The organism is Nocardia mikamii NBRC 108933 (assembly GCF_001613505.1).
GTDB lineage: Bacteria > Actinomycetota > Actinomycetes > Mycobacteriales > Mycobacteriaceae > Nocardia > Nocardia mikamii.
This window is the reverse complement of the sequence record NZ_BDCM01000004.1, coordinates 57,672-173,014: the sequence shown is the minus strand read 5'-3', so window position 1 is coordinate 173,014 and position 115,343 is coordinate 57,672. Positions and strand designations below refer to the sequence as shown.

Below are 115,343 nucleotides of genomic sequence, written 5' to 3'. Positions count from 1 at the left end.
GAATCCCCCGGTAGTGCACCGATCGGCACACACGTGTGTACAACAGGCCTCGAGTCATGGAAGAACTCGAGGATGGCTCGAGGATGGAGGTTGAACAGTTTTCCGGCCTCCACAGCGGCTCACTGTTCATCCTCGAGTCACCCGTCGGACATCCCCACGCCGCCACGCCTTCTGAACTGGGCGAACGGCCCGCGTCCACAGAATCCACAGTGCCTACTACTACTTCAGTTCTTCTTCTTTAGATTTCTTCTTGAAAACAGGGTGTGTGGAAACTCGGCTCGGGGACCGACGGATCGATTCGTGGCACTCCACATCCGAACGAAGCAGGGAGCGGAACGGATCGGGCCTTCCGGCGACGACGCACCGGGCGAGGGGGTGACGTAGTCATCGCCCGCTTGCGCGGGTACGGTTTGATGTCGGTCGCCTGTGCCACACTGCGGTGCGTACGGACGAGCCGTTCCGACCGCATTGCCGCGCGAACCACGCTGTTGTATGAACCACGCTGCTCACCACGGCGTCGAACAGATCACGACCGATCGAGACTGGGAGAGGACATACCGAGCGATGGAGCTTGCAAGTATGAAGTTTCGGGTCGCTCGCGAGGATTTCGCGGAATCCGTCGCCTGGGTGGCCCGTAGCCTGCCGTCTCGCCCGCCCGTGCCCGTCCTGGGCGGTGTGCTGCTGGTGGCCGACGAGGACGGCCTCACGGTCTCCGGATTCGACTACGAGGTCTCCGCGCAGATGCGCGTCGCCGCCGAGGTGGCAGGCCCGGGACAGGTGCTGGTCTCCGGCCGCCTGCTGGCCGACATCACCAAGGCACTGTCCAACAAGCCGGTCGACGTCTCGGTCGACGGCACCCGCGTGCTGATCGCCTGTGGCAGCGCCAAGTTCTCGCTGCCGACCATGCCGGTCGAGGACTATCCCCAATTGCCCGAGCTGCCCCCGCAGACCGGCGAACTGGGTGTGGATCTGTTCTCCGAGGCCGTGGGCCAGGTGGCGGTCGCCGCCGGTCGCGACGACACCTTGCCGATGCTCACCGGTATCCGTGTGGAAATCGAGGGCTCCCGGGTGGTTCTGGCGGCCACCGACCGCTTCCGCCTCGCGGTGCGGCATCTGGAGTGGCAGCCCGGTCGCTCGGATGTGGAGACCGCGGTCCTGGTCCCGGCGCGCACGCTGTCGGAATCGGCGAAGACGCTCGGCGCCTCCGATGCGCCCGTCCAGCTGGCCTTCGGCACCGGAACCGACGGACTACTGGGGATCGTCAACGGCGGCCGCCGGACCACCACCCGGCTGCTCGACGCGGAATTCCCCAAGTTCCGCCAATTGCTCCCCAAGGAGCACACTTCGATCGCGACTCTCCAGGTGAGCGCGCTGATCGAGGCCATCAAGCGCGTAGCCCTGGTGGCCGAGCGTGGCGCCCAGGTGCGGCTCGAGTTCTCCGATCAGGGCCTGCAGCTCTCCGCCGGCGGTGACGACGCCGGTCGCGCCGAGGAATGGCTGGAGGCCGAGTTCCGCGGCGAACCGCTGACCATCGCGTTCAACCCCGGCTACCTCAACGACGGTCTGTCGGCGCTGCATTCGGACCGGGTGACCTTCGGTTTCACCACTCCCAGCCGCCCGGCGGTGATGTGCCCGACCACCGACGACGAGCCGGAACTGTCGGACTCCGGCGCGTTCGCGGCGTTGTCGAGCAACTACATCTACCTGTTGATGCCGGTTCGTTTGCCCGGCTGATCGATTCGGTTCCCGATGTTCCCCGCCTCGCCGGCCCCGATACGACCGGCGAGGCGGCACTCGTTCACTCCGACCTGTGGAGATGTTGATAAACCTGTGAAAAACCCCGGGCGCGTGTGCATTTCGACCCGTCCGTCACAAAGTGCCTGGTGACGGCGGGTTCAGCTATGCACATCCGGGCGCTCACACTGCGTGATTTCCGCTCCTGGGAGCACGCCGACCTCGAATTACCCACAGGCAGAACCGTTTTCCTGGGGTCGAACGGCAACGGTAAAACCAATCTCGTCGAGGCCGTCGGATATCTGTCCACACTCGGTTCCCACCGGGTTGCCGGTGACGGGCCGCTGATCAGGTTGGGGCAGCAGCGATCTCGGATCGGCGCGACCGTCGTCAACGGTGGCCGCGAACTGCGCATCGATGTGGAGTTGAATCAGGGCTCCGCCAATCGCGCGCAGATCAATCGGTCGCCGGTGCGCCGCACCCGCGAGATACTCGGCATCCTGCAGACCGTGTTGTTCGCGCCGGAGGATCTGGCGCTGGTCCGCGGCGACCCCTCCGAACGCCGCCGTTTCCTGGACGAACTGGCCACCGCCCGGCTGCCGCGCCTGGCCGCGGTCCGTTCGGACTACGACCGCGTGCTGCGGCAGCGCTCGGCGCTGTTGAAAACGGCTGGGCGGCAGGCTCGTTCGCGCTCCGGCGCGCCGGCCGAACTGAGCACCCTCGACGTCTGGGACGGACATCTGGCCGCGCACGGTGCGGAACTGCTGGCCCAGCGGCTACGCCTGGTGCACGAACTGCACCCATATCTCGAGCAGGCCTACCGGTCCATCGCACCGGAATCGCGGACCGCCGCCATCCGCTACCGCAGTTCCGCGCTGCCCGAGGACTTCCTGGATCCACAGCGTTCTCCACAGCCCGGAGATGTCGAGGCGCTGGAGGCGAATATGTTGAGCGAGTTGGCTTCCGCGCGCGGCAAGGAACTCGAGCGCGGCGTCTGCCTGGTCGGCCCGCATCGCGACGATCTGGATCTGATGCTCGGTTCGGCGCCCGCGAAAGGCTTTGCCAGCCACGGGGAATCGTGGTCGTTCGCCTTGGCCCTGCGGCTGGGCGCCTTCGAACTGCTGCGCAGCGCGGGCACCGATCCGGTCCTGCTGCTCGACGACGTGTTCGCGGAATTGGATCGCCGCCGTCGCACGGCGTTGGCGGCGGTGGCCGCGGGCGCCGAGCAGGTGCTGATCACGGCCGCGGTGCCCGAGGACGTGCCGCCGGAACTCGAGGCGAATCCGGTCCGGGTCGAGACCGACGGCGTCGCGGACGGGCGCACCTCGCGCATCGTCGAACCGCCGGAACTCGCGGACGTGCCCCTCGCGGACGAGCCGGCCGAAGGCGGGCACATCGGGTGACGCCGGTCGGCGCACCTGTGGCGAAGCGGCCCGTGCGCACGGGGCGCGAGTTGTCGGACCCAGCGGCTAGCCTTGCCGCAATGCAGTGATCGGAGGGGAAGGGAGTCGAAGGTGGCCGCAGAACCCGGGCGCGAAGACGGCTCCCCGCCGTCCCCCGGCCCCGAACCGGAACTGCGCGGTGTGGACCTGGCACGGCGTGCCCTGGAGGAGGCTCGCGCCGCGGCCCGCGCCAGCGGTAAGGCGGTCGGCCAGGGGCGAGCCTCACCTCGGAAGGGCGGGGTACGAGCATTACGAAGGCGCTCCGGCTGGTCCGGTGCGCGGCCCGACGACCGCGATCCGCAACTGCTCTCCGCGGTGGCCGGATCGCTGGCCAAGAGTCGTGGATGGTCGGGAAAGGTCGCCGAGGGAATGGTTTTCGGCCGGTGGTCGGCCGTGGTCGGAGACGATATCGCGGCACATGCCGACCCGGTATCGCTCACCGACGGCGTGCTGAGTATCCAGGCCGAATCCACCGCCTGGGCCACGCAGTTGCGAATGCTGCAGTCGCAGATATTGGCGAAGATCAATGCCGCGGTCGGTCACGGCGTGGTCACCTCGCTGAAGATCAGCGGTCCCGCCGCGCCGAGCTGGCGCAAGGGCGAGCGGCACATCAAGGGACGCGGTCCCCGCGACACCTACGGCTGAGCCGGGCCCGGGAGTTTCACGTGGAACCGGTGCGGAGATTCGTCCCGCGCGAAACCACATCGGCGTAACTTTCCGGCGCGGGATCCGAGTGGCCGTCGCTTTCCGCTGAGGCTCGCGGGAGCGGGTTCGCCTATAACCGGACCCGGTGGCGACCGATTTCACGCACTCACGACGCTCTCAGGGGTGTCATAGGTGCATCCTGTGCCGGGGGTACCAGTAGGATGGAAGAGTAACTAGCGGCGATACCTTCGGCGCGTTCCGTGCAGCACGCGCGAGGACCCGTAATTCTCGAGCAGTTCGAACATCTCGAGCAGAGGCCATACGGGGCTCGGTCTGTGTGTTGTCCGACGTCGCATCGAGGGATCAGCAAGTAAGGAGAGCTACCGAGCAGTGGCTGCCAACGACTCCAACGCAAGCGGCTCGTCCAATGCGAAAGCGGGCAACAAGGACTACGGTGCCTCCAACATCACCGTTCTCGAAGGACTCGAGGCGGTCCGCAAACGCCCCGGTATGTACATCGGTTCCACCGGTGAGCGCGGTCTGCACCACCTGATCTGGGAGGTTGTGGACAACTCCGTCGACGAGGCGATGGCCGGTTACGCGAGCCGTGTCGACGTGACCCTGCTGGCCGACGGCGGTGTCGAGGTCGTCGACGACGGTCGCGGTATCCCGGTGGCGATGCACGCCACGGGCGTGCCCACCATCGAGGTCGTCATGACCCAATTGCACGCCGGCGGCAAGTTCGACTCGGACGCCTACGCCGTGTCCGGTGGTCTGCACGGTGTCGGTATCTCCGTGGTGAACGCCCTGTCCAGCCGGATGGTCACCGAGATCGACCGCGATGGTTTCCACTGGAGCCAGGAGTACAAGGACGCCAAGCCCGGCAAGCTCGTCAAGGGCGAGCCCACCGACCGGACCGGCACCACGCAGCGCTTCTGGGCGGATCCGGACGTCTTCGAGACCACGACCTACAACTTCGAGACGATCTCGCGCCGGCTGCAGGAGATGGCATTCCTGAACAAGGGCCTGACCATCACCCTCACCGACCAGCGCGTCAGCGAGGCCGAGGTCACCGACGAGGTGGTCAGCGAGACCGCCGAGGCGCCCAAGCACGACGAGGGTACGGCCGCTGCGCCCGAGCCGAAGGTCAAGACCCGCACGTATCACTACCCGGGCGGCCTCGAGGATTTCGTCAAGCACATCAACCGCACGAAGCAGCCGATCCACAACACGGTCGTCGCGTTCACCAGTAAGGGCACCGGCCACGAACTCGAGGTCGCGATGCAGTGGAATTCGGGGTACTCCGAATCCGTCCACACCTTCGCCAACACCATCAACACCCACGAGGGTGGTACCCACGAAGAGGGCTTCCGCGCGGCGCTGACCACCGTTGTCAACAAGTACGCCAAGGACAAGAAGCTCATCAAGGAGAAGGACGGCAACCTCACCGGCGACGACATCCGCGAGGGTCTGGCCGCCATCGTGAGCGTCAAGGTCAGCGAGCCGCAGTTCGAGGGCCAGACCAAGACGAAGCTCGGCAACACCGAGGTGAAGTCGTTCGTCCAGCGCACCTGCAACGAACATCTCGCCCACTGGTTCGAGGCCAATCCGGCCGACGCCAAGACGATCGTGCAGAAGGCGGTGTCCTCGGCGCAGGCCCGCGTCGCCGCCCGCAAGGCTCGTGAACTGGTCCGGCGCAAGAGCGCCACCGATCTGGGCGGGCTGCCGGGCAAGCTGGCCGACTGCCGCTCCAAGGATCCGAGCAAGTCCGAGATCTACATCGTCGAGGGTGACTCGGCCGGTGGCTCGGCGAAATCCGGCCGCGACTCGATGTACCAGGCGATCCTGCCGCTGCGCGGAAAGATCATCAACGTCGAGAAGGCGCGCATCGACCGAGTCCTCAAGAACAACGAGGTCCAGTCGATCATCACCGCGTTCGGCACCGGTATTCACGACGAATTCGACATCTCGAAGCTGCGGTACCACAAGATCGTGCTGATGGCCGACGCCGATGTCGACGGCCAGCACATCTCGACGCTGCTGCTCACCCTGCTCTTCCGCTTCATGCGTCCGCTGGTCGAACACGGTCACGTGTATCTGGCCCAGCCGCCGCTGTACAAGCTGAAGTGGCAGCGGTCGGATCCGGAATTCGCCTACTCCGACCGCGAACGCGACGGTCTGCTGGAGGCCGGTCTGGCCGCCGGCAAGAAGATCAACAAGGACGACGGCGTCCAGCGCTACAAGGGTCTCGGCGAGATGAACGCCAAGGAGCTGTGGGAGACCACCATGGATCCTTCGGTGCGGGTGCTTCGTCAGGTGACGTTGGACGACGCGGCCGCGGCCGACGAGTTGTTCTCCGTGCTGATGGGTGAGGACGTCGAGGCGCGCCGCAGCTTCATCACCCGCAATGCCAAGGACGTCCGCTTCCTCGACGTGTAGGCGGCGCTGCGCAGCGTACCGCGCGCCCGTCCACATGCCGAGCCCTTATGCACAGGCCCTCTAAGGAGACTTCATGACCGAGACCACGCTGCCGCCCAACGGTGGTGCGGGCGACCGGATCGAGCCGGTCGACATTCAGAACGAAATGCAGAGCAGTTACATCGATTACGCGATGAGCGTGATCGTGGGCCGCGCGCTGCCGGATGTGCGCGACGGCCTCAAGCCTGTGCACAGGCGCGTGCTCTACGCGATGTACGACAACGGCTACCGGCCCGATCGCGGCTATGTGAAGTCCGCGCGCCCGGTCGCCGAGACCATGGGTAACTACCACCCGCACGGCGACGCCTCGATCTACGACACCCTGGTGCGCATGGCGCAGCCGTGGTCGCTGCGGTATCCGCTGGTCGACGGGCAGGGCAACTTCGGTTCCCGCGGTAACGACGGCGCGGCCGCCATGCGGTACACCGAGTGCCGGCTCACCCCGCTGGCGATGGAGCTGCTCCGCGAAATCGACCACGAGACGGTCGATTTCACGCCGAACTACGACGGCCGCTCCCAGGAGCCCGTGGTTCTCCCCAGCCGGGTGCCGAACCTGTTGATGAACGGGTCCAACGGCATCGCCGTCGGTATGGCGACCAATATCCCGCCGCACAACCTGAACGAGCTGGCCGAAGCCATCTACTGGGCGCTGGACAACTACGACGCCGACGAGGAGACCACCCTCGCCGCGTGTATGGAGCGCGTCAAGGGTCCGGACTTCCCGACCTACGGCCTGATCGTCGGAAGCCAGGGCATCCACGACGCCTACACCACCGGACGCGGTTCCATCCGGATGCGCGGTGTGGTCGAGATCGAGGAGGACAATCGTGGTCGGACCACGATCGTCATCACCGAGCTGCCGTACCAGGTCAACACCGACAACTTCATCAACTCGATCGCCGAGCAGGTCAAGGACGGCAAGATCGCGGGTATCTCCGATATCCACGACGAGTCCTCCGACCGCGCGGGTATGCGGATCGTGGTCACGGTCAAGCGCGATGCCGTGGCGAAGGTGGTGCTGAACAACCTCTACAAGCACACCCAGCTGCAGACCAGCTTCGGCGCCAACATGCTGTCGATCGTCGACGGTGTGCCGCGCACGCTGCGGCTGGACCAGATGATCCGGCTCTACGTCGATCACCAGTTGGACGTCATCGTCCGGCGCACCCGCTACCTGTTGCGCAAGGCCGAGGAGCGGGCGCACATCCTGCGCGGCCTGGTCAAGGCGCTGGACATGCTGGACGAGGTCATCGCCCTGATCCGGCGTTCGGCCAATACCGACACCGCGCGCACCGGCCTGATGGAATTGCTCGAGATCGACGAGATCCAGGCGACCGCCATCCTCGATATGCAGCTACGGCGCCTGTCGGCCCTGGAGCGGCAGAAGATCATCGACGAATTGGCCCGCATCGAGGCCGAGATCGCCGATTTGAAGGACATCCTGGAGAAGCCGGAACGTCAGCGCGCCATCGTGCGCGACGAGCTGGCCGAGATCGTCGAGAAGTACGGCGACGACCGCCGCACCAAGATCGTCGCGGCCGACGGTGACGTCGCCGACGAGGATCTGATCGCTCGCGAGGACGTCGTGGTCACCATCACCGCGACCGGCTACGCCAAGCGCACCAAGACCGATCTGTACCGCAGCCAGAAGCGCGGCGGTAAGGGTGTGCAGGGCGCGGGGCTCAAGCAGGACGATCTGGTCAAGCACTTCTTCGTGACCTCGACTCACGACTGGCTGCTGTTCTTCACCAACCTCGGCCGGGTCTACCGGGCCAAGGCCTACGAGTTGCCCGAGGCCAACCGCACCGCGCGGGGCCAGCACGTGGCCAACCTGCTGGCGTTCCAGCCGGAGGAGAAGATCGCCCAGGTCATCCGGATCAAGACCTACGAGGACGCTCCGTATCTGGTGCTGGCCACCCGCAACGGCCTGGTGAAGAAGTCGAAGCTGACCGACTTCGATTCCAACCGCACCGGCGGCATCGTCGCGGTGAATCTGCGCGATGCTGACGAATTGGTCGGCGCCGCACTGTGTTCGGCCGACGACGATCTGCTGCTGGTGTCCGCGCACGGCCAGTCGATCCGGTTCACCGCCAACGACGAGGTACTGCGTCCCATGGGCCGCGCGACCTCGGGTGTGCAGGGGATGCGGTTCAACGCCGACGATGAGCTGTTGTCGCTCAACGTCGTTCGTGACGGCACCTATCTGCTGGTCGCGACCGCGGGCGGATACTCCAAGCGCACCGCGATCGAGGAGTACACCGCACAGGGCCGCGGCGGTAAAGGTGTGTTGACGATTCAGTACGACCCGAAGCGTGGCAGTCTGGTAGGAGCGCTCATCGTCGACGACGATGACGAGCTCTATGCCATCACGTCCGGCGGCGGTGTCATCCGGACGGCGGCGAATCAGGTACGCAAGGCGGGCCGGCAGACCAAGGGCGTGCGTTTGATGAACCTCGGCGAGGGCGATACCTTGCTGGCGATCGCTCGTAACGCTGATGAGCCCGACCAGGTTTCCGGTGAAGAAGAGGCCTGAGGCTCGGATTAGCGTTAGGTTCTGGAAGCGGTAATTTCTCCACAAGCAGCGGCGCCACGACGGATCGAAGGATTCTGCATTGACCACTCCGAATCAGCCGAACGACGAGCGAAACCACGCCAACGGTGTGACCGAGCGGATCGCACCGTCACCGATTCCGCCGCGGCCGGCGCCGCGGTCGGGGTCGTCGGCCGACAACGGCTCGGGTAGTTCACCCGCAAACCCCGAGTCGCAAGGCGATTCCGCGAAATCCGGCGGTTCGGCGCCGGAGGCCGCCGAGGCTGGTGACGGTCGTGGTGGTTCTCGCTTCGAGGAAGGGTGGTCGCAGCTGCCGCAGCGGGAGCCGCAGTCGAATCTGAATCGCCCCGGCCAGGCCCCGGTGCAGGGCCGGGCGAATTCGCAGACCGGTCTCGGTGGCGGGGTGAAGAACGCCCGCACCACCACCGACCTCGCGGCCAAGGCGGCGCGCAAGGAAGCGGCGATGGTGAAGTCCGTCGGCATCGACGGACCCACCCGCAGCATCGCCCGCCCGGAACTGATCAAGGATCTGCCCGATCTGTCGGATCTGCGTCATCCGATGCCGCAGGCGGATGCCGGTGCGGCACAGTCGGTTCCGATGGCGGTGCCGACCGCGGCGCCGACCGTCTCGCCGGCCGCGCAGGCGGCGGTCGCCCAGGCGGTGACCAGCGGTGAGCCGTTGCGCGCGACCGTGCAGGTGCGCCATATCGACCCGTGGTCGACGTTGAAGGTGTCGCTGGTGATCAGCGTCGCCATGTTCTTCGTGTGGATGCTGGCCGTCGGATTCCTCTACATCGTGCTGTCCGGCATGGGTGTGTGGGACCGCCTCAACAGCACCTTCACCGACATGGTGAACGACAACAACTCCTCGGCGACGACGATCATCGACGCCGGCAGCGTCTTCGGATACGCGGCCGTCATCGGCCTGATCAACGTGGTGCTGTTCACCGCGCTCTCGACGGTGGGTGTGTTCATCTACAACCAGTGCACCGATCTGGTGGGCGGCGTGCAGGTGACGCTGGCCGATCCGGACTGACGACTCGCGACGCTCGGCCGGTCGGTTCTCACCGGACCGGCCGTTCGTGCTTTACGGGCGCTCTGACCAGGCGTTTTGGAGAGCAATCGGAGGGTTGTGTAGTCTCTAGCGAGTCAGTCACGACAACATGTCGAGACGAACACTACGGGCCTATAGCTCAGGCGGTTAGAGCGCTTCGCTGATAACGAAGAGGTCGGAGGTTCAAGTCCTCCTAGGCCCACATTCACATACCTGGTCGTCATCGACGGCCGAGGGGGCCTTAGCTCAATTGGCAGAGCACTGCCTTTGCAAGGCAGGGGTTAGGGGTTCGATTCCCCTAGGCTCCACTTCTTCTTCTTCTTCTCACGATCCGGGGGGATCCGATCACTGTCGCGCCGGTTCCGGTCGCACCTGTTCACAGCACGCAGTGCCGACGGTATCGCGTCGTCGGCGCCGGAAGTCGTGGCTGCCGGGGCCGACGCGGCACAGTAGGGTGGACGGCATGAAACTTCTTCTGACGATCGGTGTCATTGCCGCAGTTGTCTTCGCCGTCACCAAGGTTCGCAAGCGAAGCGAGGCGGATCTGTGGCACGAGGTGACCGCGCGCTGAGCCGGCACGCTCGACCGGGGCCTTAGCTCAATTGGCAGAGCACTGCCTTTGCAAGGCAGGGGTTAGGGGTTCGATTCCCCTAGGCTCCACACATTCACAGCTCCACACCTTCACAGCTCCACTCACGGCCGGGCCAGCAGGTCGATGACCGCCTGTACTTCCTCCGGCGTCGGGGTCGGCAGATTGTCGCGGCCGTGGATCAGCCCGATTCCCAGATACACCATCGCGCCCGCGCGCAGCCGCGCCTGAACCGGCTCGAAACCCAGATCGAGCATGGCCGTCTGCACCGTGCGGAAGATGCGCTGATCCAGCGCCCGGACGGCCGCCGCCACGGTGTCGTCGGTGCGTGACCACTCCCGCACCGATGCCTCGACCATCCAGTGCTTCGGGTCCACCAGCATGGCCGCCATCTGTTCGATGCGGGACTCGACCGGAATCGAATCCAAGGCGGCGAGGGCGCGGACGGCTTCGCTCTGCATGTCGCCCCACCGGTCGGCCATCGCGGCCATCAGCTGTTCGAGATCGTCGAAATGCCAGTAGAAACTGCCCTTGGTGACGCCCAGTTCCTCACACAGCCGGGGAATCCGGATCGCGGTGACACCCTCGCGCCCGAGCAGGTCCAAGGCGCCGTTCACCCAGTCGTCGTATGACAGCCGCGCCGTCCGAGGGCGGTTGCGCTGTTGTGCCTCCGCTTTTCTGGACACCGCTTTCTTGGACGTGACCGGGGCCTTCTTCGGTGTCGTCATCCAGTCACCGCCGAGTCGCCCAGGTCCATGACCCGATCGTAGGGGAGCCGGTCCGCTGGGGATTCGATGCGCACCCGACGCACCTCCTCGTACCATTCAAATGAGTACCGTCAACTGTACTCAATGGTATGGTCGCTGCGACGGGTGACGATCGGTGTCACCTCGGAAGGTGCGAGGGATGTATCGACCGATCGGCCGCCGCGCGATGCTGCGCGGACTCGGCGCGGGTGTGACGGCCGCCGTGGCCGGGCGCGCGGCGATGGCCGCCGCCGATCCGGTGCCGGGCGGGTTCGAGAGTCCGCTGATAGTCCATTCGCCGCCGATGCGGCCCTTCGTCGACGAACTTCCGCGGCCACCCGTCGTCACCGGGAGTCACCTGGACCTCGTCGCGACCACCACCAGCCATCGCTTTCACCGCGATCTGCCCGCGGTGCCCGCATTCGGATACAACGACCGGACGTATCTGGGCCCGACCGTCGAACACGAGGCCGGCCGTCCGCTCACCGTCCGGTTCCACAACCGGCTCGGCGACCATCCGTTCGCGGCCGATATCGACACCACGCTGCACGGGGTGCCGGAGAGTTACCGGACCACCGTCCCGGCCTCGCTGCATCTGCACGGCGGAGTGACGCCGCCCGCCAGTGACGGCCATCCCGAACGACTGGTCATGCCGGGACAGCACCTCGATCACGACTTCCCGCTGCGGCAGTCGGCCGGTCACCTCTGGTACCACGATCACGCGATGGGGATCACCCGCGCGAACGTCTACGCCGGGTTGACGGGCATGATGCTACTGCGAGACGAATTCGACACGGGGGCACCGGACAATCCGCTCGGGCTGCCGGCGGGGGAGTTCGAAATACCCCTGGTGCTGCAAGAGAAATTGTTCACGCCCGACGGGCGCCAGAGTCTGCGTTCGACCGCGGTGGTGCCGCCGGGTTCGTGGGAGGGCGGCGCGGTCGGCGACGTCGGAGTGGTGAACGGGGTGGTGTGGCCACAGCTGCCGGTCGCGCGCGGTCTGTATCGGTTCCGTGCGATCAATGCCGCCTCGTTCAGTACGTGGAATCTGTTCTTCGGCAATCGGATGCGGTTCTGGGTGATCGGAAACGACCACGGACTGCTCGATGCGCCGGTGCCGGTGCGTAGTCTGCGGCTCGCTCCGGCCGAACGGATCGACCTCCTGGTGGATTTCGCCGATCTCGCGCCGGGGGAGACGGTCGACCTGTGCAACGACGAACAACCGGTGTTCCAGGCGGCGATCCTCGGGGAGGTCGCGATGCCGGTGTTCTGCCGCTTCCGTGCCGAGGATCGCGCGGGATTGCGCGGACCGGTGCCGCAGACGCTGCGCGGCGGGCCGCGACAGCCCGCGATGCTGCCGCCGGTACCGGCGCCGACGCTGTCGCGCATCCTCACGATCAGCCAGCCCTACGAACTGCGGATGCCGCCCGCGATCATGTCGCTGAACAATCTGCGCTATTCGGATCCGGATATCGACATGCCACGGCAGGGCACGACCGAGGTGTGGAACATCGTCAACATCACACCCGATCCCCATCCCATCCACATCCACCTGGTGGATTTCCGCATCCTGAGCCGGACGCCGCTGCGCACTGTGGATTATCAACTCGCTCATCCCCAACCGGCGATCGGCACTCGCTGGACACCCGACCCGGAGGGTTTCCTCGCGGGCCCGGCGCAGCCGCCGGCGCCGTGGGAGAGCGGCCGTAAGGATGTGGTGCGAGTCGACGGCGGCACCGTCACCCGCATCGTGGTGCGATTCCCGACCGCCGACGAACTCGGATTCGATCCCGACGCGTCGTTTCCCAGGATCGGCCCGCCGATGCCGGGTGCGGCGCATTCGGCGGAGCATGCCGCGCATCAGGATTCGGATCTGCGCGGTTTCGTCTGGCACTGCCATCTGCTCGATCACGAGGACCACGACATGATGCTGCGATTCCGAACGGTGCGGTGAATGCGAATGACGACACAGCTACGAACCCTGAAATGCCCCAGCGCTTTCCGGTACTGGGAGGCCAAGCAGCAGCCCGCCGTCCAGCGGCTGGAAGCGATCGTGCGGAAGGTGACCGGCGCCGAACTCTTTCCGACCGACGACCAGGCGCGAGCCCTCACCGAGGATCTGTTCGCCGGTGATCCGGTCGCCGAACGATTCGTCGCCGAGGTGATGCACGGTCCCGGCGGTTCGGCGGCGGGCCGGGCTCTGCTGGACCGGGCCTTGGCCGAGGGGATCGATGCCGTTCCCGAGGCACCGGATTCGATGCGTGAACTGTTCGCCGAATTCGACACCGTGCCCGAATGGGTACGTCCGGAACTGGTCGAACAGGGCGCGGCCATCTGGCGGCGCTGGGGCACCATGTTGTTCAGCTTCGCGGGTGCGGAAACACTGGAGATGTACACCGAATCCGCGGTCGCCACTCCGCTGTCGCTGGCGGGCGGCTACGCCGGAAACAGTGCGCTGCGCCGATATTTGGAGACCTGCCGATTCTGGATGGACGTCTCGCAGCCGAATGCGCTGCTGACGCCGGGGTCGACCGGGCGCGCCACCGCGCTGAAGGTCCGGGTCATGCACGTTTCTGTGCGGGCGCGAGTAGCCGGCCATCCCGAATGGGATATCGACAAGTGGGGACTGCCGATCAGCCAGACGTATCAGTTGCTGACCCTGATCGCGGGCAGTGTGACACCCGGACTCGGACTGTGGGCGCTGGGCTATCAGACCACACCATCGGAAATACGTGCGCTGCTGCACTTTCAGAGATACATGGGTTATCTGCTGGGCGTGCGTTTGCAGTGGCATCCGGAAACCGTCGTCGACTCGCTGCGGGTGCTGGCGATGACGATCGCCTCGCGTTCCTACGATGCCGGTGCGCACGGCGCGGAATTGATCGAGTCCTACCCCGCCGCCTTCGCCCCGCGCCCCGAACACCGCGGCGCGAGCCGGGTGCGGGCGGCCTACAACTACCGCATCAACTCGGTGTATTCGGCGATGTACATGGCACCCGGCACACGGCGCAAATACCGTATGCCCCCGGCCTTTCCCTGGTTGCTGATTCCCGTGCTGCGGTTCCCGCTGATCACCGTCATGGAATTCGTGCGCCGGATACCGCCGGTCGGGCGGCTGCACGAGAAGGTGATGGTCCGGCACCGGGAGAACTGGTACCGCGCCCAAATGCAGGGCCGGGAAGCGGAATTCGATGCGAGCGGAGCGTTGCGGCGATGAACGACACAGCCATTGTCGAGGCATGGAACGGTCCCGGCCGCCGGGACGGCGAACTCACCACGGTCGAACCGCGGCACAACGCACTCCATCCCGCGGCGAGTTCGCTCGCCTTCGAGCACTGGTATTTCGACGCACATCTCGACAGCGGACACACCGTCGTCGGATTCCTCACCAAACGCCGGCCCGAGGATTTCCCGCACGCGCGTCCCTGGGTCGAGTTGATGGTCTACGAACCGGACGGCACCCGCCGGCAGGTCTCCCGGAAGTATCCCCGCGCTCAGGCGTCGTTCGACGCGCGATCCTGTGATGTACGGATCGGAAACAACCGGGCCTACACCGAATTCCGGACCGACGGGTTGCCGACGCACCATCTGCGACTGGCCGAGGACGGTCTGGAATTCGACCTGCGCTTCGACAACGAGCTGCCCAGCTGGATGCCGGGACAGGGCGAAACACATTTCGGCGGCGGTGATTCCTTCGGCTGGGTCGTCGGCGCGCCGCGAGCCCGGGTGAGCGGCACCGTGACCGTCGACGGCGTCGAGCGGTCCGTCACCGGTCGCGGTTACGCCGACCACAACTGGGGCGTCGGCGATATGCGCAAGATCATCGAGCGCTGGCACTGGGGCCGGCTGTATGTCGAGGACTATTCGCTGCTGTTCGCCGACGTGCTGACCCAGCGGCGGCGTGGAGCTCACGAGATCGCGCCGCTCATGCTGGCTCACCGGGACCGCATCGTCCTCTCGACCGGCGAGACGACCTTGCGGGAGGGGCCGGCGCGGTTCGACGCCACCGCCGGGCGCGGCTATCCGGAGTGGATCGAATTGTGCGTACCCGATCAGGTGGAGTTGCGGCTGACCGTGGACAGGGTGATCCACGCCCACGATCTCCTCGACGATATTCCGCTGGTCGGCACCCGGTTGCTGAAACCGCTGGCGCACAGGTTGATCGGTCATCCGGGCTATTTCCGATTCGAATCCACCTTCGAACTGACCGTGCGCGGCGAGACCGAACCGGTCCGGCGCACCGGCACCACCTTGCACGAACTGGTGGCGCTCACCTGAGTCTTGCGCGGGCCGCGCATTCGCGGTGCAAGGCGGCTGCAAGCGACCGGCGGCAGGGTCGATGTCATGAGCGAGACATTCGATGTAGTGGTTGCCGGCGCGGGCCCCGTCGGGCTGATGCTGGCGTGTGAACTGCGGCTGGCCGGTGTCGAGGTGCTGGTCGTGGAGCGGCTGACGGAGATCGATCGGACCATCAAGGCCGGAGCGATCAATGTGCCGACGGCACAGGCCTTCGATCGACGCGGACTGTTGCCCGAGTTGCTGTCGCATCAGCAGGCGGCGGTCGAGCGGATGAAGGCGTTCACCGGCGGCACGGCGGGCCCCGCGAACCGGCCGCCGATCGCGGGCCATTTCGCGGGAATCATGTTGTCGTTCGACCTGATCGACGCGGAAGACCCGGCCTTCGCCGGTGTGGGGCCGGCGGGCCGGGCCGTGCTGGTGAGCCAGCAGGGCATCGAGGAAATTCTCGGTGCACGCGCGGCGGAACTCGGCGTGGTGGTGCGCCGAGGGGTGCACCTGACCGATCTGACCGACCACGGCGACGGGGTGACGGTGCGTTGCCGGTCCGACGAGCGCGGCGGTGCCGAAGAGATCCGCGCTTCGTGGCTGGTGGGTTGCGACGGCGGACGCAGCACGGTCCGCACACTCGCCGGCTTCGATTTCCCGGGTATCGGGCCGGAGATCACCGGGCGGCAGGCAGTGGTGGAGATGTCGGAAACCGAAGGGCTCCAGCCCGGTTGGCACGACACCGAACACGGCATCTACGTCTACGGACCGACTCCAGGCCGCTTTCTGACCGTCGAACTCGACGGACCGCCCGTCGATCGTGACGCGCCGATCACGGCCGCCGAGCTGGAGGCGAGCCTGCGCCGGGTCGCCGGGGTACCCGTGCGGGTCTCGGCGGTGCATTCGGCGACCCGGTTCACCGACAACACCCGTCAGGTGCCGGACTATCGCAAGGGCCGCGTGTTGCTCGCCGGCGATGCGGCGCACGTGCATTCGCCGTTCGGCGGACAGGGCCTGAATCTGGGAATCGGCGATGCGGTCTGTCTCGGCTGGAAGCTCGCCGCGGTCGTCGACGGCCGGATGGACGAGCGGCTCCTGGACACCTACACCGCTGAGCGGTATCCGATCGGCGCCTGGGTGCTGGAATGGACTCGGGCGCAGGTCGCGCTCATGCGGCTGGATCGGCGCAGTAAGGCGCTGCGGGCGGTGATGTCCGAACTGCTGTCCACCGGCGACGGCGCGACCACCGTGTTCAAACGGATCTCCGGTGTCCTGCACCGCTACCACCTGGGCGGCGACCATGAACTGGTCGGCACCATCGTTCCCGATCGCGATCTCTCCGACGGAACTCGCGTGGCCGAACACTTCACCACCGGCCAGGGCGTGCTGTTCGACTTCGCCGACTCCGCGGAGCTGCGCGACGCGGCGGCGCCGTGGCAGGACCGGATACGGATCGTCACGGCGAAGCCGCTGGACGCCTCGGACGGGACCGGTGCCGGCGAGGCGGCCGGCGTGCTCGTCCGTCCGGACGGATACGTCGCTTGGGCCGCCACCGAAGGCGTCGACGGTATGGCGACGGCTCTGACTCGCTGGTTCGGTCGGTGAGCGCGATTCCCGCCGGCCCTACCCGACGTGTTATATGTAACTTCGAGTAGCGGGCAGATGTGCTGCCTGCCTACCATCGGACAGCTATCGTTCGTCGAGGTGCCGGTGCGGACCGGCGCGTGCTGCGGAAATCGCGGCGGGGAGTGGGAGGAACAGCCCGTGGTCGCGATCGTTGCGGATCTGCCGCGCGCGGCGCGCAATATCTGGGCGGTGTCGTTCGGCAACGGAATCGAGCCCTACCGGCCGGCGCCGTCCACACCGATCAGCGAGCAGCCGCACAATCGACTGCTGCGCTACGACCGCGACGAACCCGGTACCGGGAATCCTGTGCTGCTGGTACCACCGCTCGCGGTCACGCCGGCCTGCTTCGACCTGCGGGACGGTCAGAGCCTCGTGCGCTATCTGCTCGGCAGCGGCAGGCAGCCGTATGTGGTCGACTACGGCGATTTCGATTACGGCGACCGGGATCTCGGCCTCGAGCACTGGACCCACGGCATCGTGCCGGACGCGGTGCGCCGCGTCGCCGCCGAACACGGGCGACCCGTGGACGTGATCGGCTGGTCCCTGGGTGGCGCGCTCGCGATGATCGCCGCGGCGGCCCACGCGGATCTGCCGATCGCGTCGGTCACCGGCCTGGCTACGCCGTTCGACCAGCGCCGCACTCCGTTCCTGGTGCCGGTCCGGATGGCGGGGCGGCTGACCGGTGGTCGCGGCGTCGCCCTGGCGACCAGATTGCTCGGCGGGGCCCCGCGTGAGCTGGTCCGCCTCGGCTTCCGGTTACAGGCCTTCGATCGCGAGCTGACCCGTCCGTTGTTCATCGCCCGGCATGCCGCCGACACCGAGGCGCTGGCCCGCATGGAAGCGGTCGATCGCTTCATGGCGACCATGCCCGGCTATCCCGGTCGTTCGCTGTGGCAGATCTATCGCAGTCTGGTGCTGCGAAACGAATTGGCGGACGGCGTGATTCGACTGCGCTCGGATCTCGTCGTGGATCTGTCGAAGCTGACCTGCCGGGTGCTGCTGATCGGCAGCCGCACCGACATGCTGGTGCCCGCGGGTTCCACCCGCCGCGGTGTGGACCTGCTCACCGGCGCCGCCGAGGTGCGGTTCGTGGAGGTGTCCGGCGGACATCTGGGCCTGATGGTGGGTCCTGACGCGGCCGGCTCGACCTGGCCCGCGATCGGCGATTTCCTCGGCGACGCTTCGGGCGGCTCGGCCGATTCCGATCAGATCAAACCGAGTTCGCGCGCCCGTGCGATGGCCTCGGCCCGGGATCCGCTACCCAGTTTGTGATAGATCCCGCGCAGGTGTGTTTTGACGGTGTTGATCGAAACACCCATGCCCGCTGCGATATTCAGCGTCGTCATCCCGGACGGCAGCTGGCGCAACACCGACATCTCGGTGTCGGTCAGCCCAGGGTTGAGCGCCGCGCCGCGAGCCGACGGATGGGAGCGGATCAGATCGACCAGCCGGTCGTGGTGACCGAAACGGCCGACCGAACCGTCCAGTAACGCAACGATTCCCGGCACTTCCAGGAACGGTCGCACGATCCGGTCGTCGGCCGCGTGATTCAGCGCCTGCGCCAGCGCCTCGTAGGCCTTGACCGGGCGGTCCAGATGGTCGGATGCGGAGGCGTACAACAGCCAGGCCGTGACGGCGGTGAGCGCGGGCAGTCCGTCGGTCCGGCGCAGCAGTGGCTGCAGCAGTTCGAGTGTCGTCGACGAGGTCTGCGCGTACTCCGACAGGCAGGCCTGCGCCAGCACGACATCGGGTGTGTGGCCCAGTACCGCGATCGCTCGCTCGACCAGAGTCTGTGCGCCGACACGGGATTGGATCCGCAGCAGTGCCGGCACCGTGTGCAGGACCAGATTGCCGCAGGAGCGCGGCGGTGTCGGCTCGGTGAGCATGTCGAGCAGCTGCATCCGCAGCGTATCGGCGGCCAGGAAACGATCTGTGGCGGAATCGAATTCGATCAGCCGGAGCAGCGCCAGCGCCTGCCGGTCGGCGGTCGGCGCGGGGGAGAGGCCGCTCGTCGTGGCGGGCGGGAGTTGCTCGCGGGCAGCGATCGGATCGCCCTGCAGATACTGCGCGTAGGCGATCATCGCCTGAGCGTGCGTCATCGCGGAATGGGTTCGCAGTCCGTATTTCTCGGCGAGTTCCACGGCGTGCTCGGCCCGCTTGCGCATCACGGTGAGGTGGCCGCCCATCCCGCCGCACACCGCCAATCGCGTCGCCGCCGGCACGACGAAGCGGCCCAGTCCGGCCTGTTCGGCCAGCGCGAGCGCCTGCCACAGTCCCGATTCGGCGCGCGCGATATCGCCGCGGTGCAGGTACGCATTCGCCACCTGCAGGACGATGTAGCAGTCCAGTTCGGCATGACCGGTCGGCGTGGGCGTCGCCGGCTCGGGCGCAGCGGGTTCGGCGCCCGTCAACACCGCGACATCGGCGATCACCGCGGTGCGTAGCGCGATCAACCAGGAGGCGGGTACCAGGGCGGAGGCCGAACAGGGTTCTGCCTCGAGTCGATCCAGATAGGCCGTGCACGCCGCCACGTCCCCGCGGCTCACGGTCTCGGCGATGCGCAACAGCTGAACGAATTGATCGTCGGCGAGTTCGCCGACGTCGTCGAGCCGGGCGAAGAAGGATGGCCCGTCCCCACCGAACACCAACCTCGGACCGTGTTCGCGGATGAACCGCGACAGCTGCGGGTGCCCCGGTACGGCGAGCACATGATGCAGTGCCGCGGAGGGCATCCGGGCATCGACGAACCATGCCGAACAGCTGCGGTGAATGCGCGGCAGCCGGTTCGGAAGCGAGCGCGCGGCCTCGGCGAGCAGGTAGGCGCGCAGCATCGGGTGATAGCTGTGCCACAGTTCGCCGTGGCGGGCCACGCACGTGATCGGCAGATTGTTGCGCAGCAGATATTCCAGTGTGGCCGGGGCGGATTCGCCGACCAGCTCGGTGGTCAGCGCGACACTGAACTCCTCGGGCACCGCGGTGGCGAGCAGGAAGTGCAGCGCGTCGTCGGGCAGCGCGCCCAGCAACTCGCCGACGAGGAAGTCGCTGATGGCGTGGGGCGCGCGGGCCAATGCCGCCAACGCGGTCGGCCGGTCGTGCGGATTCGCGGCCAGGTAGATCGCGGCGATCCGCACCAGTGCGGCCCAGCCGCAGGTCAGCCGTTGGATCCCGGCGATATCGGCGGCGCTCAGGTGAAGGTTGTGCTGGCCGAGCAGGGCCGCGATGCGTTCGTCGTCGAGCGCGAGTTCACGTGCGGTCAGACGGGTGAGCCGGCCACTCAGTTCGAGCCCGTGCCAGCGCAGCGGCGGATCGAACCGGCCGGTGACAATCGTCGTCAGGGTGGGCGGTGCGTTTTCGACGACATACTCCAGCCCTGCCAGGGCCAAGGGGTCGGTCAGCAGGTGGGCGTCGTCGAGGACGAGCACGGTCGGTTCGGCCCGGTCGGTCAGCCGGTCCACCAGTGTCGCCGGTTCGGCGAGCGGTCCGGTCGGGTCCCGGTCCGGTAATCCGACGGGGAGGTCGAGCACTCCGGCGATCGCACGCCACAGATCGGCCGATTCGCCGCGGCGGCCGGTGAAGGTCAGCCAGCCCACCCGGCAGCCGGAATGCCGGGTCGCCAGTCGCGTCACCCAGTCGGCGGCCAGGACGGTCTTGCCGGTTCCCGCGGGGGCGCAGATCAATACGGCCTGCCCGGCGCCGGTCGTCGCCGCCTCGTCGATGCGGGCGTGGGCGGCGGGAAGCGCCAGCGGTACGAAGGAGAGTTCCGGCACGCCGAGTTGGAGGCCACTGCGGATGGTGGCAATGTTTGGGCTATCGGCTGACGATCGCGTTGTTCTGGGCGAAGCGTTCAAAGCGCCTCCCGGAGCTGTGCCTTCGCCGAAGGCAATGTCGGTGAAGCCTGCTTTCTCCAAACTGAAACGTACACTACTCATTTGCTGAAATCGGTCAAAATGTGCGTTCCATCATGATTTCGAATCGGTCTCGGGCGGTCGAATTCGGCCGTGGCGCAGAACGAGCCCGGCCGGTCGGAGCCGTAGTCTCGATCGGAGAATCGACAGTCCGGTCTGTGGCGGCGAGGTAATTCCGATGCAATTGCGACGAGATCGGCCCGCGCGGGCCGAACGAGCAGCTCCGCCACCCGCTTCCGGCGGCACATGGCCGCTTCCGCGCGGACTGATCGTGATGCTGTCCGTCGCCGCCGCCGTGGTGGCAGTCCTGGGGATGAAGGCGTTCGCCGGTGTGCTCGGTCCCACCTTCCTGGCGCTGATGTTGACCATGGCCGTTCAGCCGGTGCAGACCTGGGTGCAGCGGCGCGGCTGGCGGCCGTGGATCGGGATGGTGGCGGCCCTGATCCTGGTCGTACTGATCCTGCTCGTCCTGCTGGGGGCGCTGGTGCTCTCGATCGCGCAATTGGCGTCCGAGCTGCCGAAATACTCCGGCAAACTCGACGACATGCTCAACGGCGTGCGGGATACGCTCGCCGATCTGGGGGTGGATACCGAGCAGATCCACAACGCGCTCAACGGTCTGGATGTGGGCAAGGTCGTGGATGTTCTGTCGGTCGCGCTGAGCAATGCGCTCGGAATCTTCTCCAATCTGTTTTTCGTGCTGGCATTGCTGCTGTTCATGGCGATCGACGGCATGATGATCGATCGGAAATTGGCGGTGGTCGCCAAGGCACGACCCGAAATTGCTTATGCGCTGGGCGTATTCGCCAGCGGCACCCGGAAGTACCTGGTTGTTTCCACGGTATTCGGCTTGATCGTCGCCATCTTCGACGGCGGTGCGCTGTGGCTCATGGGGGTGCCGCTTCCGCTCCTCTGGGCGCTGCTGTCGTTCATCACCAACTACATTCCGAATATCGGTTTCGTCATCGGCTTGATTCCGCCGGCGCTGCTGGCGCTGCTCGACAGCGGGCCGATCCTGATGGTGTGGGTGATCGTCGTCTACTCGGTGATCAATTTCGTGATCCAGTCGATCATCCAGCCCAAATTCGTCGGGGATGCGGTCGGCCTCAGTGTGACCGTGACGTTCCTGTCGCTGGTCTTCTGGTCGTGGGTTCTGGGCGCGCTCGGTGCGCTGCTGGCGATTCCGCTGACCCTGCTGATGAAGGCGCTGCTGCTCGATATCGATCCGACCACCCGATGGGTCGGCGTACTGATCCAGGACCGTGCGCCCGACCCGGACGAGGAACCGTAGGCAGCCGCGACCTCAGGATTCGGGCAGTTGCGCCATCCCCAGCAGCGTCAGGCCGAGCGAATCGATGCGCGCGAGCACTCCCCGCATGGCCGTGGCATCGGAGAGTGCGCCGAACAGCGTGGTCGTGCCCGCCGAGGAATGCTCGCTGCGACTCAACTCCGGAAATGCCGCCAGGGCCCGTTCGGACAATTCACCATCGATGACGAACTGATAGCGGATCGACAACGACCTACTCACCTCCTCGGCCGGGTTGCCTGCTCGCCTCCAGGCTCGTGCACAGCCGCTGGTGGGCGCCTCATCCGCCCGGGATGAGCTCGAGATCCGGCCGCGAACCGGTCCGGCGGAACGACCGCGCCCGATTCTCACCCGTCACGGGTGAAGCCGAGGCGCGTCGCGATGGGCACATTCATGGGAAAGCCCCTCGGCTGGGAAGGAGTTCTGCCATGACAACAACCCCGCAGGAGCATCCGGTACGTCAGGGCATCGCCGCCGGAACCTCGATCGCCGCGGCGATCCTGCTGGTCACCGTCGGTGTGCTCTCGATTCTGGAAGGAATTTCGGCGGTCGCCAACGACAACCTGTTCGTCGTGGGGATCGACTACGTCTACCAGTTCGACACCACCACCTGGGGATGGATCCACATCGTGCTGGGGATCCTGCTGGTCATCGCCGCGCTCGGTCTGATGGCCGGCACCACGTGGGGCCGGATCGTGGCAATCACGTTGGCGGCGTTGTCGATTCTCGCGAACTTTCTGTGGCTGCCGTACTACCCGGCGTGGTCGATCCTGGTGATCGCGTTGAATGTCGTGGTGATCTGGGCGGTCGCCACCTGGCAGCCCGGCCCGGACCGCGTGTGACCGACCGGGTCGCTCGGCTGTGACACGTGGCTGTGACACGTCATCAGCGGGCGGCCCGGCTCCGGCGGGATCCGTATCGTCGGAATTATGGCCTCCCCGGAGCTGTCGAAGCTGGTCCAGTCGGTTGTCGAGCCGTATCTACTGGAGGGACCTCGCCGCTACAACCGGGTCGAGGTCGCCGAACTGTCGGGCGTACCGGCCGAGCTGTCCCGGCGGCTGTGGGTTTCGCTCGGCTTTCCGGCTCATGACGACGACGCCGCGGTCGAATTCACCGACGGCGATGTGAACGCCGTCCGGAACTTCCGCAGTCTCGACGCGCTGGCCGGCGCCGATGTGCGGCGACAGCAGGCGGCCGCGCGCACCCTCGGGCAGTCGATGGCGCGATTGGCGGAATGGCAGGTCGATCTGGTCGCGGAGGAGATCGCCGACCGGATCCGGTCGATCACGGCGGGCGATCCCGCGGTGGACCAGGACAAGGTGGCCCGGGAGGCGACCGCCGAGGTGGTGTCGGCGCTGCAGCAACTGCAGGCATATGCGTGGCGGCGGCATCTCGCGGCGGCGCTGACACGGTCACTGGCCGGCGACGGCACCGGAGAAACGTTGCGGGAGTTGGCCGTCGGATTCGCGGATATGGTCGGCTACACCCGGCTGACCCGGCATCTGGAAGCCGACGAACTGGATGATCTGCTCGAGTCGTTCGAATCCATCACCACGGGTGCGATCACCGCGAACGGTGGCTGGACCATCAAGAACGTCGGCGACGAGGTCATGTTCGCGGCCGAATCCGCGGTGGCCGCCGGCCGGATCGCATTGGCGATCCAGGAGGCGACGACGAGTGCCGGAACCACTCCTGAACTGCGGGTCGGGCTGGCCTATGGGCAAGTGCTGCAACGTTTCGGTGATCTCTACGGTTCGGTGGTGAATACCGCGGCGCGGCTGACCGGTGTCGCGCGGCCGGGCACCGTCCTGGTGGACGACGGCGCGGCAACACAATTGGCGGACGAACCCGAGTTCTCGCTGCGGCGTCTGCGCAGTGTGCGGGTGCGTGGAATCAACCGTCTGGGTTCGTATGTGCTGCGGCGGAACGGGGGCTGACCGGTACCCGCTCCCGCAGTCGGAAGCTTCGCACCACGTCCTGAAAGTACTGGCGCACAACGGGGGAGGCGGTTCGTGCGCCGGTGGAAAAGTCCGGGAATTGGAAGCGGGCCTCGGCGAAGGGGGGGAGTTAGCCGAGGCCCGCGTAGGGTCGGCCCGGGGGGGAGGGGCCGACGTGACTGATCCTACGCGACGATTCTCGTTTGTGTCTGCATGAGGGGCGCTAGTTTCGAAATTTTTTTCTCTGGCGTGTTGCGGGGCGCCTCGTCCGGTTTGCCGAGAGCTGGATAGCCGTCACAGTGGCAATCGCGAATTATGTTGCGACACAGCAGAATAAACTTGTTCCACGTGAAACGATCGGCGGTGGCGAGGCCCCGTCGCTGGTGTCGAATTCGGTAGCTGTGCGGGTGTGGCAGCGCGCAGTCGTGGGCGTTTTCACACCTTTGGGGCTTTACGCGAGCGGCCGTAGGTAGCCGCGCGGGCCGTACTCGAGTAGCGCACTACTCGCGACCCTCGAGTCCGGGCGCGGGAGTATCGAATCGGTCGCATCCCGCCGGCACCCCCGAGCACCGCCGGATCCCGGGATGCGGCCACCTCCGCTTCCCGCCCGGTCGAGCCGGTGTCCGATGTGGGCTTATTCGGATGAACTTGTCGGTGGTGTGGGCAATACTGCACGGCAGTAGCGAACCTCACATCCACATCGAACGGCAGGGGAAAAGCATGCCCGACGCCATCATCGCCGAGGGTTTGGTCAAGAAGTACGGTCGGCTCGTCGCCCTCGACGGGCTCGATCTCGCGGTGCCCGAAGGGACGGTGACCGCACTGCTCGGCCCCAACGGCGCCGGGAAGACCACGACGGTCCGGGTGCTGACCACGCTGCTCACACCCGACGCCGGCCGCGCTACGGTCGCCGGCATCGATGTCCTGCGCGAACCGCAGCGGTTACGCGCGCACATCGGCGCTTCCGGCCAGTACGCGGCCGTGGACGAATACCTCACCGGCTTCGAGAATCTGGAGATGGTGGGACGTCTCTACCACCTGGGCATCCAGCGCAGTAAGCAGCGCGCCCGGGAGCTGCTCGAACGCTTCCGGCTCAGCGATGCGGCCGATCGGCCGGTGAAGGGGTATTCCGGCGGGATGCGGCGCCGCCTGGACCTGGCCGGAGCCCTGGTGGCGAATCCGCCGGTGCTGTTCCTCGACGAGCCCACCACCGGCCTCGACCCGCGGGCCCGGCTGGATCTGTGGGATGTGATCGAGGAACTCGTCGCCGGCGGTACCACCCTGCTGCTGACCACGCAGTACATGGAGGAAGCGGACCGGCTGGCCGATGCGATCGCGGTGATCGACCACGGCACGGTCATCGCGCGCGGCACCGCCGACGAGCTCAAGACCCTGGTCGGCGGCGACCGGATCGAGTTGACCGTCGAACACGCCGACGTCCTCCCCGTCGCGCAGCAGGCCCTGGCCGGGCTCGCCGTCGGCGATATCCACGTCGAACCGGGATTGCGGCGGCTCACCATCCCTGTCGACGACGGCTCACAGGCGCTGGTCGACACCATCGAGCGGCTGTCCGCGCACCGGGTGCGCATCCAGGACGTGGGCCTGCGGCGGCCTTCGCTCGACGATGTCTTCCTCACCCTGACCGGGCACGAGGCCGCCGACTCCATCGACCCGGCCGATGCCGCGCAGACCCTCGAACAAGCCACGGAAGGACACAGCAGATGATCACCGCGGCGATCGATACCCGCAGACCGACGCTGGCCGAACGCGCGGCCATCGTGGCCGGTGACAGCCTGACCATCGCCAAGCGCAACGTCATCAAGATCAAACGAGTGCCCGATGTGCTGATCTTCTCGACGCTGTCGCCGATCATGTTCGTCCTGCTGTTCGCCTACATCTTCGGCTCGGCGATCAGCGTGCAGGGCACCTCGTATCGCGAATTCCTGATCGCCGGCATCTTCGCCCAGACCTCGGTCTTCGGCGCCACGTTCACCGGCACCAGCCTGGCCGAGGATATGCAGCGCGGAATCATCGACCGGTTCCGCTCGCTGCCGATGGCGCCCTCGGCGGTTCTGGTCGGGCGCACGGTGGCCGATGTCGCCATCAACGTGGTGAGCCTGGTGGTGATGTCGGTGACCGGACTGCTCGTCGGCTGGCGCATCCACGGCTCCTTCCTCGAGGCCGTGCTGGCCTATGTTCTGCTGTTGCTGTTCGCCTACGCGATTTCCTGGATCATGGCCGTGGTCGGTTTGCTGGTGCGGGCGCCCGAGGTGTTCAACAACGCCAGTTTCATGGTGATCTTCCCGCTGACCTTCATCGCCAACACCTTCGTGCCCAGCGATGTGCTGCCGACACCGCTGCGTGTGGTCGCGGAATGGAATCCGGTCTCGGCGGTGACGCAGGCGACGCGCGATCTGTTCGGCAACACGAGTCCGGCCAATCCCACGCCCGATGTGTGGTCGCTGCAGCATCCGGTGGCGACGACATTGATCTGGGTGGTGGCGATTCTGGTGATCTTCGTGCCGCTGGCACTGCGTCAATTCAAGCGGTCCGTCAGCCGGTGAGGCTCTCACCTGGCGCTACTGCGGGCGGCCCGGGGCTGTGACAGCATGGGGGCATGCAGTTGGGCAGTTCCCGGAAATCCGGTCGGTTGCGTAATCGGCTCATCGCGGCGGGCGTTGCCGCGGCCGCGGGCGGTGCCGCATGGGCGGCCGCCTCGCGTCGCCCGCAGCTGCCGGAGCCGGCCGCCGAACCGCCGCGGCTGGGCTACGCGGGCGGAGCGACCGCAACCGGGACGACGGCGCAGCCGGCCGACGACGCGGCGCATACCGGCTAGGCGCGCCCTGCGAGTACGGACAGCCGACATGGCACGATATTCGGCGTGACCTCACCGAATCAGACCGCCGTGGCCGTCCTGCACACCAACCTCGGCGACATCAAGATCTCGCTCTTCGGTAACCACGCCCCGAAGACGGTGCGCAACTTCGTCGGCCTTGCCGACGGCAGCGCGGCCTACACGACGACGAACGCCGGCGGCGGCACCTCCGGACCGTTCTACGACGGCAGCGTATTCCACCGCGTGATCGATGGCTTCATGATTCAGGGCGGTGACCCGACGGGTACCGGCCGTGGTGGGCCGGGCTACGAATTCGCCGACGAATTCCACCCCGAACTGCGCTTCGACCGCGGCTACCTGCTGGCCATGGCCAACGCCGGACCCGGCACCAACGGTTCGCAGTTCTTCATCACCGTCGGTGCGCAGCCGCACCTGAACCGCCGCCACACCATCTTCGGCGAAGTGGTGGACGCCGATTCGCGCAAGGTCGTCGACGCCATCGCCACCACCGCGACCGACCGCAACGACCGGCCGAAGGAGCCGGTCGTCATCTCGAGCATCACCCTGAGCTGACCCATCGGAGTTTCGTGAATCCGCAACCGCCCGCACCGACCTGCTACCGCCATCCCGATCGCACCACCGGACTGGCATGCACGCGGTGCGGGCGGCCGGCGTGCGCCCAATGTCTGCAACCGGCCGCCGTCGGACAACACTGTGCGGAGTGTGTCGCGCAGGGGCGCAGCGATATTCGTCCCGGCCGGCCGACCGTCAGCGGTCCGTTCGCCACCGCGCGCCGCACGCCGTATGTCACCTACGCGCTGATCGCGATCAATGTCGCGGTCTTCGCCGTCACCGCGAGCCAAGCCCACAGTGTCACCGACAACCATCTGTCGCAGCTGTTCTACGACTGGGTACTCGCACCGCAGTGGGTCGCCCAGGGGCAGTGGATTCGCGTCCTCGGTTCGGGATTCCTGCACTACGGGCCATTGCACCTGGTGGTCAACATGTTCGCCCTCTACATCCTCGGCCGCGATACCGAACTCGTGCTGGGACGTTCGCGATTTCTGGCGATCTATCTGGTTTCGCTGCTCGGCGGATCGGCGGCGGTCATGTGGCTGGCGACCGATTCCGCCACGGCCGGTGCGTCCGGCGCCATCTACGGCCTGTTCGGCGCGATGACCGTAATTCTGCTGCGGCTGCGGCAGAGTCCCGTGCAGATGCTGGTATTGATCGCGATCAACCTGCTCATCAGCGTGTCCCTGCCGGGCATCTCGCTGTGGGGCCATCTCGGTGGCCTGGTGGCGGGCACGCTCGCCGCCGCCGGAATTCTGTTCCTGCCGGAATGGCTGCGGGCGCGGACCCGGGATTCGATCCGGTGGATCGGATGGGGTTCGGTGGCCGGCCTCGCGGTGCTGACGATCGCGCTGATCGGTACGGGTGCGGCGGTTCTCGCCTGATTCGGTCCGCGGTGGATCCCGGTGTCAGCTGTTGCGTGGTTCGGCGGGAACGAGACCGTGCACGGTCATCACATCCAGGACGTCCTGGGGATGGGTACCGAGGTCCCAGCGGCCGAAGATCACCAGCCGCTCCTCGCCCTTGTGGTCGACGTCGAGTTCCAGATTGGGGATGCTGCGGCCCAGGCGCCGGAACCCGACGACTCGTGCCCGCAGAATCTGGTCGGGACCGTATTCGACCGGCCCGAGCAGGCCACGAATCACCAGATGGGCCGGTTTCCCGGGAACGACGGTCAGGCGCGGGCGCTGCCGGAAACCCAGTCCGGCCAGGCACAGCAGCAGTGCCGCGGCCAAGCCGATCAACAGCCGGCTCGGTGCGTCGGAGGCGAACGCGGCGGCCACGGCCAGCGCCACTCCGCCGAGGGTGACCGCGGCCAGGGCGGGCGCCGGTGTGGACCACTCGAGCCGGGGCGCCGGTTCCGAATTACCGAATTCCCCAGCGAACCCGGGGCTATCGGGCTCGGGGTGTTCGGGCGGTGTGCTCACGGTCCCCAATTGCTCCTCGAGTTGTCCACAGAATCATCCACAGGTGTGCATGAATCACACGCGTGTAATAAGGGCGAACGCCACCCGATCAGCGCCACCGCATCGTCATGATCAGGCCGATCACCATGAGACCGAAGCCGATGAGGAAGTTCCAGGCGTTGAGATCGCTCATCCACTGGATGTGGTCGGCGCCCAGGTAGTAGACCAGCAACCATGCCAGACCGGCCAGCATGAAGCCGAGCATGATCGCCACATACCAGACCGGCGACGGACCGCCCTTCACCTTCACCGGGGTGCGGCTGGTCGGGTTGATCGTGTAGTCGGTCTTCTTGCGGACCTTCGACTTGGGCATGACGTCCTCGTATTCGGCGTGCAGGTCTGCCTAAAGGCTATCTCAGCTGCGTATCGATGGTGGCGCCACGTACTCTCGAACCATGCGTGTTCTGGTCGTCGACAATTACGACAGCTTCGTATTCAACCTGGTCCAATATCTGGGCCAACTGGGTGCCGAGGCGACCGTCTGGCGCAACGACGACTCCCGACTGCAGGACACCGATGCCGTGGCCGCCGATTTCGACGGCCTGTTGATCAGCCCTGGCCCGGGCACCCCGGACCGCGCCGGCGCGAGTATCGAACTGGTCCGCGCCTGCGCCCGGACCCGGACTCCGCTGCTCGGCGTATGCCTGGGACATCAGGCGATCGGAGAGGCGTTCGGCGCGACCGTGACCCGCGCCCCCGAGCTGCTGCACGGCAAGACGAGTTCGGTTTTCCACATCGGTTCCGGAGTGCTGGCCGGGCTGCCCGACCCGTTCACCGCCACCCGCTATCACTCGCTGACAGTGCTCGAGGACACCCTGCCCGGTGATATCGAGGTGATCGGACGCACCGAGAGCGGCATCGTGATGGCCATGCGGCACCGCGACCTGCCCATTCACGGTGTGCAGTTCCATCCCGAATCGGTGCTCACCCAGGGCGGGCACCGGATGCTGGCGAACTGGCTCGAGGTGTGCGGCGAACGTCCGGCCGAGGGCCTGGTCCAGAAGCTCGAATCCGAGGTCGCCGCGCTGGTCTGACCGGGCGCCACGCCAGGCAAGTGAATGCCTCACCGTGACAAGGAGTTTGCGCATGCATGAGCTCGGCGCGGTCGTCGTGCCCCGGCGGCGCTGATGGCCCGGCCGTACGTCGTGCTCTCGGTGGCCACCAGCATCGACGGATATATCGACGACGCCGGTCCGCACCGATTGCTGCTGTCCAACGCGGAGGATTTCGATCGCGTCGACCAGGTGCGTGCCGAGGCCGACGCCATTCTGATCGGAGCCGAGACCTTGCGGCGCGACGATCCGCGGTTGTCGCTGAGCAGTGAGCGGCGGCGCGAAGCCCGGATCGCGGCGGGAAAACCCGAATTTCCGTTACGTGTCGTGGTCACCGCGAGCGGGGAACTCGACCCCGGGCAGCGGTTGTGGCACCAGGGTGGCCGGCGGCTGGTCTATACGACCACGACCGGGCGGGAGCGGCTGGGAGATCGGCTCGCCGGCCGAGCCGAGGTCGTCGCCCTCGGCAGCTGCGTCGACTTCGGCGCGCTGCTCGACGATCTGGGCGAGCGCGGGATCGCCCGCCTGATGGTCGAGGGCGGTGGCCGCATTCACACCGCCTTCCTGGCGGCGGATCTGGCAGACGAACTGCTGATGGCGGTCGCCCCGGTACTGGTCGGTGACAGCGCGGCCCCGAAATTTTTGCATCCGGCCGACTTTCCCGGCGGTTCTCGGCGCAGAATGGCTTTGGTGGATATGACTCGCCTCGGAGATATCGCGGTCCTGCGGTATCTGCCGCGGCCGACACCGTCCGATGGGAGTGCGGCGACGATGAAAGACGCACAGTGACAACCGAATCCGATGCGTGGGAGTCGGTCGAGTCGGCCAGCCGTGTCCCCGGCCGGCCCGGGGCGCACCGGTTCTGGATGCATCACGCGATCGGGCTGGCCCGGCTGTGCCCGCCCAGTGCCACCGCCTTTTCGGTCGGCGCGGTGATCGTCGGCCCGGACGGCGTCGAACTCGCGCACGGCTACTCCCGCGAAACCGATGCGAAGGTGCACGCCGAGGAATCGGCACTGAACAAACTCGGCGCCGATCCCCGGCTCGCGCAGGCCACGATCTACAGCACGCTCGAACCGTGTTCCACCCGGGCCTCGGTCGGCCGCGCGCCGTGTGCCGACCGCATCCTGGCCGCCGGAATTCCGCGCGTCGTCATCGCCTGGCGGGAACCGCGCACCTTCGTGGAGAACTGTGTCGGCGTGGAGAATCTGCGCGACCACGGCGTCGAGGTGATCGAACTTCCCGACCTGGCCGACGAGGCCATGTCGATGAATCGCCACCTCGCGCTGTGATCACCGGGCCCGCGTCAGGGCGGGCCCAGCACTCCCGTGACGATCGTGATCGTCGCGTTGCGTGCCACCGACGAACCCGGCCGCGGCTGCTGATCGATCACCCGGCCGACATTGCTCGCGTCGAACGTGCCCTGGGTGCTCTGGCTGATCTGGCCCACACCGCCGGTCCAGCCCACGGAGCGCAGTTTGTCCACGGCCTGCGAGGGGGTGAGACCGGTCAGCGACGGCATGGTGATCTGATCGCTGGACACCTGCACGGTGATGGTCGACCCCTTGTCGGCCATCGAACCGCCGGCCGGATCGGTGGACAGCACCTCACCGGCGGGCCGCGACGAGCTGACCTTCTGGATCACGACCTTGAAACCCGCGCTGTCGGCCAGATTCGGTTCCGCCACATCGATCGACTGGCCCACCACGTCGGGCACGCGAACCTGGTCCGGCCCCTTGCCGAGGGTGATCGTCACCTTCGAACCGGCATCGATCTTGGTTCCGGCGGCGGGGGATTCGGCGATCACCTTGTCCTTGTCCTCCGGACTGGAGGCGCCGCGCTGGATCTGCGGATCCAGGAGCAGCCCGGCCGCGTTCAAATTCTGCTCGGCCTGCTGCTGGGTGAGTTTCGTCAGCTGTGGCACCGGCACCTGCTGCGGACCGGTCGAAATCTGCAGGGTCACCGTGGACCCCTTGTCGACGCGCGCACCGCCCAGGGGCTGGGTCGCGACCACGTTGCCGCTGGCGACCTTGCCGTCCGGTTTCGGCTGGACGGCGACAGTGAAACCCAGTTTCTGGAGATCGTTGCGCGCCTGCTCTGCCGGCTGATTGGACAGATCGGGGATCGCGACCTGATCGGGTCTGCTGCCCGGACCGATCAACACCCAGAACAGCGCCACGAGCACCGCGACCACCGCGGCGGCACCGATGCCGATCCACACCTTGCGCCTCGAACCGTCGGATTCGGGTTCCGGCTCGTCGTCGCCGTCGTTGCGTTCGACCGTGCGGTAGCTGCGCGGCTCGGGATCCATGCTGCCGAGGAAGGTGGTGCGGTCCTCCTCGGTCATCACCATCGGCGCCTGCGGCTTCTGGCCGCCCAGCACCCGGATCAGATCGGCGCGCATCTCGGCCGCGGATTGATACCGGTTGGCCGGATTCTTGCTCATCGCCTTGAGGATGACCGAATCCAGTTCGCGCGGTACGCCCGGATGAACCAGCGACGGCAGCTTCGGATCCTCGCGGACATGCTGGTAGGCGACCGCGACCGGCGAATCACCGGTGAAAGGCGGCTGCCCCGTGAGGATTTCGTACAGCACACAGCCGACGGAGTACACGTCGGACCGGGCGTCGACCTGTTCGCCGCGCGCCTGCTCCGGTGACAGATACTGCGCGGTGCCGATCACCGCGGCGGTCTGGGTCATCGGGTTCGAGCTGTCCGCGATGGCACGCGCGATACCGAAGTCCATCACCTTCACCGCACCCTGGCGGTTGATCATGATGTTGGCCGGCTTCATATCGCGATGCACGATGCCGTTCTTGTGGCTGAAATCCAGTGCGGCACAGACATCGGCGATGATCTCCATCGCCCGGCGCGGCGGCAGCGGCCCCTTGCCGCGCACGATATCGCGCAGCGTCTCGCCGTCGACGTACTCCATCACGATGTAGGGCAGCGGGCCGCCGTCCACCTCGGCCTCGCCGGTGTCGTACACCGCGACGATCGCCGGATGGTTCAGCGCCGCCGCGTTCTGCGCCTCGCGTTTGAAGCGCAGATAGAACGTGGGGTCGCGGGCGAGATCCGCGCGCAGCACCTTGATCGCCACGTCACGACCCAGTCGCAGGTCACGAGCCTTGTGAACCTCCGACATACCACCGAATCCGATGATCTCGCCCAGTTCGTAGCGAGAAGACAGATTCTTCGGGGTCGTCATGGCAGTCCTTGTGAGGAGGTGTCAGGGTGTCTACTGCTGTCGGCTTCGTGCGTACCGCCGGCCCCCGGTAGTGAACCGCCGGCCCCCGGTATCGAATCGCCGGCCCCCGGCCATGGTAGGTCGAGCGAGGGGTAGGACGGGCGTGTTGTGGGGCGTGTGGTGCGGGTGGGCCGCTCCCGGGTGGTGGTCGTCGGCGGTGCCGTGGTGGTCGTGGTCGGCGGGGGTGTGGTGGTCGTGGTCGGCTCGGGAGTCGTCGTCACCACCGGCGGCGGAGCCGGTTGGGTGGTGGTCGTCGGCTCCTCGGTCGTGGTCCACACCGTGGTCGGCGGCGGAGGCGCGACCACCGAGGTGGTCGACTTCACCGGCGACACCGTCGAATCCGGGGCCTTACCGCTGAGCAGTACCCAGGCGGCCAGGCCGCCGAGCAGCACCGCGCCCGCGCCGAGTCCGGCCATCACCTTCTGACCGTTGGTGAATCCCTGCTTCTCGGCTTCGCCGGCCGGGCCGGGACCCGGCATCATGGCCGTCGAGCCGGCCGCCGCGCCCACCCGGGCCGGTTCGGCGGCCGGATAGCGGACGGTCGCGCCGTCGTAGTCACCGCGCGGGATCACCGCGGTCGGTCCGGGCGGAAGGACGCGAGTGGCGCCGGTCTGCGGGACCGCACCGCCGCGCGGCGGCGGTGGACGGCGACCGGCCCGGACCGCGGCCACGGCATCGGCGAATTCGCCGCCGCTGTGATAGCGCCGCGTCGGATCCTTGGTCATCGTGATGTCGATCAGCTCACGCACGTTCGGCGGCAGATCGGCAGGCATCGGCGGCGGCGCCTCACGCACATGCTTCATCGCCACCGTCAGGGCGCCGTCACCGGTGAACGGCCGATGGCCCGACAGCGCCTCGTAGCCGACGACGCCGAGCGAGTACACGTCACTGGCCGAGGTGGCATCCTCGCCGGTCGCCTGCTCGGGAGCGATGTACTGGGCGGTGCCCATCACCATGCCGGTCTTGGTCACCGGTGAGGCGTCGACCGCCTTCGCGATGCCGAAGTCGGTGATCTTCACCTGTCCGGTGGGGGTGACCAGGATATTGCCGGGCTTCACGTCACGGTGGACCACGCCCGCGGCATGGGCGACCTCGAGTGCGCGGCTGGTCTGCTCCAGCATGTCCAGGCCCTGGCCGACCGAGAGGCGGCCGAGCCGGTTCAGCACCGCGTTGAGCGGTTCGCCCTGGACGAGCTCCATCACCAGATAGGCGGTTTCACCGCCCTGCGGGTCGTAGGTCTCGCCGTAGTCGTAGACCCCCGCGATGCCGGGGTGGTTGAGCTGCGCGGTGGTCTTGGCCTCGGTCTTGAACCGATGCCGGAACGTCGGATCCGCGGAGAATTCGGCCTTGAGAACCTTCACCGCGACCCGGCGGTCCAGGCGGGTGTCCAACGCCTCCCACACCTGGCCCATACCGCCCGTGGCGATCAGACGTTGCAGCCGATACCGATCGGCGATCAGGGCACCGTTGTTCAGCATGGCCGCCCCCGACGGTAGGTTCGCCGATCACGACGTTGTTGCATATCCACCTGGGGTCCTGGTCCTCGCTTACTCATCGTCCTCAGCCCCCCTGCAATCCGGCGTCCAGCACCGCCCGTGCCACCGGCGCCGCCACCGATCCACCGGTCGCGGCCAGCGCGCGGTCGCCACCGTTCTCCACGATGACCGCGATCGCGATCTTCGGGTTCTGCGCCGGCGCGAACGCGATGTACCAGGCGTGCGGCGGGGTGTTACGCGGGTCGCTGCCATGTTCGGCGGTGCCGGTCTTGGAAGCGATCTGGTACGGGCGCGGCTGGGTGCCCCCGGCCGTGGCCTTCTCCGAATCGATCATCAGCCCGGTCAGCTGGCTGGCGACCGGGGCGCTGATCGCCTGCCCGACCGACACCGGTTTGGTGGTGGACAGATCGCGCAGGTCGGGACCCTGCGTCCGGTCGACCAGATGCGGTTCCATCCGCACACCGCCATTGGCCACGGTAGCCGCGATCACCGCATCGTCGAGGGGGGTGAGAGCTACGTCTCGCTGGCCGATGCTGGTCTGGGCCAGCGCCGCGTTGTCCGGAATCGGGCCCACCGTGCTGTCGGCCACCGGGATCGGGATGCCCGAATGCGGGCCGATGCCGAAGGCCGTGGCCTCGTCCTTCAGTTTGGCCGCGCCCACCTTCATGCCGATCTCGGCGAAAGCGGTGTTGCACGAGAGCCGGAACGCGTCGTGCATGGTCGCGGTCGCACCGCCGCCGCACGGGGTGCCGTTGTAGTTCTCCAGCGTGGTGTTCGTCCCGGGCAGGGTGATGTTCGGCGCCGCGGTGAACGCGTCCTCCGGCTTGATCCCCATCGACAGTGCGGCCGCCGCGACGACGACCTTGAACGTCGAACCCGGCGGATACGTCTGCGACACCGCACGATTCAACATCGGCTGACTCGGGTCCGCGCTCAGCGATTCCCAGGCCTGGGTGGCGCGCGCGCCGTCGTGCGTGGACAGCTGGTTGGGGTCGTAGCTCGGTGTCGACACCATGGTCAGGATGCGGCCGGTACTCGGTTCGATCGCGACGACCGAACCGGTGTAACCCTTGCTGGTGAGCTGGTCGTAGGCGACCTTCTGCATCATCGGATCGATGGTGGTCACCACGTTGCCGCCGCGCGGATCGCGCCCGGAGATCATGTCGATCAGGCGGCGCCCGAACAGGGCGCTGTCGGAGCCGTTGAGCACCGAATCCTCGGAACGCTCCAGCCCGGTGCTGCCGTACTGCATCGAATAGAAGCCGGTCACCGGGGCGTAGGCGGAGGGGTCGGTGGGATAGGTGCGCAGGTATTTGTAGCGGTCGTCGGTGGCCACCGAACTGGCGAGCACCGTGCCGCCGGCCGAGATCTGACCGCGCTGGCGGCTGTACTCGTCGAGCAGCACCCGGGAGTTGCGGGGATCGTTGCGCAGGCTGTCGGCCTTGATGACCTGGACGTAGGTCGCGTTCACCAGCAGCGCGACGATCATCACCATGACGGCCATCGCGACCCGGCGGAGCGGGGTGTTCATGCCGGCTCTCCCTTCTCGGGTCGGGGCGTCTCGGCGCGGATCATCTCGGTCTGTGCTTCGGCGATCGGCGCGGCTTCCCGGCGGCGCGCCGGCGCCGGCGCCCGAGCGGCGTCGGAGATCTTGACCAGCAACGCCAGCAGGGCGTAGTTCGCGAGCAGCGAGGAGCCGCCGTAGGACACGAAGGGGGTGGTGAGTCCGGTCAGGGGAATCAGTTTGGTGACGCCACCCACCACCACGAATACCTGAACGGCGATGGTGAACGCCAATCCGGCGGCGAGCAGCTTGCCGAAACTGTCGCGGACCGCCAGGGCCGTGCGCAGGCCGCGCACCACGAAGACGGCGAACAGCATCAGCACCACGGCGAGCCCGATCAGGCCCAGCTCCTCACCGATGGTGGCGATGATGAAGTCGGTCTTGGCGAACGGCACCTGCGAGGGCCGGCCGCTGCCGAGTCCGGTTCCGGCCAGGCCGCCGGTCGCGAGCCCGAACAGCGATTGCGAGATCTGGTACCCGGTGTTGTTGTAATCGTCGAACGGGTGCAACCACGTCGAGACCCGCACCCGCACGTGGCCGAAGGCGTTGTAGGCGAGGAAGAATCCGAGCGCCAGCAGCCCGGCGCCGACGATCAGCCAGCCCACCCGCTCGGTCGCGATGTAGAGCATCGCCAGCACGGTCGCGAAGATCAGCAGCGAGGTGCCGAGGTCCTTCTCGAAGAACAACACGACCAGGCAGGCCATCCACACCAGCAGAATCGGGCCGAGGTCGCGCGCTCGCGGTAACTCCATCCCCAGGACGTGGCGCCCGGCCGCGGTGAACAGATCCCGTTTGGCGACCAGTACCGACGCGAAGAAGATGATCAGCAGGATCTTCGCGAACTCACCCGGCTGCACACTGAAACCGGGCAACCGGATCCAGATCTTGGCGCCGTTGGTTTCGGAGAACCTTCCCGGCAGCAGCGCGGGGATCATCAGCGCCACTAGGCCGAGCAGGCCGAGCGTATAGCCGTAGCGGGCCAGGGTGCGGTAGTCGCGCAGCAGCACCAGCACCGCGATGAACAGGGTGATCCCCAGCGCTGTCCACAGCACCTGTTGATTGGCGTCGGGAGAGGGGATCGACCACGAGTTGTGGATCGCGGTCTGCTCGTCGGCGAGATCCAGGCGATGGATCAGCACCAGCCCGAGTCCGTTGAGCAGCGCGGCGATCGGTAACAGCAGCGGATCGGCGAACGGGGCGAACCGCCGCACCGCGAGGTGGGCGACACCGAACAGCGCCAGGTAGGCGAAACCCAATTTGGCCAGATCCCAGGTGATTTCCTGATCCTGACTGGCCTCCACCAGCACCAGCGCAACCGTGGTGATGACCACCGCGAAACCCAGCAGCAACAGTTCGACGTTGCGGCGGGTCGAGGGTGGCGGCGCGGGAGCGAACCCGCCCGGTGGACTGGGGAACGCTCCAGCGGACGGCGGTGCCGGTGCGGACATCAGTCCGCCTTCCTGCAGTTCTCCCCCGGAGTCTGAGGGGCCGGCGCCGCGGTGGTGGGTGCCGGCTGCTCGGAATGGGCGGGGGCATTGGTCGGGTTCGGCGCGGACGTACCCGGGGTGTTGGGCGCGGGGGAGGGGACGGGCGTGGCGGGAGCCGCGCTGCCCGGGGCCGCGGTGCTGCCCTCGGCGGGCGGCGGAGCGACCGGCGGCGCCGGCTTCGCGCAGACGGGCAGCAGGTCGGTGGCGGCCAGCTTCTCCAGTTGCCCACGCGTGGAATCGAATCCACCCGGCGGCAGCAACCCGTTGTTGACCTTGTCGCGGCCGGTCTGCTGCAGGTCGGCCACCGCCAGCTGCTTGCACCCGCTGGGGAAGCCGGCGCCCGGTCGCATGAGGGTGACCTTGTTGCGCGAGTCGACACAGACCAGCTGGTCCACATCCTGAATCGAATAGCCGAGAACCGAGCCGGGCAGGCCGCGCATGATCACCACGTTGCCGTTGTCGGCGCCCACGTAGTAGTTGCTGCGAATCATCTTGTAGCCCACCACGAGTCCGACCACGACGGCCACGACGAGGGCGACGGCCAGTGCGATCCAGCGGCCCTTGTGGCTTTTGCGCGGCTCCGGCGGTTCCGCGGCGACCGCGGCCCGGCGAGGTGCGGCCCGCGGCGGACGCATGGCGGCGGCGCGCCCGGCGGCGGTGTTGGGCGGCGGTGTGTCCTCGTCCTCACCGGAGGCGGCGCCCGCGACGATGGGGTGGCTCTGGCCGTAGTCGAGATCGATCACATCGGCGACCACGACGGTGACATTGTCGGGACCGCCGCTGCGCAGAGCCAGTTCGATGAGCCGGTCGGCCGCCTCGTCGGTGTTGCCCTCGCGCAGGGTGTTGGCGATCGTCTCGTCGCTCACCACATCGGACAGGCCGTCCGAACACAGCAGATAGCGGTCACCGGCGCGGGCTTCCCGGACGATGAGCGTCGGCTCGATCTCGTTTCCGGTGAGTGCCCGCATGATCAGTGACCGCTGCGGATGGGTGTGGGCCTGCTCCGGGGTGATCCGGCCCTCGTCGACCAGCGACTGGACGAAGGTGTCGTCGCGGGTGATCTGGGCGAGCTCGCCGTTGCGGAGCATATAGGCCCGGGAGTCGCCGATATGGGCGAGGCCGAGTTTCTTGCCCGCGAACAGGATGGTGGTGAGCGTGGTGCCCATACCGTCGAGTTCGGGTTCCTCTTCGACCTGGTCGGCGATCGCGGCATTGCCTTCGCGAATCGCCCGGTCGAGTTTGCCGAGCAGATCGTCGCCGGGCTCGTCGTCGTCGAGATGAGCCAGCGCGGCGATCATCAACTGCGAGGCCACCTCACCGGCGGCGTGCCCGCCCATGCCGTCGGCGAGCGCCAGCAGGCGCGCACCGGCGTAGACGGAGTCCTCGTTGTTTGCCCGGACGAGACCACGGTCGCTACGCGCTGCGTAGCGGAGAACTTGAGTCACGATCGCAGCTCGATCACAGTCTTACCGACACGGACAGGGGTGCCGAGTGGAACTCGGACGGGAGTGGTGACCTTCGCTCGATCGAGGTAGGTCCCGTTGGTCGATCCTAAGTCTTCGACGTACCAGTCCTCGCCGCGCGGCGATAACCGTGCATGCCGGGTCGAGGCGTAGTCGTCGGTCAGTACCAGCGTGGAGTCGTCTGCACGCCCGATGAGCACCGGTTGGGTGCCGAGCGTGATCCGAGTGCCGGCGAGTGAACCCTGAGTCACCACTAGATACTTGGCGCCCTTCTGGCCACGGCTGAAGGATGGCAGCACCACCGAACCTCGGGTGGGTCGGGGCTGGATCCGAATGCCTGATGCCGCGTAGATGTCGCTGCGCAAGGTGCGAAGCACCGCCCACACGAACAGCCACAACAACAAGAGGAACCCCGCACGGGTCAACTGCAGGATCAGTCCCTGCACGGCGCTCCACCTCCTGTTCGACCGGTCCCGTAGTGGCGTTTCGTCCCCCAACCGGCGTGCTGGTCAGCACGGCCCGGCTGCCGAGCGAATGTTGGCAGCATAATAGGGCCGATGACCGGTTGCGATCACGATACGGGCGAGCGGTTTCCGCGCCCCATCGTGACCTGCACCGGCGAGCTTACGGGATCAGACGATTCGGATCAGGATCTCGGAATGCCCGGCCCGGATCACATCTCCGTCGGCGAGCTGCCAATCCTGGACGGGAGAGCCGTTGACCAGCGTCCCGTTGGTGGAACCGAGATCCGAGAGCATGGCGACCTGACCGTCCCAGCGCACCTCGATGTGGCGGCGGGACACCCCGGTGTCGGGAAGCCGGAAATGGGCGTCCTGGCCACGCCCGATGATGTTGCTGCCCTCGCGTAGCTGGTACGTGCGGCCGCTGCCGTCGTCGAGGTGCAGCGTGGCCGAATAGCCGGACCCGCCGCGCGCCGGCTGCGGGGCCGCGGCGTAGCCGCCCTGCTGTCCGTAGGCCGGCTGCTGTCCGTACGCCTGATCCTCGGCGCCGTAACCGCCCTGGTCGGCGTACCCCTGATCGGCATAGCCGGGGTCGGCGTAACCCTGCTGGCCGTAGCCGCCCTGAGCCTGGTAGCCCTGGTCGTATCCGGGCGCCTGGCCGTAGCCCTGCTGCTGACCGTAGTTCTGCTCCGGATAGCCCTGCTGTTGCCCGTACCCCTGGTCGGCGTAGCCCTGCTGGCCGTAACCCTGGTCGTAGCCGCTCTGCTCGTAGCCGCCCTGTTCGTACGCCTGCTGCTGGCCGTACCCCTGGTCGGCATAGGCCTGCTGGCCGTAACCCTGGTCGTAACTGCTCTGGTCGTAGCTGCCCTGCTCGTAGCCCGGCTGACCGTAGGCCGCGCCACCCTGCTGGTAGCCCGCGCCGCCCTGCTGGTAGTCGTAGCCGTTCTGGTAGTCGCCGCCCTGCTGATAGTCGCCGTAGGCGGGCTGCGATTCCGGAGCGGCGTACTCACCGGCACCGGGGTACTGACCACCCCGGCCGTAGTCGTCCTGATATTGCGGCGCGGGGCGGCCCCCCGGCGGGGGTGCGTACCCGCGGTTGCGTGGATCGGACTCCGCGGGCTCTCGGCTGGGGTCGTAGCCTGAGTTCTGCGTCATGGGGCCAGCTCCTGGTTGCGGGTGTGCGGGTCGTTGTGGGGGTCGTCCAGGTCGATCGGGCGGCCGGCGCGGCGCCGGGGGGTTCCGGCGGCCCGCATCCGGGTCGACCCGTCCGTGCGTCCTGAACTGTCCGGTGTGCAGCGTAGGGGATGCCTCGAATTCGACGTGCACTTCACCGTAGGTCTGCCACCCCTGATCGCGGATGTAGTCCTGTAAATGCTTGGCGAACGCGCGGGTGGTCAACTCGTGGTCTGCATCGAGTTCCTGCAGGTCCGTGGGGTTGACCGTGATGACGTAGACGTTCGGAGCGAGCAGATGCCCGCCCTCGAGTTCGCTCAGGCGATCCGAGGCCTCGCGCTGCAGCGCCGCTTCCACCTCCTGGGGAACGACGCTACCGCCGAAAACCCTGGCGAAGGCGTCACCGACGGCGCCCTGCAGACGTCGCTCGAAACGCGAGACGATGCCCATACCGGCCTCCCTTCGATGCCCGCCCTCGTTGCCTGCGCTGTATGTCTACGTCAGCTGATCGGTCTGTGTCGTCCGGGCGTCACGATCCCGCGACACGACATGCCGATAGGGCGTGTCGTCGAACGGACACGGTCACTGCATGATATCCACGATCCTCCACCGCTGTAACTCACGACCGGCCACCCACGGTTCCCATTACCCGAAAATTCTCCGCCGCAACCGTCGTGAGCAGGCGATTTCGTGCGGGAAGCGGGCGCGTGATACTGTCTTCCAGTCGCTCGGGCGAGTGGCGGAATGGCAGACGCGCTGGCTTCAGGTGCCAGTGTCCTTCGGGACGTGGGGGTTCAAGTCCCCCTTCGCCCACAGAGGAAGAGCCGCAGATCGAATTCGATCTGCGGCTCTTCTTTTTGTGTGCGTCAAGCGGTGTGCAGTGCCGCCCGCAGCACCGAGACCGCCTGGGCGACCGCGGCTTTGGCCGCATTGGTGTCGTGCATGGAGTTGACCATCACGAAATCGTGGATGATGCCGCCGTACCGGGTCTGGACGACCGGAACGCCGGCGTCGCGGAGTTTGGCGGCGAAGGCCTCGCCCTCGTCGCGCAGGACATCGGCCTCACCGGTGATCACCAGCGCCGGGGGCAGTCCGGCCAGCTGATCGGTGGTGGCGCGCAGCGGGGAAGCCGTGATCTGGGCGCGGTCCGCTTCGCTGGTCGTGTACTGATCCCAGAACCACCGCATCCCTTCCCGGGTCAGGAAGTAGCCTTCGGCGAACTGCTCGTACGACGGTGTGTCGAAGTTGGCGTCGGTGACGGGATAGAACAGCACCTGCTGGACGAACGAGACGTCACCGCGCTCCTTCGCCATCAGTGTCAGCGCGATGGCCATATTGCCGCCCACCGAATCGCCCGCGATCGCGATCCGGGCGGTGTCGAGGCCCTTGTCCGCGCCGTTCGAGCGCACCCACTGCGCGACCCGATAGGACTGCTCGTTGGCCACCGGGTAGCGCACCTCGGGGGAGCGGTCGTATTCGGGGAAGACGACGGCCGCGTGCACGCCCACGGCGAGATCGCGCACCAGCCGGTCGTGGGTGTGCGCGTCGCCGAACACCCAGCCGGCGCCGTGGGTGTAGACGATGACGGGCAGCGTTTCGGTCACTCCTTGCGGTTTGACGATGCGGGCCCGCACCGACCCTGTCGGGCCACCCTCGACGGTGATCCACTCCTCGTCGATCGCCGGCTTCTCGATCGGCGAATCCTGCACCGAATCAACGGCTTTGCGGCCCTCCTCGGGCGGAAGCTGGTAGAGGAACGGCGGCTGTGACGTCGCGTCGACGAACTCCTGAGCGGCCTGCTCCAGGGAGACGCCCAGCGGATTTCCGGTCATCGGTTATTCCTTTCGGCGGGGTGTGCGGCGGCGAACAACGCGGCGCCCGATCAGTTTCCGCTGGTGGGAGGGCAACGCGCCCCTCGCTACGGGACGGGAAAACACCGGATCAAGACACGGCGGCCACGAGCGGCGTCTCACCGGTTCCGGTGGACCGGAACCGGCGCTGATATTTACTGGGCGATATACCGAGCCGGGCTATGAACGCCCGGCGCATCGCCTCACTGCTGCCGTAGCCCGCCGCCATCGCCGCCTCGGTCACTCCGCAGCCGGCATGCAGCATGTCCCGCGCGACCCCGAAGCGGATGAAGGCGACGTATTCGGCGGGGGAGCGCTCCAATTCGGCGCGGAAGAGTCTGGTCAGATGACGCGGGCTGACGTTGGCATGGGCCGCCAGCGTCCGAACGGTATGGGGGAAGGCGGGTTCCGCGCAGATGAGATCGACCACCTTGCGCACCAGCGCGCTGCGCGGCGCCGGCCCGGACAGCGAGGCCGAGAACTGCGACTGCCCGCCCGCGCGGTGCATGTACACCACCATCAGCTGGGCGATCCGGCGCGCGATGTCGGGGCCGAAATCCTCCTCGACCATCGCCAGCGCCAGGTCGACCCCGGCGGTCACTCCGGCCGAGCTGTAGAGGTTTCCGTCGCGCACGTAGATGTCGTCGGCGGCCACGTCGATCGCGGGATAGCGCCGCGCCAGATGTGCGGCGAACTTCCAGTGCGTGGTGGCCCGGCGCCCGTCGAACAGGCCCAGTTCGGCGAGGACGAACGCGCCGCTGCACACCGACGCCAGGCGTCGCGTGTTCCAGGACAGCCGCCGCGCCGCCGCGAGCAGTTCGGGTGTGACGAATCGAGAGGGCGGCAGTTCACTGCCCGGAATCACGACGGTGTCGAAGACGCCCGCGTCGGCGGCCGCGACCGCGCATTCGATCCGGGCGCCGATCGAGGTCTGCACACTGCCGCCGTCCGCCGACACCAGCACGATCTCGTATCCCGGGCAGGCCTGGTTGGCCTCGACGAAAACTTCCGCGGGGCCGGTGAAGTCGAGCATCTTGACGCCGTCGAAGACCAGAATCCCTACCCGTCGGCGCGGTAGGTGGGCGAGTTCGAGGTCCATCCCGCCATCATTCTGGAGTAACGCCTCCAGAACAAGCTTTGTGGCCGGGGTCGCAGTGTGATTGATACGGTGGGCGCCATGGGGAGGCCACGGCAGTTCGACGAATCGGCGTTGCTCGACGCCGCCACCGAACTGTTCTGGTCGCAGGGTTTCGAACAGACGTCGGTGGAGGACGTCTCGCGCGCGAGCGGGATCGGAAACGGCAGCATCTACGCCGCCTACCGCAGCAAACGCGGACTGTTCCTCGCGGCCTTCGAGCGCTATTGCGAGGGCCGCGCCCGCCTGGTTCGCGAGGTGGTGACCTCGGCTCCCGGGTCGGCGCGCGCGGCCGTGCGCGCGTTGTTCGAGGCGATCATCGACGACTGCGTCTCACAGCCCGATCGGCGCGGCTGCCTGATGCTCAACAGCATCGCCCAGCTCGGTACGCGCCTGCCCGAGGTGATCGGCATCGGGAATCGGACCACCGCCGCCATGGAACAGAGTGTGGCCGAGCGGTTACGCCGCGCCGCCGAGGAGTCCGGCGCCGAGCTCGATGCGGCGACCCTGGCCGCCTATAGTGCCGCCGTGGTGATGACCGCGCAGGGCCTCATTCAATTGAGCCGCTTGGGAACTCCGCTCTCGCGCTTGCGCGAGATCGCCGAGGTGTCGAGTCGCAATCTGCCCGGGGCGTGGGACGCTCCGGTCGCGAGCGGAGTTCTCTGACGGTGTCGTCCTCAGGGGTGTCGGCCTCAGGGGTGTCGTTCGTCAGCGGCCTCGCTGGGTGCGCACGTAGTCGACGGCGTCCTGGGTGACAGCGTCGGTGATGTCGGCGAATTCCTCGTGCTTCTGGATGTAGCCCGCCACGAACGGGCAGATCGGCACGATGCGCAGGCCGGCCTCGCGGGTACGGTCCAGTGCCTGCGAGACCAGGGCGCCGGCCAGGCCGCGTCCGGCGAAGTCGGAGTCGATTTCGGTGTGGTAGAAGATCCGCCGGCCCTCGTGGTCGAGGTATTCGGTGAAGCCGGCGAGCCGATCGTCCACGCTGATTTCGAACCGCTCCGCGGCCTGCGTGACGACCGGGGAGGGTTGCTGTTCGGCGGTCATGGTCTCAGTATTGCGGCCCGGCCGGCCGGATTCGGGCAGGTTCGGGCGACGACGCGCGCGGCAGTGTGATCTTCGCCGCATTCTCGGCGGCTGACCGGTCGTTATTCGTTTCCAGCATTACTGGCGAAGAATTGTTGTTCGAGTTCGCTGTCGAAATAAATGGACAATTCAATGGAAGCGCATCCGCAACCATCTGAGAATTACCTGACGGCAGACTTGGAATCTCCGAGGGTAACAAACTTGAAGTTTGTTTTTCGGTCGTGTTGCCCGTGCGGACGGCGCTACAGTGCCTTCGATTGACGGGCTGACCTGCGGTGATGTCGAGCAGGTAAGCGGCAGGCGACACGCCGGGGAATGATCGCGATCCGAGTATCCGGCAGCGGGACCTACGGCCGAATTGGCAGAAAAATTCCGGCTACTCGAGCGTTGCGGTATGGGGTGGACCACTATTTCCGACCGCCCGCCAGGTATTTGCGCCCGGTCTCCGGAAGTGCTGTCTGGCTGCGGGTTTCGGCTCGGTTACGGCCGGGCAGGCGGAGTGTGCAGGAGGTTGCGTAGGGATAACGATTGTGTAGAGTCGACGGTAACGCTGGCCGCAGCTGAGCTGGACTCGCTGCGGCCAGTGGATCTCAAATCGGCACTCCGATGATCCTTCGAATCCCCGCCCTCTCGCAAGGGATTTTCTCAGCCTCAGCAGAACCCCGTCGGCGTTAGCTCGATATGCGCTCGCCCGTGTCCGTCGCGGACCGCAACGCCACACTTTCCTGCGCCGCACGGCGTCCGGGGCCGAAGACATAGCTCAGAAATCCGACCTCGGCAACCAGCCCGATACCGATTCGCACCGGCGCGGCCCAGCCGGCGGGCGTGACGAACCCCTCGATCAGACCCGAGACCAGCAGGACCCCCACCAGACCGAGGGCGATCGTGGCCGTCGCCCGGCCCTGCCGGGCCAACGCCTCGGCCCGCGACGACCGCCCGGGATCGATCAGCGTCCACCCCAGTTTCAGCCCCGCACCGCCGGCGACGAAAACGGCCGTGAGCTCGAGCATGCCGTGCGGCAGCAGGAAACCGAAGAACGAGTCGAGCCGCCCGGCATCCGCCATCAGCCCGGCGGACACCCCCACGTTCAGCGCGTTCATGAACAGCAGATAGGCGGCCGGGAGAATCAGGATGCCGGTGAACAACGCGATCGCCGACACCCAGGCATTGTTGGTCCACACCTGTGCGGCGAAGGCGTCGTGCGGGTGTTCGGAGTAGTAGGACTCGAAGCGGCCGCCGGGGGCGGTCAGCGATGCCGCGTCCGACGGCAGCCCCAAAGTCCTTCGCGCCGAACCGGAACCGGACACCCAGATGCCGATTCCGGCCGAGACGGCCAGGAACGCCGCCGCCACCCCGGCCCACCACGGCCACGCTCGATACACCGCGGCGGGAAACCGGTGGGCGAGGAAATAGCCGATCTGCGACCAGGTGTCGGTCCGCGCGCCCAGCAGCCGCCCCCGGGCTCGCGCCAGGACCGCGCTCAGACCGTTGATCAACTCCGGATCCGGTGAATGCGATTGCAGTCGCGCCAGCTGCTGAGAGGTGCGGCGATACAGGGCCACGAATTCGTCGACCTCGGCGCCGCTGAGGCGCCGCTGCGCGGTCAGCCGGTCGAGCCGATCCCAATGCCGCCGCTGCGCGAACGAATAGGCATCGACGTCCATCGGCTCCTCCTGTGCTTATGCGGGACACCCGCACCCGGTCGAATCGCCGCAATGAGCTTCGCAGGGTATCGCGGCAATTCTCCTGTGTTCGTGCCGACCTGCCCTCCGAAGGCTGGTTCGCTCGCGCCCGATTCGGGATACTGGAGCGATCATGGCCGATTTCACCACGGGGGAGGCCGTCTCCCTGCAGTTGCCGATCGCGCGCATCCCCACCCGCGCCGCGGCCTTCGCGATCGATCTGGTGCTGCAGCTCGTTCTCGCCCTCCTGCTGTTGTCGGCCGTCGTCGCCGTGCTGTTCCGATTCGAACCCGACGGCGCGTGGGTCGATGTGGCCGTGCTGGTGACGATAGTGACCGTCCTCGTCGGATATCCGGTCGTCAGCGAAACCCTGATGCGCGGCCGGACCGTCGGAAAAATGGCACTGGGCCTGCGTGTGGTGCGCGGCGACGGCGGCCCCGTCGATTTTCGGCACGCGCTGACCCGCGGCCTCGCCGGCGCGCTCGTCGATTTCTGGAATCTCGGCGGGTTCGGCCTGGTCGCGGTGGTCACCTCGCTGTGTTCGCCGCGGGCGCGGCGCGTCGGCGACATCCTGGCCGGCACCGTCGTGGTGTCGGATCGGGCGCGAATTCCCATGCCCGCCTTGGCAGTCGCGCCGCCGTGGCTGGTCGACTGGGTGGGACGGCTGGATCTGTCCGGGCTCACCGAGGATCTCGCGCTGCCGGTGCGCCGGTATCTGACCCGCTTCCCGCAACTGACCCCGCAGGTACAGGCGGAACTCGGTGCGGCGCTGGTGGTCGCGGTCTGCGACCAACTGCGGGTGGCGCCCCCGGCCGGATATCCGCCGCTGCAGATTCTCGGCGCGGTGATCGGGGAGCGGCAACGCCGGATTCTGCCGCCACCGCGCCTGCCCTTCTGGCCGATGCCCCAGCAGTGGGCGGCACCTGCGCAGCCGTACACCCCGGCGGCCCGGCCGGGGGCGTGAACGCTCAGAGCGCTCCCGACCGTTTCAGTTCCAGGTACTCGTCGGCCAGCGCCTCCGGTACTCGATCCGGTGCCGCGGCCACCACGTCGATTCCCTGGCGCTGCAGGGTTTCTCGCACGATCGCGCGTTCGGTGAGCAGATGTTCGGCGGCCGCGGCGGCATAGACCTCGGCCGCGGAATCGCGACGGGTCGCGGTCGCGGCGATCTCCGGATCTGTGACCGACACCAGCAGCACCCGGTGCCGACTGCTCAGCACCGGGAGGACCGGCAGCAGATTCTCCTCGACCATCGCCCCGTCGAGGCTGGTGAACCAGACCACCAGGCTGCGCCGCCGGGTGTGGCGAACCGCGGTGCGGACCATCGCCGGGGTGTCGGCATCCAGCAGCGCGGGCACGACGCCCGAGAGGGCGTGCATCAGCTTGGGCTGCACGGCTTTTCCGCGTGCCCCCCGCACCTCGACGCGGATCTCACGATCGAAGGCCAGCAGATCGACGGTGTCCCCGGCCGCGGCCGCCAATCCGCCCAGCAGCAGCGCGGCCTCGATCGCGGTGTCCAATCGGGTCTGCTCGCCGAGCCGGGCGGCGCTGATCCGGCCGGTGTCCATCAACATCAGCACGTGGCGATTGCGTTCGGGCCGCCAGGTGCGGACCAGCACATCGGTCGCGCGGGCCGTGGCTCGCCAGTCGATGGAACGTACATCGTCGCCGGCCACGTATTCGCGGAAGGAATCGAATTCCGAGCCCGGACCGCGCAGGTTGGCGACCGATCGGCCGTCCAGATGCTGCAGCCGTTTCACCTTGGCAGCGAGGATCCGTTCGGTCCGAAACGGCGGCAGCGCACGAACGGTGGCGGGCACGGTGCGGCGGAACTGGCGACCCGCCAGGCCGAGCGGTCCGACCAGCCGAACCGTGACCGGCCCCGCGATCCGATCGCCGCGGCGAGCCGGGCGGACGGTGGTGGCCAGCCGGGTCGTGGTGTTCGGCGGCAGACGCAACCGGTGGGTCTCGGCCGGTGCCCGCGCACTGGGCGGCCAGTCGTCCCACAACAGTGCCCGCACCACGCCCGGGCCGCGATTCAGGACGGTGAGCTCGACGGTGGCGGTGCGGCCGACGCGGACGGTGGTGAGCGGCACCCGGGACAGTTCGAGAGCGTCGGTGCGACAGGCGATCACGTCGACGGCGACCAGCAGGGCCAGCACACCCGTCAGCACCACGACTCCGGCCCAGGACGGCAGTGCGACTCCGACGACCACCGCCGCCACGGCCGCGCAGACGGCGAGCCGACCCGTGACGATCATCGCGCTACACCGGAACCGGGACCGCGGCCAACAGCGAGGACATCACGCCGTCACCGGTCACGCCGTCCAGTTCGGCCTCGGGACGCAGCTGTAGACGATGCCGCAGGACGGTCACCGCAACGGTTTTGACGTCGTCGGGTGTCACGAAGGCGCGCCCGTTCAGCCAGGCCAGGGCCCGAGCCGAGGCCAGCACCGCGGTCGCCCCGCGCGGTGACGCACCGTGCTGAACCGCGGGGGAGGTGCGGGTGGCGCGGCACAGATCGACGATGTAGGCCAGCACCTCCGGATTGACCGTCACCTGCGCGACCGCGGCCCGCGCCGCCGCGATATGCGCAGCCCCCGCGACCGGCCGCACACCCGCCGCGCCCAGATCGCGCGGATCGAAGCCGGCGGCGTGGCGCTGCAGAATCCGGAATTCGTCGTCCCGGCCGGGCAACTGGATGTCCACCTTGAACAGGAACCGGTCCAGCTGCGCCTCCGGCAGCGGGTAGGTGCCTTCCTGTTCGATCGGATTCTGGGTCGCGATCACCACGAACGGATCGGGCAGCGGCTGCGGCACGCCGGCCACCGACACCTGCCGCTCCTCCATCGACTCCAGCAGTGCCGATTGGGTTTTCGGCGGCGTACGGTTGATCTCGTCGGCGAGCAGCAGGTTGGTGAAGACCGGGCCGCGGCGGAAGGTGAATTCCGCCGAATGCGGATCGTAGATCTGGGAGCCGGTGACATCGCCCGGCATCAGGTCCGGAGTGAACTGCACCCGGGTGTGCTCGAGTTCCAGCGCCGCGGCCAGCGATCGCACCAGCAGCGTCTTCGCCACGCCCGGAACACCTTCCAACAGCACATGGCCCCGGCACAGCAGCGCGAGTACCAGGTACAGCACCGCGTGGTCGTTGCCGACGACGGCCTTGCCGATCTCGGCGCGCACCTCGCCGAGCGCCCGGAGCGCCTGGTCGGCGGTGGGGGTGTGGTTGGTCTGCGCCGTCGTCATCCGGTCTCCGTCATCCTATTTCCGATTCGATCCAGTCCAGTTGTGCCGCAACGTATTCCAGCGCCACATCGTCGGCGACGGGCCCGTAGAAGGCTGCGGCGACGCGGCCGGGATCGATGCCGATCCGGGCGCCGATCACCGCGCTCACTCGTTCCGGCGCGGCGTCGGCTCGCAGGTCCACGCGGCCGCGGATGCGCCGCAGCGTGGCCGCGCGCAGTTTCGCCGCGACATGCTCGCGATCCTTGGTGCTGCGGTAGAGCGCGGCCTGACCGGCGAGCAGCTCACCGGCCGCCACCTGCACCGGGCGGGGTTCGCTCACCACGGCACCGCGGCGGCGGGCGCGCCACCAGACCACGACCGCGGCGAAGATCAGCGCCTGCGATCCGCCGTAGGCCAGCCAGGGCGGCAAGCGCTGGAAGATCGAATCGCTGCCCTCACCCACATCGGGTGGGCGGACATCCGGGTGATCGGGCGGTGGTGAGTGCGGCTGCGTCGGCTGCGGTGGGGCCGTCGGTGCGGCGGCCAGCCGGAACAGCAGGTACACGACCAGCGCGACGACGAGCGCGCCCACGACGACCGCCCAGAAACGTCTGTCGCGCAACAACAGCGGCAGTGGCGGCAGCTGACGCCGGCCACGCCGCGTGCGGGCCGAGCGCCGCTGTTCGATCGGGTCCGGCGGTGGCGGCGGCGCCAGCGAATACCGGTCGGCCGAGGTGAGGCGCTGATATTCGTCCGGGGTGGCGGTGCGCCCGCCGTAGACGATCTCGTCGAAACTGTGTGCGGCGCCGTCGAATTCGGCTGCGGTACCGGGAAGGGCGCGTCCTGCGGCCGATGCGGTTTCGCGCGCGGTCCGCGAACGGCGGACGTCGAGCACCCCGCCCTGTTCGAGACCGCGGACGACGGCGCGGAAGCGTTCGCGCAGTGCGGTATCGAAGTCGTCGTGCCCGGCGGCGGATTCGGCCGCCGCGCGGTGCTGGGCGGCCGGGCCGAGTGTCGGTGGAGGAGGCGCCGAGGGCCGATCCGGCCGGGCGTCACGGTCGGTCACCGTGCCGCCTGCCCGGTCGGTATCCGGATATCGGCACCCTCGCGGCCACAGCGCCGGTCGATATGGACCACCACCGCCGCCGCGGCGTCCACCGCCGCGGCGAACGCCGAAATCAGCAGCACCGCACCGGACAACAGGGTGACGACCGCCCAGCGATGGGTTCCGGAGATATCGGAGAGGAAGCCCAGGAGCCCCGCGACCGGCGCCGCCAGCATCAGCAGCACGCCGCGCAGATAGAGCCACAGACCGGCCAACGGCATCACGCGGCCGGTGGCGAGCAGTTTCGCTCGTCGAACCGCCGCCTTGTACGGGATCGATTCGGTGAACAGGACCGGCGCGATCGGCCACCTCGTCCCATGCACCCGGGCCAGCCAGATCACCGCCGGAATGAGGGTGACGATCAGCGGTGTGCCGAGCAGCAGGATGCCGAAGCCGATCGATGTGGAAATCACCTGATTCAGCAGCAGCCGGCCCGAGACCGGAAACAGGCGCTCGGCGGCGGTGCGCGCGGTGATCGGCTCGTCGTGGACGACGGCGAGCCCGATCGGCACGGTGACGCCGACTGTCCACAGCCGCAGCGCCCATGCACAGCAGGCGGTGGAAAGAATTGCCGCCCAGGCGGTTCCGGCGCTCGACCCGTCGGTCGCGAACGACACCAGTGCGGTGGTCCCGGCCACGATCCCGAGGGCCGCGGCCGATCCCGCACCCGCCAGTCCGGCGATCAGCCGGATTCGATGCTGCAACACCGCGAAGGGCAGATCGGCCAACTCACGCCACGACAGCGGCCGCACCGGAATTCGTTCGGCGTCGTCTCCACCGTCACTTCCGGAGTCGCGGTCGTCGGCACCGCGCGGCGGCACCACGCGGTGGGCGGACGATCGCCCCTCTCGATCGGTCACGGCTGGAAACACGGGCCGAGTCTATCCACGGACCCGGACACGTGACGGTTATCCGACCGGCCACCCGGCCGGGCCCGCCCACCGAGCGGATGCGACCGATGCGGCCGAGCTGACGCGACCGATGCTGCCGAGCTGACGCGACCGACGCGGCCCCCACCACGCGACGGCGAACCGCGCCGCCCACAGCGCTGCGACCGGCCTGGATGCCGGGCGCCTCCGGTCCCCGGCTGCGGTCAGTCGCGGCCGGAGCCGGGCGGCAGTTCGCGCGGGGCGCGGTAGCCGAGTGCGGTCGCGTCGGCGGCGGGCAATTCGCCGTACGGGCCGGATTCCGGCAGACCGGGGTGGGCCGCGGGATCCCGATACGGGAGGGCCGCGTAGCGCGCATAACGCGGGTCGTGCCGGTAGGCGGCGTAGCGCGGGTCGTGCTGGTAGGCGTCGTACGGGTACGCAGCGGGGACCTGGGCGTACGGCGCATTCGGCAGCGCCTGGCCCGGATGCGCGTAGCCCGCCGCCGGATCGTGCGAATCCTCGGAGTTCACCGTCACCTTGCGGGTGCGTTTGAGGGTGAAGGTGATCTCCTCCGCCTCTTCGAAGACCTGACGGACGGTCCGCAGCGGTGCGGTCGCGGTGTCGATGGTCCGGTCGAGTGCGGAGGTGACGAATCCGGGCACCAGCGGCCGGATCCAGCGCGCCGCGGTATCGGTGAACGGCACCGTGCCGATCACCGGAAGTTCCAGTCCACCACCCTTTTTCGCCTCCTCGCGCGGGGCGGGCAGCGCGGCGGGCGAATTCGGCGCGAGGCCGGTCGAGGACAGCTGTGCGGGCAGATTCCGTGCGGTCACGGTCGCCTCCTGTGAGTCGGTTCGGGCCGTGGATTCGGCGGGGGGCAGTGCGTTCGGGGCGGTCTGCGCCCCCGGCGGAAGGGCGGCCAGCGCTTCGAATTCGGCCACCGCCCGGCGTTGCGGTTCGGTGATGCCGATTTCCAGGTTGCCGATCGCGGCGATCACCCGTTTGCGCTGGCGTTCGCGATCGATGGCGGTGTCGGCGTGCAGCGCCAGTTGCGCGGCGGCCACCCGGTGTTCGGCGTGCTGGACGGCGACCGCGGTGTCGGCGGCCCGCGCCGCGCGGTCGGCTTCGGCACGGGCGGCCACGGCGCGGTCGAACGACGATTCGCCACGCCAGGACCGCAGTATCAGCGGCAGCAGGGCCAGTACCACCGCGATCGCGATCGTGAGCAGCCGCAACAGCAGCGCGCCGATATGTCCGGTCGTGTAGTCGTTCATGGCCAGCCAGCGCGCGCCCAGACCGCGGTCCCCGGTGTGGAAGGCAGCGGTACGGGCCTGCTCCAGGGCACCCTGCCGGGTAGCGATCTCCGCGTCCGACGGCTGGATGCGCGCCTGGGCGGTGTTGAACCGCCCGCGGGCGTCGGCGAGCATCGCGTCGGCGGTCTGTGATTCGGGGCCCCGGCCGGGCACCCCGGTGATCTTGGTCTGCGGGCACTGCGGCGTCGGGTTGTATTCGCAGCGGGCGACGACCAGGGCCTGATCCATATCGGCCTGCGCCTGGGCGATGGTCTGCGCGAGCGCGGCGCGTTCGGCCGTCGCCCGGTCGAGTTCGGTGCGCGCGGTGACCACGGTCGCGGCGGATTCGGCGTCGCGGCGGGACCGATCGTCGAGCGTGCGGTCGACGGATCCGGAGAGAATCACCGTGCTCGCCAACTCGGCCACCACCACACCGGTGAGCACGGCGACCGCGATCCGCCCGAGCCGCTCGGCCCGGCCGCGGCCGGCCCGCTCCGACAGTGGCGCGGTGGCCAGCGCTCGCGAAATCGCGCCGACCAGCAGTGTCGCCGGCAGCGCGACGATCGCCACCACCGCGGCGGGCCAGTGCGCCGCCACACCCGCTGCCGCGACGACGACCCCGGACAGCGCCGCGAACAGCAGCACCACCCCACCGGTGACGGCGTACGTCGACGCCTCGTGCCGGTCGCCGCCGCCCGCTTCGGCGCCGCCGAGCCAGGTCAGCGCACCGATCGGCGACCGCCGGGACGTCGCCCGCGGTTCGGACGCGCGGGAGCCTTCCGCCGGGGTTTCGGACGCCGGGGTTTCGGACGCCGGGCGTCCGGTGGCGGATTGATCGAAGACGCGGGGATCGGTCAACGGATTCACATCCTCTGGGTCCCAATCGTTGTCGCCACCGGGCGAAACGGTCGTTGCATCGTGGTCCGGGCGGTGGTGTGCCCCCGCGCGCGGGCGGAGCGGGTGATCCGCCGAGCGCCGCGGCCGCGCGCAATCAGGTTCAGAGTGACAGGCCGACCAGGGAACCACCGAGTGCGGTGGCATCGATGTGGTAAGCCTCACAGACGGCCGGGGAGCGAAACCCTACTCTCGGGTAGGCGGCACCGATCGCCACAAGGGTGCGGCCGTGACAGGAGGGCGGAACGTGCGAGCGACTCCGGAAGTCGGTGCTCATCGGAGCGGGGGACCATATGCGGGTCAAACCGGCGGCTCCGCGGCGGCGGTCGACGCCCACGCCGCACTGCCGCGATTCGATGGTCACCGCGCTCGTCTCGCCGTGGTCGCCGTGCTCCTCACCTCGGCATTCGCGATCGTGGCGCCGATGACCGCGCAGCGGGCACTGCCGCAAGCGCAGGCGGCTCCCGCAGAGGAAGGCCGGTCGGTGATGAGTCCCCTGGTGGAGCTGGTGCTGCGCCGCCTGAACACCGCCGACGCCGTCGCCGCCGCGAAATGGACCACTTCACAGCGGAACGGACAGCCTCCCGTGGTCGACGATCCGGTGCGTGAGGCGCAGGTCTACGACGCGATGGCCGCCGCCGGCACCCGATCGGGGCTGCCGCAGGGGTGGGTGCGGCAGGTGTTCACCGGCCAGATCGAAGCCAACAAGACCGTGCAGTACGGACTACTCACCCGGTGGCGGTTCGATCCGGCCGCCGCGCCCGCGTCGGATGCGTCGGAACTGGCGGCCGTGCGGCCCGTGATCGACGAGGTGAACGGCGAAATCCTGGATCAACTGGCGGCGCATCGCGCTGTGCTGGGCGCGCCGGATTGTGCGCAGCAGCTCGCGGCCGCCGTGTTCCCCGTTGTGACCTCGGGCCGGGTGGATGCGCTGCACGGCGCGGCGCTGGTCCGCGCGACCGTAACGCTTTGTCCCGCAACGTATGTGAAATAAACCACAGTCATTCTTGATCTTAGTTTGCCCAGAATGTGCTGAACTCCACATTCGCAAACGATGCCGTACGGTCCGCACATTGGCGTGGCTTGTCGCTCCGGTATCCGGAATATCTCCTCCAGGTGTCCGGAGAGTTAGCCGCCTTACACCCCGGTTTGCCGCCGCGGCGTACGGGGAAATCTCTTTCGACGCAGGTGAGAGCGTTGCGCAAGACCGGGCTCCCAGCTCGTGGCCGATGCTCAGGCGCTATCGGTGGCAGTGGCGAACGCGACTCAGCGATTCGCGCTGCCTGCTTTACACTGGAGAACGCGCAGGTAGTGGAGGACCGATGAAGATGCCCAGGTAGACGGAGTATTTAGCACAACCTAAGTTGGTTGGGCTCCGGTCCTGACTTATCGTTTGCTCTAGGTGTCGGACGTGAAATGTCCGACTCGTCGCCCCGACTCGGCCACGAGCCGCAAGCATCAGCCTAGTGGGCGAGCACGGCGCGGTGGGTAAGGAACTCCTCAGAGTTCCGCTACCACCGAGCACCCGACTACGAAACCGAAGCGGGTGGACAACTGGAGAGTTTGACTGCACGGGATGACCATCAGCGCCGCTGGTCGCCGCAACGTCCGGACGCAGTCTAGGCGGAGGCGTTTCGACGAGGGCCATCGGAAAGAAGGCATCGAAATCGAAGGCCTCTTCGTTGAAGGCGCCTATTTCTTGAAGGCAGAGGCATGACGCAACTTCCTGGCCACAGGTCACCTGGACCGATCGGGCTCTATGACCCGGCGAACGAGCACGACTCCTGCGGTGTCGCGTTCGTCGTCGACATGCATGGCCGTCGTAGCCGCGACATCGTCGACAAGGCTATTACGGCACTGCTGAACCTGGAGCACCGTGGTGCTGCGGGTGCAGAACCCAACTCCGGTGACGGTGCGGGCATCCTGATCCAGCTCCCGGACAAGTTCTTCCGGGCCGCGCTGGCCGAGAGCGGTGCCGCGTTCGAGTTGCCGCCGGAAGGTTCCTACGCCACCGGTATCGCATTCCTGCCGCAGGCCCGCCGCGAGGCCGCCCGCGCCTGCTACCGGGTCGAGAAGATCGTCAAGGAAGAGGGCCTGGCCGTTCTGGGCTGGCGCGAGGTTCCGATCGACGAGTCCTCCCTGGGTGCGCTGTCGCGCGACGCCATGCCGACGTTCCGGCAGCTGTTCATCGCCTCGCCCGCCGACGCTGCCGAGCAGCTCAGCGGCATGGACCTGGAGCGGCGTGCCTACGTCGTGCGCAAGCGGGTCGAGCACGAACTCGGCAAGCAGGGCGCCGGCGAGGGTGCGGTCGGCCGTGAGACCGTCTACTTCCCGAGCCTGTCCGGTCAGACCTTCGTCTACAAGGGCATGTTCACCACCCCGCAGTTGCGGGCGTTCTACCTGGATCTGCAGGACGACCGGGTGGAGTCGGCGCTGGGCATCGTGCACTCGCGCTTCTCGACCAACACCTTCCCGTCCTGGCCGCTGGCCCACCCCTTCCGCCGCGTGGCGCACAACGGTGAGATCAACACCGTCACCGGTAACGAGAACTGGATGCGCGCCCGTGAGGCGCTGCTGAACTCCGAGATCTTCGGTACCGACAGCGAGGGCAACAACCGGCTGGAGAAGATCTTCCCGGTCTGCACCCCCGGCGCCTCCGACACCGCGCGCTTCGACGAGGTGCTGGAACTGCTGCACCTCGGTGGTCGCAGCCTGCCGCACGCCGTGCTGATGATGATCCCGGAGGCCTGGGAGCGGCACGAGTCGATGGACCCGGCGCAGCGCGCCTTCTACCGCTACCACTCCATGCTGATGGAGCCGTGGGACGGCCCGGCGTCGGTGTGCTTCACCGACGGCACCGTGGTCGGCGCGGTGCTGGACCGCAACGGTCTGCGCCCGTCGCGCATCTGGGTCACCGAGGACGGCCTGGTCGTCATGGCCTCCGAGGTCGGCGTGCTCGATATCGAGCCGTCGAAGGTGGTCCGCAAGGCCCGTCTGCAGCCCGGCCGCATGTTCCTGGTCGACACCTCGCAGGGCCGCATCATCAGCGACGACGAGATCAAGTCGCAGCTGGCCGCCGAGCACCCGTACCAGGAGTGGCTCGACGAGGGCATCATCAAGCTGGCCGAGCTGCCGGACCGTCCGCACGAGCACATGTCGCACGACCGCGTGCTCATCCGCCAGCAGATCTTCGGATACTCCACCGAGGAACTGGGCCTGCTGATCTCGCCGATGGCCAAGACCGGAGGTGAGGCGCTGGGTTCGATGGGCACCGATACGCCGATCGCGGTGCTGTCCTCGCGTCCGCGCCTGCTGTTCGACTACTTCGCGCAGCTGTTCGCACAGGTCACCAACCCGCCGCTGGACGCCATCCGCGAGGAGGTCGTCACCAGCCTGCGCAGCACCATCGGTCCCGAGGCCGACCTGTTGCATCCGGGTCCGGAGTCCTGTCGTCACATCACGCTGACCCAGCCGATTCTCGACAACGACGAGCTGGCCAAACTCGTCCACATCAACGACGACGGTTCGCGGCCCGAGCTGCGTTCGGTGGTCGTGCGCGGCCTCTACTCGGTGAAGAAGGGCGGTAAGGGCCTGCGCAAGGCGCTCGAGGCGATCAACGCCCAGGTGTCGGCCGCCATCGACGGCGGTGCGCGGATCATCGTGCTGTCCGACCGCGAATCCAACGAGAAGCTCGCGCCGATTCCGTCGCTGCTGCTCACCGCCTCGGTGCACCATCACCTGGTGCGCGAACGCACCCGCACCAAGGTCGGCCTGGTCATCGAGGCCGGTGACGCCCGCGAGGTGCACCACATGGCGATGCTGGTCGGCTTCGGCGCGGCCGCGATCAACCCCTACATGGCCTTCGAGTCGATCGAGGACATGCTCGAGCGCGGCGCGCTGGAGATGCCGGGCAGCACCGGCGACAAGGCGGCCGACTACGCCGCGGCGGTCAAGAACTACAACAAGGCGGCCGGCAAGGGCGTGCTGAAGGTGATGTCCAAGATGGGCATCTCCACCATCGCCTCCTACCGCGGCGCGCAGCTGTTCCAGGTCGTGGGCCTGTCGCAGGAACTGTGCGACCAGTACTTCACCGGCCTGACCTCGCCGCTGGACGGCATCGGTCTCGACGACATCGCCGCCGAGGTCGCCGCCCGCCACCGGATCGCCTTCCTGGAGAACCGCACCGAGCGCGCGCACCGCGAACTCGAGATCGGCGGCGAGTACCAGTGGCGGCGTGAGGGTGAATTCCACCTGTTCAACCCGGACACGGTGTTCAAGCTGCAGCACGCGACCCGCTCGGGTCAGTACTCGATCTTCAAGGAGTACACCAAGCTGGTCGACGACCAGTCCGAGCGCCTGGCCTCGCTGCGCGGCCTGTTCAAGTTCAAGACCGAGGGCCGGCACGCGATTCCGGTCGAGGAAGTCGAGCCGGCGAGCGAGATCGTGAAGCGCTTCTCCACCGGCGCGATGAGCTACGGCTCGATCTCGGCGGAGGCGCACGAGACCCTCGCCATCGCGATGAACCGCCTCGGCGGCCGCTCCAACTCGGGTGAGGGCGGCGAGTCGCCGGCCCGCTTCGAGCCGGAGGACAACGGGGACTGGCGGCGCAGTGCGATCAAGCAGGTGGCCTCGGGCCGCTTCGGTGTGACCGCGCACTACCTGACCAACTGCACCGATATCCAGATCAAGATGGCCCAGGGCGCCAAGCCCGGTGAGGGCGGTCAGCTGCCCGCGCACAAGGTGTACCCGTGGGTCGCCGAGGTGCGGCACTCGACGCCGGGTGTCGGCCTGATCTCGCCGCCGCCGCACCACGACATCTACTCGATCGAGGATCTGGCCCAGCTGATCCACGACCTGAAGAACGCGAATCCGCAGGCTCGGATTCACGTGAAACTTGTCGCGGAGCCGGGTGTCGGAACGGTCGCGGCCGGCGTCTCCAAGGCGCACGCCGACGTCGTGCTGATCTCCGGCCACGACGGTGGTACCGGCGCCTCGCCGCTGACCTCGCTGAAGCACGCGGGCGGCCCCTGGGAGCTCGGCCTGGCCGAGACCCAGCAGACGCTGCTGCTCAACGGTCTGCGCGACCGCATCGTGGTGCAGGTCGACGGCCAGATGAAGACCGGCCGCGACGTGCTGATCGGCGCGCTGCTCGGTGCCGAGGAGTACGGTTTCGCAACCGCTCCGCTGGTGGTCTCCGGCTGCGTCATGATGCGCGTCTGCCATCTCGACACCTGCCCGGTCGGCGTCGCGACCCAGAACCCGGTACTGCGTCAGCGCTTCACCGGTAAGCCCGAATTCGTCGAGAACTTCTTCATGTTCATCGCCGAAGAGGTGCGGGAGCTGCTGGCCTCGCTGGGTCTGCGCACGCTCGACGAGGCCATCGGCCGGGTCGACCTGCTCGACACCACCAAGGCCAAGGAGCACTGGAAGGCGAGCAAGCTGGATCTGTCGCCGATCCTCGACGATGTCGAGACGGCGTTCATGTACCAGGACCGCCGCAACACCAAGACTCAGGACCACGGCCTGGACAAGGCGCTGGACAACCAGCTCATCGCCCAGGCGGCGGATGCGCTCGAGCGCGGCAAGCCGGTCAAGTTCGAGACCAAGATCACGAACGTGAACCGCACGGTCGGCACCATGCTCGGCCACGAGGTGACCAAGCTCTACGGTGGCGCCGGCCTGCCCGACGACACCATCGACATCACCTTCACCGGTTCGGCGGGCAACAGCTTCGGCGCGTTCGTCCCGGCCGGTATCACCCTGCGGGTGTTCGGCGATGCCAACGACTATGTGGGCAAGGGCCTCTCGGGCGGGCACCTGGTGGTGCGGCCGTCGCTGAACGCGCCGGAGTCCTTCGTCGCCGAAGAGAACATCATCGCGGGCAACGTGATCCTGTTCGGCGCCACCAGCGGTGAGGCGTTCATCCGCGGTGTCGTCGGCGAGCGGTTCTGCGTGCGCAACTCGGGTGCCACCGCGGTGGTCGAGGGCGTGGGTGATCACGGCTGCGAGTACATGACCGGTGGCCGAGTGGTCATCCTCGGCGAGACCGGCCGGAACTTCGGTGCCGGTATGTCGGGCGGTATCGCCTACATCTACAACCCGAACGGCACGTTCGAAGCCAACCTCAACTCCGAGCTGGTGGATATCGAACAGCTCGAGGGCGAGGACTTCACCTGGCTGCGCGACGTGGTCGCGAGCCATCGCGATGCGACGGGTTCGGCGGTGGCCGAACGCATCCTGAGCGATTGGTCGCAGCAGGTGAACCACTTCGTGAAGGTTATGCCTCGCGACTACAAGAAGGTATTGCTCGCTATCTCCGAGGCTGAGAAGGCCGGACGGGATGTCGACGAGGCGATCATGGAGGCCGCACGTGGATAACGTGAGACACGTGCAAGACGCACGGACGGCCGTGAGAGGCGACAAGACGGAGGCCGCACGTGGGTGATCCACAGGGATTTCTGAAGCACACCAAGCGGGAGCTGCCCACCCGCCGTCCGGTACCGCTGCGACTGATGGACTGGAAAGAGGTCTACGAGGAGAACTACTCCCACCAGACCCTGCAGACCCAGGCCAGCCGTTGCATGGACTGCGGTATCCCGTTCTGCCACAACGGCTGCCCGCTGGGGAACCTGATTCCCGAGTGGAACGACCTGGTCTACCGGGATCGCTGGCGCGAGGGCATCGACCGTCTGCACGCGACCAACAACTTCCCGGAGTTCACCGGGCGGCTGTGCCCGGCGCCGTGTGAGGCGTCGTGTGTGCTCGGCATCAACCAGGATCCGGTCACCATCAAGCAGGTCGAGGTCGAGCTCATCGAGAACGCCTTCGACGAGGGCTGGGTGCAGCCGGTCTATCCGACTCGCCTGACCGGTAAGAAGGTCGCGGTCGTGGGTTCGGGTCCGGCCGGTCTGGCCGCGGCCCAGCAGCTGACCCGCGCCGGCCACACCGTCACGGTGTTCGAGCGCGACGACCGCATCGGCGGTCTGCTGCGCTACGGCATTCCGGAATTCAAGATGGAGAAGCGCTTCATCGACCGCCGCCTGGCGCAGATGGAGGCCGAGGGCACCATCTTCAAGGCGGGCGTGAACGTCGGCGTCGACATCACCGCCGAGCAGCTGCGCGAGCAGTTCGACGCGGTGGTGCTCGCCGGTGGTTCCACCATCGCGCGGGACCTGCCGATTCCGGGTCGCGATCTGGACGGCATCCACCAGGCGATGGAATTCCTGCCGCTGGCCAACCGCGTTCAGCTGGGCGATCCGGTCGCCGACGAGGAGGGCCTGCCGCAGATTCACGCCAAGGGCAAGAAGGTCGTCATCATCGGTGGCGGTGACACCGGCGCCGACTGCCTGGGCACCTCACACCGGCAGGGTGCGGCCAGCATCCACCAGTTCGAGATCATGCCGAAGCCGCCGGCCGAGCGGGCCGAGTCGACCCCGTGGCCGACCTACCCGCTGATGTTCCGGGTCTCCTCGGCGCACGAAGAGGGCGGCGAGCGCGTCTTCTCGGTGAACACCGAGCGGTTCATCGGCGAGGACGGCAAGGTGACCGGACTGCAGGCGCACGAGGTCCGCAACGTCAACGGCCGCTTCGAGAAGGTCGAGGGCACCGACTTCACCCTGGAGGCCGATCTGGTCCTGCTGGCGATGGGCTTCGTCGGCCCGCAGAAGCCGGGTCTGCTCGAGGATCTCGGCGTCGGCTACGACCAGCGCGGCAACGTGAAGCGCGGTAAGGACTTCCAGACCACCGTTCCCGGCGTCTTCGTCGCCGGCGATATGGGGCGTGGGCAGTCGCTGATCGTGTGGGCCATCGCCGAGGGCCGGGCCGCCGCGTCGGCGGTGGACAAGCACCTCGAGGGCGAGACCGCGCTGCCGGCGCCGATCGCTCCGACGGCGGTCGCTCAGCGCTGAGTCCCGAAAATCAGAGGCGTCCACGGGCTTTCGAGCCCGTGGACGCCTGCTTTTTCGCTGTGTAGTGCGGAAACGTGTACCCGGGTCTCAAACATCGGAAATCGGACGGGATTTCGAGCTTGGATGGCAGTTCCTCGATGCCGCCGTTATCCTGAGCACCGGTATGTCGTAAATGCTCTTGGTCCGTGTCCGGACTCGTTGTCGCGAGGTCGTCTCGCTGCCGCGCGTCACGGATGCGGGCGGTTTTTGCTTCGCCGGGAATTTACCGCGCGGCAATGTGGCGGCGGCATCATCAGCGGCGAATACATATGAGGAGCCCCGGCGAGGGCTGGCTTGAACTGGAGCAGCATGCGGTTGAAGAAGGTTGTCGCGGCCGCCGGGGCGGCAGTCGCGGTACTGGCTGGTATGGCAGTGTCGGGTACCGCCATCGGAAGCGGTTCCGCGAGTGCGGATCCCGGATGCCCGAGCCTGTATGTCGTCGCGATTCCGGGCACCTGGGAAACCGGTGACCACAAGCCCGATCACATGGTCGGCCCCGGGATGCTGTCCGGTGTGACCCGCGGCCTGCCGAGTTCGACGGACGTCGACTACGTCAGCTACGCCGCGACCGCCTTCCCGTGGGAGGGCGATGTCTACGGCGCGTCCAAGAAGGAGGCGACCGACAACGCGCGCGGCCTCATCCAGGGGATGGCGGCCCGCTGCGCCGGTACGCATTACGCGATCGTCGGCTACAGCCAGGGTGCGGATGCCGCGGGCGATCTGGCGGCCGAGATCGGCACCGGCCTGGGCGTGGTTACGCCGGACCGCGTTTCGGGTGTCGGCCTGATCTCCGATCCGCGCCGTTCGCCCACCGACGTCCAGGTCGGCCCGGTGGTCGGCGGCGCCGGCGCCGGTGGTCCGCGCGTGGGTGGATTCGGCTTCCTCAGCGACCGGGTGCGCACCATCTGCGCGGCCGGTGATCTGTACTGCTCCACCGAGGACACCGACTACGTCACCCGCTTCGCCGGCTTCCTGGCGCAGGCCTCCGGTGCGAGCGCGGCCAACCTGTGGCGCTACCAGCTCGAGGCGGGTTCGATCATCGGCGATCTGATGGCGCACGGCGGTGTCGCGGCTCTGCAGTCGCAGCTCACCGACGACGCCAACCAGCAGCGGGTGGAGCAGCTCGAGCACTTCTACCAGTCCGGCACCCACACCTCCTACGGCAGCTATTCGGTGGGCGGCGGTCAGACCGCGATCTCCTGGATGCACAACTGGATCGCCGGAATGGCATGAGCCGGTGATCCACCCGTGAAGGCCACCCCGCATCGAGCGGGGTGGCCTTCGCCGTTTCCGGGATCAGCCGGCGGAACCGGTCGGCGGGAGCTGAGGCAGCTGCGGAGCGGGAGCCGGCTGGTTCTCCGGTCCGCGGTCCCGATCTCCACGGTTGTCGCCGCGGTGGTCGCCGTCGGGTCCGCGGTGGTCGCCGTCGTGATCGCGGTCGCCGGGGTGGTTGTCACGATCGATCGCGACCGCGCTGGGAGCGTTGGCGGGGGTGTCGGCGAAGGCCGGCACGGCGAGCGCGGACAGGGGAACGACGACGAGCGCGCCGGCGACGGCGACGCGGGTCACGAGGCGGCGGGTGCGGTTCTTCGGCTTCGCGGTGGTCTGCAAGGTTTCGGCCTTTCGTCTGCGAAATATGGAGCCGCGCTGTCGGTTTCGGGCCGGTCGGCCCGGCGGCTCACGAGTACATCGAAACGCCCCCGGCTGGGACGGCGATGTCCGCGAACTGTGAATGAACTTTGAAGCGACTCGGTCACGGGCCGCGAATCCCGAATATGTGCCCCACACAGCAACGAGGGCCGCTCCGGAAAAGGAGCGGCCCTCGGGTGCCGTCGCGGTCGATCAGCCGAACGAGCCGGTGGGAGGCGGTCCGGGCAGGAAGCCGCCGGGTCCGCCGGGCAGGAAGCCATCGGGTCCGCCGGGCAGGAAACCGCCCGGACCCGGCTGCCAGGGCCCGTGGTCGTGATCGTGGTGATGACGCCAGCCGTCGTGGTCATGGTCGGTGTCGTGCCAGTCGACGGGCGCGGCGGAGGGGGTGTCGGCGAAGGCGGGAACCGCGACCGCTGCCACGGGGGCGGCGACGACGGCGCCGGCGACGGCGATGCGGGCGATCAGCCTGCGGCGCGAAGAACTCTTGGAGAGCAACGGATTACCTTTCACTCGGAACACGGGCCGTCGTGCGGGGGCCCGTGGTCACTCATCGAACGACTCGACCCTGGGACGGGCAGTCGATCGCGCTGGTAATCGGCTGTGAATTGTGGCGGCCGTTCAGTCCACCGGCAGGTTGCGCGGCAACAGTTCCCAGACGTGGCTGTTCTCGTTCACCGTCGCCGCGGTCCGGGTCCCGCTGCGCGAGAAGAGCACTCGGGTGATCGAGCAGTAGTCGATCGGAAAGGTCAGCGGCCGTTCGAGGCCGAGTACGTCCTGCAGCAGTACGTTGATCACTCCGCCGTGGGCGAAGGCGACGACCGTATCGGCCGGTTCGGCGGCCGCGACGATATCGGCGATCGTGCCCAGCACCCGCGCCACGAACGCGGGCCCGTCGATCTGTTCGGGCAGATGTCCGGCCTTGATCCGGTCGTAGGTGGCGCGGAAGTCCCGCTTGGCCTCCTCGATCGGGATGTAGGCGGGTAGGTCGCGGTCGTATTCGGCCAGCCCGTCGAGCACCTCGACCGGCAGTCCCAGCTTCTCGGCCGTCGGCGCGGCGGTATCGCGGGCCCGCCGCTGCGGACTGCTCACCACCCGCGCGATGCGATGTTCGCCGCCCGCGAAGCGGGCGATCACCGCGGGTACCCGCCGGGCCTGTTCGACACCCAGTTCGGTGAGTTCGGGATCGGCGGGACCGGAGGTGGTCAGCACCCGTCCGGGCTGGGCGTGACGAACGAGAACAAGCTGCACGGATCTACTGTGCCGGACGCCGGTTCCCGGTTCGCGAACGGGTGCGCGCCGCGGACGCCGAGGGGGCGCTCAACGTCCGTCGCCTTGGCTGGTGCGCGGTTTGACCAGCGGGAACGGCAGGGTTTCGCGGATGCTGCGGCCGGTGATCAGCATGACCACGCGGTCCACGCCCACACCCAGGCCGCCGGTCGGTGGCATCGCGAATTCCAGCGCCTCGAGGAAATCCTCATCCAGCTCCATGGCCTCCGGGTCGCCGCCCGCGGCCAGTAGCGACTGTTCGGTCAGGCGGCGGCGCTGTTCGATCGGATTGGTCAGTTCGCTGTAGGCGGTGCCGAGTTCGACACCCCACGCCACCAGATCCCAGCGTTCGGCGACACCGTCGATGCGGCGATGCGCGCGTGTCAGCGGTGAGACGGAGGTCGGGAAGTCGATGTAGAAGGTAGGTTCCAGGGTCCGGTCCTCGACGAGGTGCTCGTACATCTCGAGCACGATCTGCCCGGCGTCCCAGCCCGGCTGATACGGCACCTCGACCTTGTCGCACAGCAATCGCAGCCGATCCACCGGGGTGTCGGGGGTGACGGTCTCGCCGACGGCTTCGGAGATGGCACCGTGCACGGTGCGCACCGGCCAGTCGCCGGAGATGTCGACCTCGGTCAGCGTTCCGTCCGCATCCGGTCGCAGGGCTACGCAGGCGCCGTTGGCCGCGATCGCCGCGTTCTGGATCAACTGGCGGCACGCGTGCATCATCCGCTCGTAGTCGCTGTGCGCCTCGTAGGCTTCCAGAATCGTGAATTCCGGATTGTGGCTGTAGTCCACGCCCTCGTTGCGGAACACCCGGCCCAGTTCGAAGACCTTCTCCATCCCGCCCACGCACAGCCGCTTGAGATACAGCTCCGGTGCGATGCGCAGATAGAGGTCGAGATCGTAGGCGTTGATGTGGGTGCGGAAGGGCGCGGCGTTGGCGCCGCCGTGCACCTGCTGCAGTACCGGCGTCTCGACCTCGAGGAAACCCCAGCCGTTCAACGTGTCCCGCAGCGACCGCACCACCGCGCTGCGTTTGGCCAGCACCTCGCGTGCCTCGACGTTGATCGTCATATCGACGTAGCGCTGACGCACCCGCGCCTCGGGATCGGCGAGTCCGCGCCACTTGTCCGGCAGCGGGTGCAGGCATTTGCCGATCATCCGCCAGTCCTGCGCGAGCAACGACAGTTCGCCGCGGCGGCTGGTGCCGATCTGGCCGCTCACCTCGATCAGATCACCCAGATCGAAGTACTCGCCGAACGAACTCGAGCGGCGCGCGCCGACCCGGTCCCGGTCGATGAGGATCTGGATGTCGCCGGACCAGTCGCGCAGCGCCGCGAAGGTGACGCCGCCGTGGTCGCGGATCCGCAACAGCCGCCCGCAGACCCGCACCGTGGTGCCCTTGGGGGAGCGGCGGGCATCGGCGATCGAATGGGTCGGCGCGTAGGCCACCGGGTAGGCGTCGATATCGGCCGATTCGAGCCGGCGCACCTTGTCCATCCGCACGCGCACCTGTTCGGGGCGGCGGGCGGCGGCCTGTTCGAGTTCCGAGGGCGGCGCCTCGGGCGGGCTGCCGTCGGCGTGCAGCCCGGTGAGGGTGGGCGGTACCGCGGAATGAAGTCCGGTGTGCGCCGAGGCGTCCGGCTGCTTGCCGAAGCGCGGCAGGAAGCCCTCGGCCAGCGCACTGGCGAACGCCACCCGCGGCAGCTGGCGGCGTTCCTCGAAGATGAAGAACCGTGGTACCCACTGCGGCTGATATTTCACATTCGACCGGTACAGCGCCTCGAGCTGCCACCAGCGGCTGAAGAACATCAGCACACTGCGCCACAGTCGCAGCACCGGGCCGGCGCCGATCCGGCCGCCCTCCTCGAAGACCGAGCGGAACACCGCGAAGTTCAGCGAGACCCGGGTGATCCCGTACTGTTCCGAGGTCAGCGCCAGCTGGGAAATCATGAATTCCATGATTCCGTTGGGGCCCTTGGGATCTCGTCGCATCACATCGAGCGAGACACCGCTGCGGCCCCACGGCACCAGCGAGAGCATGCCCCATACGCGGCCGTCGCGGTCGAGCGCCTCCACCAGCAGGCTGTCTCCGTCGAGCCGGTCGCCGAGCCGGCCCAGTGCCATCGAGAAGCCGCGTTCGGTTTCGGTGTCGCGCCAGGAATCCGCGCGCGCGATCATCTGCGCCATCTCGTCCGGCGACAGTTCGCCGTGCCGGCGGACCCGGACGGTGAAGCCCTGCTTGTGTAAACGGTTGGCGGCCTGGCGGACCTGCTTCATCTCGGGTCCGGCCAGCGAGAAGGAACGGGTGTCGAGAATCGCCTCGTCGCCCAGACGCAGGGCGGACAGGCCCGCCCGGCGATAGGCGGTGGCGCCGAGTTCACCCGCACCCATCACGGCCGGGGCCCAACCGTATTCGTCGGCCAGTCGCAACCAGGCATCGATGGCCTGCGGCCACGCCTCCCGCACACCGATGGGATCGCCGGAGGCCAGGCAGACGCCGAGTTCGACGCGATAGGTGATCGCCGCCTTACCGCTGGGCGCGAACACCACGGCCTTGTCGCGGCGAGTCGCGAAGTAGCCCAGCGAATCCTCGACATCGGAACGGGCGAGCAGGCCGCGCACCGCCGATTCGTCCAGTCCGGTCATGGCGTTGGAGGCGCGCTGGGAGCGGAACAGCACCAGCGCCGCCGCCAGCAGCGCGATCGCACCGAACAGGCCGAGCAGCAGATTCACCACATGCGGCGGGTGTCCGTCGAAGTTGTTGTCCGCCACCAGAATTGTCGCGGTGACCCGCGAGACCGCCCACAGCGGGCGTTGCGCGCCGCGCGGCAGGCTGCCGGGGAACAGTTCCACCAGCCCCCACCCGAGCAGACTGCTGATGGTCAGCCCGCTGACCAGGACACCGAGCGCCTTCCACACCGCGCCCCGCCGCACCCGGGTGTAGAACTCCGGCCACGCTGCGATCATCAGGCCGATCACCGCCAGGTGGACGAACAGCGCGGCCAGCGCGTGCGGATCCTGTTCCTCGGCGAAATCCAGTCCGTTGGCGAGCGCGAACAGCGCCATGTACCCGACCAGCAACCACCAGGCGATACGTTTCCGGGACGCGGTCGCGCCGGCGAGCAGACCGACGATCACCGCCCACATCAGGTTCGTGTCGGGCGCGTCGAAATAATAGGCGTCGAGGTAGTGCCTCGGGACCGTGGTGATGTAGCGCAGGCCGGGCGAAATACTCCACAGCGCACACAGAATCGAAAACACGCCGAGAACCAGGCCGACCAGGTGGGGGACTTCACTCAGCCGACCGTGGGCGCGATGCGGAACCGGTGAGGTAGGGGAACTGCGGTCGCGCGAGTGAAGCTGGTCTTGCGTGGAAGTCACCGCACCAGTGTGCGGGCTGGGACCGCCCGAGGGGAGAAGGCCACCGGGCGAGTCCTGCTCGTGCACGGTCATATTCGATCCTTTCGCCGGACCCCGGTACCCATCGCGACGGGGGCGGCGTGCGGCCCGCCGGGCGCGGCGGTAAAGATGTAACCCATGTCGGATCCAGTCGATGTGCCGATCGAAGACGAAGTCATTCGACTCGGGCAATTCCTGAAGCTGGCCAATCTCATCGACAGCGGGTCGGAGGCCAAGACCGTGATCGCCGCCGGGCTCGTGCGCGTCAACGACGAGGTGGAACTACGGCGGGGCCGCCAGCTCCATGCCGGTGACGTGGTCGCACTCGCCGGCCACCGCGTGCGGGTGGCAGGCGGATAGGTCGGCGAGCGGGGGCCCGGCGGCGATCGGCGCCTCATTCCGCGCGGACGACGACCCCGTCGTGATCGCTGTAGAGCATCTCGCCCGGAACGAAGGTGACGCCGCCGAATTCGACCGGCACATCGCGTTCGCCGGATCCGGTCTGCGTGCTCTTGCGCGGGTTGGTGCCCAGCGCCTTGATGCCGATGGGCAGGGTGCGCAGAATCGCCGAATCGCGCACGCCGCCGTTGACGACGACGCCGGACCAGCCGTTGTCGACGCCGCGTCCGGCGATCACGTCACCGACGAGGGCGGTGTGGATGCTCGCGCCGCCGTCGACGACCAGCACACGTCCTTCACCGGGTTCGCTGAGAGTCTGCTTGACCAACAGATTGTCCTGGAAGCAGCGAATGGTGACGATGCGCCCGCTGAACACCGGATTGCCGCCGAACTGCGTGAATTGCGTATCGCAGCTACGAATCTCGGGGCCGATCTCATCGGCGAGGTCGGCGGTTGCCACTAGGTTTGCTGAATCGGTCACCAAATAAGCTTGCCATGCGGGCGGCGATCGAATCCTGAGACCTTCCGCCGCGGGCCCGGCCGGTTCAGTTGTCGAGGGTGCGCTGATACTCCGCGATCCTGGTCGTCAGATTGTGGGTGGTGTGTTTGACCGACAGTTTCACGAACGGCTCGATGGTCTTGCCCAGCACCTTGCCGGCGAGCCCGCCCGGTACCCGATATTCGACGATGGCGTCCACCGTGCAGTCGCGGTCGCCGCGGGGATGGAACAGGAAGGTCGATTCGATCTCGAAGCCGGTCACGGCCTTCACCGCGATGGCGACGTTCTTCTCCCAGCGCACGATCTGCAATCGGGAGGTCAGCGAGGCGGGACCGAGTTTGATCTCGGTGTCGAACGTCGCGCCCAGCCCGGCCACCTGATCGGTGATCGGGCGGAAGGAATGGACCTCGGTGACGAATTCCGGCAGATGGCGATAGTCGTTGACGTAGTCGAACGCGGTCTCGGCCGGCGCGGCGCAATCGGCCACGATCTTCACTGCGGTCATGCGATAACCGTAACGTGTTGCAGTCCGGCCCGGACCGGATGTAATTGCTATCACTCCAGTTCGCAGGGCCTATCCGGCCCGGGCTCGGACTCAGGCCGTCACCGACAGTGTCGCCGCCAAGCCGAAGACTGCCGCCATGACCACCACCTCGATCAGCGCCCGGCGCAGCGAATCGTCCGCACTCATCCGATGGTCGGTGGCCACTGGAACCCAGCTGCGCCGCCACCACCAGCCGAGCCCGAGCAGCGCGAGGGCCATGACCGTCTTCGCGAGCAGGATACGGCCGTACCCGGTGTCGGCCAGCGCGGCCGGATCGCCGATACGGACCAGCCCGTTGACCACGCCGGTCACCGTCACCGCCGCCACCGCGGGCAGCGCCCAGCCGGAATAGCGCGGCAGGATCACCGCCCATTCACCGCGCGTGCGCACCACCAGCGCCAGCGCCAGCAGCAGGCCGAACCAGGCGGCCGCCGCGAGAGCGTGCACCGCGGCCAGTACCGAGCCCAGCGTCTGCTGCGACATATGGCCGGTGATCGGCCGCAGCACCAGCGTCACCGCGGCGAAGACCAGCACCAGATCGGCGCTCGCGCGTTCCGGTCGGCGGAAGGCCAGCGTGCTGTAGCAGGCGACCGCCGCGGTGCCGATCAGCACGGCGATGCCGATCTGGCCGCCGCTGACATGCGCGATGTAGTCGCCGAAGTCGCCGGCGCGCAACCGGCTCAGCGGGACTCCGACCACCTCGGCGGCCTCGGTGGACAGCAGCACGAATTCCGCGACCGTCCAGAGCCCGCCGAACACGGCCAGCAGGCGCCACGCGGGCCGCAACCGGTCGTGCAGGCGCGGTAGAGCCGCCAGGCCGAGAACCGTCGCGCCCAAGCCGTCGGCCAGGGTGCGCACGGGGGCCTCGGCCTGTACCGGATCGGGTGCGGCGAGCGTCCATCCGGCGGCGACACCGACGAGGGCGGCCGGGACGACCAGCAGCAGTGCGTAACGCAGTGCGGTCGATCTGCTGCCGGCCGTCCCCGGCCTCATGGTTTGCCGCCGCTGCCCGGCCGTCGGGAGCGACCGCCGAACAGCGCGAACGCCAATCCACCGCCGAACAGGACGACCGCGGCCACGATGAACACCCACAGCGGTACGCCACCGGAATCACCGTCGCCACCGGAGCTGCTCTCGGCGTCGGCCTTGGCGCCCGGTGTCCCGTGACCGGGCGTGGTCAGCTCGAAGGTGCGGGTGCCGCTGACCGGATGGCCGTCGGCGGAGGTGACCCGGTACGCCATCGTGTAGGTGCCGGCCGGGCCGAGGTCCCCGACCTCGACGCTGACGGTCGCCCCGCCCACCACCGGTTTGCCCTTCGACCACAGATTCCCGTCCGGGCCGACGACGGTCAGCGACGGGAAGCTCGGCTGCAGATTCTCGTTGAAGGTGATGCTGACCCGCGCCGGGCCGGACGCGAGTTTCGCGCCGTCGGCGGGGTCGGTGGATACCACCGTCGAATGCGCGGCGGCCGGACCGGCGACCGCGATCGTCAGTCCGCCCAGCGCCAGCGCACCGACCAGGGCGAACAGTATGCGGCGCATCATGCTCGCCGGCTCCGGATCAGGCTGCCGAGTCCGAGCGCGGCGCCGAGGGCGCCGAGCACCAGTCCGATACCGCCCAGCCAGCGCGCGGTGTTGTCGGAATCGGACTCGTCACTGTCGGCCTCGCTCGACATGCCGGCCGCGTGGTCGTGATCGGATCCGGCGGCCGCCAGCGTGACGCTCGGCGCGGGGTGCTCGGGTTCGTCGCCGCCGGCGGGCATGGGTTCGTTCCAGTTGACGACCTTGCCGTCGCTGTAGGTCTGGGTGGCCGGGAAGCTGATCTTGTCCTGCTTCGGCAGCGGACCGACCGCGAGGGCGAAGCGCTGGAACTGTTCGGGGGTGATGCCGGGATTGCCCGGGTTGGCGGTCCAGGTCACGGAGGTGAACTGGTTCTTGTCGTTCTTCTCGGTCTTGGCGGTCCAGCCCGCGACGGGTTCGGTGCGGGCCGCGGACAGCTGCGGCAGCGCGACGGTCAGTTTGGTGGTGGATGCCGTCGCCGATTCGGTCGGCACGCGGAAGGTGATGACGGCGTAACCGCCCTGGGCCGCGCCGGGCGCGTCGGCGGTGACGTGCGCGGCCGCGGTGCCGGAGGCGAGCAGGGCGAGACCTGCGGCGGCGCCGGTCGCGACCAGGGCGCGCGACAGTGAGGTGGACATGCGTGAACTCACGATGGGTGACTTTCTCGGTACTCGGCGATATGCCGGGGAAATGCCTGTGGTCGGGGAGGGGTTCAGGCGAGTACCGGTGGAGCGCGGGAGCCGAGGGCGCCGGCGCGCCAGTGCTGCCACGGTGGCCGCGCGCAGGTCCGCCACCGGGGCGCGGCGATATCCACCGGCGGCAGCGGCCGCGTCGTGACGGCCCGGACCGAGTGGGAGACAGCGGCGTACAGACGTTCCACGGCCATGATGAGCGCGGCACAGGCCACGGTCGCGAGCGTGTGCGCCAGCGTCATCCAGCTGCTCGGGAAGATCGATGTCAGACCGGAAAGGCCGCTCCCGCAGGATGTTTCACCCGGCCGGTGGGCGGGCAGCAGACTCAGCGCGATATGCGAGACCGCCTGTCCGCCGCCGAGCGCAGCCAGCACGCCGGTCCGGCCCCACGCACCGCCGGCGGGCGGCAGCATCGAGGCGAAGGTTCCGGTGACCGTCGCGCTCAGCAGGAGCAGCGCCAGCGTCGCGGAGCCGGGGTAGCCGCCGTCGGCCCAGCCGTGCGCGGCGGTCGCGAGGACCACCACCGCCGTACCGACCAGCCCGCCCCGGAGCCCATCGACGCCCGGCCGCCGGACCGCTCGCCGGAACGGCGGGGATCCGGTCGCGGGCCGGGCACGATGCAGCATGGCGAAACGGTCGGTCAGTGCACGCCGAGGCGCGCGAGGATATCGGCTTCCACGCCGGAGAGTTCGTGCGAGATGGAGTTGTGCACCGCCCGGCGGCGCGGCGCGGGCATCTGCTCGGCGGTGCGCACGGCCGCGGACAGGCTGGCGAGCCGGTCACGGGTGGCGGCGACGAACTTCTGCGTCTCGCCGCTCTTGTCACCGGAGTTCTCGATACCGGCGAGGGTCGATTCCACACCGGTGATGCGAGCCTGCAGGCGGGCGCCGTGGCCGGTGAAGTTGCCCAGTTCGCCGATGCCGATACCCAGCCGGTGGGCGCGGCGGGTGTCGATCTGGCCGCGGACGAAGGTGGCGGCCCGGTAGGCCAGCGGCGCCAGCACCGGCACCAGCACCCGCGCCACGCCCAGATACTTCTTCACCTGGCTCGCGGTGAGCAGTTCCCGGTCGGCGCGTTCGGCGGTCTTGAGGGCGGCCTTCTCCTCGGCCTTCAATGCCGCGATCTGCGCCTTGGCCACGTCGCGCTGGGTGCGGAGTTCGGCGCGCTGGCGTTTGCGTTCGTTGCGGGCGCCGAGTTTGGCCTCCATCGCGGCCTTGTGCTTGAGGGCTTTCGCCTCGGCTTTGCGGTCCGCACGCCGCTTGCGCTTGGTGAACAACCCCATCGAAAGCCCTCCGTCACGAAGTTCCGTCATGCTGATATACCCACATGCCACACGGTTTGCGCCAACTGTAGCGGGATGCGCACCCGGTGGCGCCGTCGCGGCGGCGGGTGCGCGGTCCGGGCGCGTGCCGTTGCGGGCTCCGGGCCGCGTGAGTGCCGAGGTAGCGGCTCCGCGCACGCCTCGCACGCAGGCGGTTCGCGGGAGTGTCGTAGGTAGGGACCATACTGCTTAGCGTGTATTCGGGCAGCGGCGACCAAGACGGTCGCGAGGAGGACGGCGGAGGCGACGAGCGGCGGGCTGCTGCTCGACGAACCGTCGTGGTGCCCGCCGAAGTGGAACGGGCGCAGCAGGTTTCGGCCGGCACGGCGAGTGCACCGGCCGACCCGGCGAACCTGTCGGCGTCCGCCGGGTCCGGCGAGCACCCGCCGCGCATCGCCTATGTCGACGCCCGCGCGCTGGTCGGCTGCCGGCACCGGCTGCATCTGGACGCGACTCATCCGGAACGGCTGCTGGGGGTGCCGGAGGACGCGGGTGTCAAACAGCGCCGCGACGCCGCCACCGCGCATCGCTCGAAGGTTCGCGACACACTCGTCGCCGCCGATCCGCAGGCGTGGGTGATCATCGACCCGGATCAGCACGCGAGCGGCCGCGCCGAGGACACGTTGCGCGCGTGTTCGGAAGGTGCGCAGCACATTTGGGGCGCGTTGCTGCCGCAGGAGTCCGATACCGGCCGTCGCGGCGGCTGCGAGATCCTGCTACGCGATACCGACCGGGGCGGCTACATCCCGATCATCGTGGTCAACCACAAGGTGACCGACCCGCGCCAGCCGGATCCGGCCGATTTCCATCCCACCACCTCCGACCTGTACCGCTGGGATCCGCGCCCCGACCGGCACGTCCGGGTCCGCACCCAACCGCGCGACCAGCAGCGGCTGGCCCATCTCTATCGCATGTTGCAGCGGCACGGGCTGGCCAGTCCCGCGCTGGTCGGCGGCGCTATCGGCTATCACTTCGACCGGATCCTGGTGCACGATCTGGCCCCGGTGCTCGACGAGTACGACCGGCGTTATGCCGACCGCATCGCGGTGGTGCGCGGCGAGCTGCCGACCGTTCCGTCCAAGGTGCCGGAATGCCGGCAGTGCCCGTGGTGGACGCGGGCGCCCGGTGTGACCGGTGGTGAGCGTCCGGATATCACCGATCCGCCCGCGGTGAGCTGCGAGGGCTGGCTGGCGGCCCACCGCGACGTCAGCCTCGTCGCACCCGGCTCACGCGCCGAACTGCTGCGCCGTCACGGCGTGCAGACCATCGACGACCTGGCCGAGTGGACCGCCGACGAACCCGAGGACTGGCAGTACGAGCCGTTCGCCGAGACGGTCGTGACCGCGCGGGCCTGGATCTCGGGCGCGCCGCTGGTCCGCCGCGTGGACCGGGTGCGCGTAACCCGGGCCGACGTCGAGGTCGACGTCGATCTGGAGAGCTATCAGGAGTACGGCGCCTACCTGTGGGGGACGCTGCTCGACGGGGTGTATCGCCCCTTCTTCACCTGGGACCCGCTGCCGACCGCCGACGAGGCCCGCTCGTTCGCCGAATTCTGGACCTGGCTGATGGCGGTGCGCGCCGACGCGGCCGCGGCGGGCAAGACGTTCGCCGCCTACTGCTACTCGCGGACGGCCGAGGACAAGTGGCTCTACGAATCGGCGCGCCGATTCGCCGGACGGCCCGGCGTCCCCACCGAGGACGAGGTCCGTGCCTTCGTCGACAGCCCGCAGTGGGTGGATATGTTCCAGGCGGTGTCGGAGCAGTTCATCTGCCCGAACGGCAAGGGGCTCAAGAAGATCGCCCCGGTCGCCGGATTCGGCTGGCGCGATCCCGAGGCCGGCGGCGAGGCGTCGATGAGCTGGTATCGCCTGGCGGTCGGGTACGACGGCGCGCCCGATCTGTCGCAGCGCACCCGCCTGCTGGAGTACAACGAGGACGACGTCCGCGCCACCCAGGTGCTGCGCGAATGGATGGCGCCCGCGCAACCGCGGGCGCACAGTGCCGACGCGGAGGTTCCCGCGATGACCGACTTTCGCGAGCCACCCGCGGTCCGTCGTAATATCTGCACGTGACCGATCACGTCGAACAACTGGAGTTTCAGGCCGAGACCCATCAGCTTCTGGAACTGATGATCCACTCGGTCTACTCGAACAAGGACACCTTCCTGCGGGAATTGATCTCGAACGCCTCGGACGCACTGGACAAGCTGCGGCTCGAGTCGTTCCGGGACAAGGATCTCGAGGTCGACACCTCGGATCTGCATATCGAACTCGAGGTCGACAGGGACGCCCGGGTGCTGACCGTCCGCGACAACGGCATCGGCATGTCGCGCGCCGAGGTGGTCGATCTCATCGGCACCCTGGCCAAGTCCGGCACCGCGGAACTGCGCCGCCAGCTGCTGGAATCCAAGGGCGGCGAGGGCGCGGTGAGCTCCGAAGACCTCATCGGCCAGTTCGGTATCGGCTTCTACTCGACCTTCATGGTGGCCGACAAGGTCACGCTGACCACCCGCCGCGCGGGTGAGTCCGAGGGCACCCGGTGGGAGTCCGCGGCCGGCAGCTCGACCTACACCATCGAAACCCTCGACGACGCGCCCCAGGGCACCGCGGTGTCGCTGCATCTGAAGTCCGCGGACGAGGACGATCACCTCTTCGATTACACGCAGGAGTGGAAGCTCCGCGAGATCGTCAAGAAGTACTCGGACTTCATCTCCTGGCCCATCCGGATGCAGGTGGAGCGCACCGTCACCGAGGGTGAGGGTGAGGAGAAGCAGGAAAAGACGATCCTCGAGGAGCAGACGCTCAATTCGCAGAAGGCGCTGTGGACGCGCCCGCGCAGCGACGTCTCCGACGAGGAGTACAAGGAGTTCTACAAGCACGTCTCGCACGCCTGGGACGATCCGCTCGAGATCATTCCGCTCAAGGCCGAGGGCACGTTCGAATATCAGGCGCTGCTGTTCATTCCGTCGCACGCGCCGTTCGATCTGTTCATGCGCGAGCACAAGCGCGGGGTGCAGCTGTATGTGCGCCGGGTGTTCATCATGGACAACTGCGAAGAGCTGATGCCGGAGTATCTGCGCTTCGTCAAGGGTGTGGTGGACGCGCAGGATCTGTCGCTGAACGTCTCGCGCGAGATTCTGCAGCAGGACCGGCAGATCCAGATGATCCGCAAGCGCCTGGTCCGCAAGGTGCTGTCGACGATCAAGGATATGCAGAGCGCCGAATCGGCCGAATCCGGTTCCGACGACGCCGCCGCGAAAGAGTCGAAGTACCAGACCTTCTGGAACGAATTCGGCCGAGTTCTCAAGGAGGGCTTGCTCTCCGACTTCGACAACCGCGAAACCATCCTGCAGGTCTCGTCTTTCGCCTCGACGCATTCGGATTCGGAGCCGACCTCGCTCGCGCAGTACGTGGAGCGCATGGCCGAGGGCCAGGACAAGATCTACTACATGACCGGTGAATCCCGGCAGCAGATCGAGAATTCCCCGCATATGGAGGCCTTCAAGGCCAAGGGCCTCGAGGTGCTGATCCTCACCGACCCGGTCGACGAGATGTGGGTCGGCTCGGTGCCGGACTTCGACGGCAAGCCGTTCCAATCGATCGCCAAGGGCGAGGTCGATCTGGAGACGGAGGAGGAGAAGAAGGCCTCCGAACAGCTGCGTGAACAGCAGGAGAAGGATTTCGGCGATGTGCTGAAGTGGCTGCAGGAGACGCTGAGCGACAGCGTCAAGGAGGTCCGCCTGTCCTCCCGCCTGACCACGTCCCCGGCCTGTGTCGTCGGTGATGTCTTCGACTTCACCCCGCAGCTGGAGCGCATGTACCGCGCGTCCGGCCAGGCGCTCCCGGAATCCAAGCGGATTCTGGAACTCAACCCGGAGCACCCGCTGGTCACCGGGCTGCGCGATGCCTACTCCGGGAGCAAGGACTCCGAGGAGAAGTCGGGGGAATTGGCCGCGACCGCCGAATTGCTCTACGGCACGGCGATTCTCGCCGAAGGCGGCGAACTGAAGGATCCGGCCCACTTCGCGCAATTGCTGGCGGACCGGCTCACGAAGACCGTCTGATCCGGACGGCACGGCCGCACGACGCGTAAGGCTCGCACGGAAACCGTGCGAGCCTTACGTTTTCGTTCCGTTCGCTGCCGGGGCGCAGTCGGAGGGTGCCCGGCAGCTCGCCGTCAGTCGAAGGTGCAGCCGGGCACCGGCTTCCCGTCCAACCGGTCGACCAGATACGAGATGGCGTTGTTCGTGCCGAACCCGTCGATGATCTCGGGCCCGAAGTGATTCGGCAGGGCCGCGCCGGGCAGGATCGGCGGGAGATCGTTGGTGCGGAAGGTGACCGTGGCACCGTGGCCGCACCAATCCGCCGCCAGCTGCCGGGCCTGTCCGTAGGGGACGGTGTCGTCGTTGACGCCGCTGGTGATCAGCACCGGCGCGGCCGGGGTGAGGGTTCCGATGCGCTGGCGATCCACAATGTCGATGGCCGCGGGCACTTCGCGCAGGTTGTCGAGGATGGGCCGGCGGTCGGCGGTGAAATCGCTGCCGCGCAGGAACGGATGCTTCAGGATCACGTCGCCGATGCACTCGTTCTTCAGATCCTCGAGCAGGCCGAGCGCCGCCGGGGTGACCCGCTTGTCCAATTCGGGCTTCAGGTCGGGATAACGGGCCAGGAATCCGTTGAGGGCGTATCCGACCACCCCGCCGATCAGGTTGCCGTCGATCTTCTGCAGGACCGCCGACAGATCGGCCACCGGCGCACCCGCCCAGACCCCCTTCAGGTCCAGTTCCGGCGCGTAGCGCGGCTGCAGTTCCGCCGCCGCCGCGGTCGCGCCGCCGCCCTGGGAGTATCCCCAGAAGGCCAGCGGCGTCTGCGGTCCGGTGCCGGAGAGCGCATTCGCGGCGCGCGCGGCGTCGAGGACGGCGTGTGCCTCCTCCACGCGGTTGACGTAGGTGTGGACGCCGGGGGTGCCCAGTCCGATGTAGTCGGTCACGAAGACCCGGGCGCCCAGCGAATTCCACGCCATGGCCGAGACCGCCTCCTGATTCGCGGAGACGCTCGGCGGGGTGATGTCGGCGTAGAGACCGGTGGAGAACGCCTCCGAGGGCGCGCACTGATCGCCCTGCCCCGAGGTGCCGGGCGCGATGATCACGGTCGGCCGCGGCCCGGTGCCCTGCCACGGACGAGCCGAGTCGATGTAGGTCCCGCTGACAGCGACCGGTCCGCCGTCCTGGGTCTGCGAGGTGTACAGCACCTTCTGTGCGCTCACCGGCCATTGCCCGAGTCCGGGCGGTGCGATGAACACCGGCATCGGCTCGGTCTTGATCACCGAGCCCGGTGTGGTCGCGAATTGTGCCGGGGGAGTGTAGAACTCGCTCACCGGCGTGGCGGTGGAGGTGCCGGCGGCCGCGCAACCCAGCGCCGCCCCCGCACACGCCGCGGCCCCGAGCGCGACTATCCGGCGGAAGCCGCCCCCGCCCCGCTTCGGCGATCCACTCGCCTTCGAGTGCTGTGCTCTGTCACCCAGTTGCATCGTTACGACCTGGCCTTTTGAACTTACTACCCAGTAGAATCAGCTTTAACATAGCCTTAATTCCCGCTGGGGAGAAATACCTGGTCACCCGCCCCGAAATCTTGCCGCCAAGATTGGGATCGTTCACAACCCGACGCGCGAAAGGCCGACACGGGGATTCCGTGTCGGCCTCGGCTCGACGTCAGCGCGGCGCCATGCGCAGCGCACCGTCCATGCGGAAGGTTTCGCCGTTCAGGTAGTCGTGCTCGGTGATGTACTGCGCGAGCTGCGCGTACTCGTCCGGGCGGCCCAGGCGCGAGGGGAACGGCACACCGGCCTCGAGACCCTTGCGGTACTCCTCGGTGACGCCGGCCAGCATCGGGGTGTCGATGATGCCGGGGGCGATGGTGTTGACGCGGATGCCGAACTGGGCCAGGTCGCGCGCGGCCGGAACGGTCATGCCGGCGACGCCGCCCTTGGAGGCGGAGTAGGCGATCTGGCCGATCTGGCCCTCGAACGCCGCCACCGACGCGGTGTTGATCACGACGCCGCGCTGGCCGTACTCGTCGACCGGTTCGGTCTTGGAGATGGCGTCGGCGGCCAGGCGCATCACGTTGAAGGTGCCCAGCAGATTCACGGTGATCACGGTCCGGAACAGCTCCAGGTCGTGGGGGCCGTTCTTGGACAGGATGCGTCCCGCCCAGCCCACACCGGCGCAGTTGACCACGATGCGCGGCGGCACACCGGATTCGACGACCTTCGCCACCGCTGCGGCGACCTCGTCGTTGCTGGTCACATCGGTCGGGATCAGGGTGACACCGGCGGGGACGCTGTCGCCGGCCCGTTCGATCGACTGAGTCAGATCGAGACCGAATACGGTCGCACCCTGGTCGGCGAAGCGTTGTGCGGTCGCGGCGCCCAGACCGGACGCAGCTCCGGTGATGATCGCGGCGGAGCCGGAAATCTCCACGGTGTTTGGTCCTCTCGTTAGTGACGGCCCTATGGGTACTGGCCTTCCGTCAACAGCACCATATCGGGCGTGGGTGCCGTCACAGCCGGGGGTTCGCCGCGTGGGAAGCCGGCACCGCGCAGAATGGAAGACAACCAGCTAGTTTCGTTTGCGAACTGGTACGCGATCGAACGATGGAGTTGCCACATGACCGCCTCGGCCCCCGCGGACCGCCGGCTACCTCGGGGCCGGCACGGTATCCCGCGGGAAACGGTCGTCCGGGACCAGCGCGACCGAATTCTCGCGGCGATGGCGGATGCGATGGCCGCCCACGGATATGTGGGCACGTCGGTCGCGGCGGTGATCAAGCGTGCGGGAGTGTCGCGGGAGACCTTCTACGAGCAGTTCCGCTCCAAGGAGGACTGTTTCGAGGCCGCCTACGAGCGCGCGGTGGAACAGCTCATCGCCCACATCGAGGAGGCGCTGCGCCCGATATCGAACCGGCCCGCCGAGACCGGCGCGGACGGCCGCGAATCCGCGCGAAAGCCCGCAGGCGTATCCGATGCCCCGCCGATCGGCGCCTTGCTCGATGCCTACCTCGACGGGCTGGCCGCCGAACCCGCCGCCGCGCGATTGTTCCTCGTCGAGGTCTACGCCGCCGGTCCCGCGGCGATCGCACGGCGCGCGGAGCTGCAGGAATCGTTCGTCTCCCTGGTCGCCGGCATTCTCGACGCCCGCACCGATCAGCAGCGCTTCGCCTGCCGCACCATGGTCGCCGCCCTCAGCGCCATGGTGACCGCCCATGTCGCGGCCGATGATCTGGACGGGCTGCGTGAATTGCGCGAGCCCATGCTCGAGCTGGTCCAGCGCAGCGGCGATCTGTTCGGCGGCGTACCCGCCGGCGCCTTCGGTCGTACCGATCCGCGGGAGCATTTCGATCCCTGGTGACCACGGCCGGGCGCGCGCTCAGTCGAGGCAGAATTCGTTGCTCTCCGGATCGGCCATCACGATGTGACCGTTGCCGAGTGGGGGAGCGGGTTCATGGCGCTGCAGCCTGGTCGCGCCGTGGGATACCAGTCGCTCGGCCTCGGCCTCCAAGGCGGCCATCCGGTCGTCGCCGGTCAGGCCCGGGGCCGCCCGCACATCCAGATGGACCCGATTCTTGGCCTGTTTGCCCTCGGGCACCCGCTGAAAGAACAGCCGCGGGCCGGCGCCCTCGGGATCGATCAGCGCCGAGGCGTCGTTGCGCCGTTCCGGCGGCACGTTCATGGCCGCCAGTGCCTCGTCCCAGGTCCGGAATCCGGGCGGTGGGTCCTGCAGTCGGTAGCCGAGGGCCTCGGCCCAGAACGCGGCCAATTCCGCGGGATCGCCGCAGTCGAAGGTGATCTGGACATCGCGGGCCATCAGCTCGCCTCCTGTCGGTTGTGGTGCAGGTAGAGGTCGCGCAGCAGGCACACCTCCGCCAGATGGTGGATCATTTCGCGGTTGATGTGCAAAACCAGCGCCGAGAACGGGAAATCGGCATAGGGTCCTTCGGCCGCTCCGCACGGACGGGCGAGGCCGTCTTCGCCCAGCGATTCGATGCCGCCCATCCAGTCGGCGTACTCCGAATCGAGCTGTGCCAGGGCGTCTTTCGCGGTTTCGGCGTACTCGAACGAGTGGTAGTCGGTGGCCGCGCGCCCGAAATGCGAGGCGTTGCGGACGGCGAGTACGCCGACGATCACGTGCCCGAGCCGCCAGGCGATCGTCGTGAACGGCGCTGGATCCGGCGGTGGAAACGCGAAGTCGATGGTCATCGCGCCGGAACCGCCCTGGATCGGTGCGTTGCCGGCGCCGCGTGGGTGCAGATTCCAGCAATCGGGCACGGGTTCCCAGAAGTACTCGTCGTCGGTGAGTCCGTCGAGCCGGGGCCGGAGCTGGTGTGTCCAGTGCCAGTCGATCTGCTCGCGGAGCAGGCTGTTCCAGTCGGTCATGGACACAGCTTCGCGCGAATAGCGGACAGTTACCTTCCGCTATCTGTGCCACGATGACCGCATGACCGTCGAAGCGACTACCGAGCGGGTGTTGCGGCTGCTGGCCCTGTTGCAACGCCGGCCGTCGTGGACCGCTACGGAACTGGCCGACGAGCTGGGCGTCACCGATCGTTCGGTGCGCCGCGACGTGGAACGACTGCGCGCGATCGGTTATCCGGTACAGGCCACGGCGGGGGTCGGCGGCGGATACCGGCTGGGTGCGGGGACGCGGCTGCCGCCGTTGCTGTTCGACGACGAGGAGGCCATCGCCACGGCGGTGTCGCTGCGCCTGGCCACCGGGGGAACCGTCGCCGGCGCGGGCGAGGCGGCGCTACGGGCGCTGACGAAGCTCGATCAGGTGATGCCGCCCAGATTGCGTGCCGAGGTGCGCGCGGTACACGACGCCACCGAGACCATGGCCGGTCCGGGTATCGAGATCGATGCGGAACTGCTGATGACCCTCGCCCGGGCCTGCCGCGACGCTGTCCGGGTCCGCTTCCACTACGCGGGCCGCAACGGGGTCGCCGGTGAACGCACCGTCGAACCGGTCCGCATGGTCACCACCGGCCGGCGCTGGTATCTGATGGCCCGCGATATCGACCGCGACGACTGGCGCACCTTCCGCCTCGACCGCATGCGGGAGGTGCGGGCCACGACCTGGCGTTTCCGGCCGCGTGAGCATCCGGATCCGGTCGGCTACGTGCAGCGATCGGTGGCCGAGGCGCCGTACCGCTTCCTCGCCCGGATCCGCGTCCACGCCGATTCCGCCCGGGTACGCGACCTGATTCCGCCCCAGGTCGGCCGCGTCGAAGACGATCGCGACGGTTGGTCGGTACTGGTAGTGGCCGGCGACGACCTCGACTGGCTCGCGGTCCGCGTCGTCCGCCTGGGGTTCGAGGTCGACGTGCTGGAGCCTCCGGAACTCCGCGAAGCGGCGGCTCATCTGGCCCGCGATCTGTCGGCTCTAGCCGAACCGGACCGAGCCGACCGCGGTTCGGCGAGCCGTTCAGCGTCCGTGCAGTGAATGCGGTTCCGCCGGCTCCTCGTGGGTCCGATTCGACCGCCCGAGCAGTCCCCACAGCGCGCCGCCGACCAGCGGCACCACCGCCGCGATCGAATACTCGCCGAGTTTGCCCAGGTCCGGCGCTATCGCGCCGAGCAGGGTGGCGGCACCGATGTAGAGGAACAGCAGGCCGGAGGCGACGGCGACCGCCCGCTCCGGAATGTGCTTGCCGACCGTGATGCCGATGGCGATGGCCAGACCGCCGGCGGCGACCATACCCGCGACCGAACCCACCCAGACGGCCACCCAGTTGTGATTGGAGGCCAGGGCGATGGTGGCGAACATGGTGCGGTCGCCGAGTTCGGCGAGCAGGAACGACGAGATCACGATGAGGAAGGCCCGGCCGGGGGAGGCGGGGCCGGTGGTCTCGGGTTCGTCGGGATCGGGTTCCTCGTGCCGGGCCGCCCACAGCGTCCACACGCCGACCGCCAGCAGGATGAGGCCGGTGCAGAGTGCGATGAAGTCGGTGGGCAGAGCCGCTCCGAGGAAATGTCCGACGCCGACGGCGATCACGTTCACCAGCACGCTCGCGACGGTGATACCGCCCAGCACGATCCACCAGCGGTAACGCAACGCGAAGGTCAGGGCCATCAGCTGCGATTTGTCGCCGAGTTCGGCGACGAAGAGCACGCCGAAGCTCAGTAGTATCGCGGCGATCATCATCGGCTCCCAGGTCTCCGGCGTATCGGCCGAAGACGGGGCGCCCTCAGCCGACCACGCCCGTATGAACGGTCTGTCGTCGGCCGAAGGTCTCGCCCACCGGAAAACCGGTTCGGATGGCCGGATCCGTCCAGCGGATCAGTATGTCGACCATGCGATTGCGGGCTACTCCCCTTCGCTGCCTTTCAGCCTACCCTTACCCGCGCGCTGCCGCCAAGTCCCTGTTGCCGAAATCGCAATGCGCACAATAAGTTTGGCGATGCGGCCGAAAAGTTTCGGGTACCCGTCGAAGGTGTTTCGCCGGGGCTCCGCACCGCGTTCGGACGTCCGTGCCGCGGGTGCCGGGGTGCCCGTGGGCCTCAGGCGGCGAGCAGCATGGCCAGTACCGCGGTATCCGGATCCGAGATCGGGTCCACGCCCACGCGGCTGACCATCGAGGTGACCGTGCCGTCGAGTTCGGCCTCCACCCACGCCGCCCGGTGTGCGAGCCCCAGATGCGGAATGCCGGGCAGCAGAACACATCCCGACGCGGCGCCGACACATTCGGGTAGCGACGGATTGGTCTCCGAGGGCGGATGCAACATCATCAACGCGGGCGGCACATGATCGGCGAAGCGGCCCGGTTCGATCGCTTCCTCGCCCAATACCGGCCCCTCGGCCACAACCAGTCCGACGGTGTCCGGACGCGGATCGTCGGGCAGTTCTTCGCGCGCGCCGAAGACCGTCGTGGTTGTCAGCAGGCCGGGCAGGCTCGCCACCCGCACCGCGAGCGCCAGCAGTTGCGCCCATTCCTTGGTCGTATCGGGCCAGCGCCCGGAGATCACGAAGCCACGCAATATGCCGCGTGCCTGGAACGGCGTAACCCCGACCGGATTGTTCGTACGCATCGGATGCCTCCCGAACTGTCAACGGGGGCGGCTCCGCGATGAGCGAGCCCGTCCTCGACCTATCGTGCGATAGGAGTACCCGAGAATGACCCGAACAATGTCTGGCACACAAGTACCAGAGAGTGCTAAATCGCAGGTAACACGCCCGCAACGCAACTCAGGCCATACCCGGCGGGTATGGCCTGAAGTCGCGGAGAGGCGTATCAGCCGAAGATCAGGCCCTTGCCCTGAGCGACGGCCTTGGCGAAGCGCTCCTGCACGTCGGCCCAGTTGACGACGTTCCAGAACGCCTTCACGTAATCGGCCTTGACGTTCTTGTACTGCAGGTAGAAGGCGTGCTCCCACATGTCGACCTGCAGCAGCGGGATGATGCCGAGCGGCACGTTGGCCTGCTGGTCGTACAGCTGGAAGGTCAGCAGCTTCTGGCCGAGGGTGTCGTAACCCAGCACCGCCCAGCCCGAGCCCTGCAGGCCGTTGGCGGCAGCGGTGAACTGCGCGCGGAACTTGTCGAACGATCCGAACTGGTCGTCGATCGCGGCGGCCAGGTCCCCGACCGGCTTGTCGCCACCGTTGGGGGACAGGTTCTTCCACCAGATGGAGTGGTTCACGTGACCACCGAGGTGGAAGGCCAGGTTCTTCTCGTGCAGGAAGATCGCACCGTGGTCGTCGGCTTCGCGCGCGGCTTCCAGCTTCTCGAGCGCGGTGTTGACGCCGGCGACGTATGCGGCGTGATGCTTCGAGTGGTGAATCTCGTTGATCTGCCCGGAGATGTGAGGCTCCAAGGCGCCGTAGTCGTAATCCAGATCTGGCAGCGTGTACTCAGCCACGATGTCCCTTCCTCATGATGTCGGCGCGTGTACCCGGTCATGTCGAGCACACCAACCTTCATTCGTACACCCGCTCGATGCAACCGGGTCCGGTCCACCCTAGATTCCCACGGCCCGAAATCGACGGCTCGGCCAGGATCGAGGGCGCACGCCCGTGGTATGCCCCGGCTCGGAGATTTATTCACGCTGAACGCATGTCGGCGCGGATTCGCCCGGATCGCGGTACGGAGTTCCGCCCTCTCGGCGGTGGGCTCCGCCTACATCGGCGGTGCGACGTCGGGCAGCATGGTGCGCGGATCGCACGAGTCGTGCGCCTTCCACCAGCGCCGCGCGCCGGCCACGAATTCGTCGAGGCCGACCAGACTTCCGTCGGCGGTCTCGATCGTGACGTCCTCGAACCAGACCCGCACATCCAGCTCGAGCGGGTCGGTGCCCTCCTGCTGCGAGAACTCGAGGACGTGGGCCGGGGTCCGATCGCTGATCGTGGTGTCGAAACTCAGCAGCTCGCGCCACAGCGCCCAGCCACTGTCGTCGACGTCGATGAAATCCCAGCCGTGCAGGGCGCCACCGCCGAATCCGGCGATGGCATCCCCGAGGGTGTCGAGGGTGAGCGGGAAGATGCGCGGTTCCAGATCGTCCCAGCGCTGCCGGCGCAGGGATGCCGCGACCCGGCTGACCCCGGACAGTGTGAGCGACACCCGGCCGTCGGCGGGCTGGCCGTCGCCGGGGAGGGTGAGTACCTCCAGTTCGATTCGAAGTCGTCCGTCCGCGGCGTCGACCACGAGTCCGAGACAGGTCGCCTCGGCGAGTGCGGTGTTGAGCCCGGTCGTATCCAATCCGTCGAGTAACGCCCTGCTCGCGTCCATAGCGTCAGGCTACCGATTCACCGCCGTAGAGCTCGGTATTTCGGTTTCTCGCTAGTGTTGTCGTTTTTTTGCCGAAGAGAGGGAACCGATCGCTCAGCCGCCCCGTCCAAGTATGTGTCGGGCTCTCGTAGCGGCCGGTGATACGCCGTTGACCAGCGCAGGAGACCCGCATGCGGCAGCGGGGGCCGCTCCGGGACCGAGGAGGGGAGTCCCGGAGCGGCCCCCGTTCCGTTTTCCCGAATCGGTTGATGCGAACCGACCGGTCTCGCAAGTCGCAACCTGTGGATGAGGTTGTGGATTATGTGGATAACTGGGGGTGAGATATACACAGGTCGGTGTGCCCGAGGCGTGCGGCACGGTATGGACGGCCGGAACAAACCTGGAGTTCACCCGGGCGATCGACTGCCGGGTCTCCCCGCCGATCCGGGGGACGTGGCAGGATCGTCCATTGTGACGAGCTCCGAAATCCCCTCGGTGCCGGTCCAGGATCTGCCTGCCGAATTCGACGCCGCGCCGGCGGCGGGCGCCGGATCCGGAGACGGCGCCCCGTCCGCGATCCTGCTCGATGTCCGCGAGGACGACGAATGGCAGCTCGGCCACGCGCCGGCCGCGCTGCACATTCCGATGATCGACGTGCCCGCACGCCTGGACGAACTGGACTACGACGCCGACATCTACGTCGTCTGCCGCCAGGGCGGACGCTCGATCGAGGTCGCCAAGTATCTCGCGCACGTGGGATTCGAGGTCTACCAGGTGGTCGGCGGCATGGTGGCCTGGCAGCAGGCCGGACGCCCGCTGAGCGGCGCGGGCGACACCGAGGCGAAAATCTACTGACGAGCCGTCGAACCACGAGCGCAACCGCACACCCGATGATGAAGGTCGACTGGATGGAAGGGGGAGCAGCCCGGTGAGTACGGTCGTGCAACCCTGCGCCCGGTGCGGCGCCCGCTGGGCGGTGCACGGCACCCCGATGCACTGGTGCCCGCGCTGCCGCGGTGTGCTGCTGTCACCGGCGCCCGTCGACGCTCCGCCGGAGCGGCGCAACTACCGCTGGGTGGCCCGCCCGCCGGGGCGCGGCCCGCGGGTCGAACGCCCACGTCCGGCGCCCACGATCGATCCGGCCACCCCGCGCTACGCCGAGATTCCGCGCTGGGGACTCCAGGACCGGCCGCCGCGGACCGCCGCCGCGCCGCAGAACCGGATCCAGGCCGTCCTGCACTGGCTGACCGAACGAGTCGCCGGTCTGCTGCTGGCCACCGTCATCTTGTTCGGGCTGTCGGCGGTCGCCGAATTCGGCCGCTATCTGATTCTGCTGCGCAACCGCACCCGGTTGATCCAGCCGCTGCTGCTGTTCTTCTCCGACCTCACCGTCTACGCGACCTCGGTCGCCGCGCTGATCTGCGCGTTGATCACCGCTGTCGGTCTGCTCGGCTGGCTGGTCCGCGCACGCCGCAGTGCTTATGCCGGAAACGGCCGCCGCGATCCCCGTTCCCTGCGGGTGCTGCTGTGCGGCGGGCTCATCCCGGTGGTCAATCTGGTCTGGCCGGGTGTTTTCCTCACCGAACTGGTTCGCCAGCTCGGCGGTGACCCGCGCACGCTGCGCGCGGTGCGGATCTGGTGGTGCGTCTGGGTTCTCAACGGTGTGATGGTCATTGCGTCGCTGTTCTGGCGCACGGCCGATACGCTGCAGGGCCAAGCCGACGGTGTGATCTTCACGGTCTACACCGATCTGGTCGCGGTCGCGGCGGCGGTGCTGTCGCTGTGGGTGCTGCGGATGTGCGAGGGTCGTGATCTGCGCGGCCGGATCCGGATGGCCAAGCGCTGGTTGCCCGCGGCCGGTCCGGCGGTCCCGGTGATCGAGCCCGTCCATCCGGTCACCGCGGTGGACACCGCGGACCGGGCGGCCGCCGGAAACGCCGGAAACGCCGGAACCCAGCACACCGAAGCCGAGCACACCGGCGCCGAGAACACCGAGGCGGAGCGCGTCGAACAGGAGGAGGTCATGGCCAAGTGAGCCAGGGCAATCGCGCACCCTTCGTGGTCGCGCACCGGGGTGCGTCGGGTACCCGTCCCGAACACACCCTCGCCGCCTACGAGCTGGCGTTGGAGGAGGGTGCGGACGGTGTCGAATGCGATGTCCGGCTGACTCGTGACGGTCATCTGGTCTGTGTGCACGACCGCACGGTGGACCGCACGTCCTCCGGTACCGGCCTGGTCAGCGAGATGACCCTCGACGAGCTGCGGGATCTCGACTTCGGCGGCAACGGCAGTCCTGCTCCGGTGCTGACGCTGAGCGAGTTGATCACGCTGGTGCTGGACTGGCGCAGCCGGCCGACCAAACTGTTCATCGAGACCAAGCATCCGGTCCGCTACGGCGCGCTGGTGGAGAACAAGGTGCTGGCCGAACTGCAGCGCTTCGGCATCGCCACCCCGGCCTCGGCCGACCATTCCCGCGCGGTCGTGATGTCGTTCGCCGCCACCGCGGTGTGGCGCATCCGCCGGGCCGCGCCGCTGTTGCCGACCGTACTGCTCGGCGAATCCTCGCGGTATCTGGGCGGAAGCGCCGCGACGACGGTCGGTGCCACCGCGGTCGGACCGTCGGTGAAAACCCTGCGCGAACACCCCGAACTGGTCGACAAGGCCGCCGCCGCCGGACGCGCCACCTACTGCTGGACCGTCGACGATCCCCAGGACGTCGAACTGTGCGCGGAGCTGGGCGTCAGCTGGGTCGCGACCAACCATCCCGGCCGGACCAAGAACGTGCTGGACGGAATCTGATCCAACGGGAAACCCCGGCGGCGGAATCGGTTCGCCCTGCGCGGCAGATTCGGTGCGCCCTGCGCGGCAGATTCGGTGCGCCCCTGCGCGGCGGTGGCCGCGGGAACCTGTAGGTTCTGCGTTCGTGGGTAAGAGCAAGCGCAACAGTCCCAAGCCCGACAGTAATCGGGCCCAGCGCCTCGCCGAACGTCGTGCGGCGCAACAGCAGGCCGCTTCGGCCGTGACGCGCCCCTTCGCCGGGCTGGCCGCCGAATGCGACCTGGTCGCACTCCGCGAGTTCGTCCCGTCGGCGACCGCGACCCTGGAACTGGCCGCGGGCGTCTCCGCCGAGCGCCCGGTGACGCTGGCCACCGTGCTACCCGGCGCCGTCGCCGCCCTGGTGCGTGCCGGTGACGAGCCGACCGGATTCGTCGGTGCGCAGGTACAGGTCCAGTCGGAGAATCCGGCCGCCGATCTGGCCGCCGCGATTCTGTGGACGCAGGCCGCCGAACCCGGCGAATCGCTCACCGCGGCAAGCGAAGCCGCCCAGGGCGCGGTGCCCCCGCTGTCCGAGGTCATCGATCCCAAGGCGAATCTGGATCTGACCGTCCACCAGAACTTCCAGTGGTGGGTTCCGGAGGGCGTCACGCCGGATCCGCAGGTCGCCGCGACCATCGATCAGGCCGATCAGGCGATCATGCCGTCGGACCGGCTGGCCCTCGGCGCCGAATCCGTGGGTGCGGCCTGGTGGGTCGACGCCGGCGAGAAGGCGCATCTGCGCTGGGTCCGGCCCGAGGACGAGGACGCGCTGATGCTGGCCCTCGCACGCGTGCACGCCGCGGGTGGGCTGCACCTGGGCGACGGCTCCCGATTCGCGGGGTCGTTCCGCACGCACGGCCTGCTGGTGCCGGTCTTCGATCTGGACCGCGAACTGCACCCGAGCGAATGGGTCACCCCCGCACAGGAATTCGGCGCCCGCCTGGCCGAGGCGCTGGCCTCCGACGCCCCGATGAGTTCGGAGGAGCGGCGCTCCCGCGACGGACTGCGCTCGCGCCAGGTGACGCTGCGCTAGCGAAACCCACTGCGGGACAAGCGTTCCGCATCGGCTCCATACGACGAACTCGGCCCGCCGGACGGCAGACCGAGTTCGTCGATTCGCGATGTCTCTCGCGTCAGATATTGCCGCCGGCCGCCGCCGGCGCCCCGGAAGCGTCGCTCGGACCGCTCATTTCGCGGGAGACGAAATACTCGAGATCGAACAGGTTCGATCCGGCCCGATCGGCGACGGTGAGCAGCGTGTTCATCCGCGCCACCTCTTCGACCTGTTCCTTCAGGAACCACTGCATGAACTGCTCGCCCAGGTAATCGCCCTCCTCGCGGGCAGTGCTGGCCAAGTGGATGATCTGCTCGGTGACGGTCTTTTCCTGCTGCAGCGCCAATTGGATCGGCTCGCGGGCATTCTCGAATTGCGACCGCGCGGCGTCGACCCCGGACAGCTCGACGCTCATGTCCCGATCGAGGAAATACCGCACGATCATCATCGCGTGATTGCGTTCCTCGATGGCCTGGGCATAGAAGTGCTTCGCCAGAACCGGCAGATCGGCATTGTCGAACCACACCGCGATCGCGATGTACTGGTGCTCGGCATTGAATTCATGCCGGATCTGATCGTGGAGCAGGGCGTGAAATTTGCTGTGTGAGGAATCGGCGTGGCTGGACATGGGCCCGACATTAGTGCTGGTCAAGTTCGGCTGTCATCCAAGTACACCCTTAATGAGGCAAGTGTTGCCTTAGTTACCGGCGCCTTACCCGAGCGGCTCGGCCGCATTTCGGAATTCGCCGACTGCCTGCGATTTCGGACCCCGTCGCATTTTCACCGCCGCGCGGTTCCCGCCGGTTTCGGAGCGGAGGCGTCGGGCGCGCGTGTGGCCGGGATCTCGCGCGCCACGAACTCCTCGATGTCGAACAAATTGCCCGCCGCTCGCTCGCACACCGCCGCCAGGGTGGTGAGCCGCGCGACCTCCGCGAGCTGATCCTCGAGGAACCAGCGAACGAACTGTTCGCCGAGATAATCCCCCGCGTCGCGGGCGGTGCGGGTCAGCGTGGTGATGTGATCGGTCAGTTCCCGTTCCCGAGTCAGCAGGAATTCCACGGTGGCCGAGGGTGATTCGAATTCCGAGCGCACCTCGTCGGTACCGGTGACCGCGACGGCGACATCCCGGTCGAGCAGATACCGCACCATCCGCAGGGCATGGGCGCGTTTGTCCTCCGCGCCCAGATAGCAGATACGTGCCAGCTGCGGCAGCCGCTGTGCGTCGAAATGGACGGCCGCGGCGAGATATTGCTGCGAGGCGGTGAATTCGCGTCGAATCTGGGCGCGCAGCAGTTCGGGGAAGGGGCCGGTACCGGACATACCCCGACGCTACCGGGTGAGCAGATCGTCCGGGACGGCCTGGTCGTGTGCCAGCGCATCGAAGAAGCGGCTCGCGCGATCCTTGTCCCACAACAGCACGTTGCCGGAAGCCGATTCGTCGGTGAAGCCGCCGATCGGCACGGTGGTGGCGATCGTCTTACCGTGCAGCGCCCAGCCCAACCGGCCGAGATCCCAGATGTGATCGCCGTTGTCGACCTGCAGTGAGGAGGCCACATCGCGGGCCAGCGGCCATACCTTCAACGGGTTGGCGAGCGTACCCGCGCTGGTCGCCTTCTCCAGCAGCGCGGACAGGAACAGCCGCTGATTGTTCATGCGGTCCAGATCGGCTCGCGGGGTGGCGCGGGTCCGCACGAACCCGAGCGCCTGAGAGCCGGACAGATGCTGACATCCGGCCGGAAGGTCGATACCGGCCTTCGGATCGTCGATCGCATCGGGCAGGCACATATCGATACCGCCGAGTGAATCGACCATGCCGGCGAAACCGCCGAAGCCGATTTCGGCGAAATGGTCGATGCGCAGGCCGGTCGCGTTCTCGACCGTCTGCACCAGCAATTTCGGGCCACCGGCGGAAAACGCGGCATTGAGTTTGTCCTTGCCGACACCCGGAATGCTCACATACGAATCGCGCGGCAGGCTCACCACGGTGGGCGCACCCGATTTCGGGATGTGCACGAGCATGATGGTGTCGCTGCGTTCACCCCCCGCGTCGGCGCTGTCGCCGGTCGACAGTTCCTTCTCCTGGTCCGGCGTCAGACCGACGCGGGTATCGGATCCGGTGAGCAGCCAATTGGTACCGGCCGTCTGCGCGACGCGGTCCGGATAGGCGGCCAGCGCGTCGACGCGGTGAAGTGAGCGATCCAGATAGATCACTCCGGCGACCGGCAGCAAAATGACGATGAGCAGCAGAATCAGCAACCATCTGCCCCAATGCCGTTTCCGGCGGGCCCGCGGCGCACGGGGTTCGCGCGGCGGGCGTTCGGTGCGGCGGGGACGTGCGGGGGGCGGTGGTGGCGGTGCTTCCCGGTACGGCACCGGGCGCTGGGTCGGAGCGTGGGTGGGCGGTTCGCCGCCGTGCTCGACGCCGTGTTCGTAGGGCGGCGGGTTGCCGCGCGGCCGCGCCGGGCTGCTCGGCACCTGCGACCAGGCCAGCGGCGGATTGTTACCGTCGCGGCGAATGACCTGGGTCGGTTCGATCGGTGGACGTCCGGGCGGATGGCCCGACCCCGGCGGCAGCGGCCGCCCCGAACCGGGCGGGCGACCCGAATGCGGCGGGCGGCCCGAGCCGGGTGGCATCGGCCGCCCGGCACCGGGCGGGACGCGCGGATCGTGCCCGTGCCGATCCGGCGGCGGCATGCGTCGACCGTCCGGGCCCGCCGGCGGCGGCACCCGGCGGGTCCGCGGATACTGCTGGGGGTCGTCGCCGTTCACCATCGAGATGGTACTGACCGGGGCGTTGTGCCGGTCGGCACAATGCGTCCGGAGGGCTGAACGTGGCCGATTCCCGCAGGTCGGCGCGGTCTCACGGCAGCCAGGAGACGTGGCCGTGCAGAGCGGTGTAGCCGATGTAGGTCACCGAATCGATCGTCGCGTGTGCCAGGATCAGCGGCCACAGTCGTCCGGTCCGCTGCCAGTACCGCCCGAAGATCACCCCCATCACCAGGTTGCCGAGGCCTCCGCCCAGCCCCTGATACAGGTGATAACTGCCCCGCAGCAGCGCCGACGCGGCCAGCGATCGGTTCTCCGACCAGCCGAGCGTGCGCAGCCGGCTGATCAGATAGCCGACGACGATGATCTCCTCGGCCACGGCATTCGCCACGGCCGAGAGCACCAGCACCGGCAGCCGCCACCAGTGGTCGTGCAGTGAACTGGGCACGATCGTCACGCTCATGCCCAGCGCGTGGGCGGCCAGGTACAGACCCAGTCCGGGCAGTCCGATCACCGCGGCGAGGACGACGCCGGGGACCACATCACCACGCCACCGGATCCGCGCCAGTCCGACCAGCCGCGGTCCGATTCCGCTGCGCCACAACAGATACAGTCCCAGCGCACCCCAGCCGATCAGGCGCGCGACGCTCAACAGCTGAAACAGCAGATCGATCGTCGACTGCGCGGCCCGGGACGGATTCAGCGCGACCTGCTGACCACCGATTCCGCCCGGTGCCAGCGCGCTTTCCAGCAGCGACAGCGCAGCGCCGGCCCCGCTCGTCCCGAAGGTGACGACCAGGACGATCGCGATCTCCACCCGGATCGCGAACCGGTCGCGCTCCGCAGCGGGATCGGGCCAGGCAGCTGCGAAACGACCGGCCGGAACCATACGGACAATCTAGGGTGGTCGGCCGGCTGCCGCGTATCCGGCCGTGTCGGATGTGCTCTCAGGCGGATCGATCGGAGCCGTGCATGCGATCGAAGAACGGGCAGCCGGCGAGGATGCGCACCGCGCGGCTCAACTGCTGCACGTCGTCCACCGGCGCGTGGAAGGGCAGTCGCACGTCGTGATCGGTGTCGGGCCCTTCGACTCGCAGCGTGACGCCGTAGCGGTCGATGGCCAGCGGCCGCACCGAGCCACCGCGCAGCCGGACCGGCAGATGGCGGGCCAGCCGGGCGATCACATCCGCGTGATCGGAGTCCATATGTTGCAACCAGGCCGCTTCCAGCTCCCAGAACGGATCGGCATCGGCGCTGCGCAGATCGTGCGGGCAGACCGATTCGGCGCCGGCGGAGTCGGCGACGACGGCCGATTCCAGCACCACTCGCAGCAGGGTGCTGGTGTGGCCGACATCGAGCAGGCCGGGATGCGGATATTCGCCCGCGACCTGAGATGCCAAGGCGCGCTGGGCATGTCCGGGTACCGCCCGTACCCGCCCGCGCAACCAGACCAGCGCACGGACAGGTTCGCGCAGCGCCAAGGGCGCGTGGTCGGTCAGCTCCAGCACACCCGGTGAACCGACCTCGGCCGCCGCGGCGGCGACCGCCGCCGAATCGCGCGCGACTGCGACGACCACATCACCGCACGCCCGCAGGTGGTGCACGGTCGTGGGAATCGGATCGGTGCCGGGCAGGGCCAGGACGGAACTCTCGGCATGGGCGCACGCACTGCGGATCCGCTCCGCGGCGGATGGAGCGGCGGACGTGATCGTGCGGCGCATACAGACCTCCAGTGACGAACCCGGGACGGATACCGACGGATAATTAGGTAAACCTAAGCTAAGTCACGGCCCGTGGATACGCAAGCATTGCGCTCGCTACGGTGGAAATGTGCCGCACGATTCGTCGCCCGCCTCCGAACCCGTTCTGCTGTCATTGAGCGTGCCCGGCGCGGGCCCGTCCGATCTGGTGGACGGACTGGTCCGGCCGCCGTCGGCGAATCCCCAGGCGCCGGTGCTCGACCTGAGCCTGCCCGATGAGCGCATCGCCGAATTCCTGGTCGGCGCGGCACATTCCGATACCGGATTCGTCGCCGCGACGGGCTCGGGCGAGCGGGCGGTGGCGATCGTCGCGGCCACGGTGGCCGCGCTGTGTGGCGAGAATATCCGGACCGCGCTGACCAGCCCCGATATCAGATTCCTGCGTGGGCTGTCCGCTCCGGCCGTCCAGGCGCTGCGCGAGGTGCTGCTGGCCGTCGAGACCGAACAGGTGGAGTCGGTGACGGCGGCGCTGCGGGTGCTGACCTCCTGATCGCGCCCCGGCCACGACCTGGGCTGTTACCGCTGGGTACGCACAAACGGCGAGCGCGCAGCCAACTGCCAGTAATGTCGTATCCGTGCCGCGTATCGCCTATTTCGGACCGTCGGGAACTTTCACCGAGATGGCCCTGGCCCGACTCGAATCGGACGGGGCCTTCGACGAGCCGGTCGAGCGGATCGCCGCACCCAGTCAGGGCGCGGCGCTCGAGATGATCCGGTCCGGTGCGGCCGACGGCGCGGTGGTGCCGATCGAGAGCTCGGTCGAGGGTTCCATCTCGGCGACCCTGGACGCGCTCGCGGTGGGTCCGCGGCTGCAGATCATCGCCGAAACCGAGCTCGACGTGGCGTTCACGATCGTCGCGAAACCCGGAACGGAGCTGTCGCGGGTGCGCACCGTCGCGGCCTACCCCGTGGCGGCCGCGCAGGTGCGGTTGTGGCTGGCGGATCGGATGCCGCAGGCAACGCTGTACACCTCGGCCTCCAACGCGGCCGCGGCCGAGGATGTGGTGGCCGGCCATGCCGACGCCGCGGTCTCGACCACCCTGGCCGGTCAGCGGCTGAACCTCATCGAACTGGCCACCGGCGTCGCCGACCACGACCAGGCCATCACCCGTTTCGTGCTGGTCACCCCGCCCCGTGTGGCGCCGGCCCGCACCGGCGCCGACCGCACCTCGCTGGTGGTGCTCGAACTGGCGAACGAACCCGGTTCGCTGATGCGGGTGTTCGCCGAATTCGCCACGCGCGGTGTGGATCTGACCCGCATCGAATCCCGGCCGACGCGCACCGGGATGGGTACCTATCGCTTCTATCTGGACTGTGTCGGCCATATCGACGACACCGCCGTCGCCGAGGCTCTCAAGGCGCTGCACCGGACCGCCGGGCGGATCCGCTATCTGGGCTCCTGGCCGGCCAGTTCACCGAGTGGTTCGCCGCCGCCCGCCGACGAGCCGGCGGCGGCCTGGTTGGACGATGTGAAAAAGGGGGTGGACGCCTCATGAGTGAAACCGGTGCGAACCGCGATCCCGTCCACGGTTCCGGCAGGTTGGTGCTGGTCCGTCACGGCGAGACCGAGGGTAATGTCGCGAAACTTCTGGATACCCGGGTGCCGGGTCTACCGCTGACCGAACGCGGTGTGGCTCAAGCGAAGTCGTTCGCGGCGCGGCTGGCCGTGCCGCCGGTGCGGTTGTACTCCTCGGTGGCGCTGCGTGCCCAGCAGACCGCGGGCCATATCGAATCGGTGACCGGTGTGGCGGCCGAAGTGGCCGACGGTGTGTACGAGGTGCAGGTCGGCGAACTGGAGGGGCAGAATTCCGAAGCGGCGCATCGGGAATTCCAGCGGGTCTACCGTTCCTGGCATCTGGGTGAGCTGCATACGCGGCTGCCCGGCGGCGAATCCGGCGAGGAGGTCCTCGAGCGGTATCTGCCTGTGCTGGAACAACTTCGGGACGACTACCTGCTTCCCGGCTCGGAGTCGCGCGACGTGCTGCTGGTCAGCCACGGCGCCGCGATGCGGCTGGCGGCCCGTGAACTCACCGGCGTCGCACCGCCGTTCACGACCAACAACCATCTGGACAACACCGAGACCATCGAGCTGGCGCCGACCGCCGACGGCGGTTGGACCTGTGTGCGCTGGGGCCGCTACACCCCGCCGTTCGGATACCAGGTCGAACCCAAGGCCGACGACCCGATGGGTTAGCCGATTCCGGGCGACGCCGGTTTGAAATCCGCACGTAGCGGGAGCTTGTCGATGAGGTCCTTGATCGCGGTGCGCAATCGGCCCGGTGTCCCGCTGGCCAGCGAGGTCCACATGACCTCGTCGTCGGACCGGGTGGTGACCCCGATGAAGCGCCCGTTTCGGGTGTTGTACACCGCGATCATTCCGTCGGAGATGTCGCGGCTGGCATCGTTGTACACCACGCCGACGATCGAAGCGTGCGAATGGATTTCGACCAGTGCCGAGGCCAGCGCCTGCGCGTCGCGGGGCGGCCGCCCCACTCGGCCCAGGCGCTGCGCGGTGGTCGCGGCATCCCCGGCATCACCGAGAATCGGCTTGAGTTCCTCGGTCAGAACATTCATTCCGCTGAGCTCGAGCGCCTCCGCGGGACCCAGCGCCGCCATGATCGTGCCCGGCAGGTCGTGTCCGGCCTCGTCGATGCTGTAGGAATTCGGCCCGCGAAGGGCGACGACATCGAGGTCGTCGCCCTTCGCCAGGCAGAATCGGTTCACTCGGTCGCCGACATACCAGCGCATCGAGATCACCCAGTGCGGGCGGTACAGCCCGCGCAGCCGGTCTTCGAGGTCGTGATGCACGACTCCGTCGATGAGCAGCTCACGCGCGGTGAGCGCTTCGGCGGCCGCGGTCATCGCCCGATCGTGGTCGACCACATTGTCGTAGCGGCCCCTCGCATCCAGTACGACAGGCACCTCGTCGATCTCCAGTTTCTCGAGCAGAAACTGCATCTCGTCGAGCGACAACACGACCGACTCGAGCATCGACGGCCCGCGGCCGGCGCCGAGCACGGTCACTTAGCGCGCTCCCGCGGCCGGGTCCGCTCCGATGACACCGGGTGCGATGACCCGGCCGTCGGCGAAGTGCTCGCCCCGCAGGTAGTCGTTGCCCTGGTGCTCACCCTCGTCGTCGTCGCTGTTCACCTGGCGGCCCAGCAGCGGGTTACCGGCGGCGTTGTTCGCGCGGGCCGGAGCCGGTGCGCCCATCTGCGCGACGGGTGCCGCCTCCGCTACCGGAGCGGTCGCGGCCGGAGCGCCGATCACGTTGCCGGCGCCCCAGCCCTCGGGGAGCTGTAGCGTGCCCGCACCGTTGCCGATGCCGACGGAGCTTCCACCGAAGGACACGGCACGCGTGGCGGCCGCGGCGCCACCGGCGGCGGCGACACCACCCATGCCGCCCATCATCATCGGCGACATGCTCGCGGCGGGCGCGGCATGGCTGGTCGCCGCGGCGATCGCGGTACCGGCCACATTGCCCACCGTGGACACGCCCGTCGTCGCCACCGATCCGGCGACATTGGCCGCCTGGGTGGCGGCGCTGATCACGCCCGGATCGGTCGCGAGCGCTTGCGCCACACCGATGGCCGTCTGCACCGGGTCGCTGCTGGTGTTCTGCGAAGCCGCCTCGGCACCGCTGTCGGCCACCCCGGCGCCCGCCGCGATCGGCGGCGGCGTCAGGAACTCGGCCGGAGTCGCCGTCATGGCCTCGACGGTGGATTCGTAGGTGTCCATGACCAGTGCGGCCTGCACATCCAGCGCGGCCTTGGCGGCTTCCGCCACCTCGGCACTGCCGTCCAGATCGCCACCGTGGCCATGTGCCGCGATGCGCGCGGCATCCACCGCGGCGATCTCCGGCAGGCTCGGCATGGCAAGGGTGGCAACGGTATTGGCGGTGGCATGGGCGGACGCCTTGGCCGCCATCGCCGCCGCCTGCATGCCCTGCTGTTCGGCCCAGCCGGTGAAGCCGGCGAGTTTGGTCAGTGCGACGGCACCGTTGAGACCGACCAGGCCGACACCCAGTTCGGCCATGACCCGGGTGACGGTGGCGGTCGCGTCGACCCACGCCGCCGTGAGACCACCCCATGCCGTGGCCGCGGCAGCGGCCGGAACGGCGTGCGGACCCGCGGTCAGCAGACTCGAGTTGCCCTCGGCGAGCCGGGGCAGCCAATAGATTCCGGTGATCCCTGCAGTCATTGTCTCTCCCCTGAACGAATGGTGTGGTGAAGGATCGGCGCCGGTCAGAACTGAATCGCGGCGGTGCCGGCCGCGTTGACCGCGTCCTCGGCGAGGTACGAGGCCAGCTGCTGACGCAGGATCGCGGCGGCGTGGTGCAATTCGAGAATGGCCTGCGCGGCCGCGCGGTCGTGGCTGAGCGCGCCCTCGTTCAGATGGGTTGCCGCGGCGACGGACACCTCTTCGGCGCCGGCGGGGACGACGTGGGTGGCCGGGCCGCTCAAAGCGGCGGCAGCCGTGAGACGTTCGGCGAGCAGATCGAGTTCCGCCGAGGCCGCGAGGACGACTTCGGGCTGTACACCGAGCAAACCAACCATGACTCGAACTCCTTCTTGTGGCGGCTGTGCAAGTGTCGAGGCCGCCCGAGCCCAGTGCTGTTCCGGCACAGAGGATCCGGCAGACCCGTCGGTGGAACCACGAGAATTCCCCCTACGAGATGATTGGACGCGACGGCCCCCGGTTCGGTTCCCTCGAGTCACGAATCGATTCGACTTTACCCGCTACGCGCGGAAAGACTAGCCCCAACCGAGCTGATGCAGCCGTTCTTCGTCGATCCCGAAATAGTGAGCTATCTCATGGATCACCGTGATGGCCACTTCCTCGACGACCTGCCGTTCGTCGTCGCACATTTCCAGAATCGTGTCGCGGTAGATGGTGACGGTGTCCGGTAGCGCGCCGCCGTACTGACTGTCCACCCGGTCGGTCAGCGCGATGCCGTGATACAGCCCGAGCAGATGCGGATCCTCGGGATTGCGGGCCTCGATCAGCACCACCACGTTCTCGATCGCCCGGCTGAGTGCGGGCGGAATCGTATCCAGCGCATCGCCGACCAGTTCTTCGAACCGGCTCTCCGGCATCGACACCGGCATGGTGTCAGCGCTGCGGTGGAATCGGCGCGGGCGCCGCGCCCGGCAGCGGCGCCGGGGTGGAACGCCCGGAACTCGGCGGCGGCACCGGGGCCTGGCCGTCGATCAGCACATCGCCCTTGGCCGATCCGGTGATGGTCGCGAACCCGTCCTGAGAGCCCTTGCCCACCAGGCAATTCAGTTTGTGACTGCCGACCAGCCAGCTGCGAGCGTCGAGGTTGTCCCAGAAGATGGTCAGCGTCTTGTTGATCAACGCGTCCTGACCGCCGAGGTAATCGCCTGCGGCGCGGGCGCATTCGTCCTGCATGAACTTGTCCTGATCGGCGTTCGCCGGCGGGCCGCCGTTGAAGTGGGTGCCGAGATCCACCGTCGACATCACCTCGTAGGCGTGCGGCTGACCGCAGGTGACCGGTTCGTTGGTCGGCAGATTCTGATTGATGCCGATGCAGGTCCCCGCATCGAAGACGCGGGACTGGTCGCTGTCGCGCACCCGGCCCACGGTCTGCTGCGTCGCGCTACCCGTGGCGCTCACCAACTGCAATCCGCACCGGATGGTCCGGTCCCCGTTGCGCCAGCCCGGTTCACCCGGGTTGACCATGCCGACCACGAACCGCCCCCGCGGGTCGAGCCGGCCACCGAGGTAGGCGGCCGCGGCCGAGGCGCAGTGTTCGTCGCGCAGTTCGCCGAAGCGCAGCGAATCGGGGAAGGCCGAGCCCGGCCCGAATTCGCGACCCGGATATTTGCTCAGATCGATGTCGGCGGTCACCTCGAACAGATGTTTGTCGGCGCAGTTGACCTTGGTCAGATCCAGGGTTTTGGCGCTGGTCCAGGTGAGGCAGTCACCCGACTTGGCGGAGCCGAAGGCGGCGTCGGCGCGGCCGGCGGGTGCCTTGCCCGAACCGGGATCGTGCACCTCCAACCCGTGCGAACTGCGAAATCCCGAGATGGACAGCGTCACCAGGGCCGCCACCACCGCACCGACGGCGACCGCGAGCAATCCCCACCGCAGCCGATGCGGATGCAACGCCTTGCCGTCCCCGGAGCGTTTCCCGGCGCCCGGCAACGGGCGGCGACGGTTCGCCCCGGCACGCCTGCGGCGAGGCATGTCGGATTCTTCGTTTCCCGGTTCCGGCGCCGCTGGCGCCCCATCGTCGGAGGACATCGCCGTCCATCATGGCAGGCGCCGCGCGGGGCCTGCCACGATCGGTTCGGATTTCACCGGATCCACAGAAAATGCGGTGGACACCTCCCACTAGGCTGATTGCCCATGATCGACCTCCGATTCCTGCGCGAGAATCCCGAAGCGGTCCGTGCCTCGCAGCGTGCCCGCGGTGAGGACCCGGCGCTGGTGGATGCCCTGCTCGAGGCGGATGCCGCCCGCCGCGCCGCGGTCGCGACGGCGGACAACCTGCGCGCCGAGCAGAAGGCGCTGGGTAAGAAGGTCGGCAAGGCGTCCCCGGACGAGCGCGCGACGCTGCTGGCCCACGCGCAGGAGTTGTCGGCGAAGGTGAAGGAGGCCGAGGCCGCCGAGAATGCCGCCGACGCCGAACTCGACAGCGCCCACCGCGCGATCTCGAACGTCGTGCAGGAGGGCGCACCCGCGGGCGGCGAGGACGATTTCGTTCTGCTCGAAACCGTGGGCGCTCCCACCGAATTCGACTTTTCCCCGCGCGATCATCTCGACCTGGGCGAGGCGCTCGGACTGATCGATATGGAACGTGGCGCCAAGGTCTCGGGCGCCCGGTTCTACTTCCTGACCGGCTACGGCGCCCTGCTGCAGCTCGGTCTGCTGCAGTTGGCCGCCCAGCGCGCGGTCGCCAACGGTTTCACCATGATGATCCCGCCGGTACTCGTGCGCCCGGAGATCATGGCCGGAACGGGCTTCCTGGGGCAGCATTCGGCCGAGGTCTACCACCTCGCAGACGATGATCTGTACCTGGTCGGCACCTCGGAGGTCCCGCTGGCCGGCTACCACTCGGGTGAGATCCTCGATCTGAGCGACGGCCCGAAGCGCTATGCCGGCTGGTCGTCGTGTTTCCGTCGCGAGGCCGGCAGCTACGGCAAGGACACCCGCGGCATCATCCGCGTGCATCAGTTCGACAAGGTCGAGATGTTCGTCTACTGCCGTCCCGAGGACGCCGATGCCGAACATCGCCGCCTGCTGAACTGGGAGAAGGAGATGCTCGCCGCGATCGAGGTCCCGTATCGGGTCATCGATGTCGCCGGTGGCGATCTCGGCAGCTCGGCGGCTCGCAAATTCGACTGCGAGGCCTGGGTGCCGACCCAGCAGACCTATCGCGAACTCACCTCGACCTCGAACTGCACCACCTTCCAGGCTCGCCGCCTGTCGGTGCGGTACCGGGACGAGAACGGCAAGCCGCAGATCGCCGCGACGCTCAACGGCACTCTCGCGACCACCCGGTGGATCGTCGCGTTGCTGGAAAATCACCAGCAGGCCGACGGCTCGGTCCGGGTGCCCGCCGCGCTGGTTCCGTTCGTGGGGCGCGAGGTGCTCGAGCCGTCGCGCTGACGGTCGCGGTGATGATCGCGGCGCGGCAGCGGTGACTTCGGCCTCGAATCCGGCGGTTGTCACTATGGCTATGCACCGCGTTGTCTAGGCTGGACGGCGTGCGAGGACTCGGGTCTCGCGGCGATACCCGCACGCAGGTTCGGGCGGCATCGGCGCTGGCGACGGCAATGGTCATGGCTCGGACCACCGGGGCGTTCTACGTCATGGGTGGGGTCCTGGGCCTGCTGATCACTGCCATCGCACCGGGAGACGAGGGCAACCGCCCGCTGGTCGGCTCGGCCGCCGCGGTCGCGCTGTTGCTCGGCGTGAGCCTGCTGATCTGGGGCCCACGTCAGCCGCACTGGGTGCACCACGGGTATGTCGCGGTGGCGACCGTGCTGGTCACCATCGCCGTGCACTGGTTCCCGAACACCGTCGGCGCGATCACGCTCGCCGCCTTCTACGTCTTCGTCGCCGCCGATGCCGCGATCTTCTTCGCCTGGCGGCTGGCCGGGGCGCACGTGGGCTTCGCGGTCGTGCTCTGTCTGTGGGTGGTGCCGTCCCGGGGTCTGCCCTGGTGGTCGGGCATCATTCCGGCCGGTATCACGGTCGGCGTCGGCATCGTGGTCGGCATCCTCACCCGGATGGCCTCGGACGCCGATATCGATACTCTCACCGGGTTGTTGAACCGCCGCGGTTTCGATCGTGCGCTCAACGGCGCCATCGGACATGCCGGGCGGACCGGGCAGGGCTTGGCGCTGGTCCTGGTCGACCTGGACCGGTTCCAGAAGATCAACGATCATCTCGGGCATCGCGCGGGCGATGCCGTGCTGAAGCGTGTCGGTGACACCTGGTCGAAACTGCTGGGCCCGGATCAATTGCTGGCCCGATACGGCGGCGACGCGTTCGCGCTGTTGTTGCCCAACACCACCGAACAGGCCGCGATCCTGCTGACCGAACAGCTGCGTGCCGCGGTCACCACGGGATGTTCGGCGGGTGTCACCTCCTGGCAGCCCGGCGAATCCGGATCGCTGCTGGTCAGCCGCGCCGACGTGGGTCTGTACCGAGCCAAGCAGGCCGGGCGCAACCGCACGGTGCTGGAGTCGTCGCGGCAGCTGCCGCTGGCGGTCGAACTGCGCGAGGCCATCGATACCGGTGCGCTGGACGTGCACTATCAGCCCATCGTGAGTCTCGGTGAGGACGGCGCCCAGGCGGTCGGCGTGGAGGCGCTGCTGCGCTGGTCGTCCAACGCTCAGCCCGATGTGACCACCGAGGGGCTGATCCGGGTCGCCGAGGAATACGACCTGATCTCCGACCTCGACGAGCTGGTCCTGCGGCGCGCGTGTGCCGATGCGGCCCGGCTGCAACAAACCTTCGCCCAGCTCGATCTGACCCTGAACGTCAACGTCAGCGGTCTCGAATTGGCCGAGAGCAACTATGCCGACCGGGTCTCGGGCATCCTCGCCGATACCGGCTGGCCGGCCGATCAGCTCGTCCTGGAGGTCACCGAGAGCGAACTGGCAGCCGAATCCCAGACCGCTATCGCGAATCTGCACCAATTGCGCGACAGCGGCGTTCGGATCGCCATCGACGATTTCGGCACCGGCTACTCCTCGCTGAGCCGATTGGCCACCATCCCCAGCGACATTCTCAAGGTCGACCAGTCGTTCGTCGCCGCGATCCGGTCCGATTCGCCCGCCCCGCCGCTGCTGGGAGTGATTGCGGCACTGAGCAAGTCGCTGGATCTGCAGGTGATCGCCGAGGGTGTGGAAACCGAATACCAGGCGGCCGTGCTGACCGAACTCGGCTTCGCGCTCGCCCAGGGCTATCACTACAGCGATTCGCATCCGGTCTCCGAGCTGATCAGCGATATGAACTCCAACCGCGGGCTGGTCGGCGCCGGTGCGACCGATCGGGATCTCGCCGCCAAGGGCTGGGTCCCGTTGGACAACAACGGTTTCGATCCGGAGAGCTCGATCCGTCGCAGCTGACCCGATCAGGGATGCGGCATCGGCTCGGCCGGACCCACTACCGTGGCGGATATGACCGCGGCCCGTGAACGAACCGACGTGCGGCGCTGGATCGGTGTCCTGCTGGGCCTGTGCTGCGGCGCCGGTGTGGCGGTCCAGGCGCGAATCAACGGTGATCTCGGCGATCGGCTGAACGACGGAATCGCCGCGGCGGTCATCAGTTTCGGCTCCGGTCTGATCCTGCTCCTGATCGTCAGCGGTTTCAGCGGGCGGATGCGCACCGGTCTGGCCGCGATCCGCCGCTCTGTGCACGCCGGCTCGCTGCGGTGGTGGCATCTGCTGGGCGGTCTGTGCGGCGCGTTCTTCGTTGCCTGTCAAGGATTGTCCGTGGCCACGATCGGTGTCACCGCCTTCACGATCGCGGTGGTCGCCGGTCAGTTGACCAGCGGTCTCGTCGTGGACCGTCTGGGTGTGAGCCCGGCCGGCGTCACGCCCGTGACGCCGGTGCGGCTCGGTGCGGCGGCACTCGCGGTCGCCGCGGTCGGTGTTGCCGCCCTGGGGCGCTCCGGCGGCGAATCCGGTTCCGGCGCGGGCGCGGCCTATCTGCTGATCGCGCTGCCCGCCCTGGCGGGACTCGGTTTGGCCTGGCAGCAGGCGGTCAACGGACGGCTGGCGACCGTCGGCGGGCCGGTGCCGGCCACCACGATCAATTTCGCGACCGGAACCGCGGGCCTGCTGGTGGTGGAGGCGGCGCAGCTCGCGCGGATCGGTTGGCCCACCGGCTTTCCCACCGAACCATGGCTCTACCTCGGCGGCGCGATCGGGGTTTTCTTCATCGCGGTGGCGGCGCTGATCGTGCGCTGGATCGGGGTGCTCCTGTTCGGCCTGACCTCGGTGTCCGGCCAGCTCATCGGTTCGGTGGTACTGGATGTCGTCGCGCCGACGGGCACCCACCTGTCGGTGCTGACCGTCGTCGGCTGCGTACTGACGCTGCTCGCCGCCGCCGTCGGCGTTCTCGCGCAGGGCCGCACCACCGAACAGGCCTGACGACGGCTGCCGCGAAACAGCGCTCGCGCGAACCGCTTTCGTGGTTTCAGGGCCGGAAGGCGCGCAGCGTGTGCTCTACCAGCGCATCGGCATACGCGTCGTCGAGCGGCCCGTACCGCAGCAGCCACCGCTGATATAGCGGGGCGTAGAGCATTTCGAGCATCAGGTCGAGGTCGGCATCCGCGCGCACCTGCCCGGCCGCCTGCGCGCTGCGTAACCGTGCCTTCTTGGCGTCGTCGACGGGACGCCGCAACTGCCGGTCGTACTGCGCGGCCAGCTCCGCATCGTTGATGATCTCGGTGTTGAGCGCCCGCACCGGCTTCTCGAATTTCGCGTCGGCGAATTCCGCGACCGTCGCCCGCATCACGAGCTTCAGATCCGCCTCGATATCCCCGGTGTCCGGCAGCGAAATGCCCTCTCCGTCGGTGTCGCTCAGGTCCAGGAACGATTCGAAGATCACCGCCCCCTTGGACGGCCACCAGCGATAGATCGTCTGCTTACCGACGCCCGCACGCGAGGCGATCGCCTCGATCGAGACCTTCCGATATCCGACCTCGGAGAGCAGGTCGCGGGTGGCGCTCAGAATCGCCTGCCGCGACTTCTCGCTGCGCCGGGAGCCGGCCGGTTCGGATTTCGCGGTATCGGACACGCGGTCGACCATAGCAGCTCACACGAGACGAGACGGGTCGTCTTGACACGTCGCGGAATGATCAGCACACTGTGTCGAGACGAGACGGACCGTCTCATTATGAGAGGATGTGGGATATGACCACCGGTAAGACCTGGTTCATCACCGGCGCTTCCCGTGGGCTGGGGCGTGCGTTCACCGAAGCCGCCCTACATGCCGGTGATCGAGTGGTCGCGACCGCCCGCGATGTCGGACCGCTCCGGGATCTGGCCGCCGCGCATCCCGATCGGCTGATTCCGCTCGGCCTGGACGTGGCGGATCGCCGGGCCGTATTCGAGGTCGTCGAGCGGGCCGTCGCGCTGGTCGGGGAGCTCGACGTCGTGGTGAACAACGCGGGCGGCATGCTCTACGGCATGGTCGAAGAGGCGACCGAGGACCAGATTCGCGCGCATCTGGATGTGAACTTCTTCGGCGCGGTGTGGGTCGTCCAGGCCGTGCTGCCGCAGCTGCGCGCCCAGGGGCACGGCCGCATCCTGCAGGTCACCTCGATGGGAACCGCCGGCGGTATGGCCGCCGTCGGCTACTACGGAGCCGGCAAGGCGGCACTGGCCTCGCTCACCGAAGCCCTGGCGATGGAGGCCGAACCCTTCGGCATCAAGGTCACCAATCTGGAGATGGGCGGCTACGACACCGGCCTGTTCACCGCGGGAACGACCGCGACCGAGGCCCTGCCGCAGTACGAGCCACTGCGTGAAGAGCTGGCACGCATGTGGGGCGACGAATCCGGGCCGGCGCCGAGTTCGGCCGCGCCGGTGATCATGAAACTGGTCGAACTCGACGATCCGCCGCGACGTCTGATCGTGGGCGGCACTTCCTTCGATCAGGTCGCCGAACTCTATGCGGCACGCTCCGAAGGGTATCGAGCCTGGGAGTCGCTCAGCCGGTTGGCGCCGGGCTGAGGCGGTGAACTATTCGCCCCTGTTCACAACTTGCGCGAACGAAGTTCGTGCCCCTTGGACGTCTTGCATCGCCCGCTCTCCAGATCCCACTGCCAGCCGTGCAGATTGCAGGTGAGCGTATTGCCCTCCACCACACCGAATTTCGACAGATCGGCCTTCAGGTGCGGGCAGCGTCGCTGCACTTCCCAGCCGGCTAGCTCGGTCGAGGCGGAATCGTCGTGTGCCTCGGCGAACCAGCCGTCGGCATAGGCGATGCGCTCGTCGGTGAGGCATTTGAAGAAGGTGTAGAGGAATTCGTTGTAGCCACCGATCCGCCACGCCTGGAAGCGGGTCGACAGGAAGATGGTGTTCACCCAATCGGGTTCGTTGTCGCGCAGCACGGTGCGTACCAGCTGCGGAGCGATGCGGAACCCGTACCGGTACTTACCTTCTCCCTCGATCGGCCCGCGCACCAGCCGCTTCGGGAAGTCGAGCACCACGGTTTCGTCGCCCATGACGAGCCCGACCGGATAGCCGATCCCGTCGCAGATCAGATCGCTCTGCGCCATGATCGGTTCGAACAGCTCCTTGAGCCGGGGAAGCAGCGGCGTGCCGTCTTCGATTGCCCAGGAAGCCTTCTCGCGTTCCAGCACCGGCGCCATGCGCTGCGCCATCCGCTCGATGTAGCCGGCCTTGTCGTCGTAGATCTCGGCCGGATCGAACGGATGGGTCAGATCCAGGTCCTTCCCGCGCCCTGCGGAGCCTTCCGCGCTGCCGCGCACCGTGGCGACCGAACCCGGAATCATCAGCACCCCACCGGGATTCCCGTGGATGCGCATCTGCTCGAGGAACACCATCTGGTCCGGGAAGATATTGCCGTTGTCGGCGGAGTAGCGGTTCTCGCCGTCGTCGTTGAGGTAGCGCAGTTCGTCGTCGAGGAACACCGGCGGTCCGGCCGAGGGCACCACCCAGGTGGCGCCGACCTGCTCGATGTAGCTGCGCGCGCGGTCCATTCCGCGCTGCCGCTTCTGCTTGCCGAAATTCGCCTTGGTCTTGCTCGGGATGTCGTAGACCATCGGGTACCAGATGGCGCCCGAGTACTGCAGCAGGTGGATGTCGATATGGCCGAACTGTTCGTGCAGGACGTCCATATCCACCGGCCGGGCGTCGTTCATGTTGAAGCACACGGTCTCGCGATCGGAGACGACCAGGCCCGAATCACCGATCGGCCCGTCGGCCGGCGCCCGCAGCGCGATGATCATGATGTCCAGTTCGTGCCCGTCCCGGCCGGTGATCGTGTGCTTGACCGAGTCCTGGGTTTCGAAGAATTTGTGGAAGCCCAGCTTCTCCAGTTCGCGCTGCAGATCCGGCACCGGATAGTCCGGCAGCAGGACGGTGGCGTCCTTGTTCACGTGGTCGAGCAGATTCTTCGCGTCGAAGTGGTCGCGATGCAGGTGCGAGACGTAGAGGAAATCGCAGTTGCCCAGCTCGTCCCAGTCCAGCCCGGTGTTGTCCGGGAACGGGATCCACGACGCGAAATAGGCCGGGTTCACCCACGGATCACAGAGGATCGTCCCGGCCGCGGTGCGGATGTGGAATCCGGCATGTCCGACGCTGGTGATCTGCACGAAGAAGTCCCTCCTGAACCCGGCTACCAGCCACCCAGGGTAGCGGTTGAACGGGCTTCCGCAGCCTGAGGGGCGCTTTCGAAGGCCTCGATACCGGTTATTTCCGAGCTATTGCCTTGGCCGTCGGACCGGCGCAGTGTAGAGGTGCACGGTGGCGCCACCGGGGCGCTGCCCCGAGTACAGAGGAAGTGGACCCGTGTACGCACGTTCTACGACTATCCAAGCCAAGACCTCCGCGATCGACACCGGAATCGCGCATATGCGCGACGAGGTGATGCCGGCCCTGGAGAACATGCCCGGCTGTGTCGGGATGTCGTTGCTCGTCGACCGGAAGTCCGGTCGGTGCATCGCGACGACGTCCTGGGAATCCGAGGAGATGATGCGCGAGAGCGCCGATCGGGTGCGTTCGCTGCGTGATCGCGCCGTCCGACTGCTCGGTGCCGATTCGGCGCGGGTCGAGCAGTGGGAGGTCGCGGCCATGCACCGTGATCATCGCCTGCCCGAAGGCGCATGCGCCCAGCTCACGTGGGCCAAGTCCGACGATACGAGCCGGTTCGACACGGCGATCGACACCTACAAGTCCATGGTGGCGTCGCAACTGGAACAGATGCCGGGGTTCTGCAGCACGAGCCTGCTGGTCGATCGGGCGAACGGGCGCGGTGTCGCGTGCGAGACCTTCGAAAGCGCCGACGCGGTCGAACGCAATCGCGAACAACTCGCCACCCTGCGCCGCGAAGGAACCCGCCGAGCCGGTGTCGACGTGCTCGAAGTCGGCGATTTCGAGGTCGCCCTCGCGCATCTGCGCGTCCCCGAACTGGTCTGAGCGGCAGGCGGATCGCCGTCGCGCCCACGGTCATCTCGCGACGTTGCGGTTACCCGCGGGCTATCGCGATGAGGCTGGCCCGCTCCCGCGTATCACGCCGAGACGTCGCCGATGCAGTATCCGTTGTCCGTCGCTTTCACGGTGTATGTCCGTTCCTGCTGGCTGCCGCCCGCCGTGACCGTCGCGGATATGGACAGGTATGTGCTGTTCAGAGCCGTGGAACTGAGCGACTGATCGGCGAAAGCGCTCGGCGAGGTGAGTTTGGCCGCATTCGTGGCCAGCGGCGGGCGCGATGTGCGTCCGGTGCCGTTCGGATCCCACGCGGTGGCGGCGGTGCACACCAGGGGATGGGTGCTTTCCTGGTCCGCCGCGTCGATCAGATGTCCGGTCTGGCGTGACAGATAGCGCCGGACAATGTGGCGGGCGTCGGCGGTCTGGGCCTCGCTGCCGGTGCCGAAACCGATCTCGGTGCCGGCGGGGTAGACCCGTGGGCAGGCATATCCGGTGGCGATATCGGTTCGCTCGGCGACGACGGTCACCGCGTCGGAGGCTCCGCTCGCCGACTTCCAGACGAGGGCGGTTCCGTTGTCACTGCCGGGCTCGGCCAGCGCCGCCTCGATGGCCTGCTTGTCGGAGTACATCGTCTCGACGTTGCGGGGAGCCATCGTCCAGCACTTGGCTTCCATTTCCGCCGGGGTGAGTTGCCGCAGATCGGTCACCCAGCGGGTCATGGCGTCGGTGGCCTGCGGATCGGCCGTGACGAGGGCCACCGCTACCGCGGGTTCGGGCGCTGCCGGAGCGGGAGCGGCGATCCGCGAGGACGTCGGAGCGGCGGATTGCGTTGCCGCGGGGGAATTCTCGGACTTGTGATAGTCGGTGCCCTCGATGCCGACCTGCGAATCACATCCGGCGAGGATGCCCGCGACCACGATCGCCAGACCACCTGCCCGCACCGCCGGGAACCGCCTGCCGAATCGCGCCGCCCGTCCGGTATGCAGCACCACGCCCATACCCCCTCGTGGTTTCCGGCCGCCTGCACGCGATGCTGGATTGGGGCTTTCCACTGCGCTGAACCTCGTTTTCTGTGCGGCGGTCGGTAGCGAAAATGTGACAGCGACTACGCTAGCGGAATTGTGGAACCCGTATACCGGACGATCATCGGCCTGGCCCGGACCGTCTTCTTCGTACAGGGACTGAAATTCGACGTCACGGGCGCTGAGAACATCCCCGCGCAGGGCGGCGCGGTCATCGCGATCAACCACACCGGCTATATGGACTTCACCTACGCGGGCCTGCCCGCGCGGACACCGAAGCGCTACATCCGGTTCATGGCGAAGAAGGAAGTCTTCGACAACCCGATCTCCGGGCCGATCATGCGCGTGCTGCGGCACATCCCGGTCGACCGTGGGGCCGGCGCGGACTCCTACAAGGCGGCCGTGGACTATCTGCGCCGCGGCGAACTGGTCGGGGTGTATCCCGAGGCGACCATCAGCCGCAGCTTCGAGATCAAGGAATTCAAATCGGGTGCCGCCCGGATGGCCGTCGAGGCCGGGGTCCCGATCGTCCCGATGACGATCTGGGGTGCGCAGCGCGTCTGGACCAAGGGACATCCGAAACGCCTGGGCCGCACCAACACCCCCATTTCGATCGCCGTCGGCAAACCGATCTTCCCGCCCGCGGAGGCGGATGAGAAGGCGGTCGCCGAACTCACCGAGACCGTGCGCGCGACCATGCAGGACCTGCTGCTCGGCCTGCAGAAGGACTACCCGCACGAGCCCGGCGCATACTGGGTTCCGGCCCGCTTGGGCGGCGGCGCACCGACACTGGAGGAAGCCGACGCGATGGACGCGGCCGAGGCCACGGCGAAAGCGGAGGCGCGCGCGGCACGCCGTGCCGCCGAAACGGGAGATGCCGACTCCTGACGGCAGGGGCGGCCCGGCAGTACCAGGAGTGTCACCGATGACGCGAGAACCCGTTTTCGACGTCCTCACCGGATTGGTCCGCGCCATCTTCTGGGCACAGGGCCTGAAGATCGACATCGTCGGCGGCGAGCACATCCCGCGCACCGGCGGTGCGGTCCTGGCCGTGAATCACACCGCCTACCTGGACTTCATGGAGGTCGGGCTGGTCGGCCGCGAATCGGGCCGCAACGTCCGCTACATGATGAAGGCAGAACTCGAACACGGCGTCGTCGGCTGGCTCATGAAGCAGTGCAAGGCGATCGGCGTCGACCGCACCGCGGGCGCCGAATCCTACGCCCGCGCCGTCACCGCCCTGCGCGACGGCGAAATCGTCGTCGTCTACCCCGAAGCCACCATCAGCCGCAGTTTCGAACTGAAGGAATTCAAATCCGGCGCCGCCCGCATGGCGATCGAAGCCGACGTCCCCATCGTCCCCATGACGATCTGGGGCGCCCAGCGCGTCTGGACCAAAGACATCCCGAAACAACTGGGCCGCCACAACTTCCCGATCCACATCCAGGTAGGCGACCCCATAGCCCCCGTCGACCACGCCGACGACCTCACCGCCACCCTGCGCTCCAGCATGGAGAAACTGCTCGACGCGGCACAACGGGACTACGACATGCCGCCGGGCGCCCGCTGGGTCCCGGCCCGATTGGGCGGCACCGCCCCGACCTTGGAGCAGGCGAAGGTGCTGGAACGCGAGGAGATGGAACGGCGCGCGGCCGCGAAAGCCAAACGCGCACAAGGGTGAAGACGCTCGACGCGAAACGATCGGAGGCTTCGCCGCTGCTGTGATCGTCCGTGTTCGGTCCCGGGTGCATAAGCTCAGGATGCAAACATCGTGATGTCATCCAGTGCATCCTCCGCTCGCCCCGCCGTCGCGCGGTCGTCCAGGAGAGCTCGCAAGGCAGGAACGACACGCTCTTTGTCGATCGAGCCGTGTAAACGGGCGAGATGTCCGAGCGCCGTCGCAGCGACTGCGCGAATACGCCAGTCTGAACTGGCAAGCAGTTCCAGTGCCCGGTCGGTCACCCACTCCAAGTCAGGGTCGTGCAGTGCAAGCCGGAGGATCGCTTCACTAGCCGACTCCGAATCCCCCGAGTCGATCATGCTCAGGGCGGTATCTCGGTCGAGAGGCTCCAGTCGTTGATATGTGTTCATCGCGGTTTACCTTTTCTGTCGACGATACCTGTGTTCACCAAGGCGTTCTGCATGTCCGGGGTGAGCTGATCCCAGCTTCGCTGATGTCCGTGATAGATGCCCGATTCCGGGTGTGTTTCATCGAAAACATCGAATTCCCCGGTATCGGCGTCGTACCCGACTCGTCTGCTCGTCGTCGGCTTGATTAGCACCGAGCGCTCCAGTGTTTCCTGGCCATGAGTGGGCTCTGGTGCGGCGGTGCCGCGCTGGTCTTTTCCGTGCTTCGGCGACCCTTCATAGGTCAGCGCACCCGGTTTCCCGCTGGAGTCGATCTCCGCGCGCATTGCGATGATGACGGAGAGGCGGTCTATGGTTCCATCGAGTCCATCTGTTGGAACACTATTGAACGCATCGATGACTCCCTTCGAACGGGCATCAAGCGAAGGCAAGCCGAGAACGATCGGCATTGTGCTCGCCCGGTAGGCACTTTGGATCGCGTCCATGGTGCCGTCGACGGACACTTTGCTGCCGCGTACCGCCATGCTTTCTGAAAGTCCTACATCGAACAGACGTCCTGAACGACCGTGTCGCGGAACGGCTTCGACGCCGGCGCTCCCTTCGCTCAGATTGATCGTGTCGGCGCAGGCTGTGGCCAACGTCGTCGTTGCTTCGTAATAGTCGCGGATCGGCGGAGTCAGGTATCCGGCGGCCAGTGAAACAAGCTGGGCGCCGGCCCGGATATCGTTCAGACGATGCTGTATTTCGTATCGATGGATATTGTCGTCCATTCCGGTGAAGAGATCCGAGATCAGTATGATGTGGTCGGCAGCGCCGGATATGGCACTATTTTCGGCGAAGGCTTGCCACGTCTCGTGAGCCTTCTGCAGTTTGTCCGCGTCCCCGTTCGGAATCATCCCGAAAGATTTGACAACCTTGCGAAACAAATCATCGAAAAAATCCTTTGCACCGCCATTATCGCCGAATCCCACCCCGCTACCGCGTGTCGAAGGCGGCAAGACGACCTTGTATTCGCTGACCTGACTGATATCCGGCTGGGGCGGAGGAGGATCCGATTTATTTGCGACGCCCCAGTTGTAGCCTTGAGCGTACAACACAGCGCCGTAGTTGGTCAGTGCATTGGCCAGGCTAGCGCAGGCCTGCAAGGTGCTGCGGGCTGCCTCGTCGTATGCCTGTCCCCATTCTTTGCAGCCCGGAGCGTCTCCGGCCATTCCGTCGCACTGCCCTTTGATGGCTTCGTGAACCGGTTTGTCTGCGGTGCGGATGCTTTCGGCCAAATTTCGGCATTTGGCGGCTGCGTCGTAGTACGTCTCCCAGTCGAGGATCACTGCTGTCCGCTCTGCAGCATGCGCCAATTGAGCTCGAGAGCCCGGGTGTAGGCGGCATGGGCCTCCTTGGCGGCATCGCTCATATCCTTGATGCCTTCAACGAGTTCTTTTGCCCCGCTCACCCATTCGCGGTGTGCGTCGTCGTACGCACGGGCGGCCACGCCTTCCCAGCCGGTGCCCTGCAAACTCGCCACTCGCTGTTCGATGTCGGACAGGTGGTCTTCGATGAAGGCGGCCAGTCCGGACAGGCGGGAGACGATATGGTCGAGGCGGTCGAGGTCTACCGAGAATCGCGAGGCCACAGTCAGGTCCAGTTCAGAGTCGGGATGTTCAGAGCTGCGGCACTGCTCGCGTCGACCGACTGGAACGTTTCGGCGGTCACGCCGAGCTTTTCGGCCAACGAGGCGAGGGCATGAAAGATCTGCCTGCCACCGTCGTGGACTTCGGTCCAGCCTTCGGAAAACTCATCGGCGTAATCGCCGGTCCAACTGTCGGTCAGCAGTTCGCCGACATCTTTGGCCGCAGCGTCCATCGCGTTGCTGAGCGTTTCGGCCAGACCGTAGATGTAGACACCCGTGTCTCGCACCTGCTCCGGAACTACCGAAAAATCTTGTCCGGGACTCGGTACGTTCCCCCCACTGTCACTCACGAAGCGATGCTAAGGGATGGCCGAACGCCGGTCCAGAATCAACTGCTGCGCCGGACGCATGGAGAACATGTCGAAGACCACTTTACGAGGAAGCCATGTGCGGCAACGTAATCGACGTCGACGACCTCACCGCCGCCCTGCGCTGCAGGATGGAGAAACTGCTCGACTCAGCGCAACTGACGACGACACGCCACCCGGTGCCCGGTCGGTCTCGGCCCGATGGGGCGGCACCGCACCGCCATTGGAGCAGGCCGAGGCTCTGGAACGCGAGGAGATGGAACGGCGCGCGGCCGCGAAAGCCAAACGCGCGCAAGGGTGAAGACGCTGACCCGGGCCCAGCGCTTCGATGCCCGGCCGCCACCGCTGCTCCTCGGCCCTCGATCGCCTCAGCTCGGATCCGATCCCCGGATGGCGGCGAACCAGGTGGCGGTAGCCGCAGCGACCACCGTCGCGCCGGCGAAGACGGGGAGGCCGCCGCCGGCGACGTAGATCCAGAACAGGCCGGCGAAGGGGGCGACGACGGCGAATTGGGCGTCGAGGAGGAGGCGGCGGCCGAGGCGGGTGGCTGCTGCGGCGTGGGCCGGGCCGTCTGGGTCGGGGCGGGTCGGGTTGTCGATCAGGCGGCCCTGCGGTTCGGAGTCGCGGACCGCGCCGGAGGCGAACAGGCGGTGGCCGTGCACGACCACGGCGGCGTCACAGTCGGCATCGGATTCCGTGAGGACGACCAGTGCCGGATCGAAATAGACCGGCAACCAACGGGTTCGGCCGCCGGAGCTCAGTTCCAGCCACGATCGGCTGACCAACCGGTTCTGCTGGCGTACCCGCTTCACCCGGAAGGTCCCCGCCGGAATCGTGCGCCACGGCACCACCCCGAACGCCACTGCCAATCGAAACCCGCTGTACAGCAGCAC

General features: G+C 67.7%; 106 protein-coding genes and 4 tRNA genes (1 of these 110 only partly in view). 52 read left to right on the top strand and 58 right to left on the bottom strand.

The window, feature by feature from the left end; genetic code table 11:
- Positions 1–564: 564 nt before the first annotated feature.
- From dnaN to NMI01S_RS05655, 10 genes are all read left to right on the top strand, one after another.
- Positions 565–1,734: a DNA polymerase III subunit beta gene (gene dnaN, locus NMI01S_RS05695; RefSeq protein WP_062994941.1), complete on the top strand. Its 1,170-nt coding sequence runs from the start codon at positions 565–567 to the stop codon at positions 1,732–1,734.
- A 167-nt stretch (positions 1,735–1,901) separates the two neighbouring features.
- Positions 1,902–3,137, top strand: a complete 1,236-nt coding sequence (recF, locus tag NMI01S_RS05690; RefSeq protein ID WP_062994940.1) for a DNA replication/repair protein RecF — start codon at positions 1,902–1,904, stop codon at positions 3,135–3,137.
- A 111-nt stretch (positions 3,138–3,248) separates the two neighbouring features.
- Positions 3,249–3,821 carry a DUF721 family protein gene (locus NMI01S_RS05685; protein WP_062994939.1) on the top strand — a complete coding sequence of 191 codons (573 nt, stop codon included), beginning with the start codon at positions 3,249–3,251 and terminating at the stop codon, positions 3,819–3,821.
- A gap of 390 nt (positions 3,822–4,211) precedes the next feature.
- A complete protein-coding gene (gyrB, locus tag NMI01S_RS05680) occupies positions 4,212–6,260 on the top strand; it encodes a DNA topoisomerase (ATP-hydrolyzing) subunit B (RefSeq protein ID WP_062994938.1) in 2,049 nt (682 codons plus the stop codon).
- A gap of 73 nt (positions 6,261–6,333) precedes the next feature.
- Positions 6,334–8,832: a DNA gyrase subunit A gene (gyrA, locus tag NMI01S_RS05675; RefSeq protein WP_062994937.1), complete on the top strand. Its 2,499-nt coding sequence runs from the start codon at positions 6,334–6,336 to the stop codon at positions 8,830–8,832.
- Positions 8,833–8,911: 79 nt separating this feature from the next.
- On the top strand, positions 8,912–9,886 hold the full coding sequence (locus NMI01S_RS05670; RefSeq protein WP_062994936.1) for a DUF3566 domain-containing protein: 975 nt from the start codon (positions 8,912–8,914) through the stop codon (positions 9,884–9,886).
- 146 nt (positions 9,887–10,032) lie between these two features.
- Positions 10,033–10,106: transfer RNA gene (locus NMI01S_RS05665), tRNA-Ile, on the top strand.
- 33 nt (positions 10,107–10,139) lie between these two features.
- A tRNA-Ala gene (locus NMI01S_RS05660) sits at positions 10,140–10,212 on the top strand.
- Between the two features lie 155 nt (positions 10,213–10,367).
- The gene (locus tag NMI01S_RS35605) at positions 10,368–10,475 is read left to right on the top strand and encodes a DLW-39 family protein (RefSeq protein WP_210743954.1); all 108 of its coding nucleotides are present in this window, start codon (positions 10,368–10,370) and stop codon (positions 10,473–10,475) included.
- 16 nt (positions 10,476–10,491) lie between these two features.
- Positions 10,492–10,564 (top strand) — tRNA-Ala (locus NMI01S_RS05655).
- Between the two features lie 33 nt (positions 10,565–10,597).
- Here NMI01S_RS05655 and NMI01S_RS05650 read toward each other — a convergent pair.
- Positions 10,598–11,221 (bottom strand): TetR/AcrR family transcriptional regulator, encoded by a 624-nt coding sequence (locus NMI01S_RS05650; RefSeq protein WP_063920657.1) that lies wholly within the window; start codon positions 11,219–11,221, stop codon positions 10,598–10,600.
- 178 nt (positions 11,222–11,399) lie between these two features.
- Here NMI01S_RS05650 and NMI01S_RS05645 point away from each other — a divergent pair, with 178 nt between their 5' ends.
- The 5 genes from NMI01S_RS05645 to NMI01S_RS05625 all read left to right on the top strand — a co-directional run bounded on the left by NMI01S_RS05645 (position 11,400) and on the right by NMI01S_RS05625 (position 18,421).
- On the top strand, positions 11,400–13,193 hold the full coding sequence (locus NMI01S_RS05645) for a multicopper oxidase family protein (protein ID WP_062994935.1): 1,794 nt from the start codon (positions 11,400–11,402) through the stop codon (positions 13,191–13,193).
- 6 nt (positions 13,194–13,199) lie between these two features.
- Positions 13,200–14,456, top strand: a complete 1,257-nt coding sequence (locus tag NMI01S_RS05640) for an oxygenase MpaB family protein (protein ID WP_062995094.1) — start codon at positions 13,200–13,202, stop codon at positions 14,454–14,456.
- On the top strand, positions 14,453–15,517 hold the full coding sequence (locus NMI01S_RS05635; RefSeq protein ID WP_062994934.1) for a lipocalin-like domain-containing protein: 1,065 nt from the start codon (positions 14,453–14,455) through the stop codon (positions 15,515–15,517). The genes NMI01S_RS05640 and NMI01S_RS05635 overlap by 4 nt, the downstream gene beginning before the upstream one ends.
- Positions 15,518–15,583: 66 nt before the next feature.
- Entirely contained in the window at positions 15,584–17,128 is a 1,545-nt protein-coding gene (locus NMI01S_RS05630; protein WP_062994933.1) for an FAD-dependent monooxygenase, read from the top strand.
- 99 nt (positions 17,129–17,227) lie between these two features.
- On the top strand, positions 17,228–18,421 hold the full coding sequence (locus tag NMI01S_RS05625; RefSeq protein WP_245716718.1) for an alpha/beta fold hydrolase: 1,194 nt from the start codon (positions 17,228–17,230) through the stop codon (positions 18,419–18,421).
- Here NMI01S_RS05625 and NMI01S_RS05620 read toward each other — a convergent pair.
- Complete coding sequence (locus tag NMI01S_RS05620; RefSeq protein ID WP_062994932.1) at positions 18,355–20,916, bottom strand: winged helix-turn-helix domain-containing protein; 2,562 nt, start codon at positions 20,914–20,916, stop codon at positions 18,355–18,357. The two genes, NMI01S_RS05625 and NMI01S_RS05620, sit on opposite strands and share 67 nt — an antisense overlap.
- Before the next feature lie 316 nt (positions 20,917–21,232).
- Between NMI01S_RS05620 and NMI01S_RS05615 the strand changes: the two genes are divergently transcribed.
- Positions 21,233–22,345: an AI-2E family transporter gene (locus NMI01S_RS05615; RefSeq protein ID WP_062994931.1), complete on the top strand. Its 1,113-nt coding sequence runs from the start codon at positions 21,233–21,235 to the stop codon at positions 22,343–22,345.
- 12 nt (positions 22,346–22,357) lie between these two features.
- On the opposite strand, the gene NMI01S_RS05610 is transcribed toward NMI01S_RS05615, so the two are convergent.
- Positions 22,358–22,582 (bottom strand): DUF8691 family protein, encoded by a 225-nt coding sequence (locus NMI01S_RS05610; protein WP_062994930.1) that lies wholly within the window; start codon positions 22,580–22,582, stop codon positions 22,358–22,360.
- A gap of 206 nt (positions 22,583–22,788) precedes the next feature.
- Here NMI01S_RS05610 and NMI01S_RS05605 point away from each other — a divergent pair, with 206 nt between their 5' ends.
- The 7 genes from NMI01S_RS05605 to NMI01S_RS05575 all read left to right on the top strand — a co-directional run bounded on the left by NMI01S_RS05605 (position 22,789) and on the right by NMI01S_RS05575 (position 28,590).
- Entirely contained in the window at positions 22,789–23,202 is a 414-nt protein-coding gene (locus NMI01S_RS05605) for a DUF7144 family membrane protein (RefSeq protein WP_062994929.1), read from the top strand.
- 87 nt (positions 23,203–23,289) lie between these two features.
- Positions 23,290–24,297, top strand: a complete 1,008-nt coding sequence (locus NMI01S_RS05600; RefSeq protein WP_062994928.1) for an adenylate/guanylate cyclase domain-containing protein — start codon at positions 23,290–23,292, stop codon at positions 24,295–24,297.
- A 720-nt stretch (positions 24,298–25,017) separates the two neighbouring features.
- Complete coding sequence (locus NMI01S_RS05595; RefSeq protein WP_062994927.1) at positions 25,018–26,022, top strand: ATP-binding cassette domain-containing protein; 1,005 nt, start codon at positions 25,018–25,020, stop codon at positions 26,020–26,022.
- The gene (locus NMI01S_RS05590) at positions 26,019–26,861 is read left to right on the top strand and encodes an ABC transporter permease (protein WP_051024065.1); all 843 of its coding nucleotides are present in this window, start codon (positions 26,019–26,021) and stop codon (positions 26,859–26,861) included. The genes NMI01S_RS05595 and NMI01S_RS05590 overlap by 4 nt, the downstream gene beginning before the upstream one ends.
- Positions 26,862–26,914: 53 nt before the next feature.
- A complete protein-coding gene (locus NMI01S_RS05585) occupies positions 26,915–27,133 on the top strand; it encodes a hypothetical protein (RefSeq protein WP_062994926.1) in 219 nt (72 codons plus the stop codon).
- Between the two features lie 45 nt (positions 27,134–27,178).
- On the top strand, positions 27,179–27,706 hold the full coding sequence (locus tag NMI01S_RS05580) for a peptidylprolyl isomerase (RefSeq protein ID WP_039781836.1): 528 nt from the start codon (positions 27,179–27,181) through the stop codon (positions 27,704–27,706).
- Positions 27,707–27,720: 14 nt separating this feature from the next.
- On the top strand, positions 27,721–28,590 hold the full coding sequence (locus NMI01S_RS05575; RefSeq protein WP_084512473.1) for a rhomboid family intramembrane serine protease: 870 nt from the start codon (positions 27,721–27,723) through the stop codon (positions 28,588–28,590).
- A gap of 24 nt (positions 28,591–28,614) precedes the next feature.
- On the opposite strand, the gene NMI01S_RS05570 is transcribed toward NMI01S_RS05575, so the two are convergent.
- Complete coding sequence (locus NMI01S_RS05570) at positions 28,615–29,133, bottom strand: PH domain-containing protein (protein ID WP_084512469.1); 519 nt, start codon at positions 29,131–29,133, stop codon at positions 28,615–28,617.
- An 88-nt stretch (positions 29,134–29,221) separates the two neighbouring features.
- A complete protein-coding gene (gene crgA / locus NMI01S_RS05565) occupies positions 29,222–29,485 on the bottom strand; it encodes a cell division protein CrgA (protein WP_030516702.1) in 264 nt (87 codons plus the stop codon).
- 82 nt (positions 29,486–29,567) lie between these two features.
- Between crgA and NMI01S_RS05560 the strand changes: the two genes are divergently transcribed.
- From NMI01S_RS05560 to NMI01S_RS05550, 3 genes are all read left to right on the top strand, one after another.
- Complete coding sequence (locus NMI01S_RS05560) at positions 29,568–30,206, top strand: aminodeoxychorismate/anthranilate synthase component II (protein WP_062994924.1); 639 nt, start codon at positions 29,568–29,570, stop codon at positions 30,204–30,206.
- A 93-nt stretch (positions 30,207–30,299) separates the two neighbouring features.
- Positions 30,300–31,013: a RibD family protein gene (locus NMI01S_RS05555; RefSeq protein WP_062994923.1), complete on the top strand. Its 714-nt coding sequence runs from the start codon at positions 30,300–30,302 to the stop codon at positions 31,011–31,013.
- A complete protein-coding gene (locus tag NMI01S_RS05550) occupies positions 31,010–31,516 on the top strand; it encodes a deaminase (RefSeq protein ID WP_245716717.1) in 507 nt (168 codons plus the stop codon). The genes NMI01S_RS05555 and NMI01S_RS05550 overlap by 4 nt, the downstream gene beginning before the upstream one ends.
- A gap of 14 nt (positions 31,517–31,530) precedes the next feature.
- On the opposite strand, the gene pknB is transcribed toward NMI01S_RS05550, so the two are convergent.
- The 7 genes from pknB to NMI01S_RS05515 all read right to left on the bottom strand — a co-directional run bounded on the left by pknB (position 31,531) and on the right by NMI01S_RS05515 (position 41,565).
- A complete protein-coding gene (pknB, locus tag NMI01S_RS05545) occupies positions 31,531–33,432 on the bottom strand; it encodes a Stk1 family PASTA domain-containing Ser/Thr kinase (RefSeq protein WP_062994922.1) in 1,902 nt (633 codons plus the stop codon).
- Complete coding sequence (locus NMI01S_RS05540) at positions 33,429–34,949, bottom strand: protein kinase domain-containing protein (RefSeq protein ID WP_062994921.1); 1,521 nt, start codon at positions 34,947–34,949, stop codon at positions 33,429–33,431. The genes pknB and NMI01S_RS05540 overlap by 4 nt, the downstream gene beginning before the upstream one ends.
- Positions 34,950–35,031: 82 nt before the next feature.
- On the bottom strand, positions 35,032–36,498 hold the full coding sequence (locus tag NMI01S_RS05535; RefSeq protein WP_062994920.1) for a peptidoglycan D,D-transpeptidase FtsI family protein: 1,467 nt from the start codon (positions 36,496–36,498) through the stop codon (positions 35,032–35,034).
- The gene (locus tag NMI01S_RS05530) at positions 36,495–37,979 is read right to left on the bottom strand and encodes an FtsW/RodA/SpoVE family cell cycle protein (RefSeq protein WP_062994919.1); all 1,485 of its coding nucleotides are present in this window, start codon (positions 37,977–37,979) and stop codon (positions 36,495–36,497) included. Before NMI01S_RS05530 ends, NMI01S_RS05535 begins: the two co-directional genes overlap by 4 nt.
- Positions 37,979–39,463: a PP2C family protein-serine/threonine phosphatase gene (locus tag NMI01S_RS05525; RefSeq protein ID WP_062994918.1), complete on the bottom strand. Its 1,485-nt coding sequence runs from the start codon at positions 39,461–39,463 to the stop codon at positions 37,979–37,981. Before NMI01S_RS05525 ends, NMI01S_RS05530 begins: the two co-directional genes overlap by 1 nt.
- Positions 39,460–39,927: an FHA domain-containing protein FhaB/FipA gene (locus NMI01S_RS05520; protein WP_030516711.1), complete on the bottom strand. Its 468-nt coding sequence runs from the start codon at positions 39,925–39,927 to the stop codon at positions 39,460–39,462. The genes NMI01S_RS05525 and NMI01S_RS05520 overlap by 4 nt, the downstream gene beginning before the upstream one ends.
- 186 nt (positions 39,928–40,113) lie before the next feature.
- Positions 40,114–41,565, bottom strand: coding sequence for an FHA domain-containing protein (locus NMI01S_RS05515; protein ID WP_062994917.1), 1,452 nt, complete (start codon positions 41,563–41,565; stop codon positions 40,114–40,116).
- A 280-nt stretch (positions 41,566–41,845) separates the two neighbouring features.
- Between NMI01S_RS05515 and NMI01S_RS05510 the strand changes: the two genes are divergently transcribed.
- A tRNA-Leu gene (locus tag NMI01S_RS05510) sits at positions 41,846–41,928 on the top strand.
- A gap of 53 nt (positions 41,929–41,981) precedes the next feature.
- On the opposite strand, the gene NMI01S_RS05505 is transcribed toward NMI01S_RS05510, so the two are convergent.
- Together NMI01S_RS05505 and NMI01S_RS05500 are read right to left on the bottom strand one after the other, a co-directional pair.
- Entirely contained in the window at positions 41,982–42,947 is a 966-nt protein-coding gene (locus NMI01S_RS05505; protein WP_062994916.1) for an alpha/beta hydrolase, read from the bottom strand.
- A 109-nt stretch (positions 42,948–43,056) separates the two neighbouring features.
- Positions 43,057–44,064, bottom strand: coding sequence for a GlxA family transcriptional regulator (locus NMI01S_RS05500; RefSeq protein WP_062994915.1), 1,008 nt, complete (start codon positions 44,062–44,064; stop codon positions 43,057–43,059).
- A 78-nt stretch (positions 44,065–44,142) separates the two neighbouring features.
- Between NMI01S_RS05500 and NMI01S_RS05495 the strand changes: the two genes are divergently transcribed.
- On the top strand, positions 44,143–44,766 hold the full coding sequence (locus NMI01S_RS05495; RefSeq protein WP_062994914.1) for a TetR/AcrR family transcriptional regulator: 624 nt from the start codon (positions 44,143–44,145) through the stop codon (positions 44,764–44,766).
- A gap of 42 nt (positions 44,767–44,808) precedes the next feature.
- Here the strand turns inward: NMI01S_RS05495 and NMI01S_RS05490 are convergent, their stop codons facing one another.
- Both NMI01S_RS05490 and NMI01S_RS05485 read right to left on the bottom strand, forming a co-directional pair.
- Positions 44,809–45,147 carry a GNAT family N-acetyltransferase gene (locus NMI01S_RS05490; RefSeq protein WP_062994913.1) on the bottom strand — a complete coding sequence of 113 codons (339 nt, stop codon included), beginning with the start codon at positions 45,145–45,147 and terminating at the stop codon, positions 44,809–44,811.
- 710 nt (positions 45,148–45,857) lie between these two features.
- Entirely contained in the window at positions 45,858–46,850 is a 993-nt protein-coding gene (locus tag NMI01S_RS05485) for a stage II sporulation protein M (RefSeq protein WP_062994912.1), read from the bottom strand.
- A gap of 151 nt (positions 46,851–47,001) precedes the next feature.
- Between NMI01S_RS05485 and NMI01S_RS05480 the strand changes: the two genes are divergently transcribed.
- Positions 47,002–47,832, top strand: a complete 831-nt coding sequence (locus tag NMI01S_RS05480) for an RDD family protein (RefSeq protein ID WP_063920656.1) — start codon at positions 47,002–47,004, stop codon at positions 47,830–47,832.
- Positions 47,833–47,836: 4 nt separating this feature from the next.
- Here NMI01S_RS05480 and NMI01S_RS05475 read toward each other — a convergent pair whose 3' ends face one another.
- The 5 genes from NMI01S_RS05475 to NMI01S_RS05455 form a co-directional block, all read right to left on the bottom strand.
- A complete protein-coding gene (locus NMI01S_RS05475; protein WP_062994911.1) occupies positions 47,837–49,129 on the bottom strand; it encodes a DUF58 domain-containing protein in 1,293 nt (430 codons plus the stop codon).
- A gap of 4 nt (positions 49,130–49,133) precedes the next feature.
- Positions 49,134–50,117, bottom strand: coding sequence for an AAA family ATPase (locus NMI01S_RS05470; RefSeq protein ID WP_062994910.1), 984 nt, complete (start codon positions 50,115–50,117; stop codon positions 49,134–49,136).
- Positions 50,118–50,127: 10 nt separating this feature from the next.
- Positions 50,128–51,162, bottom strand: a complete 1,035-nt coding sequence (locus NMI01S_RS35775) for a DUF4129 domain-containing protein (protein WP_062994909.1) — start codon at positions 51,160–51,162, stop codon at positions 50,128–50,130.
- Positions 51,159–52,073 carry a hypothetical protein gene (locus tag NMI01S_RS35770; protein WP_245716716.1) on the bottom strand — a complete coding sequence of 305 codons (915 nt, stop codon included), beginning with the start codon at positions 52,071–52,073 and terminating at the stop codon, positions 51,159–51,161. The genes NMI01S_RS35775 and NMI01S_RS35770 overlap by 4 nt, the downstream gene beginning before the upstream one ends.
- Positions 52,074–52,294: 221 nt before the next feature.
- The gene (locus NMI01S_RS05455) at positions 52,295–54,220 is read right to left on the bottom strand and encodes a DUF4407 domain-containing protein (RefSeq protein WP_167669869.1); all 1,926 of its coding nucleotides are present in this window, start codon (positions 54,218–54,220) and stop codon (positions 52,295–52,297) included.
- 415 nt (positions 54,221–54,635) lie between these two features.
- Here NMI01S_RS05455 and aroQ point away from each other — a divergent pair, with 415 nt between their 5' ends.
- From aroQ to NMI01S_RS05435, 4 genes are all read left to right on the top strand, one after another.
- Complete coding sequence (aroQ, locus tag NMI01S_RS05450; protein WP_062994907.1) at positions 54,636–55,250, top strand: gamma subclass chorismate mutase AroQ; 615 nt, start codon at positions 54,636–54,638, stop codon at positions 55,248–55,250.
- A gap of 719 nt (positions 55,251–55,969) precedes the next feature.
- Positions 55,970–60,634: a glutamate synthase large subunit gene (gene gltB / locus NMI01S_RS05445; protein ID WP_062994906.1), complete on the top strand. Its 4,665-nt coding sequence runs from the start codon at positions 55,970–55,972 to the stop codon at positions 60,632–60,634.
- A 59-nt stretch (positions 60,635–60,693) separates the two neighbouring features.
- Complete coding sequence (locus NMI01S_RS05440) at positions 60,694–62,163, top strand: glutamate synthase subunit beta (RefSeq protein ID WP_062994905.1); 1,470 nt, start codon at positions 60,694–60,696, stop codon at positions 62,161–62,163.
- A 348-nt stretch (positions 62,164–62,511) separates the two neighbouring features.
- The gene (locus NMI01S_RS05435; protein ID WP_084512456.1) at positions 62,512–63,435 is read left to right on the top strand and encodes a cutinase family protein; all 924 of its coding nucleotides are present in this window, start codon (positions 62,512–62,514) and stop codon (positions 63,433–63,435) included.
- Between the two features lie 63 nt (positions 63,436–63,498).
- Here the strand turns inward: NMI01S_RS05435 and NMI01S_RS05430 are convergent, their stop codons facing one another.
- The 4 genes from NMI01S_RS05430 to lysX all read right to left on the bottom strand — a co-directional run bounded on the left by NMI01S_RS05430 (position 63,499) and on the right by lysX (position 68,505).
- Complete coding sequence (locus tag NMI01S_RS05430) at positions 63,499–63,813, bottom strand: hypothetical protein (RefSeq protein WP_062994904.1); 315 nt, start codon at positions 63,811–63,813, stop codon at positions 63,499–63,501.
- Between the two features lie 231 nt (positions 63,814–64,044).
- Positions 64,045–64,362, bottom strand: coding sequence for a hypothetical protein (locus NMI01S_RS05425; protein ID WP_245716715.1), 318 nt, complete (start codon positions 64,360–64,362; stop codon positions 64,045–64,047).
- 108 nt (positions 64,363–64,470) lie between these two features.
- Positions 64,471–65,100 carry a histidine phosphatase family protein gene (locus NMI01S_RS05420; protein WP_062994902.1) on the bottom strand — a complete coding sequence of 210 codons (630 nt, stop codon included), beginning with the start codon at positions 65,098–65,100 and terminating at the stop codon, positions 64,471–64,473.
- Positions 65,101–65,169: 69 nt separating this feature from the next.
- The gene (lysX, locus tag NMI01S_RS05415; RefSeq protein WP_062995089.1) at positions 65,170–68,505 is read right to left on the bottom strand and encodes a bifunctional lysylphosphatidylglycerol synthetase/lysine--tRNA ligase LysX; all 3,336 of its coding nucleotides are present in this window, start codon (positions 68,503–68,505) and stop codon (positions 65,170–65,172) included.
- Positions 68,506–68,661: 156 nt separating this feature from the next.
- Between lysX and NMI01S_RS05410 the strand changes: the two genes are divergently transcribed.
- Positions 68,662–68,883 (top strand): RNA-binding S4 domain-containing protein, encoded by a 222-nt coding sequence (locus tag NMI01S_RS05410; RefSeq protein ID WP_030516732.1) that lies wholly within the window; start codon positions 68,662–68,664, stop codon positions 68,881–68,883.
- Between the two features lie 34 nt (positions 68,884–68,917).
- Here NMI01S_RS05410 and rraA read toward each other — a convergent pair whose 3' ends face one another.
- From rraA to NMI01S_RS05375, 7 genes are all read right to left on the bottom strand, one after another.
- Positions 68,918–69,403 (bottom strand): ribonuclease E activity regulator RraA, encoded by a 486-nt coding sequence (gene rraA / locus NMI01S_RS05405; protein WP_039775068.1) that lies wholly within the window; start codon positions 69,401–69,403, stop codon positions 68,918–68,920.
- A 64-nt stretch (positions 69,404–69,467) separates the two neighbouring features.
- Positions 69,468–69,926: an SRPBCC family protein gene (locus tag NMI01S_RS05400; RefSeq protein WP_062994901.1), complete on the bottom strand. Its 459-nt coding sequence runs from the start codon at positions 69,924–69,926 to the stop codon at positions 69,468–69,470.
- 90 nt (positions 69,927–70,016) lie between these two features.
- Positions 70,017–70,958: a CopD family protein gene (locus tag NMI01S_RS05395; RefSeq protein WP_062994900.1), complete on the bottom strand. Its 942-nt coding sequence runs from the start codon at positions 70,956–70,958 to the stop codon at positions 70,017–70,019.
- Complete coding sequence (locus NMI01S_RS05390) at positions 70,955–71,509, bottom strand: copper resistance CopC family protein (RefSeq protein ID WP_084512453.1); 555 nt, start codon at positions 71,507–71,509, stop codon at positions 70,955–70,957. The genes NMI01S_RS05395 and NMI01S_RS05390 overlap by 4 nt, the downstream gene beginning before the upstream one ends.
- Positions 71,506–72,162 carry a YcnI family copper-binding membrane protein gene (locus NMI01S_RS05385; protein ID WP_062994898.1) on the bottom strand — a complete coding sequence of 219 codons (657 nt, stop codon included), beginning with the start codon at positions 72,160–72,162 and terminating at the stop codon, positions 71,506–71,508. The genes NMI01S_RS05390 and NMI01S_RS05385 overlap by 4 nt, the downstream gene beginning before the upstream one ends.
- Positions 72,163–72,236: 74 nt before the next feature.
- Positions 72,237–72,842: a hypothetical protein gene (locus tag NMI01S_RS05380; protein WP_062994897.1), complete on the bottom strand. Its 606-nt coding sequence runs from the start codon at positions 72,840–72,842 to the stop codon at positions 72,237–72,239.
- 14 nt (positions 72,843–72,856) lie between these two features.
- A complete protein-coding gene (locus NMI01S_RS05375) occupies positions 72,857–73,498 on the bottom strand; it encodes a DUF6474 family protein (protein WP_062994896.1) in 642 nt (213 codons plus the stop codon).
- Positions 73,499–73,890: 392 nt separating this feature from the next.
- Between NMI01S_RS05375 and NMI01S_RS05370 the strand changes: the two genes are divergently transcribed.
- Both NMI01S_RS05370 and htpG read left to right on the top strand, forming a co-directional pair.
- Complete coding sequence (locus NMI01S_RS05370) at positions 73,891–75,609, top strand: TM0106 family RecB-like putative nuclease (protein WP_174554449.1); 1,719 nt, start codon at positions 73,891–73,893, stop codon at positions 75,607–75,609.
- Entirely contained in the window at positions 75,606–77,600 is a 1,995-nt protein-coding gene (htpG, locus tag NMI01S_RS05365; RefSeq protein WP_062994895.1) for a molecular chaperone HtpG, read from the top strand. Before NMI01S_RS05370 ends, htpG begins: the two co-directional genes overlap by 4 nt.
- 113 nt (positions 77,601–77,713) lie before the next feature.
- Here htpG and NMI01S_RS05360 read toward each other — a convergent pair whose 3' ends face one another.
- On the bottom strand, positions 77,714–79,066 hold the full coding sequence (locus NMI01S_RS05360; RefSeq protein ID WP_084512450.1) for a lipase family protein: 1,353 nt from the start codon (positions 79,064–79,066) through the stop codon (positions 77,714–77,716).
- A gap of 181 nt (positions 79,067–79,247) precedes the next feature.
- A complete protein-coding gene (locus tag NMI01S_RS05355) occupies positions 79,248–80,015 on the bottom strand; it encodes an SDR family NAD(P)-dependent oxidoreductase (RefSeq protein ID WP_036496958.1) in 768 nt (255 codons plus the stop codon).
- 186 nt (positions 80,016–80,201) lie between these two features.
- Between NMI01S_RS05355 and NMI01S_RS05350 the strand changes: the two genes are divergently transcribed.
- Positions 80,202–80,942 carry a TetR/AcrR family transcriptional regulator gene (locus NMI01S_RS05350; protein ID WP_062994894.1) on the top strand — a complete coding sequence of 247 codons (741 nt, stop codon included), beginning with the start codon at positions 80,202–80,204 and terminating at the stop codon, positions 80,940–80,942.
- A gap of 18 nt (positions 80,943–80,960) precedes the next feature.
- Here the strand turns inward: NMI01S_RS05350 and NMI01S_RS05345 are convergent, their stop codons facing one another.
- Both NMI01S_RS05345 and NMI01S_RS05340 read right to left on the bottom strand, forming a co-directional pair.
- Entirely contained in the window at positions 80,961–81,398 is a 438-nt protein-coding gene (locus NMI01S_RS05345) for a VOC family protein (RefSeq protein ID WP_062994893.1), read from the bottom strand.
- Positions 81,398–81,967 carry a DinB family protein gene (locus NMI01S_RS05340; protein ID WP_062994892.1) on the bottom strand — a complete coding sequence of 190 codons (570 nt, stop codon included), beginning with the start codon at positions 81,965–81,967 and terminating at the stop codon, positions 81,398–81,400. Before NMI01S_RS05340 ends, NMI01S_RS05345 begins: the two co-directional genes overlap by 1 nt.
- Before the next feature lie 61 nt (positions 81,968–82,028).
- Between NMI01S_RS05340 and NMI01S_RS05335 the strand changes: the two genes are divergently transcribed.
- The gene (locus tag NMI01S_RS05335; RefSeq protein ID WP_062994891.1) at positions 82,029–83,030 is read left to right on the top strand and encodes a helix-turn-helix transcriptional regulator; all 1,002 of its coding nucleotides are present in this window, start codon (positions 82,029–82,031) and stop codon (positions 83,028–83,030) included.
- On the opposite strand, the gene NMI01S_RS05330 is transcribed toward NMI01S_RS05335, so the two are convergent.
- From NMI01S_RS05330 to NMI01S_RS05315, 4 genes are all read right to left on the bottom strand, one after another.
- A complete protein-coding gene (locus NMI01S_RS05330; protein WP_062995086.1) occupies positions 83,013–83,729 on the bottom strand; it encodes a TMEM165/GDT1 family protein in 717 nt (238 codons plus the stop codon). The genes NMI01S_RS05335 and NMI01S_RS05330 overlap by 18 nt on opposite strands.
- 359 nt (positions 83,730–84,088) lie before the next feature.
- Positions 84,089–84,616, bottom strand: a complete 528-nt coding sequence (locus NMI01S_RS05325) for a hypothetical protein (RefSeq protein ID WP_062994890.1) — start codon at positions 84,614–84,616, stop codon at positions 84,089–84,091.
- Between the two features lie 203 nt (positions 84,617–84,819).
- Positions 84,820–85,443, bottom strand: coding sequence for a superoxide dismutase (locus NMI01S_RS05320; protein WP_036496963.1), 624 nt, complete (start codon positions 85,441–85,443; stop codon positions 84,820–84,822).
- 257 nt (positions 85,444–85,700) lie between these two features.
- Positions 85,701–86,309 (bottom strand): hypothetical protein, encoded by a 609-nt coding sequence (locus tag NMI01S_RS05315; protein ID WP_062994889.1) that lies wholly within the window; start codon positions 86,307–86,309, stop codon positions 85,701–85,703.
- 450 nt (positions 86,310–86,759) lie between these two features.
- Here NMI01S_RS05315 and NMI01S_RS05310 point away from each other — a divergent pair, with 450 nt between their 5' ends.
- The 4 genes from NMI01S_RS05310 (at position 86,760) to NMI01S_RS05295 (ending at position 90,138) form a co-directional block, all read left to right on the top strand.
- On the top strand, positions 86,760–87,143 hold the full coding sequence (locus NMI01S_RS05310; protein ID WP_062994888.1) for a rhodanese-like domain-containing protein: 384 nt from the start codon (positions 86,760–86,762) through the stop codon (positions 87,141–87,143).
- 73 nt (positions 87,144–87,216) lie between these two features.
- Entirely contained in the window at positions 87,217–88,323 is a 1,107-nt protein-coding gene (locus tag NMI01S_RS05305; protein WP_245716713.1) for a DUF4328 domain-containing protein, read from the top strand.
- Positions 88,320–89,087: a glycerophosphodiester phosphodiesterase gene (locus NMI01S_RS05300; protein WP_036496965.1), complete on the top strand. Its 768-nt coding sequence runs from the start codon at positions 88,320–88,322 to the stop codon at positions 89,085–89,087. The genes NMI01S_RS05305 and NMI01S_RS05300 overlap by 4 nt, the downstream gene beginning before the upstream one ends.
- Before the next feature lie 124 nt (positions 89,088–89,211).
- On the top strand, positions 89,212–90,138 hold the full coding sequence (locus NMI01S_RS05295; protein WP_062994887.1) for a DUF5926 family protein: 927 nt from the start codon (positions 89,212–89,214) through the stop codon (positions 90,136–90,138).
- Positions 90,139–90,238: 100 nt separating this feature from the next.
- Here NMI01S_RS05295 and NMI01S_RS05290 read toward each other — a convergent pair whose 3' ends face one another.
- The 5 genes from NMI01S_RS05290 to NMI01S_RS05270 form a co-directional block, all read right to left on the bottom strand.
- Positions 90,239–90,787 (bottom strand): ferritin, encoded by a 549-nt coding sequence (locus NMI01S_RS05290; protein ID WP_062994886.1) that lies wholly within the window; start codon positions 90,785–90,787, stop codon positions 90,239–90,241.
- 152 nt (positions 90,788–90,939) lie between these two features.
- Positions 90,940–91,479 carry a ferritin gene (locus NMI01S_RS05285; RefSeq protein ID WP_062994885.1) on the bottom strand — a complete coding sequence of 180 codons (540 nt, stop codon included), beginning with the start codon at positions 91,477–91,479 and terminating at the stop codon, positions 90,940–90,942.
- 9 nt (positions 91,480–91,488) lie between these two features.
- A complete protein-coding gene (locus NMI01S_RS05280) occupies positions 91,489–92,931 on the bottom strand; it encodes an LCP family protein (RefSeq protein ID WP_084512444.1) in 1,443 nt (480 codons plus the stop codon).
- Between the two features lie 88 nt (positions 92,932–93,019).
- Entirely contained in the window at positions 93,020–93,814 is a 795-nt protein-coding gene (locus NMI01S_RS05275) for a CPBP family intramembrane glutamic endopeptidase (protein ID WP_062994884.1), read from the bottom strand.
- A gap of 58 nt (positions 93,815–93,872) precedes the next feature.
- Positions 93,873–94,646 carry a DUF2470 domain-containing protein gene (locus NMI01S_RS05270; protein ID WP_062994883.1) on the bottom strand — a complete coding sequence of 258 codons (774 nt, stop codon included), beginning with the start codon at positions 94,644–94,646 and terminating at the stop codon, positions 93,873–93,875.
- A gap of 109 nt (positions 94,647–94,755) precedes the next feature.
- On the opposite strand from NMI01S_RS05270, the gene NMI01S_RS05265 reads away from it, so the two are divergent.
- From NMI01S_RS05265 to NMI01S_RS05255, 3 genes are all read left to right on the top strand, one after another.
- Positions 94,756–95,175, top strand: coding sequence for a hypothetical protein (locus NMI01S_RS05265; RefSeq protein WP_062994882.1), 420 nt, complete (start codon positions 94,756–94,758; stop codon positions 95,173–95,175).
- 85 nt (positions 95,176–95,260) lie between these two features.
- Complete coding sequence (gene pheA, locus NMI01S_RS05260) at positions 95,261–96,181, top strand: prephenate dehydratase (RefSeq protein ID WP_062994881.1); 921 nt, start codon at positions 95,261–95,263, stop codon at positions 96,179–96,181.
- On the top strand, positions 96,178–96,879 hold the full coding sequence (locus NMI01S_RS05255; RefSeq protein ID WP_062994880.1) for a histidine phosphatase family protein: 702 nt from the start codon (positions 96,178–96,180) through the stop codon (positions 96,877–96,879). Before pheA ends, NMI01S_RS05255 begins: the two co-directional genes overlap by 4 nt.
- Here the strand turns inward: NMI01S_RS05255 and NMI01S_RS05250 are convergent.
- The 5 genes from NMI01S_RS05250 to NMI01S_RS05230 all read right to left on the bottom strand — a co-directional run bounded on the left by NMI01S_RS05250 (position 96,876) and on the right by NMI01S_RS05230 (position 100,952).
- Positions 96,876–97,709: an ESX secretion-associated protein EspG gene (locus NMI01S_RS05250; RefSeq protein ID WP_062994879.1), complete on the bottom strand. Its 834-nt coding sequence runs from the start codon at positions 97,707–97,709 to the stop codon at positions 96,876–96,878. The two genes, NMI01S_RS05255 and NMI01S_RS05250, sit on opposite strands and share 4 nt — an antisense overlap.
- On the bottom strand, positions 97,710–98,885 hold the full coding sequence (locus NMI01S_RS05245; protein ID WP_062994878.1) for a PPE domain-containing protein: 1,176 nt from the start codon (positions 98,883–98,885) through the stop codon (positions 97,710–97,712).
- A 44-nt stretch (positions 98,886–98,929) separates the two neighbouring features.
- Positions 98,930–99,241 carry a PE family protein gene (locus NMI01S_RS05240; RefSeq protein WP_062994877.1) on the bottom strand — a complete coding sequence of 104 codons (312 nt, stop codon included), beginning with the start codon at positions 99,239–99,241 and terminating at the stop codon, positions 98,930–98,932.
- A 198-nt stretch (positions 99,242–99,439) separates the two neighbouring features.
- A complete protein-coding gene (locus tag NMI01S_RS05235) occupies positions 99,440–99,793 on the bottom strand; it encodes a metallopeptidase family protein (RefSeq protein WP_062994876.1) in 354 nt (117 codons plus the stop codon).
- Positions 99,794–99,797: 4 nt separating this feature from the next.
- Positions 99,798–100,952 (bottom strand): septum formation family protein, encoded by a 1,155-nt coding sequence (locus NMI01S_RS05230; protein ID WP_062994875.1) that lies wholly within the window; start codon positions 100,950–100,952, stop codon positions 99,798–99,800.
- Between the two features lie 105 nt (positions 100,953–101,057).
- Between NMI01S_RS05230 and serS the strand changes: the two genes are divergently transcribed.
- The 3 genes from serS (at position 101,058) to NMI01S_RS05215 (ending at position 105,316) form a co-directional block, all read left to right on the top strand.
- Positions 101,058–102,320 (top strand): serine--tRNA ligase, encoded by a 1,263-nt coding sequence (gene serS / locus NMI01S_RS05225; RefSeq protein WP_062994874.1) that lies wholly within the window; start codon positions 101,058–101,060, stop codon positions 102,318–102,320.
- A 98-nt stretch (positions 102,321–102,418) separates the two neighbouring features.
- Positions 102,419–104,290, top strand: coding sequence for a putative bifunctional diguanylate cyclase/phosphodiesterase (locus NMI01S_RS05220; protein ID WP_245716712.1), 1,872 nt, complete (start codon positions 102,419–102,421; stop codon positions 104,288–104,290).
- A gap of 51 nt (positions 104,291–104,341) precedes the next feature.
- Positions 104,342–105,316 carry a DMT family transporter gene (locus tag NMI01S_RS05215; protein WP_062994872.1) on the top strand — a complete coding sequence of 325 codons (975 nt, stop codon included), beginning with the start codon at positions 104,342–104,344 and terminating at the stop codon, positions 105,314–105,316.
- A gap of 46 nt (positions 105,317–105,362) precedes the next feature.
- Here the strand turns inward: NMI01S_RS05215 and NMI01S_RS05210 are convergent, their stop codons facing one another.
- Positions 105,363–105,965 carry a TetR/AcrR family transcriptional regulator gene (locus NMI01S_RS05210; protein WP_245716711.1) on the bottom strand — a complete coding sequence of 201 codons (603 nt, stop codon included), beginning with the start codon at positions 105,963–105,965 and terminating at the stop codon, positions 105,363–105,365.
- 116 nt (positions 105,966–106,081) lie between these two features.
- Here NMI01S_RS05210 and NMI01S_RS05205 point away from each other — a divergent pair, with 116 nt between their 5' ends.
- Complete coding sequence (locus NMI01S_RS05205; RefSeq protein ID WP_062995083.1) at positions 106,082–106,903, top strand: SDR family NAD(P)-dependent oxidoreductase; 822 nt, start codon at positions 106,082–106,084, stop codon at positions 106,901–106,903.
- Positions 106,904–106,926: 23 nt separating this feature from the next.
- Here the strand turns inward: NMI01S_RS05205 and NMI01S_RS05200 are convergent, their stop codons facing one another.
- Positions 106,927–108,510: a Rieske 2Fe-2S domain-containing protein gene (locus tag NMI01S_RS05200; RefSeq protein ID WP_062994870.1), complete on the bottom strand. Its 1,584-nt coding sequence runs from the start codon at positions 108,508–108,510 to the stop codon at positions 106,927–106,929.
- A 196-nt stretch (positions 108,511–108,706) separates the two neighbouring features.
- Here NMI01S_RS05200 and NMI01S_RS05195 point away from each other — a divergent pair, with 196 nt between their 5' ends.
- Positions 108,707–109,333, top strand: a complete 627-nt coding sequence (locus tag NMI01S_RS05195) for a hypothetical protein (protein ID WP_062994869.1) — start codon at positions 108,707–108,709, stop codon at positions 109,331–109,333.
- 92 nt (positions 109,334–109,425) lie between these two features.
- On the opposite strand, the gene NMI01S_RS05190 is transcribed toward NMI01S_RS05195, so the two are convergent.
- Positions 109,426–110,343: a hypothetical protein gene (locus NMI01S_RS05190; protein ID WP_062994868.1), complete on the bottom strand. Its 918-nt coding sequence runs from the start codon at positions 110,341–110,343 to the stop codon at positions 109,426–109,428.
- A 123-nt stretch (positions 110,344–110,466) separates the two neighbouring features.
- On the opposite strand from NMI01S_RS05190, the gene NMI01S_RS05185 reads away from it, so the two are divergent.
- Positions 110,467–111,255: a lysophospholipid acyltransferase family protein gene (locus NMI01S_RS05185; protein WP_062994867.1), complete on the top strand. Its 789-nt coding sequence runs from the start codon at positions 110,467–110,469 to the stop codon at positions 111,253–111,255.
- Between the two features lie 37 nt (positions 111,256–111,292).
- Positions 111,293–112,048 carry a lysophospholipid acyltransferase family protein gene (locus NMI01S_RS05180; protein WP_062995082.1) on the top strand — a complete coding sequence of 252 codons (756 nt, stop codon included), beginning with the start codon at positions 111,293–111,295 and terminating at the stop codon, positions 112,046–112,048.
- A 74-nt stretch (positions 112,049–112,122) separates the two neighbouring features.
- On the opposite strand, the gene NMI01S_RS05175 is transcribed toward NMI01S_RS05180, so the two are convergent.
- From NMI01S_RS05175 to NMI01S_RS05150, 5 genes are all read right to left on the bottom strand, one after another.
- On the bottom strand, positions 112,123–112,458 hold the full coding sequence (locus NMI01S_RS05175; protein WP_062994866.1) for a hypothetical protein: 336 nt from the start codon (positions 112,456–112,458) through the stop codon (positions 112,123–112,125).
- Entirely contained in the window at positions 112,455–113,783 is a 1,329-nt protein-coding gene (locus NMI01S_RS33905) for a hypothetical protein (RefSeq protein ID WP_062994865.1), read from the bottom strand. The genes NMI01S_RS05175 and NMI01S_RS33905 overlap by 4 nt, the downstream gene beginning before the upstream one ends.
- A complete protein-coding gene (locus tag NMI01S_RS05165) occupies positions 113,780–114,085 on the bottom strand; it encodes a WXG100 family type VII secretion target (RefSeq protein WP_062994864.1) in 306 nt (101 codons plus the stop codon). Before NMI01S_RS05165 ends, NMI01S_RS33905 begins: the two co-directional genes overlap by 4 nt.
- Positions 114,086–114,087: 2 nt before the next feature.
- Positions 114,088–114,432 carry a WXG100 family type VII secretion target gene (locus NMI01S_RS05160; protein WP_062994863.1) on the bottom strand — a complete coding sequence of 115 codons (345 nt, stop codon included), beginning with the start codon at positions 114,430–114,432 and terminating at the stop codon, positions 114,088–114,090.
- A 386-nt stretch (positions 114,433–114,818) separates the two neighbouring features.
- Positions 114,819–115,343, bottom strand: the 3' portion of a protein-coding gene (locus NMI01S_RS05150) for a hypothetical protein (protein WP_439956224.1). The gene runs 132 nt beyond the window's last position; 525 of the gene's 657 nt are visible here — the last part of the coding sequence; its start codon lies off the right edge, out of view; it ends in the stop codon at positions 114,819–114,821.

Bases quoted from the DNA above. Each gene is read 5' to 3' on its own strand.
- NMI01S_RS05540 (WP_062994921.1), bottom strand. From the start codon at position 34,949: ATGCTGAACAACGGTGCCCTGATCGCCGATCGGTATCGGCTGCAACGT.
- NMI01S_RS35605 (WP_210743954.1), top strand. From the start codon at position 10,368: ATGAAACTTCTTCTGACGATCGGTGTCATTGCCGCAGTTGTCTTCGCC.
- NMI01S_RS05175 (WP_062994866.1), bottom strand. From the start codon at position 112,458: ATGAACACATATCAACGACTGGAGCCTCTCGACCGAGATACCGCCCTG.
- NMI01S_RS05630 (WP_062994933.1), top strand. From the start codon at position 15,584: ATGAGCGAGACATTCGATGTAGTGGTTGCCGGCGCGGGCCCCGTCGGG.
- serS (WP_062994874.1), top strand. From the start codon at position 101,058: ATGATCGACCTCCGATTCCTGCGCGAGAATCCCGAAGCGGTCCGTGCC.
- NMI01S_RS05180 (WP_062995082.1), top strand. From the start codon at position 111,293: ATGACGCGAGAACCCGTTTTCGACGTCCTCACCGGATTGGTCCGCGCC.
- NMI01S_RS05340 (WP_062994892.1), bottom strand. From the start codon at position 81,967: ATGACCGACTGGAACAGCCTGCTCCGCGAGCAGATCGACTGGCACTGG.
- NMI01S_RS05360 (WP_084512450.1), bottom strand. From the start codon at position 79,066: ATGCAACTGGGTGACAGAGCACAGCACTCGAAGGCGAGTGGATCGCCG.
- NMI01S_RS05345 (WP_062994893.1), bottom strand. From the start codon at position 81,398: ATGGCCCGCGATGTCCAGATCACCTTCGACTGCGGCGATCCCGCGGAA.
- NMI01S_RS05505 (WP_062994916.1), bottom strand. From the start codon at position 42,947: ATGACCGGAAATCCGCTGGGCGTCTCCCTGGAGCAGGCCGCTCAGGAG.
- NMI01S_RS05325 (WP_062994890.1), bottom strand. From the start codon at position 84,616: ATGCGTACGAACAATCCGGTCGGGGTTACGCCGTTCCAGGCACGCGGC.
- NMI01S_RS05515 (WP_062994917.1), bottom strand. From the start codon at position 41,565: ATGGGCATCGTCTCGCGTTTCGAGCGACGTCTGCAGGGCGCCGTCGGT.
- NMI01S_RS05650 (WP_063920657.1), bottom strand. From the start codon at position 11,221: ATGACGACACCGAAGAAGGCCCCGGTCACGTCCAAGAAAGCGGTGTCC.
- gltB (WP_062994906.1), top strand. From the start codon at position 55,970: ATGACGCAACTTCCTGGCCACAGGTCACCTGGACCGATCGGGCTCTAT.
- NMI01S_RS05435 (WP_084512456.1), top strand. From the start codon at position 62,512: ATGCGGTTGAAGAAGGTTGTCGCGGCCGCCGGGGCGGCAGTCGCGGTA.
- NMI01S_RS05585 (WP_062994926.1), top strand. From the start codon at position 26,915: ATGCAGTTGGGCAGTTCCCGGAAATCCGGTCGGTTGCGTAATCGGCTC.
- NMI01S_RS05400 (WP_062994901.1), bottom strand. From the start codon at position 69,926: ATGACCGCAGTGAAGATCGTGGCCGATTGCGCCGCGCCGGCCGAGACC.
- NMI01S_RS05605 (WP_062994929.1), top strand. From the start codon at position 22,789: ATGACAACAACCCCGCAGGAGCATCCGGTACGTCAGGGCATCGCCGCC.
- NMI01S_RS05245 (WP_062994878.1), bottom strand. From the start codon at position 98,885: ATGACTGCAGGGATCACCGGAATCTATTGGCTGCCCCGGCTCGCCGAG.
- crgA (WP_030516702.1), bottom strand. From the start codon at position 29,485: ATGCCCAAGTCGAAGGTCCGCAAGAAGACCGACTACACGATCAACCCG.
- NMI01S_RS05285 (WP_062994885.1), bottom strand. From the start codon at position 91,479: ATGTCCGGTACCGGCCCCTTCCCCGAACTGCTGCGCGCCCAGATTCGA.
- NMI01S_RS05380 (WP_062994897.1), bottom strand. From the start codon at position 72,842: ATGCTGCATCGTGCCCGGCCCGCGACCGGATCCCCGCCGTTCCGGCGA.
- NMI01S_RS05480 (WP_063920656.1), top strand. From the start codon at position 47,002: ATGGCCGATTTCACCACGGGGGAGGCCGTCTCCCTGCAGTTGCCGATC.
- NMI01S_RS05240 (WP_062994877.1), bottom strand. From the start codon at position 99,241: ATGGTTGGTTTGCTCGGTGTACAGCCCGAAGTCGTCCTCGCGGCCTCG.
- NMI01S_RS05230 (WP_062994875.1), bottom strand. From the start codon at position 100,952: ATGTCCTCCGACGATGGGGCGCCAGCGGCGCCGGAACCGGGAAACGAA.
- NMI01S_RS05615 (WP_062994931.1), top strand. From the start codon at position 21,233: ATGCAATTGCGACGAGATCGGCCCGCGCGGGCCGAACGAGCAGCTCCG.
- NMI01S_RS05555 (WP_062994923.1), top strand. From the start codon at position 30,300: ATGGCCCGGCCGTACGTCGTGCTCTCGGTGGCCACCAGCATCGACGGA.
- NMI01S_RS05530 (WP_062994919.1), bottom strand. From the start codon at position 37,979: ATGTCCGCACCGGCACCGCCGTCCGCTGGAGCGTTCCCCAGTCCACCG.
- NMI01S_RS05290 (WP_062994886.1), bottom strand. From the start codon at position 90,787: ATGTCCAGCCACGCCGATTCCTCACACAGCAAATTTCACGCCCTGCTC.
- NMI01S_RS05280 (WP_084512444.1), bottom strand. From the start codon at position 92,931: ATGGTGAACGGCGACGACCCCCAGCAGTATCCGCGGACCCGCCGGGTG.
- NMI01S_RS05595 (WP_062994927.1), top strand. From the start codon at position 25,018: ATGCCCGACGCCATCATCGCCGAGGGTTTGGTCAAGAAGTACGGTCGG.
- NMI01S_RS05500 (WP_062994915.1), bottom strand. From the start codon at position 44,064: ATGGACCTCGAACTCGCCCACCTACCGCGCCGACGGGTAGGGATTCTG.
- NMI01S_RS05390 (WP_084512453.1), bottom strand. From the start codon at position 71,509: ATGATGCGCCGCATACTGTTCGCCCTGGTCGGTGCGCTGGCGCTGGGC.
- pknB (WP_062994922.1), bottom strand. From the start codon at position 33,432: ATGACGACCCCGAAGAATCTGTCTTCTCGCTACGAACTGGGCGAGATC.
- NMI01S_RS05475 (WP_062994911.1), bottom strand. From the start codon at position 49,129: ATGATCGTCACGGGTCGGCTCGCCGTCTGCGCGGCCGTGGCGGCGGTG.
- recF (WP_062994940.1), top strand. From the start codon at position 1,902: ATGCACATCCGGGCGCTCACACTGCGTGATTTCCGCTCCTGGGAGCAC.
- NMI01S_RS05215 (WP_062994872.1), top strand. From the start codon at position 104,342: ATGACCGCGGCCCGTGAACGAACCGACGTGCGGCGCTGGATCGGTGTC.
- NMI01S_RS05375 (WP_062994896.1), bottom strand. From the start codon at position 73,498: ATGGGGTTGTTCACCAAGCGCAAGCGGCGTGCGGACCGCAAAGCCGAG.
- NMI01S_RS05335 (WP_062994891.1), top strand. From the start codon at position 82,029: ATGACCGTCGAAGCGACTACCGAGCGGGTGTTGCGGCTGCTGGCCCTG.
- NMI01S_RS05410 (WP_030516732.1), top strand. From the start codon at position 68,662: ATGTCGGATCCAGTCGATGTGCCGATCGAAGACGAAGTCATTCGACTC.
- NMI01S_RS05485 (WP_062994912.1), bottom strand. From the start codon at position 46,850: ATGGACGTCGATGCCTATTCGTTCGCGCAGCGGCGGCATTGGGATCGG.
- NMI01S_RS05270 (WP_062994883.1), bottom strand. From the start codon at position 94,646: ATGCGCCGCACGATCACGTCCGCCGCTCCATCCGCCGCGGAGCGGATC.
- NMI01S_RS05560 (WP_062994924.1), top strand. From the start codon at position 29,568: ATGCGTGTTCTGGTCGTCGACAATTACGACAGCTTCGTATTCAACCTG.
- NMI01S_RS05315 (WP_062994889.1), bottom strand. From the start codon at position 86,309: ATGGACGCGAGCAGGGCGTTACTCGACGGATTGGATACGACCGGGCTC.
- NMI01S_RS05350 (WP_062994894.1), top strand. From the start codon at position 80,202: ATGACCGCCTCGGCCCCCGCGGACCGCCGGCTACCTCGGGGCCGGCAC.
- NMI01S_RS05395 (WP_062994900.1), bottom strand. From the start codon at position 70,958: ATGAGGCCGGGGACGGCCGGCAGCAGATCGACCGCACTGCGTTACGCA.
- NMI01S_RS05470 (WP_062994910.1), bottom strand. From the start codon at position 50,117: ATGACGACGGCGCAGACCAACCACACCCCCACCGCCGACCAGGCGCTC.
- NMI01S_RS05275 (WP_062994884.1), bottom strand. From the start codon at position 93,814: ATGGTTCCGGCCGGTCGTTTCGCAGCTGCCTGGCCCGATCCCGCTGCG.
- NMI01S_RS05490 (WP_062994913.1), bottom strand. From the start codon at position 45,147: ATGACCGCCGAACAGCAACCCTCCCCGGTCGTCACGCAGGCCGCGGAG.
- NMI01S_RS05330 (WP_062995086.1), bottom strand. From the start codon at position 83,729: ATGATCGCCGCGATACTACTGAGCTTCGGCGTGCTCTTCGTCGCCGAA.
- NMI01S_RS05590 (WP_051024065.1), top strand. From the start codon at position 26,019: ATGATCACCGCGGCGATCGATACCCGCAGACCGACGCTGGCCGAACGC.
- NMI01S_RS05205 (WP_062995083.1), top strand. From the start codon at position 106,082: ATGACCACCGGTAAGACCTGGTTCATCACCGGCGCTTCCCGTGGGCTG.
- NMI01S_RS05635 (WP_062994934.1), top strand. From the start codon at position 14,453: ATGAACGACACAGCCATTGTCGAGGCATGGAACGGTCCCGGCCGCCGG.
- NMI01S_RS05600 (WP_062994928.1), top strand. From the start codon at position 23,290: ATGGCCTCCCCGGAGCTGTCGAAGCTGGTCCAGTCGGTTGTCGAGCCG.
- NMI01S_RS05255 (WP_062994880.1), top strand. From the start codon at position 96,178: ATGAGTGAAACCGGTGCGAACCGCGATCCCGTCCACGGTTCCGGCAGG.
- NMI01S_RS05640 (WP_062995094.1), top strand. From the start codon at position 13,200: ATGACGACACAGCTACGAACCCTGAAATGCCCCAGCGCTTTCCGGTAC.
- NMI01S_RS05535 (WP_062994920.1), bottom strand. From the start codon at position 36,498: ATGAACACCCCGCTCCGCCGGGTCGCGATGGCCGTCATGGTGATGATC.
- dnaN (WP_062994941.1), top strand. From the start codon at position 565: ATGGAGCTTGCAAGTATGAAGTTTCGGGTCGCTCGCGAGGATTTCGCG.
- NMI01S_RS05645 (WP_062994935.1), top strand. From the start codon at position 11,400: ATGTATCGACCGATCGGCCGCCGCGCGATGCTGCGCGGACTCGGCGCG.
- NMI01S_RS05235 (WP_062994876.1), bottom strand. From the start codon at position 99,793: ATGCCGGTGTCGATGCCGGAGAGCCGGTTCGAAGAACTGGTCGGCGAT.
- NMI01S_RS05495 (WP_062994914.1), top strand. From the start codon at position 44,143: ATGGGGAGGCCACGGCAGTTCGACGAATCGGCGTTGCTCGACGCCGCC.
- gyrA (WP_062994937.1), top strand. From the start codon at position 6,334: ATGACCGAGACCACGCTGCCGCCCAACGGTGGTGCGGGCGACCGGATC.
- NMI01S_RS05190 (WP_062994868.1), bottom strand. From the start codon at position 110,343: ATGGGCGTGGTGCTGCATACCGGACGGGCGGCGCGATTCGGCAGGCGG.
- NMI01S_RS05385 (WP_062994898.1), bottom strand. From the start codon at position 72,162: ATGTCCACCTCACTGTCGCGCGCCCTGGTCGCGACCGGCGCCGCCGCA.